We start from the raw sequence: 115343 nt of genomic DNA, 5'->3' as shown, positions 1-115343 counted from the left end.
GGGGTGCCGGCGGCCAGGTGCGTGACCGAGCGGTTGTCCCAGAACACCATGTCGTGCGGCTGCCATTGATGGCGGTACTGCAACGCGGGCTGCGTGCTGTGGGTGAACAGCTCGGCCAGCAGGGCCTGGCTCTCGTCCTCGGGCAGGCCCACGATGCGGGTCGTGAAGTGCTCGCTGACGAAGAGCGCCTTGCGGCCCGTCTCGGGGTGGGTGCGCACCACTGGATGCACGACGGGCCTGACCTCGTCGAGCTGCGCGGCCGTGAGGGCCGGACGCCAGGGGCTGCGGGCCCGCAGCTCCTCGTACTTGGCCAGGTAGCTGTGCTCGGCCTGCAGCGTGGCCACGCGGGCCTTCAGCGCCTCGGGCAGCGTGTCCCAGGCGGCATGCTGGTCGGCGAAGAGCGTGTCGCCACCTTCGGCCGGAAGCACCTGCGCATGCAGCAGCGAGCCGAGGCTGGGCTTTTCCTTGTACGACAGGTCCGAGTGCCAGAAGTGGCCGGCATCGCCCAGCCCGATGGGCGCGCCGTTCTCCTTGATGTTGGAGACGATCAGCACCTCGGGATGGCCGGCGAGCTGGAACTTCTTCTGCACATGGATCTGCAGCGGCCCGAAGCGGCGGCTGAACGCCACGTGCTGGGCCGGCGTGATGCGCTGGTCGCGGAAGACGAGCACCGGATGCGCCAGATGGGCGCGCCGCAGGCGGGCGAAGTCCTCGTCCAGGATTGGCCGGCCGAGATCGAGTCCGACCACCTCGGCGGCAAAACTGCCGGGCAGCGGCCGGATGTCGAATTCCTGGAGAAGCGAATGGGCGTCGTCGAGAAGGGCGTGGGCGGTCATGGCCAGGGTGTCAGGTCGGGGCCACCGGTGCGGTGGCGATGGGCATGACTCTAGGGACGCACCTTCGATGCGGGAACGACAGAGTTCTCGCTTGCTAACAAGGGAATCGTCTAAGGCGGAAAGCGAGTTTGCTCATGCGCGAAGCGAGCAAGGGCGCAGGGTGGCACCGGGCAGCGCGCAGCCACGGTGGAAAATGCATCATTGGCGGTGATGCAAATTCCCGGGGCTCAGCGAATGGACCTATGATCTGCATCATGCCGATTGATGCAAATCTTTCAACCGTTGGCGGGTTGGCCTCGCTGCAAGGCGGGTACCCCTTCCGTGGCTCCATCGAGGAGTCGGCGAACGGCGGCACCCTGGCTGTGCAGATGAAAGACGTCGATCCCGACCACGGCGTGAACTGGTCGGGCGTCATCCGCACCTCCCTCGCCGGACGCAAGCAGCCGGGCTGGCTCAAGGCCGGCGACGTCCTCTTCGTCGCCAGGGGTGCACGGTTCTATGCCGTCTGCATCGAGGAGCCGCCAGGCGCCGCCGTGTGCAGCCCGCACTTCTTTCTGCTTCAGGTGCTGCGTGGGGCCGCACTGCTGCCGGCCTTCCTGGCATGGCAGATCAACCAGCCGCCGTTCCAGCGTCAGCTGCAACAAGCCGCCGAGGGCAGCAGCCAGCTGAGCATCCGCCGCCCCGTGCTGGAATCGCTCGCGCTGAGCGTGCCGCCGATGGCAGACCAACAACGCATCGTGGCGCTGGCAGACCTGGCCCGCCAAGAGCGCCGCACCCTTCACCAACTCATCCGCAATCGCGAGCGGCAACTCCATGCGCTTGCAGAAGGTCTGGCGCAAGCCGCCCAGCCCGCTCACTGAACACCCCGGAAAGCCATCTTGTGAACGACACCCTCAGCACCATCGCCCCGGTCAGCCAGGACGACATCAACGCCGCCGTCTGGGCAGCCTGCGACACCTTCCGCGGCACGGTGGATCCGAGCATCTACAAGGACTTCGTCCTGACCATGCTCTTCCTCAAGTACGTGTCGGATGTCTGGCAAGACCATTACGACGACTACAAGAAGCAGTATGGCGACCACCCCGAGCTGATCGAGGAAATGCTCAAGAACGAGCGCTTCGTGCTGCCGGCCCGCGCCAGCTTCTATGCCCTCTACAACCGGCGTCACAGTCCGGGCAACGGCGAGCGCATCGACAAGGCCCTCGACGCCATCGAAGACGCCAACATCACCAAGCTGCGCGATGTGTTCCAGGACATCAGCTTCAACTCCAACAAGCTGGGCGACGAACAGCAGAAGAACGACATCCTGCGCCACCTGCTGGAAGACTTCGCCAAGCCGGCGCTGGACCTGCGCCCCAGCCGCGTCGGCCAGCTCGACGTGATCGGCAATGCCTACGAGTTCCTCATCAAGAACTTCGCCTCCACCAGCGGCAAGAAGGCGGGGGAGTTCTACACCCCGCCCGAAGTCTCCACGCTCATGGCGCGGCTGATGGCGCCGCAAGAAGGCGATGAAATCTGCGACCCCACCTGCGGCTCCGGCTCGTTGCTGATGAAGTGCGGCCGCCTGATCCGCCAGAACACCGGCTCACGCAAGTACGCGCTCTATGGGCAGGAAGCCATCGGCAGCACCTGGGCGCTGGCCAAGATGAACATGTTCCTGCATGGCGAGGACAACCACCGCATCGAATGGGGCGACACCATCCGCAATCCCAAGCTGCTCGACGGCAAGGCCAGCCTCAAGCACTTCGACATCGTGGTGGCCAACCCGCCGTTCAGCCTGGAGAAGTGGGGCTTCGACGGGGCCGATGCCGACAAGTTCAGCCGCTTCCGCCGGGGCGTGCCGCCGCGTACCAAGGGCGACTACGCCTTCATCCTGCACATGATCGAGACCATGAAAACCGGTACCGGCCGCATGGCGGTGGTGGTGCCGCATGGCGTGCTGTTCCGTGGTGCGGCCGAGGGCCGCATTCGCCAGCGACTGATCGAAGAGAACCTGCTCGACGTGGTGATCGGCCTGCCCGAAAAGCTGTTCTACGGCACCGGCATCCCCGCCGCCGTGCTGGTGTTCCGCAAGAACAAGGCCGACGACAAGGTGCTGTTCATCGACGCTAGCCGTGACTTCGAGGCGGGGAAGAACCAGAACCTGCTGCGCGAAGCCGATCTGCAGCGCATCCTGACCACGGCTGCTGCAAGGCAGAGCGTGGACAAGTACGCCTACCTTGCCTCGCCGGCCGAAATCGCCGAGAACGACTTCAATCTCAACATCCCACGCTACGTGGACACCTTCGAGGAAGAGGCCGAAATCGACCTGATGGCCGTGCGCAGGGAGCGCGAGCAGCTCAAGGGCGAGCTGGCCCGGCTGGAAGCGCAGATGAGCGTCTACCTGAAGGAGCTGGGCTATGAATAAGCCAGCCGGCGCCGCCGGCAAGGCGAAGGCCAGGCTCGCGAAGTCGCTGCCTGCCATCACGCGTTCATCGGCGGCGGAGTACCTGACCTTCGTGGCCGCGGCGGGCCAGGGCGGCGTCGAGGCCCTCTATGCGGATGAAAACGTCTGGTTGACCCAGAAGATGATGGCGCAGCTCTACGACGTGAACGTCCGCACGATCAACGAGCACCTGAAGAAAGTCTTTGCCGACCGCGAGCTGCAGGAAGAGGCAGTTATCCGGAAATTCCGGATAACTGCCTCCGACGGCAAGAACTACGACACCCTGCACTACAGCCTGGGCGCCATCATCGCCGTGGGCTACAAGGTCAACTCCGAGCGCGCGGTGCAGTTCCGCAAGTGGGCCAGTGGCATCGTCGAGTCCTTCACCATCAAGGGCTTCGCGATGGACGACGAGCGCCTGAAGAACGACGGCTCCATCCTGACGAAGCAGTACTTCGAAGAGCAGCTGCAGCGCATCCGGGAGATCCGTCTTTCCGAGCGCAAGTTCTATCAGAAGATCACCGACATCTACGCCACGGCCGTCGACTACGACCGCCAGTCCCAGGCCACCCAGCGCTTCTTTGCCACCGTGCAGAACAAGCTGCATTGGGCCATCCACGGGCAGACCGCGGCCGAGGTGATCTACAGCCGCGCCGATGCGAGCAAGGACCACATGGGGCTGACCAACAAGCTCGACCGCGAGCAGTACCGGCAGCTGCTGGCACCGAAATTCGTGAAGGACGGCGGCGGCGAAGAGTACGACGAGCGACAGAAGCTGCGGGACGACTACTATGCCGCAGTGACCGCCTTCGGGCTTTGCTTGCAGACGGCGCTCTCGTCCCGCAGCTTCTTCGAGGACCCGCGCTTTTCCGAGGCGCAGATCGCCCGGTACAAGGCCGACCTGCGCTTCTTCGCCGAGCTGCGCCAGACCGCCCGCCGCGATGCCATGGAGACGGTCGATTACAGCGTCTACGAAGAGCAGATCCGCAAGCTGGTGGACAGACAGGTCATCGGCACCGAAGTGCGCGAACCGGAAGGCGTCTATCTGGTGCACCAGTTGGGGCAAGCAGAAGACCCACAGGACTGGTCCGCGGACAAGACGCGCAACGAGACGGACATGATCCGCACCCGACTGCGCAAGACCATCGAGCAGGAGCTGGCGGACGACCCCTATGCGCAGAAGGTGTTCGGCGAACTGCTGCGCCAGGCCATCGCCGAAGCGGAGGCCATGTTCGACCATCCGCTGAAGCAGTACGCGCTGTTCAAGTCCTTCGAGGACAAGCTGGAGGCGCGTGCAACCCCGGACATGCCCGACGCGCTGGCAGACAAGCCGCATGCCAGGGCCTACTTCGGCGCGATGCGCCTGGTCGAGGGGGAGGAGGCCTTTGCCGCGATGAGCGCCGAGGCCCAGGACATGCGGGTGCAACACGCGATCACCATGGACACCATCGTGCGCGATGCCGTGGCCGAGAACTCGCTCAATCCCCAGAACATCGAGGCGGCCATCCGCAAGGGCCTGCTGCCGCTGTTGTTCGACGCGCTCGGCCTGGACAACGCCAAACAGGTGGTCGAACAAGTCATCCAGATCACGCGTGTCGGATTGAGCAAGCCTTGAACATGCAAGTAACGGAACGCGTCTCGCAGCACCGCATCCCCTACGGCGACGAGATCATCGACTTCAGTCTGCGCCGTCAACCGTCGCGCGCCGTGACGCGGGTTGCCATCCATGTAGAGCCGGACGCCCGCGTGCTGGTGGATGCACCGGACAGCGCCGCTCTAGCGGATGTGCTGACGGCGGTGAAGAAGCGGGCGCGCTGGATCAGCCAGCATGTGCATGCCGCGAGGGCACGGTTGGCCCATGTTCTGCCCCGCGAGTACGTGAGCGGTGAATCGCTGCACTATCTGGGGCGACGCTATCGCCTGAAGGTGGTGGTCGATGCAGAGGCCAAAGCAGAGGCCCGGATGCGCGGCGCGTTCATCGCCGTAACGACGCCCGAGCCTGTGCCGGCCCGGATCAGGGCCGCGCTGGACGCCTGGTATCGGCAGCGCGCGCGGGAGGTGTTCGCTGAGCGGTTGGCAGCGGTCGCCGATCCCCTCCGATGGGTCAGGCAGCTTCCACAGACACGCCTGCAGTTCATGACGGTGCAATGGGGAAGCTGTTCACCGTCTGGCCGCATCACGCTGAACCCCCTGCTGGTGAAGACGCCACGGGAGTGCATCGACTACGTGCTGCTCCATGAGCTGTGCCACCTGCTGCACCATAACCACAGCGCCAGGTTCTACCGAACGCTGGACCGGCACATGCCGAACTGGCGAGCGGTGAAGGAAAGGCTCGACGAGATGGCTGAAGACGTGTTCCGCGCGTAGAGGCGTCGGGTCGGCACATCGGCTTGGGAGGGATTGACCGGCCCTTGCTCGCTTTGCGAATAAGGACCTGAGAACTGCGCGTTTCCCATGCAGGGCAGGCGGCCCAAGAATCCGCATCCCTTCCTTGCTGCGAGCGCCTGTTCCGACATGACTTTCCCGCTTCCCCTTTCCCGCCGTCGCCTGCTGCAGGTGGGCACTGCCGCTGCGGGCGGCGTGGCCTTCGCGGGTGCACCCGCCTTCGCCCAGTCCGCGTCGCGCGCGCTGCGCATCGGCAACCAGAAGGGCATCCTCAGCCTGCTCAAGGCCCGCGGCACGCTGGAGCAGCGGCTCGCGCCGCTGGGCGTCAAGGTGAGCTGGACCGAATTCACGGCCGGCTCGGTGCAACTGGAGGCGCTCAACGTCGGCTCCATCGACTTCGGCGATGTCGGCGAGGCGCCGCCGATCTTTGCCCAGGCCGCTGGTGCGCCGCTGGCCTATGTGGCGGCCACGGTGCCGCGGCCCGCGTCGGAGGCCGTGCTGGTGCCCAAGGATTCGCCCATCCGCAGCGTGGCGGACCTCAAGGGCAAACGCGTGGGCTACAACAAGGGCAGCAACGTCCACTACTTCCTGGTCAAGCTGCTCGAGAAGAACGGCCTGGCCTACGGCGACGTGCAGTCGGTCTTCCTGCCGCCGGCCGATGCGCGGGCGGCCTTCGAGAAGGGCTCCATCGACGCCTGGGTGATCTGGGACCCCTTCCTCGCCGCCGCCGAAAAGACGCTGGGCGGCCGGATCCTGGCCGATGCCACGGGCGTGGTGGGCAACCGGGCCTACTACTTCTCGTCGTTGCCCTATGCCGAGAAGAACCGCGACATCACCAAGGTGCTGATCGAGGAGATCTCCCGCATCGACAGCTGGGGCGCGGCCAACCGCGATGCCTTCTCGGCCGAGCTGGCGGCCATCTGGGGCCTGCCCAAGCCGGTGGTGGACACCACCTTTGCTCGCGTGCAGTTCGGCACCGGCCCCATCACCCGCGCCATCCTGGCCGAGCAGCAGCAGATCGCCGACACCTTCTACGCGCTCAAGCTCATTCCGAAGCCCATCAAGGTGCAGGAGGCCGCGGCATCGGGGCTCGCGTGAGCGATGGCCTTCCTGCACCTTTGCCTGCCATGAGCACGCCTGCCCTTCAGCTTCCCCTGGCAGCGCCGCCCGTGCCGGCGACGTCGGTGTGGCGCCAGCGGCTGAAGGCCCTGGCGCTGCGCCTCGCCGGCTGGCCCTTTCCGCTCGCGGTCCTGCTGCTCTGGTGGGTGGCGGCCGACCGGGCCTGGGTGGCCCCGCAGGTGCTGCCGGCGCCCGCCGCGGTCTGGGTCACGCTGGTCGGCCTGGTTCGCACCGGCGAGCTGTGGCCGCACCTGGGCGTGAGCCTGGCCCGCGTGCTGGCCGGCTTCGCGGCCGGCACGGCCATCGGCCTGCCGCTGGGCGTGGCGATGGGCCTGTCGCCGCGCTTCAAGGATTACGTCTACCCCTTCTTCAAGGCCTTCAGCCAGATTCCGGTGCTGGGCTGGCTGCCGCTCTTGATGCTGCTGGTGGGCATCGACGAGACGCTCAAGGTGCTGCTGATCGCCAAGGCGGCGCTGGTGCCGGTGGCGCTCAACACCTTCAAGGGCATCCAGGGCGTGCCCACCCGCTACATCGAGGTGGCGCGCGTGCTTCGCTTCACCCGCTGGCAGTTGCTGTCCAAGGTGGTGTTCCCGGCGGCCTTCGCGCCCATCTGGAATGGCATCCGCTACGGCTTCACCCATGCCTGGCTGGCGCTGGTCGTGGTGGAGCTGCTGGCATCGAGCGAGGGCATCGGCTTCCTCATCGTCTATGGGCGGCAGCTGTTCCAGCTCGACGTGGTGCTGGCGGCCGTGGTGGTGGTCGGTGTGGTGGGCTTTGCGCTCGACCGGCTGCTGGCGGCGGTGGAATCGCGCCTGACACGCTGGCGCCGTCCAGGGTTCTGAGCATGGCACGACCGACCGACAACAACGTTCCCGTCGCCACGCGTGTCGACGGCCATCCCGTGCCCGCCGCATTGCGCGGCTGGGTGCTGCCCCTGGCGCTGCTGCTGATCTGGTGGGCGGCCGTGCAGTTCAAATGGATCGACTCGCCGCTGCTGGTGTCGCCGCAGGCCGTGTGGCAGCGCGCGGTCGACTACACCGCCAGCGGCGAGCTGCGCGTGGCGCTGGGCGCGAGCCTGTGGCGCGACCTGGTGGGCTTTGCCATCGGCGCCGGTGGCGGGCTGGTCTTCGGCCTGCTGCTGGGCCTCTCGCGGCCGGCCGAACGGGCCCTGGGCCCCAGCTTCCACACGCTCAAGCAGATCTCGCTGTTCGCGTGGATTCCGCTGATCTCCGTCTGGTTCGGCCTGGGCGACGCCGCCAAGGTGGCCTTCCTGTCGCTGGCGGCCTTCTTCCCGGTGGTGCTCAACACCTACGAGGGCATCCGCAGCGTGCCGCGCGAGCTGGTGGAGGTGGCGCGGGTGCTGGGCTTCACGCGCTGGCAGCTGCTGTGGCGGGTGGTGCTGCCGGGCGCGACGCCGTCGATCTTCGCGGGCATCCACCTGGCGCTCATCTATGCGTGGCTGGCCACGCTGGGCGCCGAGTACCTGCTCGTGTCGGGCCAGGGCATCGGCAACACCATGATCGACGGCCGCGAGCATTTCAAGATGGACCTGGTGCTCTTCGGCGTCGTGGTGGTCGGCCTGGTCGGCTTTGCGCTGAACTGGATCGCCACCCGCATCGAGCGGCGCCTGCTCGCCTGGCGCGGGCAGTCCGTCGCGCGCTTCCAGTGACGGCGTCCATTCCCTTCCTCTTCTTCGATCCGGGTTCCCCATGAGCCATTCCGAGGCCGGCACGCTGGCCATCCGCCATCTCTCCAAGCAGTACGAGGTCGAGGGCCAGCCGCTGCCCGTGCTGCAGGACATCTCGCTGGACATCGCGCCCGGCGAATTCGTCAGCATCGTCGGCACCAGCGGCTGCGGCAAGTCCACGCTGCTGCGGCTCATCGTGGTGCTGGAGGCCGGCTTCGACGGCGAGCTTCTGCTCGACGGCCGCCCCATCGCCGGCACGGGCCTGGAGTGCGGCATCGTGTTCCAGGAGCACCGGCTCTTTCCCTGGCTCACGGTGCAGGACAACGTGGCGCTGGGCTTGATCAACGCCCCGCTGACCGAATCGCAGAAGGCGCGGCAGGTGGCCGACCACATCGCCCTGGTGGGCTTGCGCGGCTTCGAGCGCGCCTGGCCGCACCAGCTGTCGGGCGGCATGTCGCAGCGCGTGGCCATTGCGCGCGCCCTGGTGAGCCGGCCCGAGGTGCTGCTGCTGGACGAGCCCTTCGGCGCGCTCGACGCCATGACCCGCGCGCACCTGCAGCAGGAGCTGCAGCGCATCTGGCAGGCCGAGGGCATCACCACGGTGCTCGTCACGCACGACGTGGAAGAAGCCGTCTTCCTCGGCGACCGCGTGGTGGTGATGGCGCCGCGGCCCGGGCGCATCCAGCGCGTGGTGCCGGTGCCGCTGGCCCATCCGCGGCGCCGCGCCGACCTGGCCTTCGTGCAGATCAAGGATGCCGTGCTGGCCGAGTTCGCCGGTCCCGCCGAGGCCGAAGGCGAAGTCGCTCTCGCGGCCTGATTCGTTTCGTCAACAGGAGAGGTCCATGTCCGTCCAGAAATTTCCCGTCCGCATCGAGCCCGTCGACATCGCCGGCCGCTACCGCCACATCCGGCCGCAGCCGCAGCAGCCCAACTTCGCGGCGCGCATCGAGGGCGTGGACCTGACGCAGCCCATCGGCCCCGAGGTGCGCGCCGAGCTGCAGCAGGCGCTGCTGGACTTCGAGGTGCTGTTCTTCCCCGCCCAGCCGCTCACGCCCGAGCAGCACGTGGCACTGGCCGCCGTCTTCGGCGAGCTGGCGCCCGGCGCCTTCTTCCCGCGCAAGGACGGCCATCCCTTCGTCGAGGTGATCGAGTTCGACGAGAAGCGCCCGCCCGAGATCAACATCTGGCACAGCGACCTCACCTGGCTGCCGCAGCCGCCCAACGGCACGGTGATCCAGATCACCGAGCTGCCGGCCCAGGGTGGCAATACCGCCTGGGCCAGCCTGAGCAAGGCCTTCGCGGCCCTGTCGCCCGGCCTGCAGGCCTATCTCGAAGGCCTGACGGCCACCCACACCTGGGAGATCAGCGGCTGGCGCCAGGCGCTGGAGAAGTACGCCGGCCTGCAGGGCCTGACCGATGCGCTGCGCAAGTACCCGCCGGTGTCGCGGCCGGTGGTGCAGGTGCATCCCGAATCGGGGCGCAAGGTGCTGTTCGTCAACGAGAACTTCACCCGGCACATCGATGGCGTGCACTTCCGCGAAGGGCGCGGGCTGCTCGAATTCCTGCGCGAATGGATCGTGCAGCCCGAATTCGTCTACCAGCACAAGTGGGAGCCCCACGGCATCGCCGTGTGGGACAACCGCAGCACCCAGCACTACGCCCTGACCGACTACTGGCCGCACCGCCGGGTGACGCAGCGCGTGACCTTCAATGCCTTCGGCACCACGCCCACCACGCAGACCACCCGCGCCGCCGTGGTCGACGAGGCCACGGCCACCGCCTGAGCGCTTGTTGCTCCTTCCTTCCTCATCGCTCCCGCAGATCGCATCCGCATGACCACTGCCTCCCTCCGCCGCCGCCGACTCGTGGCCGCCAGCGCCCTCGCCATCGCCGCCACGGCGCTGCCCTTCGCCCACGCCCAGAACGCGGCCCTGCCCAAGGTCATCCGCCTGGCTGCGCCCGAGCAGGGCAGCCAGGGCAAGTCCTTCGCGGGCGCCGGCCCGGTTTCGCTCGCCTATGCGGCCAAGGCCATCGAGGCCGAATTCGCCAGGGACGGCGTGCAGGTGGAGTGGAAGTTCTTCAAGGGCGCCGGTCCCGCCATCAACGAGGGCATCGCCACCGGCCAGCTCGACGTGGTGTTCCTGGGCGACCTGGCGGCCGTCATCGGCCGCGCCAGCGGCCTCAAGACCCGGCTGGTGGCCGCCTCCGGCCGCGGCGCCAACAGCTACCTGGCGACGGCGCTGGGCAGCAACATCCAGGGCTTCAAGGACCTGAAGGGCAAGCGCGTGGCCGTGCTGCGCGGCACCGCCTACCAGCTGCCCTTCGACCGGCTGCTCAAGGCCGAAGGCCTGACCGAGAAGGACGTGCGCTTCACCAACCTCGACTGGCCCACCTCCAAGGCCGCCCTGGTGAGCAAGGACATCGACGCCACTTTCGGCGGCTCGGACCTGCAGTTGCTCAAGCTGGCGGGCACGGCCGACATCCCGGTCAGCACCAAGGGCCGGGGCGACCTGTACGCCATCCATTCGACCGTGATCGCCACGGACGCCTTCGCCACCCAGCATCCCGAGGCGCTGACCCGCATCGTCAAGGTGCTGGTGCAGCAGGCGCATGCGGCCAGCAGCGGCGCCATCGCCCGCGACGCGCTGTTCCAGCGCTTCGCCGACATCAGCGGGCTGCCGGTGCAGCTCTTCTCGAGCGAGTTCGAGGGCACCGACGTCAAGTCCCGCTATTCGCCGCTGCTGGACGAAGGCTACGTGGCGCACTTCGACGACGTGATCGAGGGCGCCAAGGCCGCCGGCATCGTGCGCCAGAGCTTCGACCCCAAGACCTGGGCCGATGCGCGTTTCGTCAACCAGGCACTCAAGGAACTGAAGCTCGAAGGCTTCTGGACGCCCACCAGCGCCGCCAGCGCGCGCGCTGCCACGACCGCGTCCCGATGAGCCGCGCCGCGCCCAACATCCTGTTCATCCTGGCCGACGACCTGGGCTGGGCGGACCTCGGCGTCTATGGCGCCACCGACTTCGCCACGCCGCACCTGGACGCCCTGGCTGGCGAGGGCGTGCGCTTCACCCAGGCCTATGCCAACTCGGCCGTGTGCTCGGCGACGCGCTTCGCGCTGATCACGGGGCGCTACCAGTACCGGCTGCGCGGCGGCCTTGAGGAGCCCATCGCCCGCAGCGGCCATGTGCATGGGCTGCCGCCCGAGCACCCCACGCTGCCCTCGCTGCTCAAGGGCCAGGGCTACGACACGGCGCTCATCGGCAAGTGGCACCTGGGCCATCCGCCGGCCTTCGGGCCGCTGCGCAGCGGCTACGACCGCTTCTTCGGCAACCTGGGCGGCGCGGTGGACTACTTCACCCACAAGCCGGGCGTGGGCGACGCCGTGCCCACCGACCTGTGGGAGGGCGAGGTGCCGGTCGAGCGCGTGGGCTACTACACCCAGGTGCTGGCCGACGAGGCCGAGGCCTATGTGCGCGGCCGGGCCGGCCAGGCGCGGCCCTTCTTCCTCTCGCTGCACTTCACCGCCCCGCACTGGCCCTGGGAAGGACCGGGCGACGAAGCGGTGTCGCGCGAGCTGCGCGACCTCTTCCACTACGACGGCGGCAGCCTGCGCAAGTACGGCGAGATCGTCGAGGCGCTGGACGCCGCCATCGGCCAGGTGCTGGCGGCGCTGGAGCAGACGGGCCAGGCGCGCGACACGATCGTCGTCTTCACCAGCGACAACGGCGGCGAGCGCTTCTCCAAGACCTGGCCGCTGGTGGGCCAGAAGACCGAGCTGCTCGAAGGAGGTCTGCGCGTGCCCACGCTGCTGCGCTGGCCGGCCCGCATCGCGCCGCAGGTGCAGGACCAGGTGGCCATCACCGCCGACTGGCTGCCGACCCTGCTGGCCGCCGCCGGCGCTGCGCCGCATCCCGACTATCCAAGCGACGGCGAGAACCTGCTGCCGGTGCTCGAAGGCCAGGCGCCCGCGCATCCGCGCACGCTGTACTGGCGCTACAAGGCGCAGGCCCAGCGCGCGGTGCGCGATGGCGACTGGAAGTACCTCAAGATCAACGACAACGAGTTTCTGTTCGACGTGGCGATCGACCCGCGCGAGCGTGCCAACCTGCGCGAGCGCCAGCCTGAGGTGTTCGCGCGGCTGCGGCAGCAGTGGCTGGACTGGAACGAAGGCTTCCTGCCGATCACCGAAGAGGTGTTCACCCACGGCGTGACGCCCGACGTGCAGGCGGACCGCTACGTACCGGAGCGGGCCACGCGGGCGCTGTGAGCGCCTGACGGGCCATGCACGGGGGCCTTTGCCAGAGCGAGCCGGCGCCGGACGCAGCCCGCTCAGTGCCAGCGCGCCAGCAGGGAAGGCAGGCCGCCCGCGAGCAACGCGAGCCCCGAGAGCGTCAGCAGGCCCAACACGAGTCGGCGGAACTGTGCCTCGTCCAGCCGGTGATAGAGACGCGCGCCGATCAGCGACGGCAGGAGCATGGACACCGCGGCGACACCCAGCAGCGGCAGCATCGGAGCCGTCACGGCGCCCCGCGCTGCGTATCCTGCGGCCGCGACCGCCAGCATGATGAGGTTGAAGTTCTGGATCAGCGCACGCTGCGCCTGGCGGTCCATGCCACGCAACTGGCACCAGAGCGTCGGCAGCGTGCCCGTGAGGCCACCCAGCGCGCCGAGGGCGCCGCCGGCCAGTCCCACCAGGCCATCTGCGGCGCGGCCGCCACGCACGCGCGGCAGGCGGCGGGCCATGAGCATCGCGGGGCACCAGACCACGAGCAGCATGCCGAGCCCGGCCTTGAAGAGGGGCGCGTCGATGCGGGGCAGCAACCACATGCCCAGCGGGACGCCCGCCAGGCCGCCGGCCAGCAGGGGCCACAGCCTCGGCAGGTCGACCGGCCGTCGGCCGGCCGCGGTGGCCGCGATCAACTGGCCGGTGAGGGAGCCGAAGACCGCCAGCACCGCAGCCAGCGGAGGTGGCAGCGTCCAGGCCCAGACGCTCATGGCCACCAGGCCGAAGGCGAAGCCGGACAAGCCCTGTACGAAGCCGCCTGCAGCGGCGCCCACGGCCACGATGAACAGCGTGGAGCTCATGCGACGAATTCCGGCTCTGTGCGCGGTGCGCGGTGCGCGGTGCGCGGTGCGCGGTGCGCGCGCCCTCGCCGGGGCGAGGCCCGCGTCCGGCGCGGCAGGTGCTGTCCTGCCGCCGTCAGAACGCCGGGATCAGCGCACCCTTGAAGGTCGTCTCGATGAACTGCCGGACCTCGGCCGACTGGTAGGCCGCGACCAGCTTCTTCGTCCAGGGCTTGTCCTTGTCGGCACGGCGCACCGCGATCAGGTTGGCATAGGGGCTCCGCGGCGACTCCTTGATGACCGCATCGCGCACGAAGGACAGGCCCGCCTTTTCGGCGTAGTCGTTGTTGATCGAGGCGATGGTCAGGTCGTCCAGGGAACGCGGCAGCTGGGCGGCGTCCAGCGGCACCAGCTTGAGCTTCCTGGGGTTGGCCGTCACGTCCAGCGGGGTGGCGGTGTTGTTCTTGACGGCTTCGGGCTTGAGTGTGAGCAGGCCGGCGGACTGCAGCAGCAGCAGCGCGCGGTTGCCGTTGGACGGGTCGTTCTGGATGCCCACCGAGGCGCCCTCGGGCAGTTCCTGCACCGACTTGATCTTGCGCGAGTAGAAGCCCAGCGGCGCGGTGATCGTCAGGCCGACGGGCACGATGTCGTAGCCGCGCGACTTGATCTGGTTGTCCAGGAAAGGCTGGTGCTGGAAGGCGTTGGCGTCCAGGTCGCCGGCGGCCAGTGCCGCATTGGGCAGCTGGTAGTCGCTGAACACCACCACCTGCACGTCGAGGCCGTCACGGGCCGCGACCTTCTTGACCACTTCGAAGATCTTCTCGGCGTTGCCGATCGAGATGCCGACCTTGATGGCCGCCTTGTCCTGGGCATGTGCGGCAGGCACGAGGGCGCCGAGGGAGAGGAGCGAGAGCGCGGCGATGGCGACACGGCGGCGGAGGAGGAGAGGCATGAAGCAGTGGAAAGCAGAGTGTGCGAACACGGGGTCGCCACTGTGCCGGGCCAGCCGCTGCACCACAACGAAGCATGGCGCATGTCGATATCCGGTGTCCGCATGTCCAGGGCCTGCAGTTGCGACGCCCTTGCGGCACCGCGCATGCCCGTCCTTACTGCCAGTCCGTCGCAGGCCTGCGCCACAGGTCGATGCCGCCGTCCACCGCGTGACGGTCGATCTCGGCCAGCTCCTCGGGCTGGAAGTCGAGCCGCTGCAGCGCTTGCACGTTCTCGACCAGCTGCTCGGGCCGGCTGGCGCCGACGAGCGCCGAGCTCACCCGCGGATCCCGCAGCGTCCAGGCCAGCGCGAGCTGCGCCAGGCTCTGCCCGCGCTGGCGGGCGATCTCGCGCAGCGCCCGCGCCCGCGCGAGGTTGGCCTCGGAAAGGTGCTCCGCCTTGAGCGAGCCGCCGCCGGGCCGGTGGATGCGCGCATCGGCCGCCGCGCCGTCCAGGTACTTGTCCGTCAGCAGGCCCTGGGCCAGCGGCGTGAAGGCGATGACGCCCGCGCCCAGGGCTTCGGTGGTCGTCAGAAGCTCCGGCTCGATCCAGCGATTGAACAGGTTGTAGGCCGGCTGGTGGATCAGCAGCGGCACCTTCCACGCCGCCAGCAGGTCCGCGATCTCGCGCGTCTTGCGGGCGGAGTACGACGAGATGCCCACGTAGAGCGCCTTGCCCTGGCGCACGGCCTGGGCGAGCGCACCCGCCGTTTCTTCCAGCGGCGTATCGGCATCGAAGCGGTGCGAATAGAAGATGTCCACATGGTCCAGCCCCAGGCGCTGCAGGCTCTGGTCGAGGCTGGCGAGCACATGCTTGCGCGAGCCGCCCCCACGGCCATAGGGCCCCGGCCACATGTCCCACCCGGCCTTGGTGGAGATGACGAGCTCGTCGCGGTGGGCCTTGAAGTCCTCACGCAGCAGCCGCCCGAAGTTGATCTCGGCGCTGCCGTAGGGCGGGCCGTAGTTGTTGGCCAGGTCGAAGTGGGTGATGCCCAGGTCGAAGGCGGTGTGCAGCAGCGCTCGCTGCAGCGTGAGCGGCGTGCTGTCGCCGAAGTTGTGCCACAGGCCCAGGGACAGGGCGGGCAGGACGAGGCCGCTGCGGCCCACCCGGCGGTAGGGGATGCGTTCGTAGCGGTCGGGCTTGGCGAGGTAGGTCATGGTCGGGCGGGTCTAAGAACAAGGGCGGCACGGCGCGAGGGCTGTGCCTCAGGCCAGGTGACAGGCCACCTGGTGGCCGTCGCCGGCATCGCGCAGCAGAGGTGCCTCGGTGCGGCATTGCGCGGTGGCCAGCGGGCAGCGCGGATGGAAGCGGCAGCCCGCGGGTGGATCGATGGGGTTCGGCGGGTCGCCCTGGAGCAGCGTGCGCGGTGCGCGCACGGCCTGCGGGCGCGCCACGGGCATCGCGGCCATCAGGGCGCGCGTGTAGGGATGCAGCGGCGTGCCCCACACGCGGTCGCGCGGCCCCTGTTCCACCACCTGGCCCAGGTACATCACGGCGATGCGGTCGGCCATGTGGCGCACCACGCCCAGGTCGTGCGAGATGAACAGGTAGGCCACGCCGAACTCCTCGCGCAGGCCCAGCAGCAGGTTCAGCACCTGGGCCCGCACCGACACGTCGAGGGCGGAGACGGCCTCGTCGCAGACGATCATGGCGGGTCGCAGCATCAGCGCCCGCGCGATGCCGATGCGCTGGCGCTGGCCGCCCGAGAACTCGTGCGGATGGCGCTCGGCCATGTCGGGCGACAGGCCCACGCGCGCCAGCGCCCAGGCCACCTGCTCGCGCTGCTCGGCCGCGCTGCCGGCCCGGCCCTGGACGATCAGCGGCTCGCGCAGCACGCGGCCGATGGTGGCGCGCGGGTTGAGCGAGGCATAGGGGTCCTGGAAGACCATCTGCAGCCGCGCGCGCAGGTCGCGCAGGGCGGCGCCGCCGGCATGGCTCAGGTCCTGGCCGTCGAAGTGCAGCTGGCCGCTGTCCAGGGGCACCAGGCGCAGGGCGACACGGGCGACCGTGGACTTGCCGCAGCCGCTTTCGCCCACCAGGCCCAGCGTCTCGCCATGGCCCACGGCCAGGTCCACGCCGTCGAGTGCGTGCACGACGCCGCCGGCCGTGGGGTAGTGCTTGACCGCGCGGCTCAGCTGCAGCAGCGGCGGTTCGGCCGCCGTCAGGGTGACCGGGAGGGCGCTCATGCCGCCTGTTCCCATGACGCCGCCTGCCCGGCCGGCAGCGGCAGGTGGCAGGCCACATGGACGCCGTGGCCCGCGTCCTGCAGCACCGGCGCCTGGGCGTGGCAGCGTGCCACGGCCCGGCTGCAGCGGGGGGCGAAGGCACAGCCCGGCGGCATGTTCGCGGGCGACGGCACGGTGCCCCCGATCTCGGGCAGCCGCGAGCCCGGCGGCAGGTGCTCGATGGCGAGCGAGGCCAGCAGGCCCGCGGTGTACGGGTGGGCCGGCGCCTCGAACAGCACATCCACCGGCGCCTGCTCGACCACGCGGCCGGCGTACATCACGGCGGCCCGGTCGGCCACCTCCGCCACCACGCCCAGGTCGTGGGTGATCAGCAGCAGGCCCATGCCGTGCTCGGCCTGCAGCGTGCGCAGCAGCGCCAGGATCTGCGCCTGGGTGGTCACGTCCAGCGCGGTGGTCGGCTCGTCTGCGATCAGCAGGTCGGGCTCGCAGGCCAGGGCGATGGCGATGACCACGCGCTGGCGCATGCCGCCCGAGAGCTGGTGGGCGAAGTCGTGCACCCGCCGCTCGGGCGAGGGGATGCCGACCTGCGCCAGCAGCGCCACCGCCCGGGCCCAGGCCTCGCGCTCGCGCACGGGCCGGTGCAGGCGGATGGCCTCCACGATCTGCCAGCCGATGGAGCGCACCGGGTTCAGTGCCGACAGCGGCTCCTGGAAGATCATCGAGATGCGGTTGCCGCGCAGCGCGCGCATGGCGGCCTCGGGCAGCGTCGCCAGGTCCTGGCCGTCGAACAGGATGCGTCCACCGCTGATGCGGCCCTGGCCCCGCGGCAGCAGCCGCAGGACCGAATAGGCGGTGACGGACTTGCCGCTGCCGCTCTCGCCCACCAGAGCGACGGTCTCGCCGCGCTCCACGCGCAGGGAGACGCCGTCCACGGCGCGGACCGGGCCGCTGCGGGTGTCGAAGGTGGTCTGCAGTTGCTGGATGTCGAGCAGGGCCATGGCTTATCTCTTGCGCAGGTGGGGGTTGAGCGCGTCGTTCAGGCCTTCGCCCAGCAGGCTGAAGCCCAGCACCGTGACGATGATGGCCAGGCCCGGCAGGCCGCAGATGTACCAGGCGTCCACCACCTGCTCGCGGCCGATGCCGATCAGCGTGCCCCAGCTCATCACGTTGGGGTCGCCCAGGCCCAGGAAGGCGAGGGCGGCCTCGGTCTGGATGGCATGGGCCACCGAGAGCGTGGAGACCACCACCACCGGCGGCAGCGCGTTGGGCAGGATCTGGGTGAGGATCAGCCGGGCGTGGCCCATGCCGAGCGTGCGGCCGGCCAGCACGAACTCGCGTTCGCGCAGCTGCAGGAACTCGGAGCGCACCAGCCGCGCCGTGGGCGGCCACGAGACGATGCCGATGGCGAACACGGCCGTGGCCACCGAGGGCTTGAACAGCGACACCAGCACCACGGCCAGCACGAAGCTGGGCACGGTCTGGAACAGCTCGATCAGCCGCAGCAGCACCGCATCGACGCCGCCGCGGAAGTAGCCGGCCAGCGCACCGATCGCCACCCCCAGGGTGGCCGACAGCAGCGTGCTGACCAGCCCGATCAGCAGCGAGACGCCGGCACCGGCGACGAGGCCGGTGGCCAGGTCGCGGCCCATGAAGTCGGTGCCCAGCGGGAAGGCGCGGTCCTCGCCCGGCCACAGCATGGGCGGGCCGCTCATCTCCCAGGGATCGCCGGGGAACCACAGCCGGCCCAGCGTGCCGGCCGCGACCACGAGCAGCAGCAGCACAAGTCCCAGCACCGATGCACGGCTGTGCAGCACCCGCCGTGCGAAGGAGGGCTGCAGCGCGGCGGCACCCGTGCGCGGCGCGGGGCGCAGGCGGCGCAGCAGCGAGGCGGCGGCGGTCATGCGGGCCTCCCGCCGGCGAGCTGCACCCGCGGGTCCAGCCAGGCGTAGAGCAGGTCCACCCCCACGTTGATCAGCGTCACCAGGATGGAGCTGAGCAGCAGGATGCCCAGCAGCAGGTTGAAGTCGCGGGCCATCACTGCCTCGAAGGCGAGCCTGCCGATGCCCGGCCAGTTGAAGACCGATTCCACCAGCACCGCGCCCGACAGCAGCGAGGCCACCTGGTAGCCCACCATGGTGACCAGCGGCAGCAGCGCGTTGCGCAGCGCATGGGCCAGGTTGATGCGCCATTCGCCCGCGCCCTTGGCCCGGGCGGTGCGGATGAAGTCGGCGCCGTAGAGCTCCAGCATGGCCGTGCGCACGAGCTTGGTGTAGACCGCCAGGTAGAAGGTGGACAGCGTGAGCGCCGGCATGAGGGCATGGCGTGCCACGTCCCAGGCCAGGGCCAGCCCTTCGTGGCGCACGCCCAGGTCGACCATGCCGCCCGAGGGCAGCCAGCCCAGCCGCGCCGAGAACATGACGATGGCCATCAGCCCGAGCCAGAAGGTGGGCATGGCATAGCTCACCAGCACCAGCACCGAGATCGCATCGTCCAGCCAGCCATGCACGCGCAGGGCCGAGAGCACGCCCAACACCACGCCGAGCAGCAGCGCGACGGCGATGGCCGCGCCCATCAGCAGCAGCGTGGCCGGAATGCGCTCGGCGATCAGGTCGAACACCGGCAGGTTCTGGCGGAAGGACCAGCCCAGGTCCAGCGTCGCGAGCCGGACCATGTAGTGCCAGAACTGCACGGCCAGCGGCTGGTCCAGGCCGAAGCTCTGGCGCAACTGCGCCATGTACTCGGGCGTGGCCGCGCCGGCCTCGCCGGCCATCACGTCCACCACGTCGCCGGGCGCGGCCTGCAGGATCAGGAAGTTCAGCAGCGCGATGCCCACCACCACCGGCACCGCCAGCAGCAGCCGGCGGCGCAGGAAGCGCAGGAAGGGAAGCGCCCTCATTTCTCCAGCCAGGCGTCGGCGTAGGACGCGAACAGCCCGTCGCCCTGCAGCGCCTGCTTGCGCAGGCGGGCGGTGGAGACGGTGACCCAGGTCTGCTCGATCAGCTCGATCAGCGGCACGTCCTCCTGCACGATCTGCTGCCACTGCTTGATGAGTGCCTTGCGCCTGGTCTCGTCGGGTTCGGCGGCGGCGGCTTCCATCACCTTGTCGAGCACCGGGTTGGAATAGCCCGAGCCGTTGGTCCAGGGCGCGCCCTTGACGATGTTCTTGGTCCAGTACAGCCGCTGCACGCCCAGCGTGGGGTCGGGCAGGCGGTGCAGGCTGGAGGTCATCAGGTCGTAGTCCTGGTCGGTGAAGATGCGGCGCAGGTAGGTGGCCGTGTCGCCCGAGCGCAGTTCCAGGTCCACGCCGACGCGCGCCAGCGACTGCTTGAGGAACTCGGACGAGCGCGAGCCGATGGGCCCGCCCGAGCCGTCGTAGTCCAGCGTGACCTTCAGGCGCTTTCCGTCGGCACCCTTCCTGAAGCCGGCCTCCTCCAGCAGCGCCTCGGCCCGCTTGGGGTCGTAGGGGTACTTGCGCACGTCGTCGCTGTAGTAGTTGACGACCGAGGACGGGATCGGGCCCGTCGCGGCCTTGCCGTAGCCCAGGAACACCACCTTGAGCAGCGCGTTCTTGTCGATGGCATGGGCGAAGGCCTGCCGCACCCGCTTGTCCTGGAACTGCGGCCGGCGCACGTTGAACTGCAGCAGGAAGATGGTCGAGAGGTAGCGGCCGTCGTCCAGGTTGATCGTGTACTTCTTCTTGTCGGCGAAGCGGTTGAGGTTGGTCAGCGGCACGATCGAGCCCGGGGCCACGTCGACCTCGCCGGCCTCGATGGCCACGGTGCGTGCGGCCGAATCGGGAATGAACTTGATGAGCAGGCCGTCCAGGTAGGGCTGGCGCTCGCCGCCCGGGCCGCGGCCCCAGTAATCGGGGTTGCGCTCCAGCCGCACATGGCTGCCGCGCACCCATTCCTTGAAGACGAAGGGGCCGGTGCCGATGGGCGCGTTGTTGGCGGGGTTCTTGAGCACATCCGTCCCTTCGTAGATGTGCTTCGGCAGGATCTGCGCGCCGTAGGTGTTGATGTAGTTGAGGATGTAGGGCGCCGGCGAGGACAGCCGGATCACCACGGTGAGCTTGTCCGGCGTCTCCACCTTCTCCACGTTGGCGAAGGCGGCGCGGCCGAAGGGATGCAGCTTGCGCCATACCTCTTCCAGCGTCCATGCCACGTCGGCCGAGGTGAAGGGCTTGCCGTCATGCCACTTGACGTTGGACCGCAGGCGGAAGGTGAGCGCCAGGCCATCCGGCGCGACCTGCCAGGACTCGGCCAGCGCCGGCACCGGCTTGAGGTCCAGGTCATAGCTCACCAGACCCTCCAGCACCTTGCTGGAGACCATGCCCACGTTCATGGTGGTGAGGTTGGCCGAGGTGAGCTGCGTGGGCTCGGGCGCCACGGCCACGTTGAGCACGCCGCCGCGCACGGGCGTCTTGCCCACGGTCTGGGCATAGGCCGTCGGCGCCAGCGCGAAGTCGAGCGAGAACAAGGCGCCCAGGGCGCCGGCGGAGGTGATCAGGTCGCGTCGGTTCATGGTGATGTTGGGTCACAGGCGCGCGATGCGCCGGAAGAGGATCGAATGGCCGCGGAGCAGGCCATGCCAGGGCACCCGAGGAACTGGCTTTGCCAGGCCTCTGGGTGCGCCCCCCTCCGAGCCGAAGGCGACAGAGAGGGGGGGAGCCGCGAAGCGGCATGGGGGGTGCCTCACTCCAGCCATGCGTCAGCCAGGGAGGCATAGAGGCCATCGCCCTGCGGCGTCTTCTTGTGGAAGCGCGTGCTCGACACGGTGGTCCAGTCGATCTCGATCAGGTCGAGGATGGGCACCTCCTCCTGCACGAAGACCTGCCACTGGTCGATGAGCGCGCGGCGCTTGGCCGGATCGGCCTCGACCGAGGCGGCCTCCATCAGGCGGTCCAGCTCCGGGTTGGCATAGCCCGAGCCGTTGCTCCAGGGCACGCCCTTGGCGATGTTCTTGCTCCAGTACCAGCGCTGTACGCCCAGCGTGGGGTCCGGCAGGTTGTGCAGGCTGGTGAGGAAGAGGTCGAAGTCGGCGTCGCCGAACACGCGCTTGAGGTAGACCCCGGCGTCCGAGACGCGCAGTGTCACGTCCACGCCCACACGCGCCAGCGACTGCTTGAAGAACTCGGCCGTGCGCACGTCCTCCAGCGAGCCGGCGCCCAGGTCGAGGTTGAGCGACAGACGCGGCGCGCTGCCCTTGCGCGCAAAGCCGGCCGCATCCAGCAGCGCCTCGGCCTGCTTCGGGTCGTGGCGGTACTGCCGACCCGACTTGCTGTGGAAGGCCGGCACGGTGGAGGGGATGGGGCTGGTCGCCACGCGGCCGATGCCGCGGAACACCACCCGCAGCAGCGCCTCGCGGTCCAGCGCATACAGCAGGGCCTGGCGCACGCGGCGGTCGGCCAGCGCCGGCCGGCGGGTGTTCACCTGGATCAGCTTGATCGACGCCAGGTAGTTGCCGTCGGTGGTGTTGATGCGCCACTTCTTCGCATCGGAGAACTGGTTCAGGTTGGACACCGGGATGTTGGAAGCCAGCGCCACCTGCACCTCGCCGCTGGCCAGCACCACGCTGCGCGCCGCCGCCTCGGGGATGAAGCGGAACACGACGCCGTCCAGGTAGGGCAGACCGGGCTTCCAGTAGTCGGGATTGCGCTCCAGCGCGATGTGGCTGCCCTTGACCCATTCCTTGAAGCGGAAGGGGCCGGTGCCGATGGGCGCGTTGTTGGCCGGGTTCTTCTGCAGGTCGGTGCCTTCGTAGATGTGGCGCGGCAGCACCTGGGCGCCGTACACGTTCATGAAGCTCAGCAGGTAGGGCGTGGGACGCGAGAAGCGCAGCACCGCCGTGTGTGCATCGGGCGTGTCGACGGCCGTCACCGAGGCATAGGCCAAGCGTCCGCCCGGGTGGAACTTCTGCCACACGTTCAGCAGCGAGAAGGCCACGTCGGCGGAGGTGAAGGGCTGGCCGTCATGCCACTTCACGCCGCGGCGCAGGTTCAGCGTGAGCGACAGGCCGTCGGGCGCGAAGGACCAGGATTCGGCCAGCTCGGGCTGCGGCTGCAGCTTGTCGTCGAACCAGACCAGCCCCTCGCTGATCTTGCCGGCCACCATGGTGGTCTGCATGGTGGTGAGGAAGGCGGCGGAGATGATCTGCGGCTCGGGCGCCAGCGAAATCGACGGCGTGCCGCCGCGCTTCGGCGTGGCGCCGGTCTGGGCTGCGGCCCAGGGCGCGGCCAGCGGCAGTGCGCCCAGCGCAAGGCCGCCCTGCAGCAGGGTGCGGCGGCGCGAGGAAAGGGGAGAGGACATGGAAGCGTAAAGAACGGATGGTGTCTGGATGAATGCCCGCGCGCCGATGGGCGGGGCGGCTGGGTGTGTGCGGCGCTGCGCGGGGGCTGTCCTCAGAACAGGCCGGTGGTCGGCGGTGCTTCGCCCTTGAGGAGCCAGGCTCCCACCGCCGCGGCCTTCCATTGGCGCGGGTTGTGGTTGGCCACCGTGCGTGCGTTGCGCCAGTGGCGGTCGAGGTTGAAGCGGCGGTCGGCGGCCGAGGCGCCGCCGACATCGAAGGCCAGTTCCGCGGCCTTGAGTGCCGCCTCCACGGCGAAGTGCTGCGCCTGGGCGATCTCTACCGAGGCGCGGTTGAGTGCCGCGTCGTCCAGCTGCGCGGCCCAGGCCGCGTCCAGCGCCTCGGCACCGCGCAGCACCACCGCCTCCGCGGCGAAGGCCTGGGCCGCGATCTGGCCCACGGCCTCGCGCACATAGGGGTCGTCCACCGAGGCCTGTGCGCTGCTGTGGCGGATGGGGCGCGCATGGTGGCGCGCGTAGTGCACCGCGTCGTCCAGGGCGTTGCGGGCGATGCCGGCCTCCACCGCTGCCAGCACCAGCTGGTAGAGCGGCGTCACGGGGTTGCGGCGGTCGCGCGCGAAGTGGCTGGCGCGCACCTCCTCGGCGGCGACCTCGGTGTCCACGAAGCGGGTGGTGCCGCTGGCCGTCAGGCGCTGGCCGCTGCTGTCGAAGTCGTCGATCAGCTCGACGCCAGCGCGCTCGCGGGGCACGATGAAGGCGGTCTCCTTGCCGTTCTCGTCCAGCGCGAGCGAGGTGATCCAGTCGGCGAACAGCGCGCCGGTGCTGTAGTACTTGGTACCGTTGACGCGGAAATGGTCGCCCTCGGGCAGGATGCGCGCGGCTGTGGCGCCGTGCGCGCCGCCGCGCTCCAGCCCGCCGTTGCCCAGGATGTGACCGGCCAGCAGCCGGTCGAACCAGCGCTTGCGGGCGGCCTCGTCCTGGCCGGAAAGAAGGCTCTCGATGAAGCCGAAGTTGGGCCGCAGCGCCTGCGCGATGTTGGAGTCCACCGCCGCCAGGTCGATCAGGAAGCGGGTGAGGTCGCGCACCGATCCACCGGGACCGCCGTAGGCCGCGGGAATGCGGAAGGTCAGCAGCCCAGCCTCGGCGATGCGGCGCACCAGCGCAAAGGGCAGTTCGCGCCGCAGCTCGCGCTGGGCCGCGCCTTCGGCGATGTCGGGAAGCAGGGCCTGCGCGCGGGCGAAGAGCTCGGCCACGTCGCGTGCGGGCGGCTGGGCGCGGCCCAGCGGGGCGGGGTGGGGGCTGGGGACCGGGGCGGTGCGTGGAGGGGGCGAGAGAGTCGCGGCAGTGCTCATGGGCGTGGATCAGAAGAGGGCGCGGGTGCAGGTCCGCCGGGGTCGGCGCGGACATCGCCCAGCGCAGGCAGCCGGCGACTATGGCGCGCGCGGCTGCGGCGGGGAACGAAGTTGTGCGTCCATCGATAGCCGGGCGCTGCATAAGGCCGGCAAGGACGAGCCGGGCACCGGCGTGCCTGCGTCGTTCAGGGGACGGCCGATACGCGGTGCGCGGGCGCGTGCTCCGGCAGTAGCGGCAGCTTCGGCAGCGCCGCCGCCAGGGCCGCGGTGTAGGGATGGGCGGGCCGCGCCAGCACCTGCTCGGTGGGGCCCTGCTCCACGATGCGGGCTTCGCGCATCACCAGCACCCGCTCGCACAGCAGCCGCACCACCTGCAGGTCGTGCGAGATGAAGAGGTAGGCCATGCCGCTGTCGCGGCGCAGCTGCTCCAGCAGCTGCAGCACGCCGACCTGCACCGAGACGTCGAGGGCGCTGGTGGGTTCGTCCAGGATCAGCAGCGCGGGCGCCGGCGCAATGGCCCGGGCGATGCCCACGCGCGCGGCCTGGCCGCCGGAGAGCTCGTGCGGCCGGCGGCCCAGCAGGGCCGAGGCGATCTGGCTGCGGTCGGCGGCATCGCGCACCGCCGCGGCCAGCGCCGCGCCGCGCAGGCCGCGCAGCCGGCGCAGCGGGTCGGCGATGGCTTCGCGCGCGGTGGCGCGGGGGTCCAGGCTGTCCAGCGGGTCCTGGAAGACCATCTGGATCTCGCGGCGCCAGGGCGCGCGGGCGGCGGAGTGTGCGGGCACGGCGGCGATGTCGGTGCCGCGCAGCAGGATGCGGCCCGCGTCGGCATCGGCGAGCCGGGCCACCAGCGCCGCCGTGGTCGACTTGCCCGAGCCGGACTCGCCCACCAGACCCAACGCCTCGCCGGCGCCGAGGCTGAAGTCCAGCGCGTCCACGGCCACGCGGGCCGCCCGGCCCGGCACGTCGAAGCGCTTGGTCAGGCCTTGGACCTGCAGCAGCGGCGGCGTCTCGCTCAGCATGGGTTCCAGCAGGCCACGCGCTGCTCGTCCCCGCGCAGCGCGAGCGGCGGCCGGGCATCGCAGCGCTGCGCCAGGCGCCGCTCGCAGCGGTCGGCGAAGCGGCAGGCGGGCAGGTCGGCGCGGTCCAGGTCCGGCACGCGGCCGGGCACCGCCTGCAGCCCGGCCAGGGTCACGCCAGGCCGCGGGGTGGCGGCGATGAGGTGCCGGGTGTAGGGGTGGGCGGCGGCCGCCAGCAGCCGTGGCACCGGCGCGTCTTCCAGCAGCTGGCCGGCATGCAGGACGGCGATGCGGTCGCAGCGCGAGGCCGCCAGGGCCAGGTCGTGCGTGATGAGCAGCAGCGCCATGCCACGTTCGCGCACGAGGCGGCCCAGCAGGTCCATCACGCCGGCCTGCGTGCGCACGTCCAGGCCGGTGGTGGGCTCGTCGGCCACCAGCAGCCGCGGCTCGCCGCTGAGGGCCAGCGCGATCATCACCCGCTGGCACAGGCCGCCCGAGAGTTCACCCGGCAGGGCGCGCCAGCGCTGCTCTGCATCGGCGATGCCGACCTGCGCCAGCAGGGCCAGGGCATCGCGCCGCGCCTGCGCCGCGGGGCGGGCACGGCGGGCCTGCAGCGCATGCTCCAGCTGGCGGCCCACCGGCAGCAGCGGGTGCAGGGCGCGGCGCGGGTTCTGGAAGATCATGGACAGGCTGCTGCCGCGCAGGGCCTGCCACTGCGCGGCCGGCGCGCCGCGCAGTTCCCGCCCGTCCAGGCGCAGGCTGCCGGCGTCGATGTGGGCCGTGGGCGGCAGCAGGCCGAGCAGCGCCAGCGCGGCCACCGACTTGCCCGAGCCGGACTCGCCCACCAGCGCCACCGATTCGCCCGCCTGCAGCTGCAGGCTCAGGCCGTCGAGCACCTTCACCGGCGGCGCGCCGCGGCGCCGGAACTCCACGTTGAGGCCGTCGACGTCCAGCAGCGGCGCGGTAGTCGCACCCGCTGACCCAGCCGCCGTGGGCAAGGGAGAGGCCGAACTGCTCATGCCCGACGACGTGGATCGAGCCGGTCGCGCAGGGCGTCGCCGGCCAGGGTGAAGGCATACACGGCGCCGAACAGCGCCAGCCCCGGAAACAGCGCCACCCACCATTGCCCGCCCAGGATGTGCTGCGCCCCTTCGTTGACCAGCACGCCCCATTCGGCCGTGGGCGGACGCACGCCCAGGCCCAGGAAGGACAGGCCCGCGCCGTTGAGCATGGCCCAGCCCAGGTTGATGGAGGCCTGCACCGCCAGCACCGGCAGCGCATTGGGCAGCAGCACGCGCAGCAGCAGCGCCGCGGGCCCGGCGCCCGCCAGTTGCGCCGCCTGCACATAGGGGGCGTGCCGGCGGATGGCCACTTCGCCCCGGGCGAGGCGGATGTAGAAGGGCAGGTTGATGAGCGCCGTGGCCCACACCACGCTGCCCACCGAGTTGCCGAGCACCGCCACCAGTGCCATGGCGACGACGAAGAGCGGGAAGGCCATGAGCACGTCCACCACCCGGCCGACCCAGCGGTCGAGCGCGCCGCCCGCGTAGCCGCAGACCGAGCCGAGCAGCGACCCCGCCGTGGCCGAGAGCGCCACGGCCGCAGCGGCGATGCCCAGGTCCAGCCGCGCGGCCACGACCACCCGGCTGAAGACGTCGCGGCCCAGCGCGTCGGTGCCGAACCAGTGCGACGCCGAGGGCGGCGCCAGGGCCCGGGCCACGTCGGTGGCCAGGGGGTCGTGGGGCAGCAGCGCCGGCCCCAGCGCCGCCACGGCCAGCAGCAGGATCAACGGCAGCAGCGGCGCAGGTGGCAGACGAAGGCGCAGACGGATGCCCGGCCCGATGCTGCCGGTGCGGGTGTTCATGCCAGCCCCCGTGCGCGCGGGTCGACGGCCAGGGCCAGCAGATCGACCGCCAGGTTCACCGCGGTGAACAGCAGCGCGACCAGCAGCACGAAGCCCTGCAGCGGTGCGCGGTCGGCGGCCATGAGGGCGTCCAGGGCGTAGCTGCCGATGCCGGGCCAGGCGAAGAGCTTCTCCACCACCACGTTGGCACCCAGCATGTACGAGAACACCATGCCCAGCGTGGTGAGCACCGGCAGCAGCGCACCGCGCAGCGCATAGTCCAGCACCACCTGCCGCGCGGGCAGGCCCAGCGCCCGGGCGCTGCGCAGATAGTCGCTGGCCAGGGCCGTGAGCATGGCCGAGCGCGTGATGCGGGCCAGCGGGGCCAGCGAGAACAGCGCCATCGACACGCCCGGCAGCAGCAGATGCCCCAGGGCCGAGCGCCAGGCCGCCGCGTCGCCCGCCAAAGCCGCGTCGACCAGCAGCAGCCCGCTGCGCAGCGGCGGCAGCTCCAGGGCGGGGTCGATGCGGCCGATGGGCTCGGCTGCCCATCCCGCCAGCACGTAGAACAGCTGGATCAGCAGCAGGCCGACGACGAAGGTGGGGGCGCATCCGCCGGCCGTGGTGACCCAGCGGCACAGCCGGTCGGGCCAGCCCTGCGGCCGCAGCGCCGCGGCCACGCCCAGGGGCAGGCCGAAGACGACGGTGATGGCGAAGGCGAAGCCCGTCAGCTCCAGCGTGGCGGGCAGGCGCGCCAGCAGGTCCGACAGCACCGGCTGCCCCGTCAGCAGCGACTGGCCCCAGTCGCCCCGCGCCAGGTCCGCCAGGTAGTGCAGCAGCTGCTCGGCCAGCGGCCGGTCCAGGCCCAGCTGGGTGCGCAGCGCCGCCAGCTCCTGCGGTGTCGCCTGTCCGGAGGCCAGCACCGCGGCGGGGTCGCCCGGCAGCCAGCGCATCAGCAGGAAGGTGAAGACCGCCGCGGCCAGCAGCACCGGCGGCGCGGCGGCCAGCCGCCGCAGCAGCAGCGCACCCCGGCGTCCGCTCATGCGGCCGTGCGCGCCAGAGGGCGGAAGTCCACCTGGCCGTGGATGTAGTAGGTGAAGCCGGCCACGTCCGGCTGCAGGGCGATGTCGAAGGAAGGCAGCCACAGCGGCACCAGCGGCACGTCGCGGAAGGCGATGGCGATGGCACGGCGGATCGATGCGTCGTAGCGGGCCTTGTCGCTTTCCCAGCGGGCGGCCTCGACCAGGGCATTCAGCTCGGGGTTGTCGTAGGCGCCGAAGTTCCAGCGCCAGTCGCCCTGGAAGAAGATGCGGAAGAAGTAGTCGGGGTCGTTGAACCAGGCGCTGGAGCTGTCGATGTAGAAGGGCAGCCGCCGCTCGGTCTGCAGCGTGCCCCACTGGGCGCCGGCCACCTTGTCGATGGTCACGCGAACGCCGATGCGCGCCAGCGACTCCTGGATCAGCAGCGCCGCCGGCTCGCCGATGGTGGCGTCGCCCACGTTGAAGCTGAAGCGGGTCTCGAAGCCCTCGGGATGTCCGGCCTGGGCCAGCAGCTCGCGCGCCTTCTGCAGCTGCGTCTCGTAGGGATAGGGCTGCGGGAAGGTGCTGCGCGACGGCGTCGCCGAGGCCGCACCGAACAGCGGCTGGCCATGGCCCAGGCTCGCGCCCCGGAACAGGCTGGTGTAGGGCAGGGCATAGGCGATGGCCTGGCGCACCCGCACGTCGTCGAAGGGTTTGGTGCGCGTGTTGAAGGCCACGAAGCGGAAGGCGTTGGTCACCGGCACGGAATGCACCTGCAGCGTCTTGCGCTCGGCCAGCGCATCGATCTCGCGCGGGGGCAGCTGCAGGGCCACGTCGGCATCGCCCCGCTGCAGCGCCGCGGCGCGGGTGGCGGGCGAGGGCACGGTCTGGAACACCGCGCGTCGCAGCGCGGGCAGCGGGCCGCTCTTCCAGGCGTCGAAGCGGGTGTAGACCACCTGCTGGCCCGGCGTCCACGATTCGATCTGGTAGGCCCCGCCGCCGGCCGCGTTGTTGCGCACCCATTGCGCGCCCCAGGGGTCCTGCTCGGTGGCATGGCGCTTGACCAGTTCGGCATCGAGGATCGAGGCGAAGGTGAGGGCCAGGTTGGGCAGGGTGTAGCGGTCGGCGCGCGGCAGCGTGATGCGCAGCGTGTGCGGATCCACCACCACGAACTGCGCGGGATCGGTGAGCGAGCCGGTGGCCAGCTGCCGCTTCGAGGCCGGCAGCGACACCCCCCGGTCGAGCGACCACTTGACGTCGGCCGCCGTCACCGGCCGGCCTTCGTGGAAGGTCGCGTCGCGGCGCAGGTGGAAGGTCAGCACGCGGCCGCCCTCGGTGGCCTCGAAGCGCTCGGCCAGCTCGCCCTGGAAGCGCGAATAGTCGTAGCGGAAGATGCCGCCCGGCAGCGGCTGGCGCTCGAAGGCGATCAGGCGGTCGTAGACATTGGTGAACACGCCCAGCGACTCGCGGCTCACGCCCTCGCCGTGCGGGTCGCGCGAGTTGGGCGCGCCTTCGGCCAGCACGCGCAGGGCGTCCTTGCGCGCCTGCGCACCGGCCGTGGGCAGCATGCCGGGCAGGCCGCCCAGCAGGCCGGCAGCGGCGCCGGCCTGGAAGAGATGTCGTCGTTGCATGGTGAGCTGTCCTTACAGGGAGGCATGGCGTCGCGGCGCGGTGCCGTTGAGCCAGTGGTCGCCGATGGCGTGGAACTTCCAGCGCAGGGGGTCGTGCACGGTGTGCGTGCGGGCGTTGCGCCAGTGGCGGTCGAGGTTGTGCCGCTCCAGCGTGGACTGCGTGCCGGCCAGCTCGATCAGGCTGCTGGCCGCATCCAGGCTCAGTTGCGTGGTCAGCACCTTGGCCTCCGCATTGGCGATGGAGGCCGCCGTCACCGCCTCGGGGCCTGGCCGGTCGCGCGCCGCGTCCAGAAAGCCGGCGGCGCGCGTCTGCAGGGCCTCGGCAGCGTGCAGGCGGATCACCAGCTCGCCCACGCGGGCCAGGGTGAGCGGATCGCGCGCGGCATGGTCCACGCCGCTGTCGGCCCAGGGGCGGGTGCGCTCGCGCAGCCACTGGCGCAGCTCGGCCAGCGCGGCGCGGGCGATGCCCAGGTCGATGGCCGAATGCAGCAGCTGAGCGAAGGCGCCGTGGATGGTGGGCGGCTCGAACAGGCGGTGGCGCGGCAGCACCTGCAGCGTGGTCACCTCCACGTCCTCGGCCACCACGGTGCCGCTGGCGGTGGTGCGCTGGCCGAAGCCCTCCCAGTCGTCCACCACGGCCAGTCCGGGCGCATCGCGTTCCACGTAGACCAGCACCGCCCGGCCGCCGTCGTCGACGGCGGCCACGGGCACCCAGTGGGCGAACAGCGCGCCCGTCGCATAGGCCTTGCGCCCGTTCAGGCGCAACCCGCGTGGCGTGCGCGACAGGCGGGTGGTCACCGTCTTGGCGTTGGGCGTGCCCAGCTCGGACACGGCATTGCCGAAGCGCCGGCCGGCCAGCACCTCGGCATAGAAGAAGCGCTGCTGCTCGGGCGAGCCGATGAGCCGCAGCGCATCCACCAGGCAGTGGTGGTTCTGCGGGATCTGGGCGAGCGAGGGGTCGGCTTGGGCGATCAGGGCCGTGACCTCCGACAGCGTGGCGTGCGAGACGTCCGGCCCGCCGAACGCGCGCGGCACGGTCAGGCCCCAGAGGCCGCTGCGCGAGTAGCGCTCGACCTCCTGCACGGGCAGGCGGCGCTCGCGGTCGCGCGCGGCGGCGCCGGCCGCGAACTCGGTGGCCAGGGCACGGGCCACCTCCAGGGCATGCGCGTCGTCGCGGATGCGGTCGGTGGAGGTGGTGGAGGACGGAAGGTCGGTCGGTACGGCGCTCATCGGTCAGGCCTGGGTCGTGGGTGGGGCGGTGCGGCGCCACGCGGCGCCGGGGTGGCCGGCAGGAAGATGGTCCCGGCCGTCGCCGCGCAGCCGCGCGCGCAGCGTGCCCGGGGCATGGGCGGTCTTGAAGCGCCCGCGGGCCTGCAGCTCGGGCACCACCCAGCGGGCGAAGTCCTCGAAGCACTCGGGCGTCACGGTGCGTGCCAGGTTGAAGCCGTCGACGCCGGTAGCGTCTGCAAAGTCGATCAGCGCCTGCGCCACCTGCGCACCACTGCCCACGGTGGGCGTGAAGTTGCCGCCCAGGCGCATGCCCTGCAGCAGTCCGCGCACGGTGGGCGGGCCGCCGCGTGCCAGCCCTTCCTGGATCGAGCGGATGCCGTTGCCGGCCGTGCCTTCGGTGGCGATGGGCTCGTCCGGGCCGTAGCGGGCGAAGTCGATGCCGGTGGCGCTGGCCAGCTGCACCAGGGCCGCCTCGGGCTGGGCATGGCGGGCGTATTCCTCCAGGCGGGCATGCGCCTCGCGCTCGGTGGCCGCCACCACGACCTGCGCCGTGGTGAGGATGCGCACCCGGGCCTCGGCCCGGCCTGCGGCCGACAGCCGTTCGCGCAGCCGGCGCACCAGCGCGGCGGTGGCCTGCAGGCCCAGGTTGGGGATGAAGATGGCCTCGGCATGCCGGGCCGCGAAGTCCATGCCGCGGGCCGAGGCGCCGGCCTGGAACAGCACCGGCGTGCGCTGCGGCGAAGGCGCGCTCAGGTGCAGCGCATCGACGCGGTAGTAGGGCCCGTCATGGCGGATGCGGTGTACCCGTGCGGGATCGGCATAGACACCGTGCGCGGCGTCGGCGAGTACGGCGCCATCATCCCAGCCGGCCTCCCACAGCTGATAGACGGCCGCCATGAAGTCCTCGGCGCGGTCGTAGCGCTCGTCGTGGCCGGTCTGCGCCGCGGCGCCCGTGGCGCGTGCCGCGCTGTCCAGGAAGCCGGTGACGATGTTCCAGCCCAGCCGGCCGCCGCACAGGTGGTCCAGCGTCGACATGCGCCGCGCGAACAGGTGGGGCTGCTCCTCGCTCAGGTTGACGGTGAGGCCGAAGCCCAGGTGCCGCGTGACGGCGGCCATGGCCGGCAGCAGCACCGCCGGATCGCCCACCGGCACCTGGACCGCATGCCGAACGGCCGCGTCGGCGCTGCCGCCGAACACGTCGTACACGCCGGTCACGTCGGCCAGGAACAGGCCGTCGAACAGGCATTCCTCCAGCGTGCGCGCCAGCTGCTGCCAGTAGTGGACGTCGTTGTGCCGGCGGGCCTGGTCGCGCGGATGGCGCCACAGGCCGTGGGCCAGGTGGCCCACGGCATTCATCTCGAAGGCGTTGATCTGCAGGTGCTGCTGCCGGGGCTCGTGCGTTGGCGGGGAATCACTCACGATGTCAGTTTTTCAGAACGCCGCTGCGGCACCTGCGTGGCATGAAACCGAAGCGGCAACACGGATCGAATGGCCGCGGAGCAGGCCACGCCAGTGCACCCGCGGAACCGGCTTTGCCGGGCCGGGGGGTGCGCCCCCCTCCAAGCCGCAGGCGTCAGAGAGGGGGGAGCCGCGAAGCGGCATGGGGGGTGTTTCACTTCAAAACGGACGGCTGCCGGCCAGGCTGATGCGGCGCAGGCGGCGGCGCTGCGCCGCATCGAAGCCGGTGCGGCTGTGCAGGGTGGCCTGGTTGTCCCAGTACACGATGTCGCCGGGCTGCCAGCGGTGGGTGTAGGCGAAGCGCGGCTGCAGGATGTGCGCGCGCAGCCGCTCCACCAGCGCCTGGCCCTCGATCGGGCCCCAGCCGACGACCTCGACCTCGGTGCTCTCGCCCAGGTAGATCAGCCGCCGGCCGGTGTCGGGATGGGTGCGCACCAGCGGATGGGCCTCCCATGGCGTCAGCGGCTCGATGTCGGGCGTGCGGTAGCGCGGAATGCGTGCCGTGCCGGGCAGCGGATGCAGGCGGCGCAGGAAGGGGTTGTAGGTGATCAGCTGCAGGCCGTCGATCTCGCGCCGTGTGGCCTCGTCGAGCGCCTCGTAGGCGGCCACCAGGTCGATCCAGGTGGTGTCGCCGCCCACGGAGGGCACTTCCAGCGCGTGCAGCATCGACCCCGAGGAGGGTTGCGGCGTCCAGTGGTGATCGGCATGGGCGCTGAGCTCGGCATGGCCCAGCACGCCGCCTTCGTCGGCATTGGAGACCCACACGATGTCGGGCGGGATGCCCTGCGCGTCCGAGCCCAGCACCGGTGCATTGGGCGGCGGGGCGAACACGGTGCCGAAATGGCTCGCGAAGCGCAGGTATTGCGCGTCGTCCGGCCACTGGCCGGGCAGCAGCAGGATGCGGTGCTCGCGCAGGGCAGCCTTGAGCGCGAACACCTGCTCGCCGCGCAAGGGCTGGCGCACGTCCAGGCCCTCGACGCGCGCGCCCAGCGGCGCATCCAGGGGCGTGATCCGCCAGGTGCTGGCAGCGGCGGTTCGGGCGGGTGAGGGGGCGATGGCAAGGTTGGTCATGGCGCGTGTTCAGGCCGTGGTGCCGACGGCCCAGTAGAAGGTGGGCCGGCTGGCGTTGAGGGTGTGGTCGCCCAGCACGCGGGCCTTGTAGATCACCGGGTTGTGCGAGGCGAGCGTGCGCGCATTGCGCCAGTGGCGGTCCAGGCGGCGGTCTTCCTGAAGCGCGGTGGCACCGCCGACATCGAAGAGCCGCGTGGCGGCCTGCAGCACCGCATCGGTCGTCACCACCTGCGCCTTGGTGGCGCGCAACTCGACGTCCACCAGCGCGGCCTCAGGTACGGGCTGGCCGGCCTGACGCAGGCGGTCGATGTCACCCAGCGCACGCGCCACGTCCTGCACGCCCAGCTGCGCGAGGTAGGCCGTGGCTTCGAGCTGGCCGATCACCTGCTGCACCAGCGGGTCTTCGCGCGGCGCAGTGCCGCTGCCGTGGCTGAAGACGCGCTTGCGGCCCTGCACGAAGGTGGTCGCGTCGCGCACGATGGCCCGGGCGATGCCGGCCATCGTGGCCACGTGGAAGAGCTGGAACACGGCGGGCAGCGAGGTCGCCTCGCGCGCGGGGAACTCGAGGATGTTCTCTTCCGGCACTTCGACGCGGTGCAGCCGTGTGGTGCCCGAGGCCGTCAGCCGCTGGCCGAAGCCGCGCCAGTCGTCGAGCCGCTCAACGCCCGCCGCGTCGGTGCGCACCACGGCCAGCGTGCGGGACGCGCCGGGTTCGTTGCCCTCGCGCTGCGCCGTCACGCTGACCCAGTCGGCGTAGAGCGTGCCGGTGCTGTAGAACTTCTCGCCTTCGAGCAGCCAGCGTCCGTTCTCGCGGAACAGCCGGGTCTGCAGCCGGCCCAGCGTGCCCTCGCCGGCTTCGGTGGTGGCATTGCCGAAGAGGGCGCCGTCGGCCACGCGTCGCAGCCAGGGCACGCGCCGCTCGGCATCGATCTCGGCCTGCAGCCGTTCGACGAAGCCGAAGTGCGCGCGCAGTGCCTGCGGCAGATTCGAGTCGGCCTCGGCCAATTCGATGAGCAGGTCGAACAGCTGCTCGGGCGTGGCGCCCAGGCCGCCGTGGGCACGCGGCACGCGCAGGGCGCCGAAGCCGGCCTGCCTGAGCGCATCGATGGCGTCGTGCGCCAGCCTGCGCTCATGTTCGCGCTGCGGCGCGGCCTCGGCGATTTGCTGGAAGAGGGGGCGAAAGCGCTGCGTCAGGGACTCGGCGTCAGAACGGTTTGAAGACATGGGAAGGCAGGGGGGGCCGGCGTGGCCGCGGACGCTAGGCCCGTGGGCGGCGTGCGGCGCATCCGTGCAGTGCGGAAAGCGTCGAAGCCTAGGCGGGGCGGCCTGCGCCGCCAACGACGTTTTTCGCGCTTGCTTGCTGTGGGTGCGCATAAGCGCGGCGGCCCCTGCGCGTGCGCGGGCGCATGCACGGCCCGGCCGCGCTGCGCTCCATGGCGCTTCCTTCCATCTGCATCACAGGTACTTCCGTGAGCATTTCCATCCGCCAGCTCCACCAGGGCGAATTCCGCGCCGTTTCCTATAGCAGGAGCCGGCATGTTCCGTCCCTGCCATGGCGGAGCGCGTGCACAGTCGGCGCATGCCAAGACCCGCAAGCCGTAAATCCACCGCCGGCCCAGCGCCGGCCGCAGCCGCAGGCGCGGCGAAGACGTCGGCACGTGCCGGCATGCCAGAGCACGCGGACATCGAGCGCTTCGTGCGCGTGCGCGGCGCACGCGAGCACAACCTGCGGGACGTCGACGTGGACATTCCGCGCGACGCCCTCGTGGTGTTCACAGGCATTTCCGGCTCGGGGAAGTCGTCGCTGGCGTTCGGCACGATCTTCGCCGAGTCGCAGCGGCGCTACCTCGACTCCGTGGCGCCCTATGCCCGCCGCCTGATCGACCAGGTGGGCGTGCCCGAGGTCGACCGCATCGACGGCCTGCCGCCGGCCGTGGCGCTGCAGCAGTCGCGCGGCACGCCGGGCTCGCGCTCCACGGTCGGGAGCCTGACCACGCTGTCGAGCCTGCTGCGCCTGCTGTTTTCCCGCGCGGGGCATTACCCGTCCGACCAGCCGATGCTCTATGCCGAGGACTTCTCGCCCAACACGCCCCAGGGCGCCTGCCCGACTTGCCACGGTCTTGGCCGCGTCTTCGACGTCACCGAGGCGTCGATGGTGCCCGACCCGTCCCTGACGATCCGCGAGCGCGCGGTGGCCGCATGGCCCACGGCCTGGCAGGGCCAGAACCTGCGCGACATTCTGGTGACGCTCGGCCATGACGTCGACACGCCCTGGCACCGACTGCCGAAGAAGGTCCGCGACTGGATCCTGTTCACCGACGAGCAGCCCACGGTGCCGGTCTATGCCGGATTCACGCCGGCCGAAGCCCGACAGGCGCTGCGCCGCAAGCTGGCGCCGAGTTACCAGGGCACCTTCACCAGCGCGCGCCGCTATGTGCTCCACACCTACGCCACCAGCCAGAGCGAGCTGATGAAACGGCGCGTGTCGCGCTTCATGGTGGGCGGGCTGTGTCCGGCATGCCAGGGCAAGCGCCTCAAGGCCGAGGCGCTGTCGGTGACCTTCGAAGGGCACGACATCGGCGAGGTCGCCGCCTTGCCGCTGGCGGCCGTGCATGCGCTGCTGGCCGGGGCCGCGCAGGGGCGGTCCGAGGCGACAGCGCCCCCCTCGCAGACGCTAGGCGCGGCGCAGTCCCGCACGGCGCGCGCCCTGCGATCTGCGAAGGGCCGGGCGTCCCACGCCGCGGCGCCCGACGTGCGCCGTACACCCGAAGGCTCGGAGGAGAAGCGCCTGGCCGCTCAACGCCTGGCCACGGAGATTCGCGAGCGCATCCAGACCCTGCTCGGGCTCGGCCTGGGCTACCTGACCATTGACCGCTCGACGCCGACGCTGTCGCCCGGCGAATTGCAGCGCCTGCGCCTCGGGGCGCAGATCCGCTCGAGCCTGTTCGGCGTGGTCTACGTACTCGACGAGCCTTCCGCCGGCCTGCACCCGGCCGACGGCGAAGCCTTGCTGGATGCGCTGGCGCAACTCCGGTGCAACGGCAATTCGGTGTTCGTGGTGGAGCACGACCTGGAGACGATGCGGCGCGCCGACTGGATCGTCGACGTCGGGCCCGGGGCCGGCAGCCGCGGCGGCGAGGTGCTCTACAGCGGACCGCCCGAAGGGCTCGCGGTGGTCGAGCGCTCGGTCACCGCGCGCTTCCTTCGCGCGGACCGGCTTCCCCCGGCCGGCCGTGGCCGCTCGCCCGGCCAGTGGCTGGCGCTGGAAGGGATCAGCCGCAACAACCTGAGCGGGCTCGACGTCCGCATTCCGCTCGGCGTACTGTGTGCCGTCACCGGCCGGTCCGGCTCCGGCAAATCCACGCTCGTCAGCCAGGTGCTGGCCGAACTGCTGCACCAGCGGCTCGGCCGAGGCGCCGCGCCTGACGAAGACCTGCCGGAGGGCGGCGACGAAGCCTGGTCGACCCCCATGGCCGGCAAGCTGGGGGCCGGTGCCGAGGCGGTGCGCCGGCTCGTGCAAGTCGACCAGAAGCCGATCGGCCGCACGCCCCGCTCCAACCTCGCGACCTACACCGGGCTGTTCGACGCCGTCCGGCAGCTCTTCGCCTCCACGCCATCGGCTCGCCGAAGGCGCTACGACGCGGGGCGCTTCTCCTTCAACGTCGCCAAGGGGCGTTGCGACACCTGCGAGGGTGAAGGCTCGGTGAGCGTGGAACTGCTGTTCATGCCGAGCGTGTATGCACCCTGTCCCGCCTGCCATGGCGCGCGCTACAACGCCGACACCCTGACCATCACCTGGAACGGCAAGAACATTGCCGAGGTGCTCGACCTGACGGTCGAGGAGGCGCGGGTGCACTTCGACGCGCAGCCGCGCATCGCGGCGCCGCTGAAGCTGCTCGGCGAACTCGGGCTGGACTACCTGCGCCTGGGTCAGCCAGCCACCGAACTGTCCGGCGGCGAGGCCCAGCGCATCAAGCTCGCCACCGAACTGCAGCGCGTGCCGCGCGGGGGCACCCTCTACATCCTGGACGAACCCACGACCGGCCTGCACCCGGCGGACGTCGAGCGGCTGATGGCGCCGCTGCAGACGCTGGTGGACGCCGGCAACACGGTGCTGGTCGTCGAGCACGACATGCGCGTCGTGGCGGCGGCCGACTGGGTGATCGACATGGGGCCCGGCGCGGGCGCAGAAGGCGGCCGTGTCTTGGCGCAGGGGACGCCCGCGCAGGTCGCCGCAACCCCGACCAGAAGCGCGACGGCCGCCTACCTGCGGCAGGCGCTCGCCGGGTAGGGCGGCGGTCGACGGGGGCCTCGCACGCATGGGCCGATGCCGGACTGGCGCGTGCCTTCGACGCGCTGCGCATAAGCAAGCGCGAAGACCGTGCGCCGCCGCGTGATCGACACGCTGGCGCAGGTGGGCATGCTCGAGCCCGAACAGCGGCTGAGCCAGCATGCGCACAAGCTGTCCGGCGGTCTGCGCCAGCGCGCCCGCGCGCTGGCCGCCGAGCCGCAGCTCATCGTGTGCGACGAGCCGGTCTCCGCGCTCGACGTCAGCATCCAGGCCCAGGTGATCGACCTCATCGGCGAGCTGCAGTCGCGCCTGGGCACGGCGCTGCTGTTCATCTCGCACGACATCAACCTGGTGCGGCATGTGGCCGACCGCGTGGTGGTGCTGGACCAGGGCCGCGTGGTGGAGCAGGGGCCGGTGGCCGAGGTGCTGACGCAGCCGGCGCATGCGTACACGCGCAGCCTGCTGGCGGCGGTGCCGCCGCCGCTGGTGGCCTGAAGGAGGGCCGATCGCCGGTGCGGGCCGGACCCCCCCTGCGGTGCGCGAGTCCGGTGCCGCCCGGTGCCCCGCCCCTTCACACCTTCTCAGGCGATGTGGCCCACCAGGAGCTGCACCGCCAGCCCCGCCGCGCCTGCCGCGGCGATGACCGGGATGACGCCGGCCTTGTACCGGATCAACGCAATGCCCGCCGCCAGGCCGATGGCGACAGACCACCCGTCCATCGCACCGCCGAAGCCCCTGGGCCATACCACGTGATAGGCGAAGAACACCGCCAGGTTCACGATGACGCCCACCACGGCGGCGGTGATGGCGGCCAGCGGCGCCGTGAACTTCAGGTTGCCGTGGGTGGACTCGATGAAGGGCCCCCCGAGCAGGATGAAGAAGAAGGAGGGCAGGAAGGTGAAGAAGGTCACCACGGTGGCGGCGACGGCACCGGCCAGCAGGAGCGAATCCGACCCGAAGATGGCGTGTGTCCACGCCCCGACGAAGGCCACGAAGGACACCACCATGATGAGCGGCCCGGGCGTGGTCTCCCCCAGCGCGAGGCCGTCGATCATCTGGGTGGCCGTCAGCCAGTGGAAATGCTCCACGGCGCCCTGGTAGACGTAGGGCAGCACCGCATAGGCGCCGCCGAAAGTCATGAGCGCGGCCTTGGTGAAGAACCAGCCCATCTGGACGAGCACGGAATCCAGCCCGTAGCGCGCCACCAGCGCCCCCATCGCGACAAGCCAGAGCCCGAGGCTCACCACCAGCACCGCGGCAAAGCGCCGCCAGGTGAAGCGGGCGTGCGCCGGTGTCGGCGTGTCGTCGTCGATCAGCGCGCGCCGGGCCGGCTCCCGGCCAGACGAGGGGCCGTGGCCGCCGCCGCCCCCGAAGGCCGACGGACGCAGCCGGCCACCCACGAACCCGATGGCCGCGGCCCCCAGCACGATGGCCGGGAACGGAACGTCGAGCGCGAAGATGGCGAAGAAGGCCGCGATGGCGATGCCCCATTGCCAACGGTTCTTCAGTGACCTGGACCCCACCCGGTAGGCGGCCTGGGCCACCAGCGCCGTCACGGCCGGCTTGATGCCGTAGAACGCGCCGGCCACGGCGGGCATGTCGCCATGGGCCATGTACAGCCAGGCCAGGCCGATGATGAGCAAGAGCGACGGCAGCACGAAGAGGGTTCCTGCGAGGATGCCGCCCCAGGTGCGATGCAGCAGCCAGCCGAGGTACGTCGCCAGCTGCTGGGCCTCCGGGCCGGGCAGCAGCATGCAGTAGTTCAGGGCATGCAGGAAGCGACGCTCCGAGATCCAGCGGCGCCGGTCGACCAGCTCCGCGTGCATCAGCGCGATCTGGCCGGCAGGACCGCCGAAGCTGATGAAGCCGAGCTTCAGCCAGAAGCGCAGTGCCTCGGTGAGCGAGAGGGAGGGTTGCGCCGGGTCGGCGCCGTCGGGCAGAGCGGTGTCCACGAAAACTCCATAGGGCAAGCCCAGCACTTGGACGGGACACCGTCTACCTTCGAGAGGGTCGGGAGGCTGCTTTCCCGGTGCGGTCGATGATAGTTGAGGGCCTCGCCGCGGCCCGGGTCCGGGCACCGGCGATGGCCTGTCCTGGCCTGGCCTGGCGCCGTCCCGCGCGTGCGCCGCGTCTGCAGCGCTCAGGCCGCCTGCCGCGTCGCCTCGCGCCCGGCGGGCCGCGCCAGCCCCAGGTGCTCGCGCAGCGTCCGGCCCTCGTAGGCCGTGCGGAAGATGCCCCGGCGCTGCAGGATCGGCACCACGCCGTCCACGAAGTCCTGCAGTCCGCCCGGCAGCTGGTCGGGCATCAGGTTGAAGCCATCGGCCGCGCCGGCCCTGAACCAGTGCTCGATGTCGTCGGCGATCTGCTCGGGCGTGCCGACGATGACGCGGTGGCCGCCGCCGCCGGCCAGCTCGCGGATCAGCTGCCGCACCGTGAACTGGCCGCGGCGCGCATGCGCCAGGGTGGCATGGAAGAAGGTGTGGTTGCCATTGCCGCCGCCCGGCAGGGCCAGATCCTCGGGCAGGCGCTCGTCCAGCTTCAGCCGGTCCACCGGCACGCCCAGCGTCCCCGCCAGGCGGGTCAGGCTGTAGTTCCACGGGATCAGGTCCACCAGCTGGTCGCGCCGGCGGCGGGCCTCGGCCTCGGTGCTGCCGATGATGGTGGTCAGGCCGGCCAGCACCTTGACGGCGTCGGGGCCGCGGCCCAGGGCTTCGGCCCGCTGCTTCAGGCCGCGGGCGTAGTCCAGCGATTCCTCGAAGGACTGCGAGGCGCTGAACACGGCCTCGGCATGGCGCGCGGCCAGTTCGCGGCCATCGGCCGAGGCGCCGGCCTGCACCAGCACCGGCCGGCCCTGGGGCGAGCGCGGCAGGTTCAGCGGGCCCTGCACCGAGAAGAACTCGCCCCGATGCCGCACCGGATGCACCTTGGCCAGGTCCACGAAGCGGCCGGTGGCCTTGTCGCCGATGAAGGCGTCGTCCTCCCAGCTGTCCCACAGGTCCTTCACCAGCTGGGTGAACTCGTCGGCGCGGCGGTAGCGCTGGGCATGGTCGGGCACGGCCTCCAGGCCGAAATTGCGGGCCGAGGGCAGATCGGCGGTGGTCACCACGTTCCAGCCTGCGCGGCCGCCGCTCACCAGATCCAGCGAGGCGAAGCGGCGGGCGATGTTGTAGGGCTCGTTGTAGCTGGTGGAGGCGGTGCCGATCACGCCCAGGTGCGTGGTGGCGGCGGCCACGGCGGTGAGCAGCACCGTGGGCTCCAGCGCGGTGATGGGGCGGAAGTCGATCTGGTCGACGATGGCCGCGTTGTCGGCCAGGAAGATCGCGTCGAGCTTGCCGGCCTCGGCGATGCGCGCGAGGCGCACGTAGTGGTGCACGTCGATGAAGGCGTCGGGCGCGCTTTCGGGCAGGCGCCAGGCCGAGGGCACGAAGCCCGAATGCAGGGCGTTGATGTTGAGGTGCAGCTGACGGGGACGTGGGGCGGTCATTGGAAGGTTCCAGGGGCGGGCGGCTGGCCCGAAAGAAAGTGGCGGCCGACGTTGCGGACCTTGTATTCGGCCGGGTTGTGCAGGGTGTGGATGCGCACGTTGCGCCAGAAGCGGTCGAAGCCGGCGCCGCGGTCGGCGGCCAGGGGCCCGAGCGCTTCGAGCAGGCCGGCCGCGGTCTGCAGCGCGACCTCGCCGGCCAGCACGTTGGCCGCGGCGATGGCGACGGCGGCTTCGCCGCGCTCTTCGACCGTGAGATGCACGCCGCGCGCGGCGGCGGCGTCCAGGGCGCGCAGGGCGCGGTCGGCCAGCGCGATGGCGGCGCGGGTGCGGCTCCAGAGTTCGCCCAGCAGGCGCTGCACGCCGGGGTCGTGCTGCAGCCGGCGCGACGCGGGCGCGTCCAGCAGCGTGTCGCGGGACGTGCGCAGGGCGCCCTGGGCCACGCCGACGAAGACGTTGAGCAGCACGCTCTGCTGCAGCAGCGGCGTGACGGTGCGCCAGGGCTCGGCCGGCGCGCGGGTCGGGTCCAGCGGCGCGGGCGGGCCCAGCACTTCGTCGGCATGCACGCGCACGCCATGGAAGCTGACCCGGCCGCTGCCGGTCTGCCGCTGGCCGATGCCGTCCCAGTCGTCCTCGATCACCACGCCCGCGCGGCCAGCCTCGATGGCGGCGGCGCGGCGCTCGCCGGTGGCCGGATCTTCCCAGGCGATGGAGAGCCAGTCGGCCACGTGCGAGCCCGAGGTGAAGGGCCGGAAGCCGTCGAGCACGAAGTGGTCGCCCTCGCGCCGGCCGAACAGGCTCTTGGAGAAGCTGTTGGCCGTGTTGCCCCAGAACCATTGGGCCTGCGCGGAGCGGCGCCACAGCGGCTCGACCTGGGCCGGCACCTGGCGCAGCCCCAGGCCGAGCAGGCTGACGTAGTGGTAGCCGTAGAGGTGGCCGACGGAGCTGTCCACCTGCGACAGCAGGCGTGTGATGCGCAGGGCCGTCGACCAGGGTTGGGCCTCGCCGCCCACGGCCGTGGGCAGCAGCAGGGCCAGCAGGCCTTCCTGGCGCAGCAGGGCGACCTGCGCCGAGGGCCGGCCGCCGGCGCGGTCGCGCTCGGCCGCGTCGCGGGCGAACAGCGGGCGCAGCGCGGCGGCGCGCGTGATGTACCGGTTGGCGCTTTCGGGCTCGAAGAGCGCGGGCGGTGCCTGTTCTTGCAAGGTGGGGTGGGGCAGGATGACGGCGCTCAAGGGAAGACCTCCGGCGTGGGCTGTGCGGCGGGCGCTCATGGCGATGGGGCCGCGAAGACGGCCGTAGGCGTGGCCGGCGTGGACAGGGGCACGGCGCCCCCCAGCAGCCAGCGGCCCAGGGCGCGCTGGCGTGCGTCGGTGCGCTGAGGCAGGCGCAGCGTGCGCGTGTCGCGCCAGAAGCGGTCGTAGCCGTTGGCCACGGTGGCCGAGCGGGCGCCCATCAGCTCGAAGATGCCGCTGCCCGCGGCGTCGGCGGCCTCGGCGGCTTCCAGGTGGGCGGTGGCGATCTGCACGGCCAGCGCATCGCGGGCGGCGGCATTCAGGTCGTCCCCGGCCGCCCGGGCCAGGTCGAAGTCCCGGGCTGCGCGCTCGGCCAGCTCGGTGGCGGCCTGCACGCGCAGCGCGAGTTCGCCGTAGCGGCGCTGGATCCACGGATCGTCCTCGTGGCGCTCGACGCCGGAATGGATCCAGGGCCGCGAGGCGGTGAGGGTGTAGGCGCGGCCTTCGTCCAGCGCACCCCAGGCGCTGCCGATGAAGACCTCCAGCTGGGCGGCCTGCTGCAGCAGGGCCGGCAGGTCGGCGCGCGGCGAGGTGGGACGGACCGCGGGGCCGAGCAGTTCGGGCTCGCCCAACTGCACGGCCGACAGGGGCAGCGTGCCGCCGCCGGCCTGGCGCAGGCCGAAGCCATCGTCCAGCAGGGCTTCGCCAACGCCGGGATGGTCCAGCCGCAGGCTGGCCGTCACGCGCGATCCGCGCACGTCGGGCCAGCTCAGCAGCAGGCGATCGGCGGCATGCAGGCCGGCCGTGGCATGCAACTGGCCGTCGAGCAGCCAGCCCGCGCCGATGCGCCGGGCGCCCAGCGTGGGCAGGTCGGTGTCCAGCGGATGCGTCCACAGCCAGCGCTGCCGGGCCGTGGCGTCCAGCAGGGACTGGGCCTGTGCACTGCCGTGCACCGCCAGGCCCAGCACGGCCGCGATGTGATGGCCCAGCAGCAAGGCGACCGAGGCATCGGTGCGGGCCAGCTCGCGCACGGCGCGCAGCAGGCTGGACACCGCGGCGCCCCCGCCGCCCTGATGCACGGGCACCAGGGCCGGCAGCAGGCCGCTGCCCTTGAGCAGTGCCTGCGCGGCCACGGGCCGGCCGCCGGCCCGGTCGCGCAAGGGCGCGTCCGCCTGCAGCGCCTGTCGCAACCCATGGGCGCGGGCCTGCCAGGTGTCGGCGGTGGGCCCGTCGAAGAAGGCTTGCGTGCTCATGGTCACTGCCTGGGCGCTGGCGCTCGACGAACGGGTCGGGGCTTCGTCTTCGGTGCGGGCGGTCATTGGGCCGCGGTGAAGTAGTCGGGCAGCCGGTAGCCGGCCCACACCGGGTTAGCGCGGAAGAGGCGCTGGAACTCGACCGAGCGGTAGGCCTCGGCGATGTCGCGGGCGAAGGCCGCGTTCTCGTTGCCGCGCTTCACGGCGACCACGTTCACGTAGGGCAGCGTCATGTCTTCGAGCTTGAGCGCCTCGGTGAGCTTCAACCCCGAGGCGACGGCGAAGTTGCCCTGCACGGCCGCCAGGTCGGCATCGGCCAGCGAGCGCGGCGCCTGCGCGGCGTCCAGCGGCACCAGCTTGAGCCGCTTGGGATTGGCGACGACGTCGCGCTCGGAGACGCTGATCGGGTCCACGCCCGGCTTGAGCTGCACCCAGCCGAGCGCCGCCAGGATGTTGAGCGCGCGCGCCGCATTGACCGGATCGGCCGGCAGCGTGACGGTCGCGCCGTCGGGCACATCGGTCAGCTTCCTGTGCTTCTGCGAATACAGCCCCATGGGCGGGGTCGGCACATGCACCACCGGCACCAGGTCGAAGCCCTGGCTCTTGTTGGTGGCCTGCAGGTAGAGGGTGTGCTGGAAGATGTTGGCGTCGATCTGGCCGCGCTGCACCGCGTCGTTGGGCTGCACGCCCTGGCTGAACTCGACGTAGCGGATCTGGTAGCCCTTCTTTTCGAGCTGGGGCGCAATGCCCTTGGTGAAGGCGTCGCGGTAGGGGCCGGGCATGAAGCCCACGGCCAGTTCGGCCGCGTGCGTCGCGAAGGCCGCGAGGCCGAGGAGCGAGAGCGCCGCAAGGCGGCGGGGACGGAGGGGAAAGGACATGGCGCGAATCGTCGGGAATGCGGCCTGGAGCAGCCTGGGAGGCGCACTGTGCGTCGACGGCCGTCCGGCATGAACGAAGCATTCCGCCATTGCTTAGCCGGGCGGCGCATAACGGCGCTGCGTTGAGCGGCGTGGCGTGCGGTGGCGCGCCAAAGACGTTTTCCGCATGAGCAACGCCGGATTCATTCGTTTGTTCTGGAACCGCGCCGACCCACAGTCGGGGCCTTCGCCATGCCGTGCCATGCGGTGCCTCGCCGCGTCGGCCCTTCCTGCCAGCCCCATGAGCCTTGTCCCCCACAACGTCGCCACCGACGAGCCTTTGATCCGGCTCGACGGCGTGCACAAGCAATTCGCCCTGCCCGACGGCCGGCGCTTCACCGCCGTGCAGCCGCTGCAGCTGGCCATCGGCCGCGGCGAGGTCTTCGGCCTGATCGGCAAGAGCGGCGCCGGCAAGTCCACGCTGCTGCGCCTCATCAATCTGCTGGAGCGTCCCGATGGCGGCCGGGTGCTGGTCAACGGCCGCGACCTCACCCGCCTGTCGCGCCGCGAACTGCGCGAGACGCGCCAGTCCATCGGCATGATCTTCCAGCAGTTCAACCTGCTGCAGAACGCGACGGTGGCCGAGAACGTGGCCTTTCCGCTGCGCATCCACGGCCGCCATTCGCGCGCCGACATCGAGGCGCGGGTGCAGGAATGCCTCGCCCTCGTCGGCCTGGCGGACAAGGCGGGCGCCTATCCGGCGCAGCTCTCGGGCGGCCAGAAGCAGCGCGTGGCCATCGCCCGCGCCCTGGCGCCGCGGCCCGACGTGCTGCTGTGCGACGAGCCCACCTCGGCGCTCGATGCCGAGACCACGCGCGCCCTGCTGCACACCCTGCGCGAGATCAACGCGCGCCTGGGCGTGACCATCGTCATCGTCACGCACGAACTGCCGGTGGTGCAGCAACTGTGCCGCCGCGTCGCCGTGCTGGAGCAGGGCGCGCTGGTGGAGCAGTTCGACGTCGACCAGGTCGCGGCCGAGCCCCGCCTGAGCAGCCTGGGCCGCGAACTGGCCGAACAGATGGCGCAGCGGCCCTGGTCGGCCCCGGCGGCAGCGTCTCCTGCTGCCGCTGCCGCCGACGCCGCCACAGCCGCTGCGACGGCGTCGGCCGCTCGCCCATCGCCTGCGGCCGACGCTGCCATGGCTTCCCTCTCCACCGCCCGTCTTGCCCATGTCTGAGAACATCGTTGCCATCCTTCCCGAGCTGTGGACCGCCACGCAGCAGACCCTGCTGATGCTGGCCATCGGCCTCGGTGCGGCCATCGTGCTCGGCGGCCCCCTGGGCGTGCTGCTCTTTCTGCTCGGCCCCGGCCAGTCGCTGGACCACCGGCCGTCCTACCTGGTGCTGAGCTGGGTGGTGAACACGGTGCGCTCCTTTCCCTTCATCATCCTGCTGGTGGCGCTGGTGCCCTTCACGCGGGTGATCGCGGGCACCTCCATCGGGCCGCTGGCAGCGGCCGTGCCGCTGTCGGTGGCGGCCATTCCGTACTTCGCGCGGCTGGTGGAGCAGAGCATCCGCGAGGTGCCGCGCGGCGTGATCGAGGCGGCCCATGCCATGGGCGCCTCCGAGCTGCAGATCGTCTGGCGCGTGCTGGTGCGCGAGGCCCGCTCGGGCCTGGTGCTGGCCCTCACCGTGCTGGCCGTGAGCTTCCTGTCGTACTCGGCCGTGGCCGGCGTGGTGGGCGGCGGCGGCATCGGCGACCTGGCCATCCGCTACGGCTACTACCGCTTCCAGACCGACGTGATGCTGCTGACCGTGGCGTTGCTCGTGGTGCTGGTGCAGATCATCCAGTTCGGCGGCAATGCCATCGCCCATCGGCTGGACAAGCGCTGACCGCTTCTCTCCTGTCCTTCTCTTCCCATCGGCTCTTTCCCATGTCCCTGTTCCGTCGTCACGTCGTCCTGGCCAGTCTGGCCGCTTCCATGGCCCTGCCGGTGCTGGCCCAGCAGCCTGCCGCCACCAAGAAGGAGCTGGTCATCGGCACCACCGCCGGCTCCAACATCGAGGTGTTGCGCCGGGGCATCCAGCCGCAGCTCGAGCAGAAGGGCTACAAGGTCAAGCTCGTCGAGTTCAGCGACTACGTGCAGCCCAACCATGCGCTGGCGCAGGGCTCGCTGGACGCCAACTACTTCCAGCACATCATCTACCTCAAGAACTTCGCCGAGAAGAACAAGCTCGACCTCGCGGAGGTGGTGCAGGGCCCCATCGCGCCCCTGGGCCTGTACTCGCGCAAGTTCAGGACCGTGGCCGAGGTGAAGGAGGGCGCCCGCATCGCCGTGCCCAACGACCCCACCAACCTGGCCCGCACCTTCGTCTTCCTGGAGCAGTACGGCCTGGTCAAGACCAAGGCCGGCGTCGATCCGCTCAAGGTGACCGAGAAGGACATCGCCGACAACCCGAAGAAGCTGCGCTTCGTGCCGCTCGAAGCGGCCCAGCTGCCGCGTGCGCTGGACGACACCGACTTCTCGGTCATCAACGGCAACTTCGCCATCTCCTCCGGCCTCAAGCTCACCGATGCGGTGGCCCTGGAGAAGACGCCCGACTACTACCTGCTGGTGGCGGCCGTGCGCACGCCCGACAAGGGCGCGCCGTGGGTGGCCGACCTGCAGGCGGCCTTCAGGTCGCCGTTCTTCAAGCAGGTGCTGGACCGCGACTTCCCCGGCTACGCGCGCCCGGCGGCGCTGCAGTAGGGTCTCAGGCACGGGACGCGACGCGCCACACAAGGACTCGTGCGCTCCCAGACAAGTGCGCACGGGAGGCCGTTCCTAAACTGGTTTGACGCGGTGCAGCAAAGCCGGACATGGTGTCCGGCCGGGCCGCCTCACCAGGAGTTTCCGTCCCATGAACAGCCCCCTCGTCGTCCCGGGCCAGCGCCCGTCCCGCCCTGCCTGGCCGGTGCGTCTGCGCCGGCTGCTGGCCACTGCCCTGGGCACCGTCGCCCTGGCGCTGGGTGCCGCCGGCGCGGCCCATGCCGAGGTCTTTCCCACGCCCGGCGAATGCGCGGCGTTGCAGGCCAAGTACCCGCAGTTCAAGGGCAAGACGCTGGTCAACGCCATCAATCCGCACACACCCGGCTACGAGACCATCGACCCCAAGAACCCCGAGCGCTACATCGGCTTCGACATCGACCTGGGCGAGACGATCGGTGCCTGCCTGGGCTTCAAGGTGAGCTACAAGCCCGTGACCTTCGCGGCGCTGCTCACCACGCTTCAGTCGGGCCAGGCCGACATCGTCATCTCCGACATCTACGCCACCGAGGAGCGCGCCAAGGCGGCCGACTTCATCACCTATTCCAAGGTGTTCGACGGCGTGCTGGTGGCCAAGGGCAACCCCAAGAAGATCACCGGCATCGACACCTCGCTGTGCGGCACCGTCGCGGCCGAGAACACCGGCTATGTGGAGGTGCCGCTGATCCAGGCCCTGGCCGCGCAGTGCAAGGCCGCCGGCAAGCCCGAGCCGCAGATCCAGCTCTACGACAACAACCAGAACTGCATCCAGGCCATCCTGGCCGGCCGCGCCGACACCTACATCAACGACGTCAACACGGTCGACAGCGCCGTCAAGGCCTACCCGGACAAGCTGGAGAAGGCCCTGGCCGTGACCATTCCCTACTCGGTGGGCATCGCCGTGCCCAAGGGCAAGACCGACTTCCGCGATGCCGTGATGGCCGCGCTGGTGGCGCTGCAGAAGTCCGGCGCGCACGCCGAGATGCTCAAGAAGAACGGCCTGCCGGTCGAGAACCTCGAAGCCCCGCGCCTGGTCCTGGCCAAGTGAGATGACCTGGTCCCGGGCGGCCCCGGCCGCCCGGGAGTGGCCCGATGGACCTGTTTCTTCATTACCTGACGATGCCCTACCTGCTGTGGGGCATCGGATTCACGCTCGCGGCAACGGCCATCGGCCTGGCCGGCGGGGCCGTGATCGGGCTGCTGCTGGCGGCGATGCAGCTCAGCCGGTTCCGCCCGCTCGCCGCCTTCGCCCGCGCCTATGCGGTGATCTTCCGCGGCACGCCGCTGATCCTGCAGATGGTGTTCTTCTACGACGCGCTGCCGCACGTGGGCATCCGCATGCCGGGCCTGGTGGCGGCCGGGCTGGCGCTGGCCTTCAACGAGGCCACCTTCATCGCCGAGATGGTGCGCTCGGGCGTGCTCGGCGTGGAGCGCGGCCAGGTGCTGGCCGGGCAGGCGCTGGGCCTGACGCCGCGCATGCTCATGCGCCGCATCATCGCGCCGCAGGCCCTGCGCGCCATGCTGCCGGCCATGGGCAACGAGGCGGTGAGCACGCTCAAGAACTCGTCGCTGGCCTCGGTCATCGCGGTGCAGGAGCTGACGCTGCGCAGCACGCAGCTGGCCTCGTCCACCTTCGACTTCTTCTCCGTCTTCTTCGCCTCGGGCCTGCTGTACCTGGTGCTGACCGGCGGCATCAGCCTGGTGCAGCTGTGCCTGGAGGCCCGCTTCGACCTCGACCGGCAGGCCACGCTGCAGGGCCTGGCGCGCTGGCTGCCCTGGCGCCGTGCACCGGTGCTGGCGGCCACGCCGGCCCCGGAGTTGTCAGTCGTGCATGACGATGAGAGTCCGCGCACGACCACCGGCGCCTCGGACGCCGCCCGTGCCGAGCGCGCGGCCGTGCTGGCCCAGGCGCCGACCGTGGTCCGCGTCAGCGGGCTCAGCAAGACCTACGGCGGCCAGACGGTGCTGGCGGACCTGGCGCTCGACGTCGCCGTGGGCGAGGTGGTGGCCCTGCTCGGGCCCAGCGGCTCGGGCAAGAGCACGCTGCTGCGCTGCATCAGCCACCTGGAGGACTGGGACGCCGGCCACATCGTGGTCGACGGCCAGCGCCTGGGCTACCAGGTCGGCGGCGAGCGCATGAGCCCGGCCGACCTGGCGCGCGAGCGGGCGCGGGTGGGCGTGGGCATGGTGTTCCAGCAGTTCAACCTGTTCGCGCACCTGTCGGCGCTCGAGAACATCGCCGGACCGCTGCGCTGGGTGCATGGCTGGACGGCCGAGCGGGCCGAGGAGCGGGCGCGCGCGCTGCTGGCGCGGGTGGGCCTGTCGCACCGCGCCGATGCGCTGCCGCGGCACCTGTCGGGCGGCCAGCAGCAGCGCGTCGCCATCGCACGGGCCATCGCGCCCGGGCCGCGCGTGCTGCTGATGGACGAGCCCACCTCCGCGCTCGACCCGGCCCTGGTCAACGAGGTGCTGGAGGTGATCCGCACCCTGGCGCAGGACGGCGGGCTGGCGCTGGTCATCTCCACGCACCAGCTGCATTTCGCGGCCGACGTGGCCGACCGCGTGGTCTTCCTGGCGGGCGGCCGCATCGTCGAGAGCGGGCCCGCGCGCGACGTCCTCACCCGGCCGCAGCATCCGCAGACGGCCCGCTTCCTCAACGTGATGGCGGCCGAGCGCTGACCATCGATTCCCATCTTCCCTGCAGAACCGACGATGCATCACCTTCTCCGTGTCTCTCCCCAAACGGTGCACTGGGGTTACTTCAGCAAGGCCGTGGCGCCTGCGCTCACCGTGCGCTCGGGCGACCGCGTCACCATCGAGACGCTGACCCACCATGCAAACGACGACCACGAGCGCATGGTGGCAGGCGACCCGGGCGCCGAATCGGTGTTCGCCTGGACCTGCGAGCACAAGGCCGTGCCGCGCCGCGGCGCTGGGCCCACCACCGGCCCCTTCACCTATGGCGAGGGCGAGGGCGTGGGCGTGCACCTGCTGACCGGGCCGGTGGTGGTGGAAGGCGCCGAGCCGGGCGACGTGCTGGAGGTGCGCATCCTCGACGTGATGCCGCGCCCCAGCTGCAACCATGCCTTCCTGGGCCGCAGCTTCGGCTCCAACGCGGCGGCCTCCTGGGGCTTCCAGTACCGCGACCTGATCGAAGAGCCGAAGCCGCGCGAGGTGATCACCATCTTCGAGCTGGACACCACCGCCGAGCCCACGGCACGCGCCGTCTACAACTACGTGTGGACGCCGCAGACCGACCCCGACGGCGTGGTGCATCCGACCATCGACTATCCCGGCGTGAAGGTCGACCCGGCCACGGTGCGCCGGCGCGAGGACATCCTGCGCAACGTACAGGTTCCGGCCCGGCTGCACTTCGGCACCATGGGGCTGGCGCCGGCCGAGGCCGACTTCGTCAGCTCCATTCCGCCCAGCTACAGCGGCGGCAACATCGACGACTGGCGCGTGGGCAAGGGCGCGCGCATGTACTACCCCGTGGCCGTGGCCGGCGCCTACTTCTCGGTGGGCGATCCGCATGCGGCGCAGGGCGACAGCGAGCTGGGCGGCACCGCCATCGAATGCTCGCTGACGGGCGAGTTCGAGCTGGTGCTGCACAAGAAGGCCGACCTGCCCGGCACCTTGCTCGAAGGGCTGGACCATCCGCTCCTGGAGACCGACGAGCTGTGGTCGGTGTATGGCTTCACCTATGCCAACTACCTGGCGACGCTGGGCCCCGAGGGCCAGACCACGGTGGCGGAGACCGCCTCGCTCGACCCGGCCATGCGCGATGCCTTCCGCAAGCTGCGGCGCTTCCTGATGACGGTGCACAAGCTCAGCGAGGACGAGGCCATCGCCCTCATGTCCGTGGCGGCCGACTTCGGCGTGACCCAGGTGGTGGACGGCAACTGGGGCGTGCACGGGTCCATCCGCAAGTGCGTCTTCGGGCCGCGCTGAGCGCGCGGCCGGCGACGTGCCGCCAGGGTCAGGCGCCGGAGGAGGCGCCGGCCCGGGCCTTCGCCAGCCGCTCCTCGAACAGGGCCTTGCGGATCACGGCATGCACCCCCCAGTTGCCGTCCACCACCTGCGTGACGCCGAAATCCACGGCGACCGACATCAGCGAGATGGCCTCGTCCTCCGTCAGCCCCATGGCCGTCATGAGGAAGCGCCGTGTCTTGCGAAAGGCGTCGCGCATGGCCGGGTCCAGCGAGGACTTCTCGTACACCAGGCTGCGCGCCCGGTCGCCGAACTCCTGCAGGTAGTTGGGATGCGAGAAGCCGTGCAGCACCCATTCGTCGGCCGTCTCGACCAGCGGGTAGTCGATGTCGGCATAGGGCTCATCGCGCAGGTCCTTGGCCTTGTGCAGGACGAGCTGGAACACGCCGGTCAGCGAGCATTCGATGGCGGTGCCGCACAGCTCGCTGTCGCCCTGCGACGCATGCGGATCGCCCACCGACAGCAGGCCGCCGTCCACCGCCACCCGCAGGTACACCGTGGCGCCCTTGGCGATGCGCCAGTTGTCGAGGTTGCCGCCGAAGGAGGAGGGCGGGATCGAATCCACCAGCCCCGTCTCGGCCGGTGCCAGCGCGATGACGCCGAAGTGCGGCCGCACCGGGATCTTCACGCCCTCCAGCACGCCGTGGTTCTCGACGATGGCACTGCGGTCGATCGGCACGCCGGGGTAGTCGATGGTGGTGTGCAGCACGCCGTGCGGATCGCGCTGCGGCGTCCAGCGGAAGTTGTAGACGGCATGGGCACACATGCGCCCGGGGTGGCAGTCCACCTCGTAGATGGTGATGACCTCGCGCGGCCTGGGCTCCTCGATCAGGTCGTCGTAATGGAAACCCCACCAGGCGGCCGCATTGCTGCCGAAGGCACGGCCTTCGTAGCGCGCATTGGCGGCCAGGCGGGGCGCGAGGTCGAGGATGCGCACCTCCAGCACGTCGCCCGGCTCCGCGCCCTGCACGGCCACGGGGCCGGTGCAGATGTGCACGCCGAAACCCTCGCCGTTGCCGCGGCCGTAGATGGAGGCGTCGGTGGGGCCGGCGCCGCGCCGGTCCACCGCCTTGTGCTCGCGCGTCCAGTGGAAGACGCGCTCGGCGCCCGAGTCGCCCTTGATCATGCGCTCGTGGTCGTCGTACGCATGCTGGGTCAGCGTCTCGATGGTCACGATGTCGCCCGAAGCCACGGTGAGCACCGGCGGGATGGTGCGGCTGAAGTAGCCCCAGTGGATGGTCTCGGGCGTGGCCGGCAGGTGGTGGTGGCGGCCGGTCTGGCCGGCGGCGGCCGAGGGGGCCGGTGCCTGCGCGCTCGCCGCGCCCCCGGGCGCGCCGCGTGGCGCATCGGCCTGCGGCTCGGACCGGCCGCCCGACTCGAAATAGCCCGAGGGCCAGCCGCGCTGGATGCGCTTGCGCAGGCTCTGCTGGCTGGCCTCGTTGGCCTGCTGCCGGTACTGCCGCGGCGACATGCGGTAGCGGTCGCGGAAGGCATGGCTGAAATGGGCCGCGTCGTTGAAGCCCCAGCGGAAGCAGATGTCCGAGATCGACAGGTGGCCGTACTGGCGGTTGGCCAGGTCGGCGCGGCAGCGCTCCAGCCGGCGCTGGCGCAGGTAGGTGGTGAAGGTCAGGCCCTGGCCTTCGAAGAGCTTCTGCACCAGGCGCTCGGAGACGCGCTCCTGGGCGGCCACCGCCGCCAGCGAGAGCGCGGGGTCGCTCAGCGCCCCTTCGATGAACTGGCACACGCGCCGGAACGTTGCGGCCTGCGTGTTGCTGATGCCGGCGGGGGCGTCGCCCGGCCGCGCGGCCATGCGTGCGGCGATGAGCTCGGACAGCGAATGTTCCAGCGGCGCGATGTCGTCGTCGCCCAGGCTGTCGAGAGCGTCCTCCAGCGCGCCGAGGGTGCCGGCCAGCAGGCGGCCCATGCCGCTGCGCCCGGGCAGGTGGCCCAGGGCCGTGCCCTGGCCGCCCCGCAGGCCGGCGGGGAAGGCACGCGCGGGCAGCGAGACGTGGAACTGGCGGAAGTCCGTCTGGAACACCAGCTGCGCCGCGCTGCGCGTGGCGCCCCACACCACATCGCCCGCGGCGAGGGCAAGGGCCGGCTGGCCGTCGCCGGGCTGCAGATGCGCCTCTCCGGCCTGCAGCAGCGCGATCCACACATGGCCCGCGTCGCCGTGCAGCGGCTCCAGCGTCTGCGGCGAGGAGGCCACGCGCGCCAGGCCCACGCCGCGCGCCGTCCGACCCGCTGCCAGCCGGCCGTGCAGCGGCGCGGCCGAGGGCGTCTCGCAGGCGCGAAGCTGGTGCGGCTCGAGTGCGGCACGCCACGCCTGCGGGCGCTGGTGCACCGGGTAGGACTCGGTCGTGAACTGTTCGAGCTGCAACGTCGGGATCCCTGCAAGGCAACACGACCGCGTCGCAAGACACATGCCACGCACCCTGGCGCCGGCCTTCCACCGCGCGGGCATGCCATTCCTTCTCTTCCCTCCATCGACTCACTTTCAGGAGCCTGACCCATGAACCCCATCTTCCACATGATCAGTGGCGCGCCGGACCCGGTCGCGCCCTTCAGCCATGCCGTCGAATGCGACGGCTGGGTCTTCGTCACGGGCCAGATGCCCTTCAGCGGCACGGGGCTGGACAGCGGCTATCCCGAGGGCATCGAGGCCCAGACCCATGCGGTGATGGCCAACCTGAAGACGGTGCTCGAAGGCTGCGGCCTGGGCCTGGCCCACGTGCTGTCGGCCCGCATCTTCCTGACCCACTTCGACGAGGACTATGCGCGCATGAACGAGGCCTACCGCAGCCACTTCCCGCCCGGTCGCCTGCCGGCGCGCACCTGCGTGGGCGTGACCGGGCTGGCCAATGGCGCGCGGGTCGAGATCGACTTCGTGGCGCGGCGCTGAGGTGGGCCGGCGGCCATGGCCGCTATGGGCGACCCTTGATCTGGCGCAGTGCGTCGGCACACTGCCCGCGCATGATGGCCCCGGTATCTGCCGCATAACCAAGCGCGTTTTCCTTCGTAGGTCTTGGCCGCCCGCACGGGTAGATTGCTCTCCAGGGTGCTCTTCGCGCCCGCCGGGGATCTTCGGGGTACTCGCTGGGGAGCGGGCCGCGAATTCGCGGGGCCGACGAAAGTCGGCTGTCTCCTTGGACCCGCCTCGTGCGGGTCTTTTTTTTGCCTGTGTCCGATTGCGCTGCCCGCCGCCCAGTGGCAGCGTGTTCGGCAATGACCATTCTTCTGACGGCGACGCCCTGCATCGGGCAATGCGAACTGAGCCCGGACAAGGCGCGATGCCTGGGATGCGGCCGCCTTCGCTCCGAAATCAAATCCTGGAAGTCCATGGCGCCGGAGCAGCGCCATGACGTGAACATCCGGCTGCTGGTCACCCAGGGCAAGAAGGTGCGCAAGCGCATCCTGCGGGAGGTTGCCAAGTCCGTCGGCAAGCGCCCATGAGCGACCGTGCGGACATGGCGGGTTCGCTCACACCGTCTCAAGGCGCCGGCCGCATGGCTGCGGTGGCGCACTCGCCGAAGTTCAATACGAGCGTCTGGCGCGGCGAGGCACGCAGCCACAGCAGGCCCAGGGCACGACGCGTGCGTGCCTGCGGTAGCGCGATGCGGGCCAGGGTCGGCTCGCGCATGAAGGGCGCGTCGATGTCCGGCACCATCGACACGCCCAGCCCGCGGGCCACCATCATGGCCACGGCCAGCAGCGAGTTCAGCTCGAAGCGCTCCCTGGGCGCGATGCCGGCATCGCGCAGGAACTGGTCCGCCAGCTTGCCGCCGCCCAGCGTCCGGTCGTAGCGGATCAGCGGCTCTTCCCGCAGCAGCTGCATCGGGTCCTGGCCCGCAAGCGCGGCGGGCGCGAGCAGGACCAGCGCTTCCTCGCGCAGGGGCTGCCAGCAGAAGGGCTTGGCGAGGTCGAAGGCCGGCCGCAGCGTCAGGGCCAGGTCCACCCCGCCTTCGGCCACCATCTCGTACAGCTGGCTCGCCAGCCCCGCGCGGATCGACACCCGGGTTTGCGGATGGCGCTGCGCGAAGGCCTGCAGGATGTCCGGCAGTGCGCTGTGCAGCACGGTGGCCAGGGTGCCGACGCGCAGCTCGTGCTGCAGTGCCTGGCCATGCACCCAGGCGCGCAACTGGCCGGCGTCGCGCACCAGCGCTTCGGCCCGTTCGATGAGCCGGTCGCCCGCCTCGGTGGGGCGCACCGTGCGGCCGGCGCGCAGCAGCAGCGGCGTGCCCAGCTCCCGCTCCAGCACCCGCATCTGCTGCGCCACGGCCGTGGGGCTCAGGTCCAGCTGCCGCGCGGCCTCGGACATGGAGCCCCGGCGCGCGACCAGCAGGAAGGTGTTCAGGAAGGCGGTCTCCATCTCCAACATTATGTGTGGTGTGAAAGTCGCCATATCTGGTTTTTTCTTTGTTCCGAACCGCGCAGACTCGCTCCTTTCCTAGAACGAACCCGGAGACCGCCATGCGCCCCATCCCTTCCTGCACCCGCCGCCAGTGGCTGGCCCTGTCTGCCCTGGCCGCTGCCCCGGCCTGGGCCCAGGAGGGCGGCCGGCCCGTGCGCATCGTGGTGCCCTTCGCGCCCGGTGGCGGCAACGACGTGCTGGCGCGGCAATTGGCCAACGGGTTGAGCTCGACCTTCGGCCGCACCTGGCTGGTCGACAACAAGGCCGGCGCGGGCGGCAACATCGGCACCGAGGCCGTGGTGCGCGCGCCGGCCGACGGCACCACGCTGCTCCTGGGGCACACCGGCACGGTCTCCATCAACCCGGCGCTCTACAAGGGCCTCAAGTTCGACGTGCAGAAGGACCTGGCGCCGGTGGCGATGTTCGCCAGTTCGGCGCTGATGCTGGTGGTGCCCGAGAGCTCGCCGGTGCGCACGGTGCCGCAGTTGGTGGAGGCGATCCGCCAGGCCAACGGGCAGTACGCCTTCGCCTCCAGCGGCTCCGGCACCGGCGGCCATCTCACGGCCGAGATGCTGGCCGATGCCCTGGGCGTGAAGATGAGCCACATCCCTTACAAGGGAACCAGCCCCGCCTTGACCGACCTCGTGGGCGGCCAGGTGCAGATGATGTTCAGCGTGATCCCACCCGCCCAGACGCTGGTGGCCGGCGGCAAGCTGCGCGCACTGGCGGTGACCAGCAGCCGGCGCCTGGCCCAGTTGCCCCAGGTGCCCACGCTGGCCGAATCGGGCATCGCGGCGCTGACCGGCTTCGAGAGCACGCTCACCTATGGCCTGCTGGCGCCGCGCGCCACGCCGGCACCGCAGGTGGCGGCGCTGGGCCGGCAGATCCTGCAGGTGGCGGGCACGCCGGCCTTCCAGTCCAAGCTGGGCGTCGAAGGCGCCGAGCCGCTGCTCGGCGACGCCACCCAGTACGCCGCGCGCATCCAGCAGGAGTCGCGCAAGTGGGCCGCCGTGGTCCGCGCCTCGGGCGCGAGCATCTGACGGGTTCCGTCGTCCGCACCGCCTGCCCGTGAACGCCTTCGCCCATGCCCTCCTGCCCGCCGCTGCCCGCGGCCTGTTCGATGACGAGGCGCTGTGCCGCGCCATGCTCGACTTCGAGTCGGCCCTGGCCCGGGCACAGGCCGAGGAGGGCCTGATCCCCACCGACGCGGCCGAAGCCATTGCGGATGCCTGCGCCGGCCTCGTGCTGGACGCGCAGGCGCTGACCGACGCCGCCCGCCACGGCGGTGCCATGGCCGTGCCGCTGGTGGCCATGGTGACGCAGGCGCTGCAGGCGCGCGGCGCGGGCGATGCCGCCCGCCATCTGCACAAGGGTGCGACCACACAGGACGTGGTCGACACCGCCCAGGTGCTGATGACGCGCGCCGCGCTGGCGCCGTTGCTCGCGGCGCTGGAGGAGGCCATCGCGCTGCTGCGGCAACAGGCGGCGGACCATGCGCGCACGCCCATGCTGGCCCGCACGCTGCTGCAGCCGGCCCAGGTGACCAGCTGGGGCCTCAAGTGCGCCGGCTGGCTGCTGCCGCTGCAGCGCAGCCATGTCCGCTTGCAGGCCCTGGCGGTGCAGGCCCTGGCGCTGCAACTCGGCGGCGCCGTGGGCAACCGCTCGGCCATGGGTGAGGCGGGCGAGCGCGTCGCGGCCCGCATGGCGGCGCTGCTGGGCCTGGCCGCGCCAGCGGGCAGCTGGCACACGCAGCGCGACACCTGGTTGCGCCTGGGCCTGGAGGCCGCGGTGCTGGCGGGCTCGCTGGCCAAGATCGCCAAAGACCTGGCCCTGCTCTCGCAGGCCGAGATAGACGAGGTGGCCGAGGGACCGGGCCCCGGCGAGGCAGCGCAGGGCTCGGCCCGCGGTGGCTCCAGCGCCATGCCGCACAAGCGCAATCCGGTGGCCTGCATGCAGGCCATCGCGGCCTGCGCGCCCGTGCCCGGCATCGCGGCCACGCTGCTGGCCACCATGGCGCATGCTCATGAACGTGCACTGGGCGAATGGCAGGCCGAGGTCGCCGTGTGGCCCCAGCTGTGGATCCAGGTCTTCGGTGCCACCAGCGCCATCCGCGACGCCCTGGCCGGCCTGCGGGTGGATGCGTCCCGCATGGCCGAAAACATCGGCCGCACCTGGGGGCTGGTGCATTCGGAATCGCTCACGCAGGCGCTGGCGAAGGCGCTGGGCCCGCAGGCCGCCCGCGCGCGCATCCAGTCGCTGGGGCCGCAGGCGATGGCCACGAAGACGCCCCTGCCTGAGTTGCTGTGCGCGGATGCCTGCGTGCTGGCGCTGCCGCCCGGACAGCGTGCGGCCCTGCAGGCGGCGCTGCATGCGGCCTGCGACCTGGAGCGGGCCGTCGAGGCCTCGGCGCGGCAGTGCCTGCAATGGCTGCACGAGGACGGCGATGATCCCGAGGACCCATCCTGAACTTCGCACTGCCCCGAACACCATGACGTCCCTGCTTTCCTACACCTTGCACGACGGCGGCAGCGGCCCGCTGCTGGTGCTCAGCCATGCCCTGGGCATGGACCGCGAGGCCTGGGCGCCCCTGCGCGCGCAGGTCGGCCCGCAGGCCCGCATCCTGGCCTTCGACCATCCGGGACATGGCGGCTCGCCGCCGCTGCAGGGCCCCGGCAGCATGGACGCGCTGGTGGAGGCCGCCGCCGCCCTGCTGCGCGAGGTGGCGCGCGAGCCTGTGGTGTGGGTCGGCATCTCGATGGGGGCCATGGTCGGCATGGGCCTGGCCATCCGCCATCCGTCGCTGCTGCGCGGCCTGGTGGTGGCCCACAGCGCCGCGCACTATCCCGACGCCGGACGCGCGCTCTGGGATGCCCGCATCGCCACCGTGCGCCGCGAGGGCGTGGCCGCCATCGCCGACGCCGTGATGGGCCGCTACTTCCACGCCGACTTCCGGGCGGCCCGGCCCGAGGCCGTGGCGCAGGCCCGTGCCACGCTGCTGGCGACCTCGCCCGACGGCTATGCGGCCTGCTGCGAGGCGGTGCGCGATGTGGACTGGCGAGATGGGCTGCCGTCCATCCCGTGCCCGGTACTGGTGATCGCCGGCGCGCGGGACGAGGGCACGCCGCTGGGCATGTCGCAGGCCATCGCGCAGGTCGTGCCCGGGGCCGAGCTGGCCGTGCTGCCGCAGGCCTCCCACATCGGTGCCGTCGAGCAGCCCGAGTCCTTCGCGCGCCTGCTGCGGGCCTTCGTGCGCGACCGCTGCATGGCACCCGGTACCGGCGAGCCGGCTGCCGAGCAAGCCGACGGCTATGCGCGCGGCCTGCAGCAGCGGCGGCGCGTGCTGGGCGACGACTGGGTGGACCGCTCGCTGGCCGGACGCACCGCCTTCAACACCGAGTTCCAGGAACTGATCACGCGGCATGCGTGGAACGACATCTGGGGCCGTCCGGCCCTGGGCGACCGCACGCGGCGCTTCATGGTGCTGTCGATGATGCTGGGCCTGCACGCCTGGGAGGAATTCGCGCTGCATGTGCGCGCGGCGCTGGACGGGCGGGACGATTCGCGGCTCACGCCGGACGAGATCAAGGAAGTGATCCTGATGGCTGCGATCTACTGCGGCGTGCCGACCGCGAACCATGCGATGGGTATCGCAGGCGGCATCCTCAAGGAGCGCGGCCAGGCCTGAGACCGCGACCGGCGACGTGCGCCGGGGCCAGGCCGACGCTGGCGCGGGTGCGCGTGCCCTGCGCGCTCGCAGGTACGACTCAAGCGGCCAGGGGCCAGGGTTGGCGCTGCCCCGAGGCCTCTTCCAGGGCATCGGCCGCACCATCGCCCGGCGGCACCACGGCGGTGGTTTCGCCCGACTCGCCGCGCACGGCGGCCTCCACCACCTCGCGCGTCAACGTCGGCGAGAACGATTCGATGAAGGCATACACATAGCGCCGCAGGTAGCTGCCCCGGCGCACGGCCAGCCGCGTGTGGTTGATGCCGAACAGGGCACCGGCATCCACGGCGCGCAGGCCGGTGTCGCGCTCGGCCTCGAAGGCCACACCGGCCACGATGCCCACGCCCATGCCCAGCTGCACATAGGTCTTGATGACATCCGCATCCATCGCGGCCAGGGCGATGTCGGCCTGCACGCCAGCCTGGGCGAAGGCGTCGTCGATGCGCTGGCGTCCGGTGAAGCCGTTGTCGTAGGTGATGAGCGGATGCTTCGCCAGCGACTGCAGGGTGAGCGGCTCGGCCAGCACCGGATGGCCCGGCGGCGCGATCACCGCATGGGTCCAGCGGTAGCTGGGCAGGGCGGCCAGTTGCGGATAGTCGGCCAGGGCCTCGGTGGCGATGCCCACGTCGGCCTCGCCCTCCAGCAGCATCTGCGCGATCTGCCGCGGCGAGCCCTGGTGGATGTGCAGCCGCACCGACGGGAACTGGCGGCGGAAATCCTGCACCGCCTCGGGCAGCGCATAGCGGGCCTGCGAATGCGTCGCCGCGATGGACAGCAGGCCTTCGTTCTGCGTGGCGAATTCCTCGCCGGCCTTGCGCAGGTTGCCGCTCTCGACCAGCAGCCGTTCGATGATGGGCAGCACATGGCTGCCGGGCTCGGTCAGGCCGGTCAGGCGCTTGCCGACGCGGATGAACAGCTCGATGCCCAGCTCCTGTTCCAGTTCGCGGATCTGCCGGCTCACGCCGGGCTGGGAGGTGTGCAGCACCTGGGCCACCTCGGTGAGGTTGAAGTTGCGGCGCACGGCCTCGCGGACCGAGCGCAGTTGCTGGAAATTCATGGCGGCGGGGCCCTATGGTTGTGTTCTTCACGCTCCTGATGCGGGTCAAGGCGCTGGGCCATCCATTGTGGAAAGAACGGGGCCCGGCACGAACGACCGAATCGTTGGTTCTTCATGAGCCAAACATCTGTGGCCAATGTCACGGCCGTAGGACGTTTGGGCGCCGGCGCAGCAGCCATGCCTCCTAAACTGCCGGCCGCCCGAGGCGAGGGAGCCCGAGGCACGAGGAGTCGGCGCGCCGCCAGGCGTGTCCGGAAGAGTCAAGACAACACACCCCGAGAACCATGAAGAAAGCAGCCCGTCTGCTGGCGCTGGCGGCCACCGTGCCCCTGGCCGCCTGCACCGCGATGACCCACATCACGACCGTCCAGCCCGATGCGCAGGTGAGCATCGCGACCTCCAAGGAGACCACGACCCCGCGCTCCGAGCGCTTCTCCACCACGAGCTTCGGCAACTACGAGTTCAAGGCCGAGGCGCCCGGCAAGGAGCCCTTCTACGGCATCCTGCCGCTCAAGTTCAACGGCGGCTACCTGGCCCTGGACATCCTGTTCTTCGCGCCCGCCACCTTCTTCAACCTGCGCGAGGTCTACCCGTACTACGAGTTCGACCTCGACAATAAGCATGTGCGCTACAAGAAGAATCCCGAGGAGGAATGGAGCATCTTCGTGCCGCTGAAGGCGGACGAGGAGCAGGGTCGTCAGGCGCTGAGCAAGCGCTGATCCTGCAGGGCCGCCCGCGTGCGGCCTGTTCTTCGGCGGCGGGCTGTCCGTTTTATGGACAGCCCGCCGTCTGCCTTTCATGCATCGGCGAGTCTCCCGCGCGGCCAAGTGCTTGATCTGACGTGTCCCCGCCTTTGGCACGCTTCTTGGAGCGACAACGGCGTTCTGCTGTCACACCCCGTCCCAAGCCTCCTGCCATGCGACTTCCCGGCGACCCCGATCTCCGCAGCCTGCTGCGCTCGGCGCCCTTCGTCGCGCTGCTGGTGGTCGCCGGCATCCTGTCCTTTCGCTACCACCAACTGCTGCTGTCGCAACGCGCCTCCATCGAGCACACCTACCAGGTGCTGACCACGCTCGAATCCACGCTCGTTTACGCCATCGATGCCGAGACTGGCCAGCGCGGGTTCATCATCACCGGCGAAGACCGCTACCTCGAACCCTATGACCGCGCCCTGGCGCAGATCGGGCCGCTGGCCAACCGGCTGCGCGCGCTGGTGAGCGACAGCGCCGTGCAGCAGCGGCGCGTGGACCGGCTCGAATACGCCGTGGCCCTGAAGCTGGCCGAGCTGCACGAGACGGTGCAGGCCCGCCGCAACCAGGGCCTGGAGGCCGCCCGCGCCCTCGTGCTGCGCGACGAAGGCAAGCGCACCATGGACGAGGTTCGCGCCGTGGTGGCCGAGATGCGCGTCGCCGAATCCGAGCTGCTCGACCAGCGCAACGCCCAGGCCCACGCCACCGAGCGCTGGCTGCTGGCGATCACGCTGGCCTGCACGGCGCTGTCGGTATTGGCCCGGCTCGGGCTTGCGATGATCGCCCGCTTCCATGTTTCGCGTGCGGCGCTGCCGGCCGCTCCGGCTACCGGCGCCTCTTGAATCCTTCATGCTGTCTTCCCACCTCACCATCTGGGCCATCGCCGCTGCCACCACGGCCGGCGTGCTGATCCGGCCCTTCAAGCTGCCCGAGGCCATCTGGGCCGTGGCCGGCGCGGCCCTCGTCGTCGTGCTCGGACTGCTGCCGGCGCAGCAGGCGCTGGGCGCCGTGGCCAAGGGCAACGACGTCTACCTCTTCCTCATCGGCATGATGCTGCTGTCCGAGACGGCGCGGCGCGAAGGCCTCTTCGACTGGGTGGCCGGGCATGCGGTCAACATGGCGGGCGGCTCGCCGATGCGGCTGTTCACGCTGGTCTACGCCATCGGCGCGGTCATCACCGCCTTCCTCTCCAACGACGCCACGGCCGTGGTGCTGACGCCGGCGGTGTATGCGGCGGCGCGCAAGGCCCGCACACCGGCGCTGCCGTACCTGTTCATCTGCGCCTTCATCGCCAATGCGGCGAGCTTCGTGCTGCCGATTTCCAATCCGGCCAACCTGGTGCTCTATGGCGCGCATGTGCCCTCGCTGTGGCCATGGATCAAGAGCTTCGGCCTGCCCTCGCTGCTGGCCATCAGTGCCACCTACGTCTGCCTGCGCCTGGTCATGCGCAAGGAGCTGGCCGGCGGCTGCGAGCCGCGCGTCGAGGTCGAGCCCCTGCATGCCGGCGGCTGGACGGCGCTGGGCGCGCTGGTGGTGACGGCCGTCGTGCTGATGACGGTGTCCTTCAAGGGCATCGACCTGGGCCTGCCCACGGCCATCATGGGCGGGCTGACGGCGGCCGTGGTGCTGGTGCGCGACCGGGCCAACCCGTGGCCGCTGGTCAAGGACATCTCGTGGAGCGTGCTGCCGCTGGTGGCGGGCCTGTTCGTGCTGGTGGAGGCGTTGCGGCAGACGGGCGTGATCGCGGCCCTGGCCCAGTGGCTCACGGCCGGCGTGCAAGGCAGTGTCCATGGCGCCGCGGCGGTGGCCGGCACCGTGCTGGCCGTGGGCTCCAACGTCGTCAACAACCTGCCGGCAGGCCTGCTGGCCAGCACCGTGCTGCAGCAGGCCAGGCCGCCGCAGGTGGTGATCGACGCCACGCTGATCGGCGTGGACCTGGGCCCCAACCTGTCGATCACCGGCTCGCTCGCGACCATCCTGTGGCTGGCGGCCATCCGCCGCGAGGGCGACGACGTGGGCTTCTTCCGCTTCCTGAAGGTGGGCGCGCTGGTCATGCCGCCCGCCCTTGTCCTGGCCATCGGGGCGCGGCTCCTGATCGGCTGACCCACGCAACCGGAGACCTCCCCGATGAGCAGCTCGCCCACCCTCGCGGCTTCCGCGAATGCAGCCGTCGGGGATGCGTCGGGCGGGGACAAGCGCCGCGCCACGCGCGCGCTGTGCGCGCTCAACTTCTTCATGGCCGACATGCAGGCCGGCATCGGGCCCTTCCTCGGCGTCTTCCTGCAGCAGCGCGGCTGGCAGCCGGGCGCCATCGGCTCGGTGATGACGGCCGGCGGCGTGGCCGGCATGCTCATGACGGTGCCGGCGGGCGCCTTCATCGACCACACGGCGCGCAAGCGCTGGGTGGTGGTGATCACCGGAATCTGCACGGTGCTGGCCTCTTTTCTCATCCTGTGGTCGCAGGCCGGTCTGGTGGTCACCGTGAGCCAGGTGGCCACGGCCATCGCCGGTGCGGCCATCGGCCCGGCGGTGGCCGGCATCACGCTGGGCGTGGTGCGCCAGCGCGGCTTCAATGCGCAGAACGGCCGCAACCAGGCCTGGAACCACGCGGGCAACATGGTGGGCGCGGCGCTGTCGGGCTGGCTGGGCTTCCGCTACGGCATGCCGGCCATCTTCTTCCTGGCGGCGCTGTTCGGTGTCTTCGCCATCGTCTCGGTCCTGGCCATTCCCGAGCGGACCATCGACCACCGCGCCGCGCGCGGTCTTGAAGGACCACACGACGGCAAGGCCGCCGCGGCCGACGACAGCCAGGCCCAGGGCCTGCGCACGCTGCTGCAGAACCGGCCGCTCCTGATCCTGGCCGCGGCGCTGGCCTGCTTCCATCTGGGCAACGGCGCCATGCTGCCGCTGTATGGCCTGGCGGTGGTCGGCGCCGGCAAGGGCAACCCGGCCATGTTCACCGCGCTCACGGTGGTGGTGGCGCAGGCCGTCATGATCGTCACCGCCCTGGCTGCCATGCGCCTGTCGGCCTCGCGAGGCTACTGGCTGGTGATGCTGGTCTCCTTCGCCTCGCTGCCACTGCGCGGCCTGATCGCCGGCAGCGTGATCGACAGCTGGGGCGTGTGGCCCGTGCAGGCGCTCGATGGCATCGGCGCCGGCCTGCAGAGCGTGGCCGTGCCGGGCCTCGTGGCCTGCCTGCTCGACGGCACCGGCCGCGTCAACGTGGGCCAGGGCGCGGTGATGACGGTACAGGGCCTGGGCGCCAGCCTGTCGCCCGCCATCGGCGGCTGGCTGGCCCAGCTCTTCGGCTACCAGGTCGCCTTCTATGTGCTGGGCGGCTTCGCGCTCGCGTCGCTGGCGCTGTGGATCGGCTTCGCCACGATGCTGCGGCCGGCCTGCGCGGGCGTGTGCGAACCGCATGCCGGCCAGCCCGCCTTGGGAGTTGCTTCGTCATGAAAGATTCTTCCGCTCATCCTTCCTCCATCGCTTGGATCCACATCGGCGACCTGCACATGGACGAGGCCGACGGCTGGGCCGCCCGGCCGCGACTGCAGGCCATCGTCGACGAGCTCAACGCCCATGCGCGTGCGGCCGACTTCGTCTACCTGCCCGGCGACAACGCCAACCATGCGACGCCCGCGCAGTACGCCGCCATCACCGAGGCGCTGGGCCCGCTCGCGCTGCCCTGGCGCGTGATCCCGGGCGACCATGACTTCGAGGGCGGCAGCCTGGCCGCCTACGAGGCCGCTTTCGCGCCGGCGCAGCGGCCGGAGCACGAGGTGATCGCCGGCCACCGCTGCATCTTCGTGGACGTGGTCGGCAGCGGCGCGGGCGGCCCGGACTTCCGACTGAACTCGCACCACCGCCACCGCATCGCCCGCCAGCTGGCGCTGGCCGAGGCGGCGGGCGAGGTGCCGCTGGTGTTCATGCACTGCTATCCCGGCGACATGGCCGCCGATGGCGAGGCGCTGGCCCGGCTCTTTGCCGATGCACGTGTGCCCTTCGTCGACACGGGCCACACCCATTACAACGAGCTGCTCAACGACGGGGCGGTGGTCTACGGCGCCACCCGCTCGACAGCGCAGATCGAGGAGGGCGGTGGTACCCCCGGCTTCTCGGTGGTGTGCGTGCACGACGGCGTGCCGAGCTGGCGCTTCCGGCCACTGGGCGCGTGCTGGCCGCATGTGCAGATCGTCGCGCCCTGCGACCTTCGGCTGGTCACGCGGGCCTCGCAGGCCCGGCAGGTGCCGCGGCCGGGCGTGGTGCGCGTGGTGGCCCGACGCTTCGGCGCTGCCGACGCGCCCATGATGGCGGCGCTGGACGATGCCGCCCCGCACCCCATGCGCGCGGGCGCACCGGGCTTCTGGGAGATCGACCTGCCGGTGGACGCGCCGGGCCTGCACCGCATCGATGTGAGCTGTGGCCGCGCGGCGGATTCCGTCGAGGTGCTGGTGCGCGCGTCCGACGGCGTGCCCCGGCGCGGACCGTTGGTCGCGCCGGGCCATGCCTGCCACGCGATCGGTGCCTGGCCGGTGGCCGGCATCGACGGCCTGCAGCTGGGGCCCAATCGCAACGGCGGCGACTGGTAATCGCGGAAAGGCCCACACCCCGCTCTTCATGACGTCGAGTGCCAAGCGCATCGCTTGAAGCCGGTGGCGCGCAGGGCATCAGACTGCCGCGGAGCAGGCCATGCCAGGGCACCCGAGGAACTGGCTTCGCCAGGCCTCTGGGTGCGCGCCCCTCCAAGCCGAAGGCGTCCGAGCGGGGCTGAGGGCCGCGGCTCCGAGCCTGCAAGTGCAGGCTTGGACGTGCCCGAAGAGCAGCCGCCTCTGGCGGCCGCCCGGAGCCGCGAAGCGGCATGGGGGGTGTTGACTCAGATACTGTCGATGCGCACCAGCACGGCGTTGGCGGTGTAGCTCACGCTGACCTTGCCGAAGCCCTGCACCGTCACGTTGCCGAAGCGGCCCTGGCGGCCGGCGGCCTGGATCACGGTGAGCGTGTCGCCCACCTTGGGGCTGTAGCCGCTGGCAAAGCGCACGGCCAGGTCGCCGCCGGCGATCACCGCATTGCCGCCCACCTTCAGCAGGCCGGCGCCGTTCGCGCCCGCCACCACGCTCAGCGTGCCGGCGGTCTGCGTGTAGCGGCCTGCCAGCGTCAGCGGCGAGGCGGCCACGGTGCTCTCCAGCGTGCCGCCCTTGACGAACACGTCGCCCGCCCCCAGCGCGGTGGCCGAGTCGGCGCCCAGCAGGCCTGCGGCCAGCACGGTGCCGCCGGTGTAGCCGTTGTTGCCCGACAGGCGCAGCTGACCCGTGCCCAGCTTGGTCAGCTTGCCCGCGCCGGCGATGTCGTTGCGCCAGCGGTCGATGGCGTTGAAGCCGCCCAGGCTCGTGTCCAGGGTCACGGTCACGTCGCCGTCGAAGCGGCCATAGCCGTCGGCGGCGGCGAAGAGGTTCAGCCGGCCCCAGCCTTCGCCGTCGTTGCCCAGCGGAAAGCCCGAGTCGATGGCCGTGCTCTTGAGCACCACGCGGCGCTGGTCGGCGCTCAGGTAGGGCAGGCGCGTCTCCAGCAGCACCTCGGCGCCCTTCGGCACGGTGGCCAGCTGGCCGGCGGCGCCGGTGCGGTCCAGGCCGTAGGTCAGGCGCTGAAGGTAGGTCTTGCGCCAGGCGGCGCTGTCGCTGAAGCGGTCGAAGTCGGGCTGCGTGCTGTCCTGGGTGCGCGGCGTGTGCGCATAGGTGTTCAGCGCATTGAAGTCGGCGCTGCCACTTTGCGTGCGCAGCCAGGCCTGGGCCTGGTCGTAGGCGGCCTTCTTCACGGCGGGCGTGTAGCTGGCCACGCTGGAGAGGTTGTAGGCCACCACGGCCGTGGCGTGCACGCGGCCGCCCATCACGTCCAGCGGCGAATGCATGCCGGCCAGGATGCGGTTCTCGCCCATTTCCATCGCCCGGGCCACCAGCTCCTGGTAGCGCTGCGGCACCAGGTACGCCATGGCCAGCGTGTCGCGCCAGGCCTCGGCGGTGTGGCCGCTGGGGAAGCCGCCGTCGGTGGCCGGCGTGGTGCTCTTGGCCGACTCGAGCGCGGGCACGACCTTCACGTCGCTGCTCCAGCGCCAGGGGCGGGCGTACTTGTAGAAGCGCTTGGGCGGTTCGGTGGAGCCGGCGGCCAGGCCGTTGATGAAGTCCACCGCCAGGCCCATGTTGGCGTTGCCGCCCGAGGCGCCCACACCCACGTTGTTGCCGCCGTCGTTGACCGCGGGGCTCAGCGCCGTGTTGGGGTCGACGGCCGTGATGGTGGTGGTCTGCTGCGTGCCGGCGCGCCAGGCGCTGGTGAGCGGGCCCATGCCATCGCTCACGCTGTAGCCCTTGCCGCGGCGGTCGTCCATGTACGCAGCCAGGCCCTGGGCCGGGGTGCGCGCCTGGGTGACGGTCTTGACGTAGTTGATGTTGGCGGCATGGACGGCGGCGTTCTTCACCGTGCCGTCGGTGCTGTCGCCGGGGATGCCGCTCCAGGTCGAGGGCGTCACGGCCGGGCAGCCGTTGGCGGCGGCCAGGGTCACGCCCGCATCGACCATGAGCGAACTGGGCGTCCAGATGTCCAGAAAGCCCTGCAGCACGCGCGCGCCGGCATTGGTGGCCAGGGTGACGTTGCAGGGGTTGTCGCGCTGGTTGGTGGCGCCGGTGTCGACATAGGCGACCGCGCTGGGGATGGGCGCGGTGTCGGTGCTGCCCAGGCCGGCGGGTTCGGCCGGAACGGTGACGGTCTCGGCGGCGGACGTGCTGCCGTTGCCGGACGACGCGGCGCTCGTGCCGACGGGCGTGAAGCTGACATTGCTGCCGCTGCCCCCGCCGCAGGCCATGAGGGCGGCGGCACTGGCGACGGCGAGGACGAGGGTGCGAAGGCGGAAGACCGGGGCGGGAAGCATGGGAATCTCGGGCGAGGGCAAAGCCCGGGATTCTGAAAAGAGTTTGTGACAGTTCTGAGGCCCTCAGAGCGCCGCGCTCAGCTGCCCGTCGCTGCTGCCTTGGTCGCAGCCCGCGGGCGCACCAGCATCACCGGCATCGCCGCGATGCGGGCGACCTGCTCGGCGTCGCTGCCCAGCAGCAGCCGGTCGACGCCTCGGCGACCGTGAGTGCCCAGCACGATGAGGTCGCAGCCGCATTTGCTGGCCTGGTTTGCGATCAGCTGCGACACGCGTTCGCCCTGGCTTTCGAGCAGCACGGTTTCCGCCGTCACGCCCTGGGCTTCGAGCGTCTGCCGCGCGGCGTCCAGCAACGCCTGGCCGTTGCGCAGGAAGGTGGGCCGCACCTCCTGGATGTGCACCAGCGGGGGCTCGAAGCCCGTGACGTGGTCCATGGCGTCGACCACATGCAGCAGCACGACGGTGGCGCCAGCCAGGCGCGCGAGCTGTGCGGCCTCGTCCAGCGCCAGCGCGGCGGTGGCGCTGCCATCGAGGGGAACCAGAAGACGGTGGTACATGGAGAAGGTCCTCTTCCTTGGGTGTTCAGGGGGTGATGAGCGCCGCCGCATGCCGCGCCGCGATCCATTCCTCGTTGGTGGGCTCCACGCCCACGTCGACCCGGCTCGCCGCGCTGGCGATGCGGGGCCGGTCGGCCTGGTTGGCGGCGTCGTCCAGTTGCACGCCCAGCCAGCCCAGCGCCGTGCACACGCGCGCGCGCAGCACGGCGTTGTGCTCGCCGATGCCGGCGGTGAAGACCAGCCGGTCCAGCCCGCCCAGCACGGCCACCAGCGCGCCGATCTCGCGCACGATGCGGCGCACGTAGAGGGCCAGCGCAGCGCGGGCGCGTTCGCCCTCGGGGCTGTCCTCGGCCTCGCGGGCCAGCAGCACCCGCGGATCGCCCGACAGGCCCGAGATGCCCAGCAGCCCCGACTCGTGGTAGAGCGCATGGCCCACCTGCTGCAGGCTCAGCTGCTCGATCTCCATCAGGTACAGCACGGCGCCGGGGTCGAGCGCGCCGGTGCGCGTGCCCATCATCAGCCCGTCCAAGGCCGAGAAGCCCATGGTGGTGGCGACGCTGCGCAGGCCCTGCATGGCGCACAGGCTGGCACCGCTGCCCAGGTGCGCGACGATGGTGCGGGCGGCCTCCGCCGACGCACGGCCGTGGCGCTCGGCCAGGGCGATGGCGATGTATTCGTACGAGAGGCCGTGGAAGCCGTAGCGCCGCAGCCCGCGCTCCCAGGCGTCCCAGGACAAGGGCAGCATCCGTTCCACCTGGGGCAGCGTGTGGTGGAAGGCGGTGTCGAAGCAGGCCACCTGCGGCAGGTCCGGGCGCTCGGCCAGCAGGATCTCCATGGCCTCCAGCGCGAAGGGCTGGTGCAAGGGCGCGAGCGGGATATAGCTGCGCAGCTCGGCCAGTACCTGCGCATCGACCCGCACCGGCACGAAGTGGCGGCTGCCGCCATGCACCACGCGGTGGGCCACGGCGGCCAGCGGCCGGCCGGCCAGCCAGCGCAGCACCTCGTCGCGGATGCGGGCCAGGGCGTCGTGGTAGGGCTGCGCCGCCGAGAGCGCCAGCGGCGTCACGGCCAGGTCGCTGGCGCCGATGTCGGGCGCCGGGCCGCCGATGCCCTGCACCTTGCCGTTCCAGGCCGGGCGCCGCGGCGGCTCGCCGCCGCCAGCCGCGAAGAGGGCGAACTTGATGCTGGACGAGCCGCAGTTCAGCACCAGGATGAAGGCGGTGGCGGTCGCGTTCACCGGGCCGCCTCCGGCTCGGCAGGCGGCACACGGGTCCTTCGGGACGGGAGGGTCTTCATGTCGGGCTCGTTCCGATGTTCATGGCGGCATCGTGCGCCAGCGGTGGGCCAGCAGCACGGCAATGGCACAGGAGGCGATGCGCGCGGCCCGCGAGTCGGCGCGGCTGGTCAGCACGATGGGCACGCGTGCGCCCATCACGATGCCGGCGCTGGCCGCATCGCCCATGTATTCGAGCTGCTTGGCCAGCATGTTGCCGCTTTCCAGGTCGGGCACCACCAGCACGTCGGCCTGGCCCGCCACGGGCGACTCGATGCCCTTGATGCGCGCCGCTGCGGCCGAGACTGCGTTGTCGAAGGCCAGCGGGCCGTCCAGCACGCCGCCGGTGATCTGGCCGCGCTCGGCCATCTTGCACAGGGCGGCGGCGTCCAGCGTCGCGCTCATGCGCGGGTTGACCGTCTCCACCGCCGCCAGCAGCGCCACCCGTGGCGTGGCCACGCCCACCGCCTGGGCCAGGGCGATGGCGTTGCGCACGATGTCGGCCTTTTCTTCCAGGCTGGGCGCGATGTTGATGGCCGCGTCGGTCACGATGAAGGGCCGCGGGTAGGCCGGCGTCTGCATCAGGAAGCAGTGCGACAGGCGCCGGCCGGTGCGCAGGCCGGCGGCGGCGTCGAGCACCGCGGCCATCAGCTCGTCGGTGTGCAGGCTGCCCTTCATGAGCGCCTCCACGTCGCGCGCGCCGGCCAGCGCCGCGGCCCGTGCGGCGGCGGCATGGCTGTGCGGCGCGTCCTCGATGGCGATGCCGGCCAGGTCCAGTCCGGCGGCCTGGGCGGCGGCCTCGATCTTTGCGCGCGGGCCCACGAGCACGGGCTCGATCAGGCCGGCCGCACGGGCATCGAGTGCGCCGCCCAGGCTCAGCGCGTCGCAGGGATGCACCACCGCCACGCGGATGGCGCCCAGCGGCTTCACATGGGCCAGCAGCCGCGGCAGGCCGTCGCCGGGCGCATGCAGCCGCACCTCGGGCAGGGTGGCGGCGGGGCGCTCGATCTTCTCGGTCGGCGCGAGCACGGTGGCCTCGCCCTCGATCACGTCCTCGCCGGCCTGGTTGGTGCAGCGGCAGTCCAGGGTGAGGCGCTTCTTGGCGGCGTCGCGCGTGGCCACGGTCACGCGGATGGTCAGCGTGTCGCCCACCCGAACCGGCCGCAGGAAGCGCAGCGTCTGCCCCAGGTACACGGTGCCCGGGCCGGGCAGCCGCGTGCCGAGCACGGCAGAGATCAGTGCGCCGCCCCACATGCCGTGGGCGATCACGCCATGGAAGCGGGTGGAGGCGGCGAATTCCGCGTCGAGGTGCTGCGGGTTGACGTCGCCCGAGAGCACGGCGAAGAGCTGGATGTCCTGCGCGGTCAACGTGCGCTGCAGGCTGGCGTTGTCGCCCACGGCGATCTCGTCGAAGGTGCGGTTGCGCACCAGCGCCAGGGGTGCGTCGGCTGGGGCGCCGCCCTCGGCCAGCTCCGGGGTGGGCGCGCTCATGCGCCGTCCTTGGGGCGGCCCTGCGGGGCCAGGGCCGCGGCCGTGCTCTTCTGCCACTGTGCCCAGGCTTCGCGCAGGCCCTGGGCCAGCTCGGTCTGGCTGGCCAGGCCGCCCTGCACCAGCGTGCGCCACGCCTCCAGGTTGCGCTGCGTGCCCCGCCAGAGCAGGTCGGCGGGCCAGGCGCCGAGCGCCTGCCAGTCGCCCGTGTTGGCCGCATGGCCCACCTGGGAGACAGCGTCTTCCTCGGTGTCGGAGAGCAGCCGCAGCCGGCGCTCCCAGGCCTCGCGCCCGGCCTGCTGCAGCAGGGCGAAGGTGCGCAGGGCCAGCGCGGTGTTGGCCGTGGCCAGCGCCACGGGCAGGGGGGTGACAGGGGCGTCATGCATGGGAATCTCCTTGCGATGAAAAACAGGGACGTTCAGGCCATCTGACTGATGGTGCGCCGAAAACGCGAGAGCGCCATGACGAAGAGCACGAGTCCGATGACGAACAGCGCCAAGAAGGAAGGCCACACCACGTCGATGCCGGCGCCGCGGTACAGGATGGCCTGGCTCAGCTCCACGTAGTGCGTGTTCGGCGCGGCGAGCATCAGGTCCTTCACCAGCGCGGGCATGCTCTCGCGCGGGGTGACCGTGCCCGAGAGCATCTGCAGCGGCAGCAGCGTGAGCATCAGCAGCAGGCCGAACTGCGGCATCGAGCGCGCCACGGTGGCCATGAAGATGCCCATGGCGGTGGTCGAGAACAGGTGCAGCGCCGTGCCGGCCAGGAACAGCGGCACCGAGCCCTCCACCGGCACGCCAAGCAGGCCCTGCACCACGAACTGCAGCGAGGCCGCCGCGGCCACCAGCACCACCACGCCCATGGACCACACCTTGGCCAGCATGATCTCGGTGGGCGTCACCGGCATCACCAGCAGGTGCTCGATGGTGCCGTGCTCGCGCTCCCGGATCAGCGCCGCACCGGTGAGCACGATGGCCAGCATGGTCACGTTGTTGATGATCTGCATCAGGCCGCCGAACCATGCCTTCTCCAGCGCCGGGTTGAAGCGGGCGCGCAGCGCCAGGTCCACCGGCAGCGTGGTGGTGGCGCGGTAGCGGCGCAGGAAGTCGTTGACCTGCTCGGTCACGATCTGCTGCACGGCGCCATTGCCCGAGAAGGCCTGGCTCATGCGGGTGGCGTCCACGTTCAGCTGCACCTCGGCGTGGCGGCCCGCCAGCACGTCGCGCTGGAAGCCGGTGGGGATGACCAGCGCGAAGGTGTAGCGGCCCGCGTCCATGCCCGCGTCCATCTGCGCCTGGCCGATGGCCACCGGCGCCGAGAAGTAGGGCGGCTGGAAGGCCGAGACGATGCGCTGCGACAGCGGCGACTGGTCCTCGTCCACGATGGCGATGGGCGCGTTGTGCAGCGTCTCGGGGATCGCCGTGGCGCCGGTGTAGACCGCCACCGAGAAGGTGTAGACGATCAGCACCAGCATGGTCGGGTCGCGCCACAGGCTCCACAGCTCCTTGACGCCCAGGCGCAGGATGTTGGCCAGGCGCCGGGCGATGGCGCTGCGGCGGCCGGCGGGCGAGGCGGCTGTGCGATGCGATGGGGCGAGCGGGGTGTCGTTCATGGTGGATCCGTTATCACCTGCTCAGGCCTCCTGCTTGCGCAGCAGCGCCACCGACGCCGCCACGATCAGCGGCGCCGCCACCAGCAGTGGCACGAAGGCCTGCTGCAGGTCGCCGAAGCCCAGCGCCTTGCTGAACACGCCGCGGCTGATGGTGAACATGTGCGTGGCCGGGTAGATCTGCCCCACCCAGCGGCCCACGCCCTGCAGCGACGAGACCGGATCCGTCAGCCCCGAGAACTGCGTGGCCGGGATCAGCGTGCCGATCATGGCGAAGAACATGGCCGCGATCTGGCTGCGGGTGACGGCCGAGGCCAGCAGGCCCATGCCGGTGGCGATGACGCTGAACAGCAGCGCCGCCACGGCCAGCGTGGCAAAGCTGCCGGTGAAGGGCACGCCGAACAGCGTGACGGCCAGCGCGCACATGAGCAGGAAGTTCAGCATGGCCAGCAGCACGTAGGGCAGCTGCTTGCCCAGCAGGAACTCGATGCGGGTGACCGGCGTGACGTAGAGGTTGACGATGGAGCCCAGTTCCTTCTCGCGCACCACCGCCAGCGCCGTCAGCATGGCCGGCAGCATCAGCAGCAGCATGGGGATGATGGCCGGCACCATGGCCGGCAGGCTGCGCACGTCGGGGTTGTAGCGGTAGCGCGACTGCACCTGCACGGCTGCCACCGGCGTGCTGCCCGTGCGTGCGCGCATCTGCTCGACCAGCCAGTACTGGTGGATGCCCTGCACATAACCTTGCAGCGTGTCCGCCCGCGTGGGCATGGCGCCGTCGATCCACGCGCCCACCTGCACGTCGCGGCCGCCCAGCACGTCGCGGCCGAAGCCCGAGGGGATCTCGATGGCCAGCGAGATGTCGCCGCTGCGCAGCCGCCGGTCCATGTCGGCGTCGTCGCGCAGCGGCGGCTGCTCGGTGAAGTAGCGCGAGCCGGCCAGGTCCAGCACATAGCTCTGGCTGAGCGTGCTCTGGTCGCGGTCGAGCACGGCATAGCGCAGGTTGTCCACGTCCATGTTGATGCCGTAGCCCATCACGACCATCAGCACCAGCGAGCCCAGCAGCGCCATGGTCGCGCGCACCGGGTCGCGCTGCAGCTCCAGCGCCTCGCGCCACAGGTAGCTCCACAGGCGCTGCAGGCTGAAGGCGGCGGTGCGCGGCGGCGGCGCAGAAGCCGAGATGGCCGGGGCGGCGGGCGCCTCGTCCGCCGCCTGGTCGGGCGTGCCACCGCCCGCGTCCACCAGGTAGCCGATGAAGGCCTCTTCCAGGCTGGCGGCGCCGCGGCGCGCCACCAGGGCTGCCGGTGCGTCGCTGTCCAGCACGCGGCCGGCATGCATCATCGACATGCGGTCGCAGCGCTCGGCCTCGTTCATGAAGTGGGTGGAGATGAAGATGGTGACCTTGTCGCGGCGCGACAGGGTCACCAGCAGGCGCCAGAAGTTGTCGCGCGCGATCGGATCCACGCCCGAGGTGGGCTCGTCCAGGATCAGCAGTTCGGGCCGGTGCACCATGGCCACGGCCAGCGACAGGCGCTGGCGCATGCCCAGCGGCAGGCTTTCGGGCAGGCTGTGCTGCACCTGCTGCAGGCCGAAACGCTCCAGCATCTCCTGCACGCGCGCGTCCTGCTCGGCCGCGGGCACGTGGAAGAGCCGCGCATGCAGCACCAGGTTCTGCCGCACGGTCAGCTCGCCGTACAGCGAGAAGGCCTGCGACATGTAGCCCACGCGCCGCCGGGTGTCGATGTCGCGCGGGTCCACCTCGTTGCCGAACAGCCAGGCCCGGCCTTCGCTGGCGGGCAACAGGCCGGTGAGCATCTTCATGGTGGTGGACTTGCCGCAGCCGTTGCTGCCCAGGAAGCCGAAGATCTCGCCGCGCCGGATGCGCAGGCTCACGTGGTCCACCGCCGTGAAGTCGCCGAAGCGCATGGTCAGGCCCTCGGCCTCGATGGCGATGTCGTCGTCGCCCGCTTCGAGCGGCGGGATCTGCACCGGCGCCCAGTCGCGCTTCTTCTCCTCGGGCAGCAGCTGGATGAAGGCCTGCTCCAGCGTGGGCGTGCCGGTGCGCGCCAGCAGGGCCTGCGGCGTGCCGGTGGCCAGCACGCGGCCGTCGTCCATGGCCACCAGCCAGTCGAAGCGCTGGGCTTCGTCCATGTAGGCGGTGGCCACCATCACGCTCATCTGCGGACGGCCCTGGCGGATGCGCGCGATCAGGGCCCAGAACTGCGCACGCGCCAGTGGATCGACGCCGGTGGTGGGCTCGTCCAGGATCAGCAGGTCGGGGTCGTGGATGAGCGCGCAGCACAGGCCCAGCTTCTGCTTCATGCCGCCCGAGAGCTTGCCCGCCGGCCGCGCCAGGAAGGGCTGCAGCCCGGTGCTGCGCGTGAGTTCGTCGATGCGTCGGCGGCGCTCGGGCCCGGCATGGCCGAACAGGCGGGCGAAGAACTGCAGGTTCTCTTCCACCGACAGCGTGGGGTACAGGTTGCGGCCCAGCCCCTGCGGCATGTAGGCGATGCGCGGGCACACCGCCGCGCGGTGGCGCCGGTCGGCCATGTCGCCGCCCAGCACCTCCAGACGGCCCTGCTGCAGCGCACGGGCGCCGGCCACCAGCGACAGCAGGCTGGACTTGCCCACGCCATCGGGCCCGATCAGGCCGACCATGCAGCCGGCCGGCACCTCCAGGTCCACGTCCTGCAGCGCATGCGTGGGGCCATAGTCCAGGCGCAGCTTCTGCAGGCGGACGACGGGCGGGGGCGAGTCGGTCATGGGCGGCTCAGCGCGAGGTCTTCACGGCCAGCTCCGCGGGCCATTCGGCCTGGGGGTCCAGCCGCACCCAGGCCACGCCGGGCAGGCCGGTCTTGACCTGTTCCAGGTGCTGCTGCAGCAGCGCCTTGTCGATGCTGGCCTTGACGCGGAACATGAGCTTCTGCCGCTCGCTGGCCGTCTCCACCGTCTTGGGGGTGAACTGGGCCGTGGCGTCGACGAAGCGGATGCGCGCCGGAATCACGAAGCCGGGCGCGGCATCGATCAGGATGCGCGCCTCGCTGCCCAGGGCCACGCGGCCGGCGGCCGTCTCGGGCAGGAAGAAGGTCATGTAGACGTCCGACAGGTCCACCAGGTTGAGCACCTTGCCGCCCGCACCCAGGACCTCGCCGGGCTGCGCCACGCGGAACTGCACGCGGCCGTCGCGCGGCGCGGTGAGCTGGCTGTCGGCGATGTCGGCCTCGATGCGGGCCAGCGTGGCACGCGCCGCGCCGACGGCGGCACGGGCGCCGGTGAGCTGGGCGGCGGCGGCCTGCACCGCGGCCCGACCGGCCTCGGCCTGCGCGTGGGCCGCGCCCAGGGCGGCCTGCGCGTTGCGGGTGCGGGCGCGGTCGTCGTCGGTCTCCTGCATCGAGGCGGCGCCCTCGGCGGAGAGCACTTCGGAGCGGCGGGCCCGGCGCTGGGCCGCGTCCAGCTCGCTCTCGCGCTGCACCACCAGCGCCAGCGCGGATTGGCGGTCGCTCTCGCGCATGGCCACCTGCGATTCGGCGGCCGCCACGCCCGTCTCGGCCTGCTGCAGCCGGGCCTGGGCCTCGGCGCGCTGGGCGTCGAGCGATTCGACGTCCATGGTGGCCAGCGGCTGACCGGCCTTCACGAAGGCGCCTTCGTCGACCAGGATGTCGCGCACCCGGCCGGCCTGCTTGGTGGCCACGTCCACGTCGGTGGCCTCGATGCGGCCGTTGCCGCTGGCGAAGCCCGGCCCGAAGCCCTTGTCGCGGCCGGCCTGCCAGTACCAGGCGCCGCCTGCGGCCAGCGCCACGGCCAGGACGATGAGAAGGCGCTTTGTGCTCGTGGGCTTCATGGCTGGGAAGAGGAGGGGGAGGAAGAGGTCGCGATGGGCGTGGCGGCCACGGTGTGGGCGCCGCCGCCCAGGGCGGCATAGAGGGAGACGCGGGCGGCGAGCAGCGCACGCTGCGTCTGCACCCGTTGTTGCTGGGCCGAGAGCAGGTCGCGCTGCGCGTCCAGCACTTCCAGGAAGGCGGCCGAGCCGGCGTCGTAGCGCAGCCGGGCCAGGCGGGCGCGCTCGGCCTGCGCGGCCAGTGCTTCCTTCTGGATGCCCAGCTGTTCGACCAGCCACTGGCGGGCGGCCAGGGCGTCGGCCACGTCGCGGAAGGCGCCCTGGATGGTCTTTTCGTAGTCGGCCACGGCGATGTCGCGCCGCACCTCGGACAGCTGCAGGTTGGCGCGCAGCCGGCCGGCGGTGAACAGGGGCAGCGACAGGCTGGGCGCGAAGGTCCAGGCGCGGCTGCCGGGCTCGAACAGCCCGTCGAGCGCCGCGCTGGCGGTGCCGAGGCTGGTGGTCAGCGTCAGCTGCGGAAAGAAGGCGGCCCGGGCCGCGCCGATGTTGGCGTTGGCCTGGCGTAGGCGGTGTTCGGCGGCGGCGATGTCGGGCCGCGAGGCCAGCATGGCCGAGGGTAGGCCCGGGGCCACATCGGCCACCATGGCATCGGCCAGCGGCTGGTTGCGCGGCGGCAGGTCCACGGGCACACCGGTCAGCAGGGCGAGGGCATTGACCTGCTGCGCGCGCTGCTGTTCGAGCTGCGCGCCCAGCGCCCGCGCCTGGGTGGCGAGGATGCGCACCTGCTCCAGCTCCAGCCGCGAGGAGGCGCCGACGTCGAAGCGGCGGCTGAAGATGCGCAGCGATTCGTTGCGGCTGGCGATGGCCTCGCGCGCCAGGGCCAGGCGCTCGTCGGTCTCGCGCAGGGCCAGCCAGCCCTGCGCCACCTGCGTCGCCAGCGACAGGGTGAGGCCGCGCCGGGCCTCGTCGCTGGCCAGCCAGGCCTGCAGCGCGGCCTCGTCCAGGCTGCGAAGGCGGCCCCACAGGTCGAGCTCCCACCCGGCCAGGCCCACGCCCACCTGGTACTGGCTGGCGATGACGGACTTGCCGCTGACGTTGAGGTCGGCCGGCACGCGGCTGCGGCTGGCATCGGTGGCCAGTCCCACGCTGGGCAGCAGCGCGGCCTGCTGGATGCCCCAGGCCGCGCGGGCCTCCTGCACGCGCAGGGCGGCGGTGCGCAGATCGCGGTTGTGCGCGAGGGCCTGGGCGATCAGCGCCTGCAGCTCGGCATCGGGAAAGGCCTGCGGCCAGTCCAGGTCCGCCGCGGCCACGGGCACGGCCGCTGTAGGCGCGGCGTCCGGGAATCGGGCAGGCACCGGCGACTCTGGCAGGGCCAGGGGCGGGATCATGGGCGCGCAGCCGGCCGCGATGAGTGCGGCGAGCAGCAGGGGGGCGATTCGGCGGGCCATGGTCATCCGAGCACGTGGTAGCCGCCATCCACGTACAGCGTGCTGCCCGTGATGGCGCGTGCCGCGTCGCTGACCAGGAAGGCGGCAAGGGCGCCCACTTCCGCGATGTCCACCAGCCGGCGCAGCGGGGCGCGCCGACGGGCGTCGTCGAGCAGGGCCTCGAAGTTGGGAATGCCCGACGCCGCCCGCGTGGCCAGCGGTCCCGGCGAGATGGCGTTGACGCGGATGCCCTTGGGCCCGAGTTCGGTGGCCAGGTAGCGCGTGCTGCTCTCCAGCGCGGCCTTGACCGGGCCCATCACGCCGTAGTCGGGAATCACCTCCTCGGCGCCCACATAGCTCATCGTGAGCAGGCTGCCGCCGCGGTGCATCAGCGGCTCGGCCAGATGGGCCATGCGCACGAAGGAATGGCAGGAGATGTCCATGGCCCGCGCGAAGCCCTCTCGCGAGCAGTCGGCCACCCGGCCGTGCAGGTCGCTCTTGGGCGCGAAGGCGATGGAGTGCAGCACGAAGTCCAGGCGGCCCCATTGGCGGCCGATGGCGGCGAACACGGCTTCGAGCTGGCCGGGCTGCTCCACGTCCAGCGGCAGCGCGATGGAGGCGTGCACCTGCTGCGCCAGCGGTTCGACGAAGGGCCGGGCCTTGTCGTTGAACCAGGTCACGGCCAGCTCGGCCCCGGCGTCGTGGAAGGCCTGCGCACAGCCCCAGGCGATGCTGTGCTCGTTGGCAATGCCCACCACCAGGCCCTTGCGGCCGTGAAGGGAGAAGAGATCGGCGTTCATGTCATCGCTCCAGGACGTAGTTGCCAGGGGCATCGGCCAGGCCCGTGCCCATGCGTGGCGGCTTGACGGGTGCGCCCGAGTGGGCGGCCAGCCATTGCTGCCAGGCCGGCCACCACGAGCCCGCATGCGTCGGCGCCGCGGCCAGCCATTCGTCGGGCGCCAGGTAGGGGCCATCGGCCGGCCGGGTGAGCAACCGGTGGCTGCGCCGGCTGTCGGGCGAGGGCGGGTTCACGATGCCGGCGTTGTGGCCACCGGTGGTGAGTGCGAAGGTGATCTCCGCCGGGCAGAGGAAGTGCAGCTTGTGCACCGAGCGCCAGGGCGCCACATGGTCGGTGACGGTGCCCACCATGAAGGTGGGCAGGCGCAGGCTGCCCAGGCTGACCGGCCGGCCGCCCACCGGAAAGCGGCCCTCGCTCAGGTCGTCGTCCAGGAAGAGCCGGCGCAGGTACTCGGAATGCATGCGCGCGGGCATGCGGGTGGCGTCGGCATTCCACGCCATCAGGGCGTTCATCGGCGCACGGTGGCCCAGCAGGTAGTCGCCCACCATGCGCGACCACAGCAGGTCGTAGCTGCGCAGCATGCTGAAGGCCCCGGCCATCTGCTGGGCGGTGAGATAGCCCTTCTGCCGCATCTGCGCTTCGAGCAGGCTGAGCTGGCTCTCGTCGATGAACAGGCCCAGCTCGCCCGGCTCGGAGAAGTCGGTCTGCGCCGCGAAGTAGGTGGTGCTGGCCAGCCGGTCGTCGCCGTCGCGCGCCATGGCCGCCGCGCCGATGGCCAGCAGCGTGCCACCCAGGCAGTAGCCGGCGGCATGCACCTTGCGGCGCGGGCACAGGGCCTGCACGGCGTCGAGCGCGGCATGCAGGCCGAGCTGCAGGTAGTCGTCCATGCCCCGGTCGCGCTCGGCCTCGCCGGGGTTCTTCCAGGAGATGCAGAACACGGTGTGGCCCTGCGACACCAGGTAGCGCACCAGCGATTCCTCGGGCGTGAGGTCGAGGATGTAGTACTTCATGATCCACGCCGGCACCAGCAGCACCGGTTCCGGATGCACGGTGGGCGTGGCGGGTGCGTACTGGATCAGCTCGATCAGCGCATTGCGCAGCACCACCTTGCCGGGCGTGATGGCCACCTCGTGCCCGACGCGGAACTGCTCGGTGCCGGCCGGGGCAGCGCCGGACGCTTGTCGGCCCGCGTCTTCCATCCAGTTGTGCAGGCCGCGCAGCAGGTTGGCACCGCCTTCGCGCAGCGTGGCCTCGATCACCTCGGGATTGGCCCAGGGCAGGTTGCCGGGCGAGAGCAGGTCCAGCCACTGGCGGGCGCTGAAGGCGACCAGGTCCTCGTGGTGCCGCTCCACGCCGAGCACGCCGTGCGTGGCCGCGTCCCACCACTGCTGGCTGGCCAGGAAGGCCTGCTGCCATGCCTTGAAGGGCGCGTGCTGCCAGGCCGGGGCGCGGAAGCGCCGGTCGGGCGCGGCGAAGGCGTCGGGCGTGGCGGGCGCCCATTCCCGGCTCAGGGCCTGGGCCTGCTGCGCCGCCAGCTGCGCCAGGGCCACCTGCTTGCCCGGCGAGGCCGCCAGGTGCGCGGCCCAGTCGAAGGCGGCCAGCAGCCCGGCCATGGGCGAGAGGGCGCCCGTGAGGCGGGCCGCGGTGGCCCGCGCCTGCATGTCGAGGGCGGCGGCCGCGGCATCGGCCGGGGCGTCGGCGGTCGGCACAGGATTGGGAGAAGGGGCGGGCATGGCGGCTGGACCTGAAGGCGCCCGAGGGGGCGGGTGGGAAACGGTGCGGCGCCGGGTGGCACCGCCTGCGAAAAACTGTAGGAGCCGGCCCGCCCGCGCTCATTGATCCAGGTCAACGGATGCCCGTCTAACGACTCGCAAGTCGTTAGCGGGGAGGTGCATCCATAATCGCCGGCCGCCTCGCTGTCCGCACCCACACGCACGCCCATGACCGCACCGACCGCCGACCCTCCGTATCCGACGTCCGACGAAGGCCTGCCCGGCGGCCGGCCTTCGCGCCAGCGCCTGCCGCCGCCGCTGCGCATGGCGCAGATCCTCGACGCGGCGCTGTCGGTGTTCCACGAAAAGGGCTTCGCGGCCTCGCGCATCGACGACATCGCGCTGCGGGCGGGCCTGTCCAAGGGCGGCGTCTATGCGCACTTCGACAGCAAGGAAGAGATCTTCGAAGCACTGATCGACCGCTCGCTCACCATGCCGGCCGGCCTGGACGAGGCGGCGCTCGCGCCGGGGCAGATGGTCACCATCGACCTGCTGGTGGAGCGCGTGATCGACCCGGTGTACCGCCTCTTGGCGCGGCCCGAGACGGCCATGACGCTGCGCCTGGTGGTGGCCGATGGCCGCCAGGTGCAGGCGCTGGTGGAGCGCTGGCAGCGCGCCGTGCTCGACCCCTTCGCCTCCGCCGTCGAGCGCCTGGTGCGCCGCGCCGTGCGCCAGGGCAGCCTGGGGCAGGGCGTGCTCACGGCCTCGCCCTGGTTGCTGATGGCGCCCATCGCACAGGTCGTGCTGTGGCAGCTGATGCACGGGCAGGGCGAGGGCGCGCCGGTCACGCTGGAGCAGCAGCGGCGCAGCCACATCGCGCTGCTGCGCGAGGCGCTGGCGCCATGAGGCGGCTGTTGATCGGCATGGGCCGGGGCCTGCTCGTGCTGGTGTTGCTGGGTACGGGCCTGTGGTCGGCGCTGGCGCTGTACTACCGGCTGCCGCTGCCCGAAGGCGGGCGCATCGCGGCCGCGGCGGCCTGGGGCCTGGCCGCGCTCGGGGTCATCGGGCGGCCGTGGCGGCCCTTCCATGGCCGTGCGCTGGCCGCCTATGTCCTCGCCTTCGCGCTGCTGCTGGTGTGGTGGGGCCGCATCGCGCCTTCGGACACGCGCGACTGGGCCGACGATGTGGCCCGGCACATCGAGCCCTCGGTGGCCGGCTCCATCGTCACCTTGCGCAACGTGCGCAACTTCGAGTGGCGCAGCGACGACGACTACACCGTGCGCTGGGAGACGCGCCAGTACGACCTCGACCGCCTGCGCAGCGTGGACATGGCCCTGTCGTACTGGATGGGCCCGGCCATCGCCCACACCCTGGTCTCCTTCGGCTTCGACGACGGGCAGGGCGGCACGCGCTACCTCGTGTACTCGGTCGAGATCCGCAAGGAGCGTGGCGAGTCCTTCTCGGCCGTGGCCGGCTTCTTCAAGCAGTTCGAGCTGGCCCTGGTGGCCGCCGACGAGCGCGACGTGCTGCGCGTGCGCACCAATGTGCGCGGCGAGGACGCCTACCTCTACCGCGTCGCCATGCCGCCGGCGGCCATGCGCTCGCTCTTCCTGGCGTACCTGGACCAGTCGACCACGCTGGCGGCGCACCCGCGCTTCTATTCCACGCTCACGGCCAACTGCACCACCATCGTGTTCGACATGGCGCGGCGCATCGTGGGTGGCCTGCCGCTGGACTGGCGGCTGCTGGCCTCGGGCTACCTGCCGGAGTACCTGAAGTCCATCGACGGCCTGGCTGCCAAGGCGGACCTGGAGACGCTGCGCGCCGCCGGCCGCATCACCGAGCGGGCGAAGGCGGCCGATGCCGACCCGCAGTTCTCGCAGGCCATCCGACGCGGTATCCCGGGCATGGAGGCCGCGCGATGAACGCGGCGGCGCCCTTGCGCCAGTCGGGCCGCGGCCCGTGGGCGGCGCTGTTCCTGCTCGCCGTGGCCCTGCTGGTGTCCGGTTGCGCGGCGGTGTCGGTGTCGTCCGTCTCGCCCGCGCGCTACCTGGCCGAGCGGCGAGGCGACGTGCTGACCACCGGGCGCCTGAGCGGCGCCGCGCAGGAGGTCGCGCGCGTGGCCGGCATCGACGACTGCGGCGAGGCCCCCGACACCTGCCGGCAGGCGCTGTCGCAGGCCGAGGGCATCACCGACGAGCAGCGGCTGTCGGCGCTGGCCGAGCTGTGGCTGCAGGCCGCGCTGGAGTCCGACCGGCAACCGGCCATCGCGCCGGACGCGCAGGCGTCCGGCCAGGGTGGCGACGCCGATGACACCGCGGTCGATGCCTGGCTGGAGACGGCACGCCATGCCTGGGCCTACCTCTTCCTCACGCGCCGCAGTCCGGGCGACCGCGCCTTCGAGGACCGGCAGACCCAGGTGCGCGACTACTACAACTTCGCGGTGCAGCGGACCGTGACGCGGCTGTTCCACCGCCATGCGCGCGACGCCCGCGCACCCGATGCCGGTGCCACGACCGGCGAGGTGGCCGAACTCGCCGTGGGCCGCTGGCAGCTGTCGGCGCGGCTCGACAGTCCCGGCTTCGCCAGCGACATGCCACTGCCTCAGGAACTGCTGGCGGCCTCGTCGTTGCGCTTCACCGGCCTGCGCAACACCTACCGGCGCGATGGCTTCGGCGCTCCGCTGGTGGCCGTGCTGCCGCCGCCGGAACGCGGCCCGGTCCACGCGCCCTTCGTCCCCATGCGCTACCCGGCCCTCACGGCCCTGCTGACCTTCGAGGGCCGCACGCCGGCCGAGGTGCTGCGTACGCACCGCGTGCAGGTGCGCCTGTACGACCCTTACCGCAGCGAGCGGGTCGACCTGGCGGGCGTGCCCGCGCCGCTGGCCGCCAACTTCACGGCCGGCTACGGGCTGTGGCTGGCCCGCTCGGGCTTCGCGACACAGGCGCTGCGCACGCTGCTGGGCCTGTCGGACGGCATCGTGCAGCCGCAGGTGCAGCTCATGCAGCCCTACGACCCCGAGCGCGGCATCGTCGTCATGCTGCATGGCCTGGCCAGCAGCCCGGAGGCCTGGGTCAACGTGGCCAACGAGGTGCTGGGCGACGAGACGCTGCGCCAGCACTACCAGATCTGGCAGGTGTACTACCCCACCAATGCGCCACTGGTGCTCAACCGCCGCAACATCGCACAGGCGCTGCAGCAGACGCTGGCGCACTTCGACCCGCAGGGCACGGCACCGGCCTCGCGCCACATGGTGCTGGTGGGCCACAGCATGGGCGGCGTGCTGTCGCGGCTGCTGGTTTCGGACTCGGGCCGCGCCCTGTGGTCGGTGCTGCCCCAGGGACCGGCCATGGACGCCGCCCTGGCGGACGATCCGACGCTGCAGCGCGAGCTGGCCGAGTATTTCGACTTCCAGGCCCTGCCCCAGGTGGACCGGGCCATCTTCATCGCCGCGCCGCACCGCGGCACGCCCTTTGCCGAGACCGGCCTGGCCCGGCGCGTGGCCAATCTCGTCACCCTGCCGCTGGCCATGCTCGAACAGGTGGGCGACCTGAGCCGCCGGCTGGCGCGGCTCGCGCCGATGCAGGAGAACGGCCTGCCGCCGCGCATCCCCAACAGCATCGACAACCTGAGCGACCGAGATCCCTTCGTGCGGGCCGTGGCCGATCTGCCCCTGAGCCCGCGGGTGCGCTATCACTCCATCATCGGCCGCGAGGACCCGCGGCTGCCGCTGGCCCAGTCCAGCGACGGCGTGGTGCCCTATGCCAGCGCCCACCTGGCCGGCGCCGAGTCCGAGCGGGTCATCACCTCCTGGCACAGCGTGCAGGAGACGCCGCAGGCCATGCTGGAGGTGCGCCGCATCCTGCGCGAGCAGCTGCGTCAACAATAGGCACAGCGATGCACTGTGGCGCCCGCGCGCCTGGTGGCATCGAGGCAGGGGAGCGGATGGTCGAGCCGACGAGGCGGGAGTCGCACCATGGCAGAGAACGACGAAGCGCGCGAGGCGTCCTACCGGGCCATGCTCACCCAGGTCACGGTGGACAAGCTGGCCGACATGATCATCTGGCTGGACGAGCACGGCCGCTACGTGTTCGTGAATCCGGCCACCACGCGCCTGCTGGGTTATTCCGCCGAAGAGCTGGCGGGCCTGCATGTCTGGGACATCGATCCCCATTTCGACGAGGCGCGGTGGCGCGAGCACTGGGCCGAGGTGCTGGCGCGCAAGAGCTTCCGGCTGGAGACCGTCAATCGGTCGCGCGACGGCGTGGACATCCCCATCGAGGTCACGGTCAACCTCGTCGAGTACGAGGGCCGGCGCTTCAACTGCTCCATCGTGCGCGACATCACCGAGCGCAAGCGTTTCGAGGCCGAGCTGCGCGCGCTCAACGACCGCATCTATCGGCTGAGCGTGACCGACGCGCTCACCGGGCTGGCCAACCGGCGCCATTTCGACATCCAGCTGGACGCGGAAAGCCGCCGGCAGCGGCAATGGGACCGACCGCTGTCGCTGATCCTGGCCGATGTGGATGCTTTCAAGGCCTACAACGATGCGCATGGCCACGTGGACGGGGACCTGGCGCTGCAGCGCGTGGCGGCGGCCCTCCAGGCCGCCGTCGCCGTGCCCGGTGCCACGGTCGCCCGCTACGGCGGCGAGGAATTCGCCTGCATCCTGCCCGGCACGCCGCACGCGCAGGCCCTCGCCGTGGCGGAGCAGGCCCGCCTGGCCGTCGCGGCCCTGGGCATCGCCCACACGCACTCCGACGTGGCTGCCCATGTCACGGCGAGCCTCGGCGTGCTCACTGTGGATGGCACCCAGCCGCACACGCCGGATGCGCTGCTGCGCCTGGCCGACGGTGCGCTCTACCGCGCCAAGCGCGAAGGCCGCAATCGGGTGGTGGGCGTCAGCGTCAGCGTCGGCGTCAAGGCCTGACTGGAAGAGTCACATCACTTGGACACAAGGGATGTGACCTGGGTCAGCACCTTCAGCACATCCGCGTACCAGGCGCAGTTCAGGCCGAGCGACTCGTCCTTGACGAGATCGCGGGTGCGCATGTCCATGCGCGTGGAGTGCACGCCGAGCAGCTGCCACGAGGTCAGCGACAAGCGCTGGCCCGGGTCGCTGCCAAGCCTTCGCCGGACCACCGGAGCGCCGCTGCTGCCGCGGTGCGTCCTCGCATCCGTCAGGAAGTAGCCCTTCTGCTGGAAGCGCACGCCATAGGCCGAGGCGATGGACGCGCTGCGGGCGACGGCCAGGTGATGGACCGTGTCGTGGAAGCCCAGGGGAAAGCCGATGACGGTCAGGTTGTCGCCCACGGCCACGTCCTCGCCGCGTGGCGCGAGGTGGGATTCGTCGAAGGCATGCAGCACCGAGCCCTCCGGCAGGTGCGCGGTCTGGATCTCGAGCGTGGCGATGTCCACCGGCCCGCCCGTGTCGGCCGCCTGCCGCCACAGCGCCAGCCCCTTCTCGTAGAGGGGCATCGAGAAGGTGGCGTACCGGGTGAGGTCGCGGGTGTCGGTGTGCAGCTCGATCTCGATGCGGTCCGGCGCATGGGCGCTGGCCGCGTCGGACAGCACGTGTGCGTTCGTGACCAGGAACAGCCGATCGTCGCGGCGGAAGAAGAAGCCGCTCGCGCCGGTCAGCAGCCGCGCGCCCGCATAGGTGCTGATGTGCGTCGTCGTCAGCAGAACAGACTCCACGGGCTGGCGCGGATCCGGGTTGGCCGGCGCGGGCGTGATCCCGGCGAGCACCGCCTGCGTCCGGGCAATGTCCCGTTCGAAGGTGATCAGCACATGATCCGACACGGGCGTGTTCAGGATGACCGTGCGCGCTGCCTCGGCATGGGCTTCGAACGCGCGCACCAAGGTGCCGTGTGCAGTGGATGGAAGGGCTTCCAGCAGTGACGGAAGCAAGGCGTCCAGGGCGATCAGGCTCCCCTTGAGTTCGCAGATGCGCTCGGTGGCCTCCTGCAGATTCTTCATGCGACGGTGCCTTCCGGAAATAAAAAAGCGCGGATGAACCGCGCTTGAGAGGCCAGGCCGTCCTGGAAGATCGGCCGGACCATCGGGCCCGGCTGTTTCAGCTCACGGCGCGAATGTTGGAGGCCTGGGGGCCCTTGGCACCCTGGACGACCTCGAACTGCACATGCTGGTTCTCGGTCAGGGTCTTGAAGCCGCCGCCCTGGATCTCACGGAAGTGGGCAAAGAGGTCCTTGCTGCCGTTGTCGGGGGCGATGAAGCCGAAGCCCTTGTCGTCGTTGAACCATTTCACGGTTCCGGTTTGTGTGGTCATGTCGATTTCCTTTCGAGGTTGCCGGGACGCAGGCGCGCACCCGGTGAAGAGACGCCAAGAAAATCAACAAGGGAGATTCGACACAGCCGAGGGACAAGCCCGTTAGACGCGGAAAAAGACCGATGCAATGAAGGCCTTGCACATATCAACGAGCCCATCGTACGCGCATCACGCCCTGCGTGCCGCTTTTCCCCACTTATCTTTTTCCGCGCGTCGGCGGCGGTGTCCGCGGCATCCACACCAGCAGCGCCAGGCCCATGGCGGCCGAGAACAGCGAGGCCAGGAAGATCCCGATCTTCGCGCTGTCCATCAAGGGTCCGACCAGGGCGAGATTGGCAATGAACAGCGCCATCGTGAAGCCGATGCCCGCCAGGAAGCTGCCGCCGGTGATCTGCCCCCAGCTCAGATCCGCAGGGCGCAGGGCCAGGCCCGAACGCAAGGCCAGCGCGCTGAAAAGAAGAATGCCGGCCGGCTTGCCGACGGCGAAACCCAGGAACACCGCCGCCGCCACAGGCTGCGCGACGCTCGTCCACGACAGTGCCAGGCCTGCATTGGCGAGGGCGAAGACCGGCATGATGCAGAAGCTGACCCACGGGTGCAGCGCCATCTCCAGCCGCTCGACCGGCGAGAGCGACTCGCGCGCGGCGATCTCCGCCACCTGCAAGGTCCTGCGGTCGCTGGTGTTGCCGCTGCCCTGCTGGCCCGCCGGATGCGCGATGACCTGCCCCAGGATGGCATAGAGCCGGCGGTCGCTCACCCAGCGCCGCGCCGGCGTCATCAACCCGAGGATCACGCCCGTGACGGTGGCGTGGAGTCCGGAGGCGTCGATGGCCAGCCAGGTGGCGCAGCCCACGATGACGTAGATCGGGATGCTGCGCAGGCCCGCGGCCGCCAGCACGCGCAGGACGCCGATGCACAGGCCTGCCAGGGCGAGCATGCGCCAGTCCATGTGGTGGCTGTAGCCCACCGCGACCACCACGATGGCGCCGATGTCGTCGACGATGGCCAGGAAGAGCATGAACACCCGCAGGCTGTGCGCGATGCGCTTGCCGAGCAATGCCAGGCAGGCGATGACGAATGCCGTGTCCGTCGCCATCACGATGCCCCAGCCGTGCTGGCCGGGCTGTGCCCACTGCAGCGCGAGGTAGAGCGCGGCAGGTGCGACCATGCCGCCCAATGCCGCGGCCACCGACAGGGCTGCCATGCGGGGGTGGCGCATCTCGCCCAGGACCGCTTCGCGCTTGAGCTCCAGCGCGACGAGGAAGAAGAACAGCGTCATCAGCCCGTCGTTGATCCAGCCCTTGAGCGAGCGGCCGAATTCCAGGTCCCCGAGCCGCAGTTCCAGCCGCGTTTCCCAGAGGCCGGAGAAGCCGGCGGCCCAGGGGGAGTTCGAAAGCAGCAGGGCGACGAGGGTGGCCACCAGCAGGACGGCGCCCCCGGCCGCCTCGATGTGCAGGAAGCGCACGAACGGCGGCGCGATCCGGTCGATCAGGGCCCGGGGAAGCCGCACGGGCGCGGCGGGGTCGGTCGGCGCATCGGTCATCGCCCCTCCTGGTGGCTGGCAACCGGGCCTGCCGCGGCAGGCGCGTGCCGGGGCGGGCCGTCAGGTGCTCTCAAAGCGCAGGGGGCCGCGCAGCCGGCAGGGCGAGGAAGAAGCGCACCATCTCCGCCGAGGCATCCGGTCCGCTGGCATCGGTGTACGAGCCGCGCGCATCGCCCCCGGACCACGCGTGGCCTGCGCCGTGGAGCGTCCAGGACTCGATGCACACCAGCCCTTGTGCGCTCGCATGGACCGTGCGGCTGTAGGGACGCCCGCCCGGCGCTTCGCCGCGGTGGGTGCTGCGGGTCGACGGCTCATGCGCCTGGCAGGCCTGCTCGACGATCCGCGCCCCGTTGCTGTGCTGGACGGTATGGTCCCGGTCGCCGTGGAAGACGATGAGCGGCACGCGCTGCACGGCATGGAGGTGCGGCTGCCCCGCCGCAGGGGCGGCGCGGGCGCCGTGACTCCCGGCGGCGTGGCGTCCGCCCTTCATCGCGGCCAGCGCAGAGGGAATGTCCTGCGCGCTGCCGTAGGGCAGGCCCGAGTGCACGCCGATGCCGGCGATCAGGTCCGGGTAGGTCTCGCCCATCACGACCGCCATCGCCGCGCCCGCGGACAACCCCGCCACGAAGATGCGGTCCGGATCCACGGCGTGCCGGGTCGCGACCTCCTGAACGATGCCGGCGATCAGTGCGGGCTCGCCGGCATCGCGCCGCTGGTCCTGCGGCTGGAACCAGTTCCAGCATCTCGACGCATTGGCCTGCGCCGACTGCTCGGGATAGACCACCAGGAAGCCGTGCGCCTGCGCCAGCCGGTTCATCCGCGTGCCCGCTGCGAAATCGTCCGCCGACTGGGTGCAGCCATGCAGCATGACGATCAGGGGGCAGGGTGCCGGCGGCCTGTGCGCGGGCACGAAGAGCTTGTAGGCGCGGGCACCGGCCGGGCTGTGGAATTCGTGCCGCTCGAACGAATCCGCGGCCCTGTCGGAATCGGTCACGCGGGCTGGCACGTCGATCACGGCATCGCGCTCGGGGGCCGCGGGCGTGGCGACGCGACCCGCACTGCCCGGATGCAGCGCGTGGCGCAGCGTGGCCCGCAGGCCCTGCATTGGCGCGGACGAGGTGTCGAGGCCCGCGCTGGCGAACGCCCGCTCGATGACGGCCGTGATCGCCTCGGCGTCGTAGCCGGGCGCCTGCGCAGGGAATGGGTTCTTCATGGGTGCTTTTCGAAGTGGAGGAACAGGGGCGATGACGGTTCGGCGCCAGGCGTTCAGGGCAAGGTGTGGCGCGGCATGGCAATGGTGAACACGCAACCGTGATCGGGCGCGTGGCGCACATCGAGGGTGCCGTCGTTCAGTTCAACGCTCCGACGGGCAATGGACAGGCCCAGGCCGATGCCGCTACGGTCGTCTCCCAACTGCGTGAAGGGTTGGAAGAGCGCCTGCATTGCGACATCCGACAAGCCCGCGCCGTTGTCCTGCACGGCGATCAGTATGCGTTCCTGCGCGGCGTTCGCCTGCAGGGTGACCACGCCCCCGTCGGCGCGCGAGAACTTGAAGGCGTTCTGCAGCAGGTTGCCCACGGCAGCCAGTATCAAATCGCGATCGGCCTCCAGCGCGAGCGTCGGGTCGGCGGCGGAGGCGCTGAACACGCAGCCCCGGCTTTGCGCCTCCATCTCGGCGGAGACCTTGATTTCAGCGATGAACTCGGCCAGAGAGAAGCGTCGCCGCTGCGGGGGCATGCCGGCAATGATCCGTACCTCCGCCAGCGATCGGTCGATCAGCTTGCCCATGCCGGACAGTGCGCGATCCAGCACGTCGGCTGTCGCCCCGTTGGTGCCCACGTTGCCCGCCTTGATCGCCCGGTGCGCCAGCCTGGCAGCAAAGAGCATGTTGCGCAGTTCGTGCGCGAAGACGCCCAACCGCTCGTTGAGTTCCTGGGCGTTCCGGTCGGCCGCCTCGAGTTCGCGGCCACGGGTGTACTCGGTCACCGCGCTGGCGATGGCGTTGTCCAGGCATCGGTTCAGGGTTCTGAACTCATCCACGCCGATGTCGGTGCCGGTTTCGCACGCCATGTCGGAGATGGCTTGGCAAAGGTCGCCGTAGTCGTGGACCACTTCCTCGATCGTGAAGCCGTGTCCCATCAGTTCCCGTCCATGATGGGCGGCGGATTCGGCGATGTCCGAGATGGCGCGACTGCTGCCGCCCGAGACGCCGGAGACCTGACGGCTGCGCTGCGTGTCGTCCGCACGCTCGGCCAGCAACGTGTGGATCAACTGGTCCAGGAATTCAGTGATCCCGTGCGCGAGTTCCTGTTCGGCCACGGGGGGGGTCGATCGCAGGGCGACCTTGTCCCGGCAGCGGGCGATCAGTGCGCCCCGGTTCGCGGTGAGGAACTGGTGCATCATTCCTGCGCCATACGCTGGGGAGGGCGCCCGCGGGGTTCCGCGCGCGGAAGAACGTTTCGTCATAGCGTGACCTCCAGTCGATGTGCGCCGGGCGCGAGCGGTATGCGCAGGGCGCCGCCGTCGCAGGCCAGCGGCACGCCGTCCAGCGACGCCGAGGCGATGCCGGCACACCGCGCGCCCGGCGCGTCGACCCGGATCGCATAGTGCGCCGCGCCGAGCACGACGCGGGCCTCGAAGCCGGGCCACTCGGCGGGAATGCACGGATCGAGGACCAGGGTGTCGCCCTCGCGCCGGATGCCCAGGATGCCTTCGATGCCGGCGCGGTGCATCCAGCCCGCGGCGCCCGTGTACCAGGTCCAGCCGCCGCGGCCGGCATGCGGCGGCACCGAGTACACGTCGGCGGCCACCACGTAGGGCTCGACCCGGTAGCGCGCCGCCTGCTCGGGGGTGCGGGCATGGTGGATGGGATTGACCAGCGCGAACAGCGCGTGGGCGTGCGTGCCGGCCTGCGGATCGGCCCGCAGCTGCGCGAGCGCCAGGATGGCCCACATGGCCGCGTGGCTGTACTGGCCGCCGTTCTCGCGCAGGCCGGGCGGATAGCCCTGGATGTAGCCGGGGTCGCGCGGGCCGCGGTCGAAGGGCGGGGTGAAGAGCAGCGCCAGGCCCGGGTCGGGCACCAGCAGCTGCGCGCGCAGCGCGTCCATCGCGGCCTGCGCGCGCGCCGGGTCGGCCGCGCCGGAGAGCACGGCCCAGGACTGGGCGATCGAGTCGATGCGGCAGGCCTCGGCATCGCGCGTGCCCAGCCAGGTGCCGTCGTCGAAGGTGGCGCGCCGGTACCAGTCGCCGTCCCACGCCTCGCGCTCAAGCGCCGCGGTCACGGCCTGCGCATGGCTGCGCCAGCGCGCGGCGCGGGCGGGATCGCGCGACTCGGCCAGCGGGGCGAACAGCGCCAGCGTGCGCACCAGCAGCCAACCCAGCCACACGCTCTGGCCCTGGCCGTGCTGGCCGACGCGGTTCATGCCGTCGTTCCAGTCGCCGGTGCCCATCAAAGGCAGGCCCAGGTCGCCGGTCAGCGCGATGCTCTGGTCCAGCGCAAGCGCGCAGTGCTCGAACAGCGTCGCCGCGGTGCCGGCGGGCATCGGCTGGAAGAAGGCGTCGTGTTCGCCCTCGCGCAGCGCGGGCCCTTCCAGGAAGGCGATGGATTCGTCCAGCACCGCCATGTCGCCCGACACCCCGAGGTAGTGGGCGCAGGCGAAGGCCAGCCAGACGCGGTCGTCCGAGATGCGCGTGCGCACGCCCTGGCCCGAATGCGGCAGCCACCAGTGCTGCACGTCGCCCTCCACGAACTGGCGGCCTGCGGCGCGCAGCAGGTGCGCGCGTGTCTCCTCGGGCCGCGCGAAGGCCAGCGCCATGCCGTCCTGCAACTGGTCGCGAAAGCCGTAGGCGCCGCTGGCCTGATAGAAGGCCGCGCGGGCGCGGATGCGGCAGGCCAGCGTCTGGTAGAGCAGCCAGCCGTTGAGCAGGATGTCCATGGCGCGGTCGGGCGTGCGCACCTGCACGGCGCCCAGCAGGCCGTCCCAATGGTCGCGCACGCGCTGCAGTTCGGCGTCCAGGTCGGCATCGCGCCAGCGGGCGGCCAGGGCCAGGCTGTCCTGCGCGCTGGCGCACTGCCCAAGAAGGGCAACCACGTCCACCGTCTCGCCGGGCTGCAGCAGCACGCGGCATTGCAGGGCGGCGCACGGGTCCAGCCCCGCGCCGACGGCGCCCGACAGCGGCGTGCGCCCGCGCAATGCGGCCGGTGCGGCCAGGCTGCCATGGCGGCCGAGGAACTCGGTGCGGTCCGCGGTCCAGGCGCTCTGCCGGCCGCCGAGGTCCGCGAAGGCGACGCGGCCGGGAAAGGCCGTGCTCCACGGGTTGCGCGCCAGCAGCACGCCGGTGCCGGCGTCGACCTCGGTCAGCAGGAAGGGCGCGCAGGCGGCGCGCGACGGGCCCAGCACCCATTCCGCATAGGCCGTGACCGACAGCTGCCGCACCTGCGCCGTGCGGTTGTGCAGCCGCAGGCGCGAGACCTTGACGGGCTCGTCCAGCGGCACGAACTGCAGCAGTTCCAGTGCGATGCCGTGCGCCTCGTGCTGGAAGGTGCTGTGGCCATGGCCGTGGCGCGCGACGTAGGTGCCGCGGTCCCGGATCGGCTGCGCCGTGGGGCTCCAGAGCTGGCCGCTGGTCTCGTCGCGCACGAAGAAGGCCTCGCCCGTGGGGTCGGTCACGGGGTCGTTGGACCAGGGCGTGAGCGGGTTCTCGCGGCTGTTGACGGCCCAGGTGCTGGCGCTGCCATCGGCCGAGACCTGGAAGCCGAAGCCCGGGTTGGCGATGACGTTGATCCACGGGGCCGGGGTGGTCCGGCCCTCGGCGAGCACGGTCACGTATTCGCGGCCGTCGCAGTCGAAGCCGCCCAGGCCGTTGAAGAACTCCAGCCCGGCCGTGTCCGGGGCCCATGCCGGCATCGGCGGCACGGTGGCGGTGGGCGCCGCTACGGCAGGTTCGGGCGCGGGGCGCACGGCGGTCGCTGCCAGGGGCGCGCGCGCGAGCTGCCGCGCGATGTCGCCCCGGCGCGCCAGCAGCACGACGCGCGCGGCCGACTGCAGCAGGGCACGCGCCGGGGTGTCCATCAGGTCGGCGCGCAGCGTGTGGACCGTGCCCCGCCCCGGCGCCTCGCCATCCAGGCGGGGGCGCGACTGGCTGCGCCGCACGGCCGTCTCGATGGCCATCTGGAGGTCCTGCACATAGGACGAGGCGCGTTCGTTGACGATCACCAGGTCGACGCTGAGCCCCTTCATGCGCCAGTACTCGTGGGCGCGCAGCAGCTGGCGCACCACGGCGATGTCCTCGATGTCGTCGATGCGCAGCAGCACGATCGGCAGGTCGCCCGAGACGGCATGCCGCCACAGCCCCGATTGCGGGCCGGCGCCGCGCGCCATCGCTTCGGCCGAGGTGCGGAAGCGGGCGTCTGCATAGAGGATCGGCGCCGCCAGCCGCTGGAAGTCCGCGGCTTCATCGGCCTCGATGCCGATATGGCGCAACTGCACCTGCGCCTGCGTCCAGGCCAGCGTGCGGGCGCGGCCGAAGGCGCTGCGGTCGTGGTGCTGGTCCAGCAGGTCGAGCAACGCCTCGCGCGAGGCGGCCACCAGGGTCCAGAAGGCCAGGCGCGCGGTGCCCCCGGGCGCGATGCGCACGCGGTGCCGCACCGCGAAGACCGGGTCCAGCACCGTGCCGGTGGTGCCGGACAGCGCGACGCCGTCCCGCATGGCCTGCGGCGCGGCGGCCGAGCGTCCCCGGCCCAGGAAGCGCGCGCGGTCGGATTCGTACTGCACCGGCGCCGTGGCCGTGCCTTCCACCACGGCGAAATGCGCGGCCCAGACGGGCGGCTCGTCCGGCGTGCGCGGGCGGCGCGTGGCCACCAGTGCGCCGAACTCGGGCAGGTAGTCGGTCTGCACGAACATCTTGGCGAAGGCCGGGTGGGCGTCGTCGGCCGCAGGCGGCGCCAGCACCACCTCGGCGTAGGAGGTGAGTTCGACCTCCCGCGCCTTGCGGCCGGTGTTGACCACCGTCACGCGGCGCACCTCGCCGTCCGCCTCGGCCGACACCAGCACCTCCATCACGGTCGTCAGGCTGCCGTCGTGCCGCGTGAAGGCGGCATGGTCCTCGGCGAAGACCACCTCATGGCTGTCGGCGGGCGCGCCCCCGGGTTGCGCCGCGGCGGACCAGATGCGGCCGCTGTCCATGTCGCGCAGATAGACGTAGGCGCCCCAGTCGTCGCGGGTGGGGTCTTCGCGCCAGCGGGTCACGGCCAGGTCGCGCCATCGGCTGTAGCCCGTGCCGGCGGCCGTCAGCATGACGGCGTAGCGCCCGTTGGACAGCAGGTGCGTGGCCGGCGCAGTGGCCGCGCCCGGGTCCATGCGCCGCACCGCGTGCAGGTCGGCCTGCGTCCCGGCGCCACCGGCGTGCACTTCCTCGGCGCGCGGCTGCGCCACGGCGACGAGGCGGGGCATGCGCTCCTGCAGCAGGAGCTCGCAGGCCTGGATCATCGGCTCGCGATGGAAGCGCTCGCGCATGCGCCCGCCCTGCAGCGTATTGGCGATGGCCACCAGCGTCATGCCCTGGTGGTGCGCCATGTAGTTGCGCACGATGGCGACCGGCGAGCCCCCCGGCAGCCGCGCGCGCGTGAAGTCCAGTGCCTCGTAGAAGCCATGGCGCCCGAGCGCACCCAGGCGCTGCAGGTGCGCGAAGTTGCGCTGCGCAAGCCCGGCATCGACCATCGTGGCCAGGCCGGTGGCATAGGGCGCGACGACCAGGTCGTCGGCCAGGCCGCGCTTGAGGCCCAGGCCCGGCACGCCGAAGTTGGAGTACTGGTAGGTGAACTCCAGGTCGCGGGCGTTGTAGGCCGACTCGGAGATGCCCCAGGGCACGCCTCGGAGCCGGCCGTAGGCCACCTGATGCTGCACGATCAGCCGGTTGGTCTGCTCGAGCAGGCTGCCGGCCGGTGCGCGCATCACCAGCGAGGGCATCAGGTACTCGAACATCGAACCCGACCACGACACCAGGGCCGAGCCCCGGCCGACCGGGATGGCGGTGCGGCCCAGCCGGAACCAGTGGCGCGTGGGCGCGTCGCCCTTCGCGATGGCGAACAGGCTGGCCAGGCGGGCCTCGGAGGCCAGCAGGTCGTAGCAGTTGTCGTCGAGCGCGTTCTCCACCGCGGCATAGCCGATGGACAGCAGCTTGCGCTCGGGGTCGAGCAGGAAGGCGAAGTCCATCCCCAGCGCCAGGGCGCGCGCCTGCTGCGCCAGCGACCGCCACCGGGCATCCAGGCCCTGCGGCCCGGCCGCAGACGAGGCGAGGTCGCGCGCCTGCTGCGCAATGCGCTGGCGCAGCGCGCCGGTCCAGAACAGCGCATCGTCCTGCGCGTCCGGCTCGCCCTGCGCCGCGGGCACCAGGGCGCGGGCCGCCTCCTCGGCCTTGTCGGCCAGGCGCTGAAGCACGGGCAGCGACAGGCCGGCGGCGTCCCGCAGCCCCGCTTCGATGTCGTCGAGCAGGATGCGCAACCGCACGCCCTGCGGCCCCTGGGCCGCCGGGGCGGCGAGCGCCGATTCGCGGGCGAGCGCGAGCGCATCGCCCGCGCCCTGCGTCCAGTCGGACGGCGGCGTGGCGCCCAGCCATTCCTCGCAGGCGTTGGCCAGCGCGATCAGATGGCCCGCCAGGTTGCCGCTGTCCACCGACGACACGTAGGCCGGCGCCAGCACCTGCGCCGTGCGGGTGTCGTACCAGTTGTAGAAATGGCCGCGGAAGCGCTCGAGTGTCTGCAGGCTGGAGAAGGTCGCTTCCAGCCGCTCGCAGGTCTGCAGGGCGCCGGCCCAGCCGAAGTCGCGCGCCGCCACGGTCGACAGCAGGTACAGACCCATGTTGGTGGGCGAGGTGCGGTGCGCGACCACCGGCTTCGGGTCTTCCTGGAAGTTGTCCGGCGGCAGCATGTGCTCGGCCGGGGTCACGAAGGTCTCGAAGAAGCGCCAGGTGCGGCGCGCCGTGCGGCGCAGGGCCAGGGCGTCGGCGGCGCCCGCAGCGCCGGGCGGCGACAAGGGCGGGCGGCGGCTGGCGCGCCAGGCCAGGGCCGGCGCCGCGAACCAGAGCGCCGCCAGGCCCGCCGCCATCGGCCAGGCGGCAGGTGCGAACAGGCCGACGCCCACGGCCAGCACCCCGGCCAGCAGCAGGCCGCCGGCCATCTGGCCATAGAAGCCCGCCACGCCCGGCCGCGGGCGGGCGCTGGCCTGGGCGGCGGTCGTCCATTCCAGCAGATGGCGGTGGGTGCCGTAGAGCCGGGTCAGGGTGCGCACGATGGCGTCGAGCGCGCGCCAGGCCTGGTCGGCCAGCAGGGCCAGGGCCCAGCCGGCCTGCAGCAGGCCCATCCGCAGGTCGCCGGCCAGTCCGCGCAGGTGGCTGCCCAGTCCGATGCCCGGGCGCGGCGGGCGCAGCCCGGCCAGGCTCGGCAGGAAGGCCGGTACGGCCAGGGCCAGTGTCAGCAGTGCCATGCCGTGCAGCGACTGCGGCCAGGGCAGTGCGGCGCACAGGGCCAGCACCAGCCAGCCGGCCGGCGCCAGCAGCGAGCGCCGCAGGTTGTCGATCATCTTCCAGCGGCCCACCGGGGGCACCGGTGCGCCCGCGTGGCGCCGCCCGAGCACCCAGGGCAGCAGTTGCCAGTCGCCACGCGTCCACCGGTGCTGGCGCCGCGCCGCGACGTCGTGGCGGGCCGGAAAGTCCTCGACCACCTCGATGTCCGAAGCCAGGCCGGCCCGCGCGAACACGCCCTCGAACAGGTCATGGCTGAGCATCGCGTTCTCGGGAATGCGTCCGGCCAGGGCAGCCTCGAAGGCATCGACGTCGTAGATGCCCTTGCCGGTGTAGGAGCCTTCGCCGAACAGGTCCTGGTAGATGTCGGAGACGGCGGCGGCGTACGGGTCCATCCCGCCGGGGCCGGACGACAGCCGCTGGTAGAGCGAACCCTCGCGGCCCAGTGGCAGGGCCGGCGTCACGCGCGGCTGCAGGATGGCGTGGCCCCCCACCACGCGCTGTTCGGCGTCGCTCCAGCGCACGCGGTTCAGGGGATGGGCCATCTTGCCGATCAGGCGCAGCGCCGCGTCGCGCGGCAGCCGGGTGTCGGCATCCAGCGTGATGACGTAGCGCACGCCGGCCAGGAGGTCGGGGTGCAGCGCGGGGTCGGCAGCGCCGCCGTCCAGCGCCATGAAGCTGGTGTCGGTGGCGCCGCGCAGCAGCCGGTTGAGCTCGTGCAGCTTGCCGCGCTTGCGCTCCCAGCCCATCCAGCGGTTCTCGCTGGCGTTGAAGCGCCGCCGGCGGTGCAGCAGGTGGAAGCGCGGGCCGCCCGGCGCCGGGCCGTGCCGCCGGTTCAGGGCGGCGATGGCCTCCTGCGCCACGCTGATCAGGTGGGCGTCGCCGTCCTGCACCTCGGTGTCCGCATCCAGCCCGTCCGACAGCAGCGCGAAGCACAGCTCGCCCCCCGCCCCGGCGAGATGGTGCACTTCGAGCCGCTCGATGTGCTCGCGCAGTTCCGCCTCGCTGGTCAGCAGCGTGGGCATGACGACCAGTGTGCGCAGGTGGGCCGGCACGCCGTCGGCCAGGGCCAGGGCCGGAAGCACCGCGGCGCGCGTGCGGGCGGTGATGGCGCGCTGCACGAGGGCCGTCGCGAGTTCGGTGGCCGGCAGGAAGGCGGCCAGGGCGAGCGCCGCCAGCAGCGCGGGCGAGATCGCCGCCAGCGCGCCCGCGCCCAGCAGGGCCCAGCCCGCCGCGCCCAGCAGCAGCACCGCCAGCGCCAGGATGGCTGCCGCATAGCCGCCGATGCCCAGGCGCACGCCGAAGCGGTCCAGGCGCAGGCCCAGCGGGGGCCGGAAGCCGATGGCCCGCTCCAGTGCGTCGCGCCCCTCGCCGATGAGGGCGTGGCCGGGGTCGGTGACCGGCGCCGGCCCGTCCAGCGGCGACGGGTCCGCCTGCGCGGCCGAGAGCGCCACGGCCTGCCCGGCGATCTCCAGTTCGGACAGCGGTGAGCCGCGGGCCAGTTGCTCGATGGCCGTGCGATAGCGGTTGCGCGTGGGGAAGTCCATCTGCGCGAAGGCGCTGCCCTCGCGCAGCCGCGCGTCCACCTGGCTGTTGCTCTCGAACAGGTCCGCCCAGTCGATGTCCGACATCAGGCGCATGCTGGTGATGATGTTGCGCACCGACACGTTGGAGGCGCCCTGGCGCTGCTGCGCATGCAGGATGGCCAGGTCGGCATCGGCGCCCTGGCGGCGCAGGCGCTCGTCCAGCCACTGCAGTGCGGGCGTTGTGCGCGGGTCCTGGTCGCGCAGGCGCTTGGCCAGCTGTGCGGCGAACAGCTCGGAGATCGGGCCGTCCGGCCGCGACTCGATGTCCCGCTGCAAGGCGGTGTAGGCGCCGCCGGGCGCCAGCAGCCGGTCGGCGAGCGCCTGCGCATCGGCGCGCGCGGCGCGCCCCGCGATCATCTGGTCGGCCAGCCTGCGCAGGTTCTCCACCAGCACGATGCGCAGCGTGATCGCCACGGCCCAGAGTTCGCCGATGTCCAGCGGCTGCACTTCCTGGTAGGCCGCGATGAAGCGACGCAGCACGACCGGATCGAAGTGGCTGTCGGTGTGGGCGACGAAGGCCCATGCCAGCCCGAAGACGCGCGGATAGCCCGCCAGGGGGCCTTCGGCCAGCTTGGGCAGTTGGCGGTAGTAGCCGGGGGGCAGGTCGGTGCGGATCTCGCGCATCTGGGCCTCCACCACGTGGTAGTTGTCCAGCAGCCACTCGGCGGCCGGCACCACGCCGCGGCCCGCTGCCACTTCCGCGGCACCCGAACGGTAGGCTCGCAGCAGTTCGCCGGCGTTGTCGCGCAGCCGGGCATGCAGGGACGGCACCCGGGGTGGCCGGTGGCTGACCTGCTGGGCGATGGCGAGGCTGCGTGCGTGCTGCTCCAGCCGTTCGATGCCGAACAGCTCCTCGCGCACGGGCGCGGTATCGGCCCAGGGACCGGCGGCCCGGGGCCGCAAGGCGGACTGAAGGACTGGATGCATGCGCGCCTTTCAGTGCACCGCGAGCAGGAGGGGCCCGCGAGCGACCCGCCGGGAGGGAGATGGGCAAGAAGGCCCCTGCCGGCCGGGCGAGGTGCACGGCGCCGGTCGGGACGTCCTGGGAATCCGCGACGGTGTCGCGGGGTTCCTTGGCCCGCTGCAGGAAGCAGGCCTCAGTCAGCGGCAGGGGGCGGTCGAAGCGCCCCGACAGTCAGCCCCCTGCGTGGGGGCAGGGCTCGCGCATGGCAACCCTGGCATCGGCGCCGGGCGGCGCGCTGCGGTTGCATTGTGGGGCCGCAGCCGCATTGGCGCTCAACCCGCCAGTGCAAAGCCCCTGTCGAAGGTGGCCGCCACCTGCAGCGGCGTCCTGATCAGGCCCACCTTGGCATAGAAGTCGGCCGTGGCCTGCTGGTCGGCGACCACGCGTTCGTCGATGGGCACCCAGGCTTGTTGGCGGCGCTCGAACTGCAGCCGGGCCGCCTCGGGCGAGATGCCGATGATGCGTGCCAGCGTGGCCGAGTAGCCCGCCACGTTGCGATTGGCCCATTGCTGGGCGCGGGCCACGCGCTGCAGGAAGTCCTGCAGCACCGGTCGCTTGGCGGCGATGGCCGCATCCGTGGCCGCCAGGTAGCTCAGGCCTGGCAGCAGGCCGCGGCCGCTGACCAGCACGCGGGCGTGGCCCGCTGTCTCGGCCATGGCGGTGTAGGGCTCCCAGGTGGCCCAGGCGTCGACCGAGCCTTGCGTCAGGGCCAGCTTGGCGTCGGCCGGCGGCAGGAAGCGCAGGTTCACGTCGCCCGGCTGCAGGCCTGCGGCGGTGATGGCCTTGAGCGTGACGAAGTGACCGATGGAGCCGCGGTTGGTGGCCACGCTGCGACCCTTGAGGTCGGCGGCGCTGCGCAGGGGCGAGTCGGGCCGCACCAGCACCGCCGTGCCATAGGCGTCGCTGCGGTTGGCGCCGATGGCCTTCACGCGCGTGCCCGCGGCCAGCGCGAAGATGAGCGGCGCATCGCCGATGGGGCCGGAGTCGACCGCGCCCGCGTTGAGTGCTTCGGCCAGCGGCGCAGCCGCGGGGAACTCGGACCACTGGATGTCGTAGCCCAGGCCGTCGAGGGCGCCAGCGGCTTCGAGCAGGGCGCGCAGGCCGCCCTTCTGGTCGCCGGCCTTGAGCGCGGGGCGGGACTGGGCATGGGCACCCCAGGGCAGGCAGCGCAAGGCCGGCCGCGAGGACGGAGCCACCGGCCAGGAAGCGGCGGCGGCTGGGGGTGGGGCGAAAAGCTTGGGACATGGAGGGATCTCCTGGGTGGATGGAAGAAGGAAGGGCTTGGAGGAAAACCCGGCGGGACGGTCGCAGTCGCGCGGCGTTCAGTGCACGAGCCCGCCCTTGACGTAGCGCACGGGCTCGGCGTCCATGCGCGCGATGAGGCTGCCCAGCCCGTCCGCAGCCGGCAGGCGCGTCACGGATGCGGCGACGGAGGGGGCGGGGTCGGATGCCGCACGGCACACCAGGTCGTCTTCCTGCCAGTCGGCCGCGCCGGGCGTCGCCCGGGCGCGCAGCCAGCCTTCGCGGTCAACGATGAACTGGGTGGCGGCGAGCGCGTCGGGGTTGTCTGTGTCGCCCGCGATCAGGGCCAGGGCGCGCCAAGCGTCGGGCTGGAGCGCCTGGCAATCCGCGGCCTCCGGACGCGGCACGTCCGGGGTGCTGGACGCCGGGGCGAGCGCCACCGTGACCACACGTGGATCGGGCGTCGGCAAGGGGCCGGCGCCCGGTGCGATCACCCGCAGGCGCTGGCCCTGCAGTGCGGTGCTGGAGGTCCGCCCCGACGCGCCCGCGCATCGGACGGCAAAGACCGGCAGCCGCACCGGCTGCAGCCATTGGCCGGTCTGCCGCAGCATCTGGCCGGCGGCCAGCGCCTTCATGGCGTCGATCAGGGCCCAGGCGTCGTCCGCCGAGAGCCTGTCTGCGAAGGCCGGCATCGAAGGCTGGCCGCTGCGCGCATCCCGCATGCCGTGCAGCACGTGCCAGAACAGGTCGCCGTCGGCCCGCCGCCACAGCAGCGGGCCGGCCAGGTTGGGTGGCCATACCGTCTGCTGCGCGGCCAGCGGCCCATGCCCGCGCCCGTCGGCGCCATGGCAGTCCACGCACAGCTGACGGTAGAGCTGGTGGCCGCGCACGATGGTGTCGGCGTGGAAACCGGTGGGCGAGACGTGGAAGCTGGCGGGCGTGGCGGCCACGCGCACGGCCTCCCACTGCGGCCAGGGCGCCAGCAGGGGCAGCAGACCGGCCACCGCCAGCAGCCACACGCGCCGCCGGCGCCACAGCAGGCCCACTGCGGCCACGAGCAGCGCCAGCACCAGCAGACCCAGCGTGAGCGCCAGCCGGCGCGCCTGGCCCAGGTCGAAGAGCAGGGTGTCGCCCGCCAGCCGCGAGGCCCAGGGCCATGCGGGCTGCCCGTGCAGCGTGGGAACCAGGCCCACCGCATGCAGCACCTGCAGCAACGCCGCCTGGCCCGCCTGCAAAGCGCCCAACAGCCATTGGAGCCAGAGGGCGTCAGGCGGCGCGGTCATCGCGGCGGTCCTGCGTGCGGGGACGGAGGGACCGCGCCCGCATCACCAGGACGATGTGGACTACCAGCTCGCATCCAGGCCCAGGTGGCGCAGCGCCTCGTGCCGCAGCTCGGCCAGCCGCGGATGGCCACGGTGGCGCGGATAGGGCAGGTCGACCTGCAATTGCGCCACGATGCGCGCCGGCCGGTCGCTCAGCACCACCACGCGCTGGGCGAGGAAGAGCGCCTCTTCCACGTCGTGCGTCACGAGCAGGGCCGAGAAGCCGCTGCGTTGCCACAGCTGCAGCAGCTCGCCCTGCATCTGCAGGCGCGTGAGCGAGTCGAGCTTGCCCAGCGGCTCGTCCAGGATCAGTAGGCGCGGATCGTTGACCAGCGCGCGGGCCAGTGCCACGCGCTGGGCCATGCCGCCCGACAGCTGGTGCGGGAAAGCATCGGCGAACTCGGCCAGGCCCACGCGGGCCAGCGCGTCATCCACGCGGTGAGCCTGCTGGCGCAGCACGCCGCGCGCCTGCGGGCCCAGCGCCACATTGGCGCGCACGCGCCGCCAGGGGTAGAGCGTGGGGTCCTGGAAGACGACGATCCGCGACGGATCGGGCCGGGTGATGGCCGCACCGTCCTGCGCCAGCCGGCCCGTGGTGGCGGGCTCCAGGCCGGCGACCAGGCGCAGCAGCGTGGACTTGCCGCAGCCGCTGGGCCCGAGCAGGGCCACGAACTCGCCGGGCGCCACATGCAGGTCGATGCCGTCCAGCGCCTGCAGCTTGTTGCCGCCGGGCACGTCGAACCAGTGGCTGACGTTCTCGATGTCGATGCGCGCGCCGCCCGGGGCCGTGCCCGCAGTGGCCGGCGGCGATGCCTCTTCGGTGGCGTCGTCGTATTCGCGCAGCAGCGGGATCACCATTTGACGGTCCCTTTCTGCCACGACAGCACGCGGTCGCGCACCGTGAACAGCAGCGTGATCAGGCCCGAGCAGAGCACGGCCATCACGATCAGCGCGGCATACATGTTGGCGTAGGCGGCCCAGCCCTGGGCCCACTGCAGGTACCAGCCCAGGCCGGCCTTCACGCCCATCATCTCGGCCGTGACCAGCACCGAGAACGAGGCGCCCAGGCCCATGAACAGCCCGACGAAGACCTGCGGCAGCGCGGCCGGCACGGCCACGCGCAGCACCAGGAACCACTCGCCTGCGCCCAGCGTGCGCGCCACGTCGTAGTACTGGCGGTTGACCGCCGCCACGCCCGACCACGACAGCACCGCCACTGGGAAGAAGGTGGCCAGCCCGACCAGGAACACCGCGGCGGCATAGCTCGACGGCGCGAAGAAGAAGGCCAGCGGCAACAGCGCCGAAGCCGGCACCGGCCCCAGGAAGCGCAGCAGCGGGTGCACCCAGTAGCCGGCCACGCGCGACCAGCCGATCCACACGCCGGTGATGAAGCCGACCAGCGCGCCCAGCACGAAACCGTGTGCCAGCAGCCGCACCGAATGCGCGGTGGACAGGCCCAGGCGCGGCCAGTCCTCCACCGCCACGTCGATCAGGCTCTGCGGCGGTGCGAAGAAGGGCGGCGGCAGCAGGCCGAGCTTCGCCGTGAAGACTTCCCACAGCGCCAGCAGCCCCGGCAGCGCCACGAGCCAGGCGCCCGCGTGCACCAGCCGTGCGCCAGCGCGACCGCCACGGGCGCGGCGCACCAGCGCGGGCACCAGCAGCAACGCACCGACCACCAGGGCCGCCAGGCCGAATTCGGTGGTGAAGGTCCAGTCGCTGAATCCGGCTGGCTTGTTGGGCCAGGCCAGCGTCAGCACGCCCAGGCCGAGCCAGGCCAGGGCGGCCAGCAGGCCGCGTGGCCAGAGTCTCGCGGCGCGTGCGATTGGGATCGCGCTCGGCGGCATCGCGATGGCCGCTGCAGGGGGCGGGGGCGCCGCTGCCGGCGGTGCGTCGAGCGCGGGCCCGTCGGCGGGCGTCCAGCGCGAAAGTGCGGAATCAAAAGTCGTCATTTCAGTGTTCCATGGCGCCGCGCGCCACCCATATGGCACGAGACCGGCACCCCGACAAGGATCAAGTGGCCGCAGAGCAGGCCATGCCAGGGCACCCGAGGAACTGGCTTCGCCAGGCCTCTGGGTGCGCCCCCCTCCAGGCCGAAGGCGAACGAGAGGGGCTGAGGGCCGAGGCTCCAAGCCTGCCTGCGCAGGCTTGGACGTGCCCGAAGAGCAGCTGCCTCTGGCGGCCGCCCGGAGCCGCGAAGCGGCATGGGGGGTGTTTTCTGTTACGCCAGCACGTCGTAAGACACGTGGTCCGCCAGGCGCTTCGGATCGGTGCTGCTCTTGAGCACGCCCACCGAGCGGAAGTCGCGCGCATAGAACTCCACCTCGTCGCGCAGGCTGCGGCCGGTGGGATGGTGGCGGTGCGTCAGCGTGCCGAGCAGGGCCTGCAGGTCCTCCACAGGCACCTTGGGCGAGTACTTGGCAAAGAGCTTCGCCGACTCGTTGGGGTTGTCGGCCACGTAGTCGGAGGCCTGCACGATGGAGCGCACCAGCGCCGCCGCGGTCGGCTTGTCATTGCGCACCAGTTCGCCGCGCGCGCCGACGATGCAGCACACCTTGTCCTTGTATTCGCCCGACAGGTTGGTGGCCAGCTCGGTGTACTTGCCGGCATTGCGCTTCTCGATCAGGTAGAGCGTCGGGTCGCCGTCGGCAATGGCCTGGATCTCGCCCTTGTTGACGGCCACGTCCAGCAGGTCGGCCGGGTACTGGCGCCATTGCACGTCGCGGTCGGCATCGATGCCGTTCTTCTTGAGCAGGATGGAGAAGAAGTTCTTGCCCGGGCTCGCGATGTCGGACACGCCGATGGTCTTGCCCTTGAGGCTGGAGAGCTGGGTGACACCCGCTTCCTTGCTGCCCAGCAGCCGAACGCAACCGCCGTGCGAGCTGCCGACGATCTTGACGTCGAAGCCCGACTCCAGCGGCTTGAGCCAGCGGTGGATCATGCCCACGGCGGCATCGGCCTTGGCCGTGGCCAGCGATTCGAGCAGCTGGTCGGTGGAGCCGGTGTAGTTGATGAGATCGACCTGCAGGCCGTTCTTCTCGAAGAAGCCGCGCTCCTGTGCCACCACCACGGGCGTGAGGCAGAAGGCGCTGGCGTTCCAGGCGAAGGTGAGCTTGCGCGGCTGCGACCAGGCGCGCGAAGCCAGCAGGCCGCCCGCGGCGACGACGGCGGCGGCACCGCCCGCGCGCAGCAGCTGGCGGCGCGAGGCGGGAAGGGGCAGGGATGTCGAGGTCATGGCGTCGTGGAAGAAGATGAAGAAGAGGCGAGGGCCCTCAGTCCAGCAGGTCCGGCTCGGCGGCCACCAGCGGCTGATACAGGCTCTCGAAGGCATGGATGCCGCCTTCGGGCCCGCCGATCTGCGCGTGCGTGTGGCGGGCCGTGGCCTCGTCGATGGGGCGCGGCGTGCCCGCGGCCTCGGCCAGCAGTTGCGTGTGGCAAGCGTTGTCCAGCGCGATGTACCACCAGGCGGCGGACTCGACCGATCGGCCGGCCGTCAGGATGCCGTGGTTGCGCAGGATGGCGCCCTTGCCGAAGCCGCCGTCGGGCTTGGCCAGCGCCTCGGCGATGCGGGCGCCTTCCGACAGGTCGACCACCATGCCGGTGAAGTCGTCGAACAGCGCCACGTCGCCGTGGAACACGCAGGCGTCCTGCGTGAGCGGCAGCAGCGTCCGGCCCAGCGTGGAGAAGGCCTTGCCGTAAGTCGAATGGGTGTGGGCGGCGGCCACCAGGTCCGGATGCCGCTCGTGGATGGCGGCATGGATGGCGAAGGCCGCCTTGTTGAGCGGCCGGTCGCCGATCACCGTCTCGCCCCGGCTGTTGACCAGCAGCAGGTCCGACACCTTGATGCGCGAGAAGTGCACGCCCAGCGGGTTGACCCAGAAGTGATCGGGCAACTCCGGGTCGCGCGCCGTGATGTGGCCGGCGAGACCGAGGTCGAAGCCGTGCCGCGCGAAGAGGCGGAAGGCGCCGGCCAGCCGCTCCTGCCGATGGCGGCGCTCGGCCTCCACCGTGGTGCGCGGCGGCGCCGGGTCGAACCAGTAGCGCGCCTGCGGCTGCGCATGGAAGCGGGCCCGCAGCGCGCTGGCGGCGGGTTGCAGATGGGCGGCGTGGACGGGGGCGTTCATCGCTTCAGGCCACCCGGCGTTGGGCTTCCGCGCGACGGGCCGCTGCGCGCTCGGCGATCAGGGCGCGCGTGCGCGGGATCAGCTCGCGGCCGTAGTCCAGCGCATCTTCGAGCGGATCGAAGCCGCGGATCAGGAAGGTGGTCACGCCCAGTTCCCAGTAGTCCAGCAGCGCCTCGGCCACCTGCTCGGGCGTGCCGACCAGGCCGGTGCTGTTGGAGCGGCCGCCGGTCTCCTGCGCGATGGCCGTCCACAGGCGCTTGTCCACGCGCGTCCCCTGGTTGGCTGCGGCCAGCAGGCGGCGTGCGCCTTCGCTCTGCTGCGGGCCGCCGCGCGAATAGCCGGCCACCACGCGCAGGCGGCGCGTCTCCTCGAGGATGCGGTCGGCGCGGGCCCAGGCGGCCTCTTCGGTCTCGGCCAGCACGGGGCGGAAGGACACCGAGAAGTTCACCTGCCGGCCATGGCGCGCGGCCTCGGCCCGCACACGCGTGGTCAGGTCGCGCGCCTGGTCCAGCGTCTCGCCCCACAGCGCATACACGTCGGCATGCTTGCCGGCCACCTTCAGCGCCGCCTCGGACGCGCCGCCGAAGTACACCGGCACATGGGGCAGGCCGTCCTGCGTCTGCACCGGCTTGACTTCCGAGAACGCGTTCTCGGCCTGATAGTGGTCGCCGTGGTGGTGGAAGGGGCGCTCGCTGGTCCACACCTTGCGCAGCACCTCCAGGTACTCATCGGTGCGGGCATAGCGCTGGTCGTGGTTGAGCCAGTCGCCATCGCGGCGCTGCTCTTCGTCGGAGCCGCCGGAGATGTAGTGCACCGCGAGGCGCCCTCCCGTGTACTGGTCGAGGGTGGCGAACTGCCGGGCCGCCAGCGTGGGCGCCACAAAGCCGGGCCGGTGCGCCAGCATGAAGTGGATGCGCTCGGTCACGCTGGCTGCGTAGGCCACGGTGAGCGTGGCGTCGGGGCTGGTGGAGTGGTGCGGCACCAGGATGCGGTCGAAGCCGGCCTGCTCGTGCGCCTGGGCGAAGGCCTGGACGTAATCGCGGTCGACGGCGGGGCCGCGCGGCGCATGGGTTTCCGAGACCTTCTGGGTCTGGATCATGCCGATGAACTGGACTTGGCCGTCGGTGGGGGAATGGCTCATGGGAGGCTTTCTGGAGGATGGACCGAGGAGGGAGGGGAGGAAGCGGAGTCAGGCGGCGGACGCAGCGCCGGCGCGCAGCGCGGCGTCGAAGCGCCGGTCCCACAGGGGGCGCACGTCGGCCGGGCCGTCGAGCACACCCAGGCGCAGGAAGGTGTCGGCCACGTCCTGGTGGCTGCGCACGGCGGCGTCGCTCACCGGCACCAGGCTGTAGTCGTGGCTGCGGCGGTTGAAGAGCTCGACGATGTCGCCCACCGCGATGCGGGTCTCGGCCGACTGCGTGCGGGCATAGGCCAGGAAGTTGCCGTTGACCCAGGCATAGGCGCGCTGCAGCCGCAGCAGGAAGTCGCTGATGGCGGCGCGGCGGCGGGCGTCCTCCAGCGAGCGCGGGTTGGCATAGACGGGAAAGTTGCCCGACAGGTAGCCCACACCGGTCTTGATGACGCGCGCGCCGTGCTGCAGCCGCGCGATCTGGCCGTTGTAGCCATAGATGGCCCAGGCATCGAGATCGCCGCGGGCGAAGGCCGACAGCCCATCGGCCGGGCTCAGGTTGACGGCCTGGATGTCGTTGAACGACAGGCCGGCCTCGGCCAGCTGCTTGGCCAGGAAGTAGTGCGCCGTGGTGGCGCGCACATAGCCCACGCGCCGGCCCTTGAGGTCGGCGATGGACTGGATGGGCGCGTCCTTGCGGGCGACCGTGACCTGGTTGTTGAGGTCCTCGTGGATGGCGGCCACCAGCTTGAGCTGGGCCTTCTGGCGCGCGGCGAACACGGGCGGGATCTCGCTGCCCGAGCCCAGGTCCAGCGCATCGCCATTGATGGCCTCGATGTGCAGCACGCCGTTGTTGAGCTCGCGCCAGTCGATGCGGTAGGGCGCCTGCTGCAGGCCCGCGGCATCGAGCAGCGCGCGCCAGTTGCCCTTGTAGGTGCCCACGCGCAGCGTGACGCCGGCGAGGTCGTCGTTGGGGGCGGCAAGGACCGCGGCAGGCGCCAGGGCGGCGGCCTGCAGAAGACGGCGCCGCGTGGTGCGGAAGAGGGTGGTCGAAGATTGCAGCATGGGGCCGAACCGTATCGGCCCATGGCCGTCGCGTGAACGTCGGATTCCGAGTTTGGATATGCGCAAACGATGGTTCGCGCACGCGCGAATGGCCTCCAAAGTCCGCTCTCATGAGTGCACTTCCCCAGACCCTGTTCGCGTCCGCCTTCGAGGCGGAAGCCGATTCACCTGCGCTTGCCGAGGCCGCTGCGCTTATCGACGACGCCACGCTGGCCGCGCTGACGCGGCGCTTCGCTGCCACGGCGGCCGACCATGACCTGGCCGGCCGCTTTCCGCACGACAACTTCGAGGAACTGCAACGCCTGGGCCTCATCGGCCTGGTGGCGCCGGCGGCCTGGGGCGGTGGCGGCGCCACGCTGGCCGAGGCGCGCCGCGTGATCGCGGCGGTGGCGGCCGGCGAGCCCGCGACCGCGCTGGTGTTGACCATGACCTACCTGCAGCACCAGGCCTTGCGTCATCCCGCCAGCCGGTGGCCGGCGCACCTGCGCGAGGCCGTGGCCCGCAGCGGCGTGCGCGAAGGCGCTCTGGCCAATGCGCTGCGCGTGGAACCGCAGCTGGGCTCGCCCGCGCGCGGCGGCCTGCCGGGCACCGTGGCCCGGCGCGAGGGCGACGCGTGGGTGATCGACGGCCACAAGCTCTACACCACCGGCATCGAGCGGCTGTCGTGGCTGCTGGTGTGGGGCCGCACCGATGAGCCGCAGCCGCGGGTGGGCTTCTTCCTCGTGCCGGGCAAGGCACCGGGCGTGCGCACCATCGCCAGCTGGGACCACCTGGGCCTGCGCGCCTCGGGCAGCCACGAGGCGGTGCTGGCGGGCGTGCGCGTCCCGCTGGACCATGCGGTGGACATCCGTCCGCCTGCCCAATGGGCGCCTGCGGCCGCGACAGCCGCCGAGGCCGAGGCCTTCGCCAGGCAGCAGGCCTGGATGGCCACGCTGCTCGGCAGCCTGTACGACGCGGTGGCCGGCGCGGCGCGCGACTGGCTGCTGGGCTTCCTGCAGTCGCGGGCGCCGGGCAGCCTGGGGGCGCCGCTGGCGACCCTGCCGCGCGCGCATGAGAAGGTGGGCGAGATCGAGGCCTTGCTGCGCACCAACCGCGTGCTGCTGGACGACCTGGCCGCGCGTGTCGATGCCGGCCAGGCGCCGACGCCGACCGACAGCGGCCTGGTCAAGCACACCGTGGGCACGCAGGCCATCGCCGCGGTGGAACTGGCCTTGCAGCTCAGCGGCAACCACGGCCTGTCGCGCCAGAACCCGCTGGAGCGCCACCACCGCGACGTGCTGTGCGCGCGCATCCACACACCGCAGAGCGATGCGGCGCTGGTCGCGGCCGGCCAGCAGGCCCTGGCGGCGGCGGCCCGGGCCGTCCCGGATCGACCCACGGCAGGCCCTGCGGCCACAATCCGCGCATGACCGGCATCACCCGCCTGCGCGACTTCGTCGTCGGCTTCCATCGCCTGCTCGACCAAAGCCCGGACGAGCCGCGCATCCTGCGCGAGGGTGGGGCGCAGCTGGCGCAGCTGGTCGCGCACGACGATTGGCTGCCCGAGGCCTTCGCCCGGCCCGACCCCACCTACTACCAGCAGCACCTGCTGTATGCCGACGCCAGCGAGCGCTTCTCGGTCGTGAGCTTCGTCTGGGGCCCGGGCCAGGCCACGCCGGTGCACGACCACACCGTGTGGGGCCTGATCGGCATGCTGCGCGGCGCCGAGATCAGCCAGGGCTACGGCCCGGACGCCGAAGGGTGCTGGCAGCCGCAGGGCGCGCCCGTGCACCTGCGGCCGGGCCAGGTCGAGGCGGTGTCGCCCCGTGTCGGCGACGTGCATCAGGTGCGCAATGCGCTGGCCGACCAGGTTTCGGTGAGCATCCATGTCTACGGCGCCAACATCGGCGCCGTGGCACGCCACACCTACCCGGCCGAAGGCGGGCGCAAGCGCTTCGTCTCCGGCTATTCCAACGCCGTCCTGCCCAACCTGTGGGACCGCAGCGCCGAGGTGCGGGCCCGTGCGGCCTGATCGCGCTGCGCGCCGGACGGCGTCCTCCTTTTTCTTCGCTTCATGACCCAGACCGTCCCTTCGTCTTCCTTGCCCGTGCTGGGCGTGCCCGCGGTGCGCCAGCACCTGCTGGACCGCCGCGAGATCGCCCTGCTCGACCTGCGCGAGGAAGACCCCTATGCCCAGGCCCATCCGCTGTGGGCCGCCAACCTGCCGCTGTCGCGCGTCGAGCTGGAGGCCTGGCGCCGAATCCCGCGGCGCGACACGCTCATCGTGCTCTACGGCGAGCATGAAGGCGAGGACCTGGTGCCACGCGGCGCCGCCGTGCTGGCCCGGCTGGGCTACACGAACGTGCATGCGCTCGACGGCGGACTCGACGGCTGGCGCGCCGCGGGTGGCGAGCTCTTCCGTGACGTCAACGTGCCCAGCAAGGCCTTCGGCGAACTGGTCGAGCACGAACGGCACACGCCCTCGCTGCCGGCTGAGGAGGTGCAGGCGCTGCTCGACGCCAAGGCCGACGTGGTGGTGCTGGACGCGCGCCGCTTCGACGAGTACCAGACCATGAGCATCCCCGGCGCCACCAGCGTGCCCGGTGCCGAGTTGGTGCTGCGCGCGCGGGCGCTGGCGCCCGATCCGGCGACGCGCGTCATCGTCAACTGCGCGGGACGCACCCGCAGCATCATCGGTACGCAGTCGCTGGTGAATGCGGGCCTGCCCAATCCGGTGGCGGCCCTGCGCAACGGCACCATCGGCTGGCTGCTGGCCGGCCAGCAGCTGGACCATGGCGCGCAGCGTCGCGCGCCGGCGCAGGTCGACGCGGCGGTGGCCGTCCAGGCGCGGGCCGATGCCCAGGCCGTGGCGGCGCGGGCAGGTGTGCGCCCGTTGGCGCTGGCCGATCTGCCCGCGCTGCTCGCCGACGCGGGCCGCACCACCTACCGGCTGGACGTGCGCACGCCCGAGGAATACGAGGCCGGCCACCTGCCGGGCTTTGCCAGCGCCCCCGGCGGCCAACTGGTGCAGGAGACCGACCACCACGCCCCCGTGCGCGGCGCCCGCTTCGTGCTCGCCGACGACGACGGGGTGCGCGCTGCCATGACCGGCTCCTGGCTGGCGCAGATGGGCTGGGAGGTGTGGCGCATCGAGGGCGCCACGGCCGCCGACTTCCGCGAGACGGGCACGCCCGCGCCGGAACGGCCCGCGCCGCACCGCGAGGTCGAGCCCATCGCGCCCGCGGCCCTGGCCGCGCTGCTGCAGGCGGGCGATGCCGTGCTCATCGATGTGGGTGCCAGCGCCAATTACGTCAGGCGCCACATCCCGGGTGCCTGGTTCGCCGTGCGCGCCCAACTGGCCAACGCCCTGGCGCAGTCGCTGCCCCCGGCTGGCCAGTACGTGCTGACCTGCGGCACGAGCCTCCTCGCGGCCTATGCGGCGGCCGACTTGCGGACGTTGCTCGATGCACAGGGTCGCGCGGATGTCCCGGTGCGCCTGCTGACCGGCGGCAATGCCGCCTGGTTTGCCGCCGGCCTGCCCGAGGAGGCCGGCGAGGCCCGCCTGGCCACGCCGCGGACCGACCGCTACCGCCGTCCCTATGAAGGCACCGACGCCCCGCGCGAGGCGATGCAGGGCTACCTGGACTGGGAATTCGGCTTGGTGGCCCAACTGGGCCGCGACGGGACGCATCACTTCACCGTGATCTGAGCGCCTGCGCCGGGCGCGCCGTCCGGCCAGGGCGGTGCCCGCTCGCCTGCCGCGGCCGTGAGCCGACCGTCCCCCGGCACGTCTTGCGGCGTAGTCCGGAAGGCCGGCTTTCCTACGCCCGTTCTGGCGAAAGACTGACGACGCCTCGTCGCAGCGGCGCTACCCTCCCGAGCGCGGGGTGGCATGGAGCCGTTCCAGGTGAATGGAGGGCGGACCGGCATGGCCGGGCCTGTAACGCAAGTGGCGGTTACAACGATGCAAAACAATGCGCCAATCCCGCAGTCCTTCGGGCTCGCCCACCGGGAGGTGGGGGCGGTGTCCTGCCCCGGCTGTCGTGCCATCCGGCCGCATCCGTTTCGCATCCCATGACTGCCGCCGCCATGGTGTCCAGCTACGACCCGCTGATCGTTGCGGCATCGGTGGCGTTGTCCATCTTCGTCGTCTTCGTCGCGCTCGACCTGGCGCAGCGCGTGCGCACGCGGGATGCCGTCACGGCCCGCACCTGGTGGGCCGGCGGCTCGCTGGTGATGGGCACCGGCGTCTGGGCCGTGCACTTCGTGGGCATGATGGCGCACAGCCTGCCCGTGCCCATCGGCTACAGCTATGGCTTTACGGGTCTGTCGTGGCTGGCCGGCGTGCTCACCTCGGCGCTGACGCTGCTGATGGCGCGTGCGCCCCGGCTCACCGCCGCGGGCCTCGTCGTGGGCTCGGTTTCCATGACCGTGGGCCTCGTCGGCATGCACCAGCTGGGCATGCTGTCGCTGCACATGGCGCCTCAGGCGCACTTGAACCTGCCCCTGCTCGGGGCTGCCTGCGCGCTCGTGTGGCTCACATCCATGGCCACCCTGTGGCTGCTCTTCCACCGGGGCGACGTCGAGCGACCGTGGGTGCGGCAGCTGGGCCTGGCGATCGGGCTGGGGCTGGCCATGATCTGTGCGCACTACCTCGGCATGGCGGCCGCAAGGTACGAGGAAGGCAGCGTATGCCTGAGCGCCGACGAACTCGGCGGCGACGGGCTCGTGCTCATGGTGGTCGCTGCGACGGTGCTGATGCAGGTGCTCACGCTGGTCACGGCAGTGCTCGATGCCCGGCTGCGGGGCCGCACGCGCGACCTCACCCATTCTCTGGAACAGGCCCATCACCAGTTGCAGGAGGCCAACGACGAGCTCGACCGTCGTGCCGTGCTGGACCCGCTCACGGGTCTGCCCAACCGGGCCTTCTTCGACGACTGCCTGGCCGTGGCCCGCACCGGCGCCGCACGCAAGCTGGCGGTGCTCTTCGTCGACCTGGACAGCTTCAAGCCGGTCAACGATTCCTTCGGCCATGCCTGCGGCGACAAGGTGCTGCGGGAGGTGGCCGAGCGCCTGCGCCGGGTGCTGCGCAACGGCGACACCGTGGCGCGCATCGGTGGCGACGAGTTCGTCGTGCTGATGGAGGACGTCACGCGCCAGGCCGACTGCAGCCTGGTGGCCTCACGCATCCTCGACGAACTGGGCCGGCCCTTCGGGGTGGGCGAACCGCCCGTGCAGATCTCGGCCTCCATCGGCGTGGCCCTGCACCCCGACCACGGCCGAAAGGCGGCGCTGGTGGCGCTGGCGGATGCCGCCATGCAGGCCGCCAAGCGGGCGGGCGGGCGGCAGTACGCCTTCTTCGAGCCGCACATGAGCACCAACGCGCACGAGCAGCTCAGCCTGCAGGCGGAGCTGCGCCAGGCGCTGGAGCGCGGCGAACTGGTGCTGCACTACCAGCCCAAGATCGACAGCCGCCGGCGCGAACTGTCGGGCGTGGAGGCGCTGGTGCGCTGGAACCATCCGGTGCGCGGCACGCTGGGGCCTGGCATCTTCATCCCGGTGGCCGAGCGCTTCGGCCTGATCGGCCAACTGGGCCAGTGGGTCATCGAGGAAGCCTGTCGCCAGATGAAGGAATGGGCCCGTGCCGGCCTGCCCATGCGCGTGGCCATCAATCTGTCGGCCCAGCAGTTGCATGAGGCCGACCTCGTCGAACGCATCGATGCGGCGCTGCGGCGCAACGGCGTCGCGGCGTCCCAGCTGCTGTGCGAGATCACCGAGACCGTGACCATGGAGGACGTGAACACCACGCAGGAGGTGTTCGGCCGCCTGGCGCGCATCGGCGTCTTCATCGCCATCGACGACTTCGGCACCGGCTATTCGAGCCTGAGCTACCTGCGGCGCCTGCCCGCGCGGCAGCTCAAGATCGATCGCAGCTTCATCAGCGACCTCGAGACCAGCGCCGACGCCCGTGCCGTGGTCGATGCGGTGGTGCGACTGGCCCAGGCCCTGGGCCTGCGCGTGGTGGCGGAGGGCGTCGAGACCGCCGGCCAGCGCGACATCCTGGTCGGCATGGGCTGCGACGAGTTGCAGGGCTTCTTCTTCGCGCGGCCGATGCCCGCCGACCAGCTGGTGCAGTGGAGCCGGCGCCGGCCGTCGCTGGCGGCTGGGTAGCCTGTTTCGTCTTTTGGCCCGATTGCGGCCGAGGAAGAACTTGGCGCTGTTGTGTCCATGTGCCCTTCTTTTGCGCTGGCGGGCAACTATTGCACGCATCACGGCAAAAGATGCTTTCGGCCCATGCTGAGCCGCGTGGCCCTTCCGCGCGCGCCCTTAACCTCGTCCCGCCGCTTGCCGTCTACGCCAAAGAGCGGCTTGCCAGGGAGAGGTTTCCATGTCCACGCTGTCACACACGCTGCGGGTGCATTCGCCCGCACTGCCGGTCTTTGCCGGCACGCCCCTGCTGCAGCCCGTGCGGCTGTCGGGCCACGAGGGCGTCAATGCCCTCTTCACCTATGAG

At 71.4% G+C, this 115343-nt stretch carries 90 protein-coding genes (1 of these 90 running past the window's edge); 37 read left to right on the top strand and 53 right to left on the bottom strand.

Annotated features, from left to right (window positions below; genetic code table 11):
- On the bottom strand, positions 1–836 hold the 5' portion of the coding sequence (locus KBC94_RS13945; protein WP_294370975.1) for a TauD/TfdA family dioxygenase. Its footprint begins 58 nt before the window's first position; only the first 836 of its 894 coding nucleotides appear in the window; its start codon is at positions 834–836; its stop codon lies off the left edge, out of view.
- 242 nt (positions 837–1078) lie between these two features.
- Here KBC94_RS13945 and KBC94_RS13940 point away from each other — a divergent pair, with 242 nt between their 5' ends.
- The 11 genes from KBC94_RS13940 to KBC94_RS13890 all read left to right on the top strand — a co-directional run bounded on the left by KBC94_RS13940 (position 1079) and on the right by KBC94_RS13890 (position 12722).
- A complete protein-coding gene (locus KBC94_RS13940; protein ID WP_294370972.1) occupies positions 1079–1696 on the top strand; it encodes a restriction endonuclease subunit S in 618 nt (205 codons plus the stop codon).
- Positions 1697–1716: 20 nt separating this feature from the next.
- On the top strand, positions 1717–3243 hold the full coding sequence (locus tag KBC94_RS13935; RefSeq protein WP_294370970.1) for a type I restriction-modification system subunit M: 1527 nt from the start codon (positions 1717–1719) through the stop codon (positions 3241–3243).
- Positions 3236–4876, top strand: coding sequence for a RhuM family protein (rhuM, locus tag KBC94_RS13930; protein WP_294370968.1), 1641 nt, complete (start codon positions 3236–3238; stop codon positions 4874–4876). The genes KBC94_RS13935 and rhuM overlap by 8 nt, the downstream gene beginning before the upstream one ends.
- Positions 4877–4878: 2 nt before the next feature.
- Entirely contained in the window at positions 4879–5628 is a 750-nt protein-coding gene (locus KBC94_RS13925; RefSeq protein ID WP_294371300.1) for a SprT family zinc-dependent metalloprotease, read from the top strand.
- A 147-nt stretch (positions 5629–5775) separates the two neighbouring features.
- Positions 5776–6744 carry a sulfonate ABC transporter substrate-binding protein gene (locus KBC94_RS13920; RefSeq protein ID WP_294370965.1) on the top strand — a complete coding sequence of 323 codons (969 nt, stop codon included), beginning with the start codon at positions 5776–5778 and terminating at the stop codon, positions 6742–6744.
- 29 nt (positions 6745–6773) lie between these two features.
- Positions 6774–7607 carry an ABC transporter permease gene (locus KBC94_RS13915; RefSeq protein WP_294370963.1) on the top strand — a complete coding sequence of 278 codons (834 nt, stop codon included), beginning with the start codon at positions 6774–6776 and terminating at the stop codon, positions 7605–7607.
- A gap of 2 nt (positions 7608–7609) precedes the next feature.
- On the top strand, positions 7610–8434 hold the full coding sequence (locus tag KBC94_RS13910; RefSeq protein WP_294370958.1) for an ABC transporter permease: 825 nt from the start codon (positions 7610–7612) through the stop codon (positions 8432–8434).
- A 40-nt stretch (positions 8435–8474) separates the two neighbouring features.
- Entirely contained in the window at positions 8475–9269 is a 795-nt protein-coding gene (locus KBC94_RS13905; RefSeq protein WP_294370957.1) for an ABC transporter ATP-binding protein, read from the top strand.
- Between the two features lie 25 nt (positions 9270–9294).
- Positions 9295–10236 carry a TauD/TfdA family dioxygenase gene (locus KBC94_RS13900; protein ID WP_294370954.1) on the top strand — a complete coding sequence of 314 codons (942 nt, stop codon included), beginning with the start codon at positions 9295–9297 and terminating at the stop codon, positions 10234–10236.
- A gap of 48 nt (positions 10237–10284) precedes the next feature.
- The gene (locus KBC94_RS13895) at positions 10285–11394 is read left to right on the top strand and encodes an ABC transporter substrate-binding protein (RefSeq protein ID WP_294370951.1); all 1110 of its coding nucleotides are present in this window, start codon (positions 10285–10287) and stop codon (positions 11392–11394) included.
- Positions 11391–12722 carry a sulfatase-like hydrolase/transferase gene (locus KBC94_RS13890; RefSeq protein ID WP_294370949.1) on the top strand — a complete coding sequence of 444 codons (1332 nt, stop codon included), beginning with the start codon at positions 11391–11393 and terminating at the stop codon, positions 12720–12722. The genes KBC94_RS13895 and KBC94_RS13890 overlap by 4 nt, the downstream gene beginning before the upstream one ends.
- A 62-nt stretch (positions 12723–12784) precedes the next feature.
- Here KBC94_RS13890 and KBC94_RS13885 read toward each other — a convergent pair whose 3' ends face one another.
- The 19 genes from KBC94_RS13885 to KBC94_RS13795 all read right to left on the bottom strand — a co-directional run bounded on the left by KBC94_RS13885 (position 12785) and on the right by KBC94_RS13795 (position 34844).
- Positions 12785–13540: a sulfite exporter TauE/SafE family protein gene (locus KBC94_RS13885; protein WP_294370947.1), complete on the bottom strand. Its 756-nt coding sequence runs from the start codon at positions 13538–13540 to the stop codon at positions 12785–12787.
- Between the two features lie 115 nt (positions 13541–13655).
- Positions 13656–14471 (bottom strand): MetQ/NlpA family ABC transporter substrate-binding protein, encoded by an 816-nt coding sequence (locus KBC94_RS13880; RefSeq protein WP_294370944.1) that lies wholly within the window; start codon positions 14469–14471, stop codon positions 13656–13658.
- A 154-nt stretch (positions 14472–14625) separates the two neighbouring features.
- Positions 14626–15666 (bottom strand): L-glyceraldehyde 3-phosphate reductase, encoded by a 1041-nt coding sequence (mgrA, locus tag KBC94_RS13875; RefSeq protein WP_294370941.1) that lies wholly within the window; start codon positions 15664–15666, stop codon positions 14626–14628.
- A gap of 48 nt (positions 15667–15714) precedes the next feature.
- Positions 15715–16695, bottom strand: a complete 981-nt coding sequence (locus KBC94_RS13870; protein WP_294370938.1) for an oligopeptide/dipeptide ABC transporter ATP-binding protein — start codon at positions 16693–16695, stop codon at positions 15715–15717.
- On the bottom strand, positions 16692–17693 hold the full coding sequence (locus KBC94_RS13865; RefSeq protein ID WP_294370936.1) for an ABC transporter ATP-binding protein: 1002 nt from the start codon (positions 17691–17693) through the stop codon (positions 16692–16694). Before KBC94_RS13865 ends, KBC94_RS13870 begins: the two co-directional genes overlap by 4 nt.
- Positions 17694–17696: 3 nt before the next feature.
- Positions 17697–18596: an ABC transporter permease gene (locus tag KBC94_RS13860; RefSeq protein ID WP_294370934.1), complete on the bottom strand. Its 900-nt coding sequence runs from the start codon at positions 18594–18596 to the stop codon at positions 17697–17699.
- A complete protein-coding gene (locus tag KBC94_RS13855) occupies positions 18593–19591 on the bottom strand; it encodes an ABC transporter permease (RefSeq protein WP_294370932.1) in 999 nt (332 codons plus the stop codon). The genes KBC94_RS13860 and KBC94_RS13855 overlap by 4 nt, the downstream gene beginning before the upstream one ends.
- The gene (locus KBC94_RS13850) at positions 19588–21219 is read right to left on the bottom strand and encodes an ABC transporter substrate-binding protein (RefSeq protein WP_294370930.1); all 1632 of its coding nucleotides are present in this window, start codon (positions 21217–21219) and stop codon (positions 19588–19590) included. The genes KBC94_RS13855 and KBC94_RS13850 overlap by 4 nt, the downstream gene beginning before the upstream one ends.
- A 170-nt stretch (positions 21220–21389) precedes the next feature.
- The gene (locus KBC94_RS13845) at positions 21390–23003 is read right to left on the bottom strand and encodes an ABC transporter substrate-binding protein (RefSeq protein ID WP_294370929.1); all 1614 of its coding nucleotides are present in this window, start codon (positions 23001–23003) and stop codon (positions 21390–21392) included.
- 92 nt (positions 23004–23095) lie between these two features.
- The gene (locus tag KBC94_RS13840; RefSeq protein ID WP_294370927.1) at positions 23096–24352 is read right to left on the bottom strand and encodes an acyl-CoA dehydrogenase family protein; all 1257 of its coding nucleotides are present in this window, start codon (positions 24350–24352) and stop codon (positions 23096–23098) included.
- Between the two features lie 185 nt (positions 24353–24537).
- Positions 24538–25371, bottom strand: a complete 834-nt coding sequence (locus KBC94_RS13835; protein WP_294370926.1) for an ABC transporter ATP-binding protein — start codon at positions 25369–25371, stop codon at positions 24538–24540.
- Positions 25365–26387 carry an ABC transporter ATP-binding protein gene (locus KBC94_RS13830; RefSeq protein ID WP_294370924.1) on the bottom strand — a complete coding sequence of 341 codons (1023 nt, stop codon included), beginning with the start codon at positions 26385–26387 and terminating at the stop codon, positions 25365–25367. Before KBC94_RS13830 ends, KBC94_RS13835 begins: the two co-directional genes overlap by 7 nt.
- Positions 26384–27232 carry an ABC transporter permease gene (locus KBC94_RS13825; protein WP_294370921.1) on the bottom strand — a complete coding sequence of 283 codons (849 nt, stop codon included), beginning with the start codon at positions 27230–27232 and terminating at the stop codon, positions 26384–26386. The genes KBC94_RS13830 and KBC94_RS13825 overlap by 4 nt, the downstream gene beginning before the upstream one ends.
- The gene (locus KBC94_RS13820; RefSeq protein WP_294370919.1) at positions 27229–28254 is read right to left on the bottom strand and encodes an ABC transporter permease; all 1026 of its coding nucleotides are present in this window, start codon (positions 28252–28254) and stop codon (positions 27229–27231) included. The genes KBC94_RS13825 and KBC94_RS13820 overlap by 4 nt, the downstream gene beginning before the upstream one ends.
- Positions 28251–29861 carry an ABC transporter substrate-binding protein gene (locus tag KBC94_RS13815; RefSeq protein WP_294370917.1) on the bottom strand — a complete coding sequence of 537 codons (1611 nt, stop codon included), beginning with the start codon at positions 29859–29861 and terminating at the stop codon, positions 28251–28253. The genes KBC94_RS13820 and KBC94_RS13815 overlap by 4 nt, the downstream gene beginning before the upstream one ends.
- Positions 29862–29873: 12 nt before the next feature.
- Complete coding sequence (locus KBC94_RS13810; protein ID WP_294370915.1) at positions 29874–31091, bottom strand: SfnB family sulfur acquisition oxidoreductase; 1218 nt, start codon at positions 31089–31091, stop codon at positions 29874–29876.
- 3 nt (positions 31092–31094) lie between these two features.
- A complete protein-coding gene (locus KBC94_RS13805) occupies positions 31095–32447 on the bottom strand; it encodes an LLM class flavin-dependent oxidoreductase (protein ID WP_294371297.1) in 1353 nt (450 codons plus the stop codon).
- A gap of 261 nt (positions 32448–32708) precedes the next feature.
- Positions 32709–33620, bottom strand: coding sequence for a TauD/TfdA family dioxygenase (locus KBC94_RS13800; RefSeq protein WP_294370913.1), 912 nt, complete (start codon positions 33618–33620; stop codon positions 32709–32711).
- A gap of 9 nt (positions 33621–33629) precedes the next feature.
- Positions 33630–34844, bottom strand: a complete 1215-nt coding sequence (locus KBC94_RS13795) for an acyl-CoA dehydrogenase family protein (RefSeq protein WP_294370910.1) — start codon at positions 34842–34844, stop codon at positions 33630–33632.
- Between the two features lie 442 nt (positions 34845–35286).
- On the opposite strand from KBC94_RS13795, the gene KBC94_RS13790 reads away from it, so the two are divergent.
- Entirely contained in the window at positions 35287–37911 is a 2625-nt protein-coding gene (locus tag KBC94_RS13790; RefSeq protein WP_294370908.1) for an excinuclease ABC subunit UvrA, read from the top strand.
- Positions 37912–38001: 90 nt separating this feature from the next.
- Positions 38002–38406, top strand: coding sequence for an ABC transporter ATP-binding protein (locus KBC94_RS13785; protein WP_294370906.1), 405 nt, complete (start codon positions 38002–38004; stop codon positions 38404–38406).
- Between the two features lie 86 nt (positions 38407–38492).
- On the opposite strand, the gene chrA is transcribed toward KBC94_RS13785, so the two are convergent.
- From chrA to KBC94_RS13760, 5 genes are all read right to left on the bottom strand, one after another.
- Entirely contained in the window at positions 38493–39863 is a 1371-nt protein-coding gene (chrA, locus tag KBC94_RS13780) for a chromate efflux transporter (protein ID WP_294370904.1), read from the bottom strand.
- A gap of 188 nt (positions 39864–40051) precedes the next feature.
- A complete protein-coding gene (locus KBC94_RS13775; protein WP_294370902.1) occupies positions 40052–41395 on the bottom strand; it encodes an LLM class flavin-dependent oxidoreductase in 1344 nt (447 codons plus the stop codon).
- A complete protein-coding gene (locus tag KBC94_RS13770) occupies positions 41392–42624 on the bottom strand; it encodes an acyl-CoA dehydrogenase family protein (protein WP_294370900.1) in 1233 nt (410 codons plus the stop codon). The genes KBC94_RS13775 and KBC94_RS13770 overlap by 4 nt, the downstream gene beginning before the upstream one ends.
- Before the next feature lie 35 nt (positions 42625–42659).
- Positions 42660–43877 carry an acyl-CoA dehydrogenase family protein gene (locus KBC94_RS13765; RefSeq protein ID WP_294370898.1) on the bottom strand — a complete coding sequence of 406 codons (1218 nt, stop codon included), beginning with the start codon at positions 43875–43877 and terminating at the stop codon, positions 42660–42662.
- Between the two features lie 62 nt (positions 43878–43939).
- Complete coding sequence (locus KBC94_RS13760; protein ID WP_294370896.1) at positions 43940–44755, bottom strand: MetQ/NlpA family ABC transporter substrate-binding protein; 816 nt, start codon at positions 44753–44755, stop codon at positions 43940–43942.
- Between the two features lie 280 nt (positions 44756–45035).
- Here KBC94_RS13760 and KBC94_RS13755 point away from each other — a divergent pair, with 280 nt between their 5' ends.
- From KBC94_RS13755 to KBC94_RS13730, 6 genes are all read left to right on the top strand, one after another.
- Positions 45036–45971, top strand: coding sequence for an ATP-binding cassette domain-containing protein (locus KBC94_RS13755; protein ID WP_294370894.1), 936 nt, complete (start codon positions 45036–45038; stop codon positions 45969–45971).
- A complete protein-coding gene (locus tag KBC94_RS13750) occupies positions 45964–46626 on the top strand; it encodes a methionine ABC transporter permease (protein WP_294370892.1) in 663 nt (220 codons plus the stop codon). The genes KBC94_RS13755 and KBC94_RS13750 overlap by 8 nt, the downstream gene beginning before the upstream one ends.
- A 41-nt stretch (positions 46627–46667) precedes the next feature.
- The gene (locus tag KBC94_RS13745; protein ID WP_294370891.1) at positions 46668–47483 is read left to right on the top strand and encodes a MetQ/NlpA family ABC transporter substrate-binding protein; all 816 of its coding nucleotides are present in this window, start codon (positions 46668–46670) and stop codon (positions 47481–47483) included.
- 151 nt (positions 47484–47634) lie between these two features.
- On the top strand, positions 47635–48567 hold the full coding sequence (locus KBC94_RS13740; RefSeq protein WP_294370889.1) for an ABC transporter substrate-binding protein: 933 nt from the start codon (positions 47635–47637) through the stop codon (positions 48565–48567).
- Positions 48568–48611: 44 nt separating this feature from the next.
- The gene (locus KBC94_RS13735) at positions 48612–50198 is read left to right on the top strand and encodes an amino acid ABC transporter permease/ATP-binding protein (protein ID WP_294370887.1); all 1587 of its coding nucleotides are present in this window, start codon (positions 48612–48614) and stop codon (positions 50196–50198) included.
- A gap of 33 nt (positions 50199–50231) precedes the next feature.
- On the top strand, positions 50232–51470 hold the full coding sequence (locus KBC94_RS13730; protein WP_234195203.1) for an acetamidase/formamidase family protein: 1239 nt from the start codon (positions 50232–50234) through the stop codon (positions 51468–51470).
- Positions 51471–51498: 28 nt separating this feature from the next.
- Here KBC94_RS13730 and KBC94_RS13725 read toward each other — a convergent pair whose 3' ends face one another.
- Positions 51499–53889 (bottom strand): acetamidase/formamidase family protein, encoded by a 2391-nt coding sequence (locus KBC94_RS13725; RefSeq protein WP_294370884.1) that lies wholly within the window; start codon positions 53887–53889, stop codon positions 51499–51501.
- Positions 53890–54021: 132 nt separating this feature from the next.
- On the opposite strand from KBC94_RS13725, the gene KBC94_RS13720 reads away from it, so the two are divergent.
- A complete protein-coding gene (locus KBC94_RS13720) occupies positions 54022–54411 on the top strand; it encodes a RidA family protein (RefSeq protein WP_294370879.1) in 390 nt (129 codons plus the stop codon).
- Between the two features lie 323 nt (positions 54412–54734).
- A complete protein-coding gene (locus KBC94_RS13715; protein ID WP_255697487.1) occupies positions 54735–54962 on the top strand; it encodes a DUF1289 domain-containing protein in 228 nt (75 codons plus the stop codon).
- A 37-nt stretch (positions 54963–54999) separates the two neighbouring features.
- On the opposite strand, the gene KBC94_RS13710 is transcribed toward KBC94_RS13715, so the two are convergent.
- Positions 55000–55878, bottom strand: coding sequence for a LysR family transcriptional regulator (locus tag KBC94_RS13710; protein ID WP_294370869.1), 879 nt, complete (start codon positions 55876–55878; stop codon positions 55000–55002).
- 101 nt (positions 55879–55979) lie between these two features.
- On the opposite strand from KBC94_RS13710, the gene KBC94_RS13705 reads away from it, so the two are divergent.
- Genes KBC94_RS13705 through KBC94_RS13695 form a run of 3 tightly spaced genes read left to right on the top strand, consistent with a single transcriptional unit; the run spans position 55980 to position 59605 of the window.
- Positions 55980–56960: a tripartite tricarboxylate transporter substrate binding protein gene (locus KBC94_RS13705; RefSeq protein ID WP_294370866.1), complete on the top strand. Its 981-nt coding sequence runs from the start codon at positions 55980–55982 to the stop codon at positions 56958–56960.
- A 28-nt stretch (positions 56961–56988) separates the two neighbouring features.
- Positions 56989–58386: a lyase family protein gene (locus KBC94_RS13700; protein ID WP_294370864.1), complete on the top strand. Its 1398-nt coding sequence runs from the start codon at positions 56989–56991 to the stop codon at positions 58384–58386.
- A 22-nt stretch (positions 58387–58408) separates the two neighbouring features.
- A complete protein-coding gene (locus KBC94_RS13695) occupies positions 58409–59605 on the top strand; it encodes an alpha/beta fold hydrolase (RefSeq protein ID WP_294370862.1) in 1197 nt (398 codons plus the stop codon).
- 79 nt (positions 59606–59684) lie between these two features.
- Here KBC94_RS13695 and KBC94_RS13690 read toward each other — a convergent pair whose 3' ends face one another.
- Entirely contained in the window at positions 59685–60701 is a 1017-nt protein-coding gene (locus KBC94_RS13690) for a CysB family HTH-type transcriptional regulator (RefSeq protein WP_294370858.1), read from the bottom strand.
- A 284-nt stretch (positions 60702–60985) separates the two neighbouring features.
- Between KBC94_RS13690 and KBC94_RS13685 the strand changes: the two genes are divergently transcribed.
- The 5 genes from KBC94_RS13685 to KBC94_RS13665 all read left to right on the top strand — a co-directional run bounded on the left by KBC94_RS13685 (position 60986) and on the right by KBC94_RS13665 (position 66039).
- Positions 60986–61420: a hypothetical protein gene (locus tag KBC94_RS13685; RefSeq protein WP_294370856.1), complete on the top strand. Its 435-nt coding sequence runs from the start codon at positions 60986–60988 to the stop codon at positions 61418–61420.
- A 197-nt stretch (positions 61421–61617) separates the two neighbouring features.
- Complete coding sequence (locus KBC94_RS13680) at positions 61618–62292, top strand: CHASE3 domain-containing protein (RefSeq protein ID WP_294370854.1); 675 nt, start codon at positions 61618–61620, stop codon at positions 62290–62292.
- Positions 62293–62299: 7 nt separating this feature from the next.
- Positions 62300–63553, top strand: a complete 1254-nt coding sequence (locus KBC94_RS13675; protein WP_294370849.1) for an arsenic transporter — start codon at positions 62300–62302, stop codon at positions 63551–63553.
- A 24-nt stretch (positions 63554–63577) separates the two neighbouring features.
- Positions 63578–64906 carry an MFS transporter gene (locus tag KBC94_RS13670; RefSeq protein ID WP_366934705.1) on the top strand — a complete coding sequence of 443 codons (1329 nt, stop codon included), beginning with the start codon at positions 63578–63580 and terminating at the stop codon, positions 64904–64906.
- Positions 64903–66039 carry a metallophosphoesterase gene (locus tag KBC94_RS13665; protein ID WP_294370846.1) on the top strand — a complete coding sequence of 379 codons (1137 nt, stop codon included), beginning with the start codon at positions 64903–64905 and terminating at the stop codon, positions 66037–66039. Before KBC94_RS13670 ends, KBC94_RS13665 begins: the two co-directional genes overlap by 4 nt.
- A 284-nt stretch (positions 66040–66323) precedes the next feature.
- On the opposite strand, the gene KBC94_RS13660 is transcribed toward KBC94_RS13665, so the two are convergent.
- The 11 genes from KBC94_RS13660 to KBC94_RS13610 form a co-directional block, all read right to left on the bottom strand.
- Positions 66324–68369: a phosphatase PAP2 family protein gene (locus tag KBC94_RS13660; protein ID WP_294370845.1), complete on the bottom strand. Its 2046-nt coding sequence runs from the start codon at positions 68367–68369 to the stop codon at positions 66324–66326.
- A gap of 77 nt (positions 68370–68446) precedes the next feature.
- Positions 68447–68923: a universal stress protein gene (locus KBC94_RS13655; protein WP_294370844.1), complete on the bottom strand. Its 477-nt coding sequence runs from the start codon at positions 68921–68923 to the stop codon at positions 68447–68449.
- 25 nt (positions 68924–68948) lie between these two features.
- On the bottom strand, positions 68949–70160 hold the full coding sequence (locus tag KBC94_RS13650) for an acetate/propionate family kinase (protein ID WP_294370842.1): 1212 nt from the start codon (positions 70158–70160) through the stop codon (positions 68949–68951).
- Between the two features lie 78 nt (positions 70161–70238).
- The gene (locus tag KBC94_RS13645) at positions 70239–71687 is read right to left on the bottom strand and encodes a bifunctional enoyl-CoA hydratase/phosphate acetyltransferase (RefSeq protein WP_294370840.1); all 1449 of its coding nucleotides are present in this window, start codon (positions 71685–71687) and stop codon (positions 70239–70241) included.
- The gene (locus KBC94_RS13640) at positions 71684–72070 is read right to left on the bottom strand and encodes a hypothetical protein (RefSeq protein WP_294370838.1); all 387 of its coding nucleotides are present in this window, start codon (positions 72068–72070) and stop codon (positions 71684–71686) included. Before KBC94_RS13640 ends, KBC94_RS13645 begins: the two co-directional genes overlap by 4 nt.
- Positions 72071–72102: 32 nt before the next feature.
- A complete protein-coding gene (locus KBC94_RS13635) occupies positions 72103–73230 on the bottom strand; it encodes an ABC transporter permease (RefSeq protein ID WP_294371293.1) in 1128 nt (375 codons plus the stop codon).
- 87 nt (positions 73231–73317) lie between these two features.
- Positions 73318–76056 (bottom strand): ribosome-associated ATPase/putative transporter RbbA, encoded by a 2739-nt coding sequence (gene rbbA, locus KBC94_RS13630; protein ID WP_294370835.1) that lies wholly within the window; start codon positions 76054–76056, stop codon positions 73318–73320.
- Positions 76057–76063: 7 nt separating this feature from the next.
- Positions 76064–77134 (bottom strand): HlyD family efflux transporter periplasmic adaptor subunit, encoded by a 1071-nt coding sequence (locus KBC94_RS13625; protein ID WP_294370832.1) that lies wholly within the window; start codon positions 77132–77134, stop codon positions 76064–76066.
- The gene (locus KBC94_RS13620; protein WP_294370831.1) at positions 77131–78579 is read right to left on the bottom strand and encodes an efflux transporter outer membrane subunit; all 1449 of its coding nucleotides are present in this window, start codon (positions 78577–78579) and stop codon (positions 77131–77133) included. The genes KBC94_RS13625 and KBC94_RS13620 overlap by 4 nt, the downstream gene beginning before the upstream one ends.
- Positions 78580–78581: 2 nt before the next feature.
- The gene (fabI, locus tag KBC94_RS13615; protein WP_294370827.1) at positions 78582–79358 is read right to left on the bottom strand and encodes an enoyl-ACP reductase FabI; all 777 of its coding nucleotides are present in this window, start codon (positions 79356–79358) and stop codon (positions 78582–78584) included.
- 1 nt (position 79359) lies between these two features.
- Positions 79360–81090, bottom strand: a complete 1731-nt coding sequence (locus KBC94_RS13610) for an alpha/beta fold hydrolase (protein WP_294370825.1) — start codon at positions 81088–81090, stop codon at positions 79360–79362.
- 207 nt (positions 81091–81297) lie between these two features.
- Here KBC94_RS13610 and KBC94_RS13605 point away from each other — a divergent pair, with 207 nt between their 5' ends.
- The 4 genes from KBC94_RS13605 to KBC94_RS13590 all read left to right on the top strand — a co-directional run bounded on the left by KBC94_RS13605 (position 81298) and on the right by KBC94_RS13590 (position 85999).
- Positions 81298–81975 carry a TetR/AcrR family transcriptional regulator gene (locus KBC94_RS13605; protein WP_294370823.1) on the top strand — a complete coding sequence of 226 codons (678 nt, stop codon included), beginning with the start codon at positions 81298–81300 and terminating at the stop codon, positions 81973–81975.
- Entirely contained in the window at positions 81972–82994 is a 1023-nt protein-coding gene (locus tag KBC94_RS13600; protein WP_294370821.1) for a DUF4105 domain-containing protein, read from the top strand. The genes KBC94_RS13605 and KBC94_RS13600 overlap by 4 nt, the downstream gene beginning before the upstream one ends.
- Positions 82991–84958 (top strand): alpha/beta fold hydrolase, encoded by a 1968-nt coding sequence (locus KBC94_RS13595; protein WP_294370818.1) that lies wholly within the window; start codon positions 82991–82993, stop codon positions 84956–84958. Before KBC94_RS13600 ends, KBC94_RS13595 begins: the two co-directional genes overlap by 4 nt.
- 87 nt (positions 84959–85045) lie before the next feature.
- On the top strand, positions 85046–85999 hold the full coding sequence (locus KBC94_RS13590; protein WP_294370814.1) for a diguanylate cyclase: 954 nt from the start codon (positions 85046–85048) through the stop codon (positions 85997–85999).
- Positions 86000–86013: 14 nt separating this feature from the next.
- On the opposite strand, the gene KBC94_RS13585 is transcribed toward KBC94_RS13590, so the two are convergent.
- The 14 genes from KBC94_RS13585 to KBC94_RS13520 form a co-directional block, all read right to left on the bottom strand.
- Positions 86014–87048 (bottom strand): serine protease, encoded by a 1035-nt coding sequence (locus KBC94_RS13585; RefSeq protein WP_294370812.1) that lies wholly within the window; start codon positions 87046–87048, stop codon positions 86014–86016.
- Positions 87049–87145: 97 nt separating this feature from the next.
- On the bottom strand, positions 87146–87358 hold the full coding sequence (locus tag KBC94_RS13580; protein ID WP_294370810.1) for a cold-shock protein: 213 nt from the start codon (positions 87356–87358) through the stop codon (positions 87146–87148).
- 196 nt (positions 87359–87554) lie between these two features.
- The gene (gene nhaA / locus KBC94_RS13575) at positions 87555–88901 is read right to left on the bottom strand and encodes a Na+/H+ antiporter NhaA (RefSeq protein WP_294370808.1); all 1347 of its coding nucleotides are present in this window, start codon (positions 88899–88901) and stop codon (positions 87555–87557) included.
- Between the two features lie 70 nt (positions 88902–88971).
- The gene (locus KBC94_RS13570) at positions 88972–90114 is read right to left on the bottom strand and encodes a PHB depolymerase family esterase (protein ID WP_294370806.1); all 1143 of its coding nucleotides are present in this window, start codon (positions 90112–90114) and stop codon (positions 88972–88974) included.
- A gap of 53 nt (positions 90115–90167) precedes the next feature.
- Positions 90168–91301, bottom strand: a complete 1134-nt coding sequence (locus KBC94_RS13565) for a HAMP domain-containing sensor histidine kinase (RefSeq protein WP_366934702.1) — start codon at positions 91299–91301, stop codon at positions 90168–90170.
- Positions 91302–91363: 62 nt separating this feature from the next.
- Positions 91364–99934, bottom strand: coding sequence for a glucoamylase family protein (locus tag KBC94_RS13560; RefSeq protein ID WP_294370803.1), 8571 nt, complete (start codon positions 99932–99934; stop codon positions 91364–91366).
- 309 nt (positions 99935–100243) lie between these two features.
- Positions 100244–101167 (bottom strand): ABC transporter substrate-binding protein, encoded by a 924-nt coding sequence (locus KBC94_RS13555; RefSeq protein ID WP_294370800.1) that lies wholly within the window; start codon positions 101165–101167, stop codon positions 100244–100246.
- Positions 101168–101293: 126 nt separating this feature from the next.
- Positions 101294–102496, bottom strand: coding sequence for a cytochrome c (locus tag KBC94_RS13550; RefSeq protein WP_294370798.1), 1203 nt, complete (start codon positions 102494–102496; stop codon positions 101294–101296).
- A gap of 60 nt (positions 102497–102556) precedes the next feature.
- A complete protein-coding gene (locus tag KBC94_RS13545) occupies positions 102557–103393 on the bottom strand; it encodes an ABC transporter ATP-binding protein (protein WP_294370796.1) in 837 nt (278 codons plus the stop codon).
- Positions 103387–104379: an ABC transporter permease gene (locus KBC94_RS13540; RefSeq protein ID WP_294371289.1), complete on the bottom strand. Its 993-nt coding sequence runs from the start codon at positions 104377–104379 to the stop codon at positions 103387–103389. Before KBC94_RS13540 ends, KBC94_RS13545 begins: the two co-directional genes overlap by 7 nt.
- Before the next feature lie 374 nt (positions 104380–104753).
- Positions 104754–105767 carry an ABC transporter substrate-binding protein gene (locus tag KBC94_RS13535; RefSeq protein ID WP_294370794.1) on the bottom strand — a complete coding sequence of 338 codons (1014 nt, stop codon included), beginning with the start codon at positions 105765–105767 and terminating at the stop codon, positions 104754–104756.
- A 37-nt stretch (positions 105768–105804) separates the two neighbouring features.
- Entirely contained in the window at positions 105805–106656 is an 852-nt protein-coding gene (locus KBC94_RS13530) for a class II aldolase/adducin family protein (RefSeq protein WP_294370793.1), read from the bottom strand.
- Positions 106657–106660: 4 nt separating this feature from the next.
- On the bottom strand, positions 106661–107797 hold the full coding sequence (locus KBC94_RS13525; protein WP_294370791.1) for an LLM class flavin-dependent oxidoreductase: 1137 nt from the start codon (positions 107795–107797) through the stop codon (positions 106661–106663).
- A gap of 48 nt (positions 107798–107845) precedes the next feature.
- The gene (locus tag KBC94_RS13520; RefSeq protein WP_294370790.1) at positions 107846–108850 is read right to left on the bottom strand and encodes an ABC transporter substrate-binding protein; all 1005 of its coding nucleotides are present in this window, start codon (positions 108848–108850) and stop codon (positions 107846–107848) included.
- A gap of 110 nt (positions 108851–108960) precedes the next feature.
- On the opposite strand from KBC94_RS13520, the gene KBC94_RS13515 reads away from it, so the two are divergent.
- From KBC94_RS13515 to KBC94_RS13500, 4 genes are all read left to right on the top strand, one after another.
- Positions 108961–110259 (top strand): acyl-CoA dehydrogenase family protein, encoded by a 1299-nt coding sequence (locus tag KBC94_RS13515; protein WP_294370789.1) that lies wholly within the window; start codon positions 108961–108963, stop codon positions 110257–110259.
- On the top strand, positions 110256–110861 hold the full coding sequence (locus KBC94_RS13510; protein WP_294370787.1) for a cysteine dioxygenase: 606 nt from the start codon (positions 110256–110258) through the stop codon (positions 110859–110861). Before KBC94_RS13515 ends, KBC94_RS13510 begins: the two co-directional genes overlap by 4 nt.
- 42 nt (positions 110862–110903) lie before the next feature.
- Entirely contained in the window at positions 110904–112538 is a 1635-nt protein-coding gene (locus KBC94_RS13505; RefSeq protein WP_294370785.1) for a rhodanese-related sulfurtransferase, read from the top strand.
- Positions 112539–112903: 365 nt separating this feature from the next.
- Positions 112904–115000, top strand: a complete 2097-nt coding sequence (locus tag KBC94_RS13500) for an EAL domain-containing protein (RefSeq protein WP_294370783.1) — start codon at positions 112904–112906, stop codon at positions 114998–115000.
- Positions 115001–115343 lie beyond the last annotated feature (343 nt).

The sequence above is a fragment of the Pseudacidovorax sp. genome (genome assembly GCF_017991995.1).
In the GTDB taxonomy this organism is placed as follows: domain Bacteria; phylum Pseudomonadota; class Gammaproteobacteria; order Burkholderiales; family Burkholderiaceae_C; genus Xenophilus.
The sequence above is the reverse complement of the archived record's forward strand: the minus strand, read 5'-3'. Positions and strand labels throughout refer to the sequence as shown.

Excerpts from the sequence above, each read along its gene's own strand:
- KBC94_RS13940 (WP_294370972.1), top strand. The coding sequence starts at position 1,079 with ATGATCTGCATCATGCCGATTGATGCAAATCTTTCAACCGTTGGCGGG.
- rhuM (WP_294370968.1), top strand. The coding sequence starts at position 3,236 with ATGAATAAGCCAGCCGGCGCCGCCGGCAAGGCGAAGGCCAGGCTCGCG.
- KBC94_RS13925 (WP_294371300.1), top strand. The coding sequence starts at position 4,879 with ATGCAAGTAACGGAACGCGTCTCGCAGCACCGCATCCCCTACGGCGAC.
- KBC94_RS13920 (WP_294370965.1), top strand. The coding sequence starts at position 5,776 with ATGACTTTCCCGCTTCCCCTTTCCCGCCGTCGCCTGCTGCAGGTGGGC.
- KBC94_RS13915 (WP_294370963.1), top strand. The coding sequence starts at position 6,774 with ATGAGCACGCCTGCCCTTCAGCTTCCCCTGGCAGCGCCGCCCGTGCCG.
- KBC94_RS13910 (WP_294370958.1), top strand. The coding sequence starts at position 7,610 with ATGGCACGACCGACCGACAACAACGTTCCCGTCGCCACGCGTGTCGAC.
- KBC94_RS13905 (WP_294370957.1), top strand. The coding sequence starts at position 8,475 with ATGAGCCATTCCGAGGCCGGCACGCTGGCCATCCGCCATCTCTCCAAG.
- KBC94_RS13900 (WP_294370954.1), top strand. The coding sequence starts at position 9,295 with ATGTCCGTCCAGAAATTTCCCGTCCGCATCGAGCCCGTCGACATCGCC.
- KBC94_RS13895 (WP_294370951.1), top strand. The coding sequence starts at position 10,285 with ATGACCACTGCCTCCCTCCGCCGCCGCCGACTCGTGGCCGCCAGCGCC.
- KBC94_RS13890 (WP_294370949.1), top strand. The coding sequence starts at position 11,391 with ATGAGCCGCGCCGCGCCCAACATCCTGTTCATCCTGGCCGACGACCTG.
- KBC94_RS13885 (WP_294370947.1), bottom strand. The coding sequence starts at position 13,540 with ATGAGCTCCACGCTGTTCATCGTGGCCGTGGGCGCCGCTGCAGGCGGC.
- KBC94_RS13880 (WP_294370944.1), bottom strand. The coding sequence starts at position 14,471 with ATGCCTCTCCTCCTCCGCCGCCGTGTCGCCATCGCCGCGCTCTCGCTC.
- mgrA (WP_294370941.1), bottom strand. The coding sequence starts at position 15,666 with ATGACCTACCTCGCCAAGCCCGACCGCTACGAACGCATCCCCTACCGC.
- KBC94_RS13870 (WP_294370938.1), bottom strand. The coding sequence starts at position 16,695 with ATGAGCGCCCTCCCGGTCACCCTGACGGCGGCCGAACCGCCGCTGCTG.
- KBC94_RS13865 (WP_294370936.1), bottom strand. The coding sequence starts at position 17,693 with ATGGCCCTGCTCGACATCCAGCAACTGCAGACCACCTTCGACACCCGC.
- KBC94_RS13860 (WP_294370934.1), bottom strand. The coding sequence starts at position 18,596 with ATGACCGCCGCCGCCTCGCTGCTGCGCCGCCTGCGCCCCGCGCCGCGC.
- KBC94_RS13855 (WP_294370932.1), bottom strand. The coding sequence starts at position 19,591 with ATGAGGGCGCTTCCCTTCCTGCGCTTCCTGCGCCGCCGGCTGCTGCTG.
- KBC94_RS13850 (WP_294370930.1), bottom strand. The coding sequence starts at position 21,219 with ATGAACCGACGCGACCTGATCACCTCCGCCGGCGCCCTGGGCGCCTTG.
- KBC94_RS13845 (WP_294370929.1), bottom strand. The coding sequence starts at position 23,003 with ATGTCCTCTCCCCTTTCCTCGCGCCGCCGCACCCTGCTGCAGGGCGGC.
- KBC94_RS13840 (WP_294370927.1), bottom strand. The coding sequence starts at position 24,352 with ATGAGCACTGCCGCGACTCTCTCGCCCCCTCCACGCACCGCCCCGGTC.
- KBC94_RS13835 (WP_294370926.1), bottom strand. The coding sequence starts at position 25,371 with ATGCTGAGCGAGACGCCGCCGCTGCTGCAGGTCCAAGGCCTGACCAAG.
- KBC94_RS13830 (WP_294370924.1), bottom strand. The coding sequence starts at position 26,387 with ATGAGCAGTTCGGCCTCTCCCTTGCCCACGGCGGCTGGGTCAGCGGGT.
- KBC94_RS13825 (WP_294370921.1), bottom strand. The coding sequence starts at position 27,232 with ATGAACACCCGCACCGGCAGCATCGGGCCGGGCATCCGTCTGCGCCTT.
- KBC94_RS13820 (WP_294370919.1), bottom strand. The coding sequence starts at position 28,254 with ATGAGCGGACGCCGGGGTGCGCTGCTGCTGCGGCGGCTGGCCGCCGCG.
- KBC94_RS13815 (WP_294370917.1), bottom strand. The coding sequence starts at position 29,861 with ATGCAACGACGACATCTCTTCCAGGCCGGCGCCGCTGCCGGCCTGCTG.
- KBC94_RS13810 (WP_294370915.1), bottom strand. The coding sequence starts at position 31,091 with ATGAGCGCCGTACCGACCGACCTTCCGTCCTCCACCACCTCCACCGAC.
- KBC94_RS13805 (WP_294371297.1), bottom strand. The coding sequence starts at position 32,447 with ATGAATGCCGTGGGCCACCTGGCCCACGGCCTGTGGCGCCATCCGCGC.
- KBC94_RS13800 (WP_294370913.1), bottom strand. The coding sequence starts at position 33,620 with ATGACCAACCTTGCCATCGCCCCCTCACCCGCCCGAACCGCCGCTGCC.
- KBC94_RS13795 (WP_294370910.1), bottom strand. The coding sequence starts at position 34,844 with ATGTCTTCAAACCGTTCTGACGCCGAGTCCCTGACGCAGCGCTTTCGC.
- KBC94_RS13790 (WP_294370908.1), top strand. The coding sequence starts at position 35,287 with ATGCCAGAGCACGCGGACATCGAGCGCTTCGTGCGCGTGCGCGGCGCA.
- KBC94_RS13775 (WP_294370902.1), bottom strand. The coding sequence starts at position 41,395 with ATGACCGCCCCACGTCCCCGTCAGCTGCACCTCAACATCAACGCCCTG.
- KBC94_RS13765 (WP_294370898.1), bottom strand. The coding sequence starts at position 43,877 with ATGAGCACGCAAGCCTTCTTCGACGGGCCCACCGCCGACACCTGGCAG.
- KBC94_RS13760 (WP_294370896.1), bottom strand. The coding sequence starts at position 44,755 with ATGTCCTTTCCCCTCCGTCCCCGCCGCCTTGCGGCGCTCTCGCTCCTC.
- KBC94_RS13755 (WP_294370894.1), top strand. The coding sequence starts at position 45,036 with ATGAGCCTTGTCCCCCACAACGTCGCCACCGACGAGCCTTTGATCCGG.
- KBC94_RS13750 (WP_294370892.1), top strand. The coding sequence starts at position 45,964 with ATGTCTGAGAACATCGTTGCCATCCTTCCCGAGCTGTGGACCGCCACG.
- KBC94_RS13745 (WP_294370891.1), top strand. The coding sequence starts at position 46,668 with ATGTCCCTGTTCCGTCGTCACGTCGTCCTGGCCAGTCTGGCCGCTTCC.
- KBC94_RS13740 (WP_294370889.1), top strand. The coding sequence starts at position 47,635 with ATGAACAGCCCCCTCGTCGTCCCGGGCCAGCGCCCGTCCCGCCCTGCC.
- KBC94_RS13735 (WP_294370887.1), top strand. The coding sequence starts at position 48,612 with ATGGACCTGTTTCTTCATTACCTGACGATGCCCTACCTGCTGTGGGGC.
- KBC94_RS13730 (WP_234195203.1), top strand. The coding sequence starts at position 50,232 with ATGCATCACCTTCTCCGTGTCTCTCCCCAAACGGTGCACTGGGGTTAC.
- KBC94_RS13720 (WP_294370879.1), top strand. The coding sequence starts at position 54,022 with ATGAACCCCATCTTCCACATGATCAGTGGCGCGCCGGACCCGGTCGCG.
- KBC94_RS13715 (WP_255697487.1), top strand. The coding sequence starts at position 54,735 with ATGACCATTCTTCTGACGGCGACGCCCTGCATCGGGCAATGCGAACTG.
- KBC94_RS13710 (WP_294370869.1), bottom strand. The coding sequence starts at position 55,878 with ATGGAGACCGCCTTCCTGAACACCTTCCTGCTGGTCGCGCGCCGGGGC.
- KBC94_RS13705 (WP_294370866.1), top strand. The coding sequence starts at position 55,980 with ATGCGCCCCATCCCTTCCTGCACCCGCCGCCAGTGGCTGGCCCTGTCT.
- KBC94_RS13695 (WP_294370862.1), top strand. The coding sequence starts at position 58,409 with ATGACGTCCCTGCTTTCCTACACCTTGCACGACGGCGGCAGCGGCCCG.
- KBC94_RS13690 (WP_294370858.1), bottom strand. The coding sequence starts at position 60,701 with ATGAATTTCCAGCAACTGCGCTCGGTCCGCGAGGCCGTGCGCCGCAAC.
- KBC94_RS13685 (WP_294370856.1), top strand. The coding sequence starts at position 60,986 with ATGAAGAAAGCAGCCCGTCTGCTGGCGCTGGCGGCCACCGTGCCCCTG.
- KBC94_RS13680 (WP_294370854.1), top strand. The coding sequence starts at position 61,618 with ATGCGACTTCCCGGCGACCCCGATCTCCGCAGCCTGCTGCGCTCGGCG.
- KBC94_RS13675 (WP_294370849.1), top strand. The coding sequence starts at position 62,300 with ATGCTGTCTTCCCACCTCACCATCTGGGCCATCGCCGCTGCCACCACG.
- KBC94_RS13670 (WP_366934705.1), top strand. The coding sequence starts at position 63,578 with ATGAGCAGCTCGCCCACCCTCGCGGCTTCCGCGAATGCAGCCGTCGGG.
- KBC94_RS13665 (WP_294370846.1), top strand. The coding sequence starts at position 64,903 with ATGAAAGATTCTTCCGCTCATCCTTCCTCCATCGCTTGGATCCACATC.
- KBC94_RS13660 (WP_294370845.1), bottom strand. The coding sequence starts at position 68,369 with ATGCTTCCCGCCCCGGTCTTCCGCCTTCGCACCCTCGTCCTCGCCGTC.
- KBC94_RS13655 (WP_294370844.1), bottom strand. The coding sequence starts at position 68,923 with ATGTACCACCGTCTTCTGGTTCCCCTCGATGGCAGCGCCACCGCCGCG.
- KBC94_RS13645 (WP_294370840.1), bottom strand. The coding sequence starts at position 71,687 with ATGAGCGCGCCCACCCCGGAGCTGGCCGAGGGCGGCGCCCCAGCCGAC.
- KBC94_RS13640 (WP_294370838.1), bottom strand. The coding sequence starts at position 72,070 with ATGCATGACGCCCCTGTCACCCCCCTGCCCGTGGCGCTGGCCACGGCC.
- rbbA (WP_294370835.1), bottom strand. The coding sequence starts at position 76,056 with ATGACCGACTCGCCCCCGCCCGTCGTCCGCCTGCAGAAGCTGCGCCTG.
- KBC94_RS13625 (WP_294370832.1), bottom strand. The coding sequence starts at position 77,134 with ATGAAGCCCACGAGCACAAAGCGCCTTCTCATCGTCCTGGCCGTGGCG.
- KBC94_RS13620 (WP_294370831.1), bottom strand. The coding sequence starts at position 78,579 with ATGGCCCGCCGAATCGCCCCCCTGCTGCTCGCCGCACTCATCGCGGCC.
- fabI (WP_294370827.1), bottom strand. The coding sequence starts at position 79,358 with ATGAACGCCGATCTCTTCTCCCTTCACGGCCGCAAGGGCCTGGTGGTG.
- KBC94_RS13610 (WP_294370825.1), bottom strand. The coding sequence starts at position 81,090 with ATGCCCGCCCCTTCTCCCAATCCTGTGCCGACCGCCGACGCCCCGGCC.
- KBC94_RS13605 (WP_294370823.1), top strand. The coding sequence starts at position 81,298 with ATGACCGCACCGACCGCCGACCCTCCGTATCCGACGTCCGACGAAGGC.
- KBC94_RS13600 (WP_294370821.1), top strand. The coding sequence starts at position 81,972 with ATGAGGCGGCTGTTGATCGGCATGGGCCGGGGCCTGCTCGTGCTGGTG.
- KBC94_RS13595 (WP_294370818.1), top strand. The coding sequence starts at position 82,991 with ATGAACGCGGCGGCGCCCTTGCGCCAGTCGGGCCGCGGCCCGTGGGCG.
- KBC94_RS13590 (WP_294370814.1), top strand. The coding sequence starts at position 85,046 with ATGGCAGAGAACGACGAAGCGCGCGAGGCGTCCTACCGGGCCATGCTC.
- KBC94_RS13585 (WP_294370812.1), bottom strand. The coding sequence starts at position 87,048 with ATGAAGAATCTGCAGGAGGCCACCGAGCGCATCTGCGAACTCAAGGGG.
- KBC94_RS13580 (WP_294370810.1), bottom strand. The coding sequence starts at position 87,358 with ATGACCACACAAACCGGAACCGTGAAATGGTTCAACGACGACAAGGGC.
- nhaA (WP_294370808.1), bottom strand. The coding sequence starts at position 88,901 with ATGACCGATGCGCCGACCGACCCCGCCGCGCCCGTGCGGCTTCCCCGG.
- KBC94_RS13570 (WP_294370806.1), bottom strand. The coding sequence starts at position 90,114 with ATGAAGAACCCATTCCCTGCGCAGGCGCCCGGCTACGACGCCGAGGCG.
- KBC94_RS13565 (WP_366934702.1), bottom strand. The coding sequence starts at position 91,301 with ATGCACCAGTTCCTCACCGCGAACCGGGGCGCACTGATCGCCCGCTGC.
- KBC94_RS13560 (WP_294370803.1), bottom strand. The coding sequence starts at position 99,934 with ATGCATCCAGTCCTTCAGTCCGCCTTGCGGCCCCGGGCCGCCGGTCCC.
- KBC94_RS13550 (WP_294370798.1), bottom strand. The coding sequence starts at position 102,496 with ATGACCGCGCCGCCTGACGCCCTCTGGCTCCAATGGCTGTTGGGCGCT.
- KBC94_RS13545 (WP_294370796.1), bottom strand. The coding sequence starts at position 103,393 with ATGGTGATCCCGCTGCTGCGCGAATACGACGACGCCACCGAAGAGGCA.
- KBC94_RS13540 (WP_294371289.1), bottom strand. The coding sequence starts at position 104,379 with ATGCCGCCGAGCGCGATCCCAATCGCACGCGCCGCGAGACTCTGGCCA.
- KBC94_RS13535 (WP_294370794.1), bottom strand. The coding sequence starts at position 105,767 with ATGACCTCGACATCCCTGCCCCTTCCCGCCTCGCGCCGCCAGCTGCTG.
- KBC94_RS13530 (WP_294370793.1), bottom strand. The coding sequence starts at position 106,656 with ATGAACGCCCCCGTCCACGCCGCCCATCTGCAACCCGCCGCCAGCGCG.
- KBC94_RS13525 (WP_294370791.1), bottom strand. The coding sequence starts at position 107,797 with ATGAGCCATTCCCCCACCGACGGCCAAGTCCAGTTCATCGGCATGATC.
- KBC94_RS13520 (WP_294370790.1), bottom strand. The coding sequence starts at position 108,850 with ATGCTGCAATCTTCGACCACCCTCTTCCGCACCACGCGGCGCCGTCTT.
- KBC94_RS13515 (WP_294370789.1), top strand. The coding sequence starts at position 108,961 with ATGAGTGCACTTCCCCAGACCCTGTTCGCGTCCGCCTTCGAGGCGGAA.
- KBC94_RS13510 (WP_294370787.1), top strand. The coding sequence starts at position 110,256 with ATGACCGGCATCACCCGCCTGCGCGACTTCGTCGTCGGCTTCCATCGC.
- KBC94_RS13505 (WP_294370785.1), top strand. The coding sequence starts at position 110,904 with ATGACCCAGACCGTCCCTTCGTCTTCCTTGCCCGTGCTGGGCGTGCCC.
- KBC94_RS13500 (WP_294370783.1), top strand. The coding sequence starts at position 112,904 with ATGACTGCCGCCGCCATGGTGTCCAGCTACGACCCGCTGATCGTTGCG.